The following is a 113,325-nucleotide window of genomic DNA, read 5'->3' as shown; positions in this document are numbered from 1 at the left end:
ATGACGGCGGCGGTTCCGGCGTCGGCGATCTCGTTGCGCTGGGCTCCGGCCCGCAGCTTCTCGACGACGGACTTCGGGTTGCGCCCGAAGACCTTGTACAGATTCTTGGCTTCCAGCGCGGGGGAGGTCATTTCCCCCGAAGAAGACGGACTGGTCACAGGTCACCTCGGCAGCCGGTGCAGGCTGCATCGGTTACGCCCGGGTGGCGGCCTCTCGGCGCGTCTTGCGACGGCGTCTCGGCTGCGGATGTCGGACCCACGAGCACAGGCCGCCGACCATACGCTCGCCGGTCTGGCACCCACAGGGACTGCCACCAACGACCGCGGACTGGTCGGGTAGGGGCCCGCTGTGGGCCGCATCCAACGTTTCACGTTCCCGGGGAGGTCGCAAATCGAACCGACGATTTGACCTCTGATCGGCACTTCCGGTAAACGCGCGCGCCCGCGCAGGCAAACCGGTGGTCTTTCTCAGGTAACTGTATGTGTAGTACACGTACAGTTTGTCCATGACTCGCACGCCTATCCCCCCGACGACCCGCACCGTCACACCCGTCGCTCGCGGAGAGATCGACGCGGCGGCTGATCTGCTGACCCGCGCGTTCGCCGAAGACGCCCCGACGCGGGCCCTCCTGCAGGAACGCGGCGACGACGAACGCGCGCGCCACCGCCTGTTCCGCGCCGTCCTCCTCGGTGGTCCGTTGCAGAACGGCACGGTCGACGGTGTGCGCGATCCCGACACCGGCAGGCTCCTCGGCGTCGCGGTGTGGTCCGCCCCCGGCGAGACCGGGATGCGCACGGCCGCCCTGCCGGAGTACGTGCGGGCGATCGGCCTCGGCGGTCTGGCCCGGGCTCTTCGCGTCTCGGACGCGATCGACGCGCACCGGCCGGCCGTGCCGCACTGGTACCTCAAGGCGGTCGGCGTCGCGCCGGACGCTACCGGCGGCGGCATCGGCAGAACACTGCTCGCGTCACGACTCGAGGTCGTCGACGCCGACGGCTCGCCCGCGTACCTGGAATCGTCGAACGCCCGCACGACCGCGCTCTATCGTCGGCACGGCTTCGTGCCCCTGACGAGGGTCCCCTGGCCCGACGGGGCCGGACCCCTGGCCATGTGGCGCGGCGGCCACGCGGAGTCGAGCGGAGCAGATGGTGCGTCCCAGTAATCGCGAGCTCATCGTCGACGCGGCCGTCGAGCTGTTCGCAGACTCGGGCGCGGATTCGGTCACCTTCGACGACCTCGCGGCACGGACCGGGCTGACCAAGAGCGGCATCGTCTACCACTTCGCCACGCGGCAGCTGATCCTCGAGGCCGTCGCGGGGCGACTGATCGACGGCTGGGCGGAGTCAGCGGCATCCCATCTCGCCGGAGCGCCCGACGATCCTCCGCACCGGCTCGCTGCTTTCGTCGCAGGCATGCTCGAAGGAGATGCGACACCCGCCGAACTGCGGCTGGCGGTCGAGACCCTCGGCGGGCGACGGATGCACGACGGATGGCAGGGCATCCGGGCGCACTGGCTGCAGCCGGAAGGCGCGACGCCCGCACAGCTGACCGCCGTGGCGGCGGCGCTCGGACTGTGGGTGAGCCGCGCGACGGGGTTCCTCGATCTCGACGCCGGTCAGCGCGCCGGCATCGAACGATCGATCCGGCAGCTCGCGGCAGCGGGTGACTGAGGCTCAGTCCGCGATGTCCTCCGCCGCGATGCGGTGGTGGCGGATGACCTCGGCGACGACGAATCCGAACCACTTCTCCGCGAACTCGGGGTCGAGGTCGGCCTCCTCGGCGAGGCGCCGCAGGCGGGCGACCTGCCGTTCTTCGCGACCGGGATCGGATGCCGGCATGCCGTGAGTCGCCTTGAGCTCGCCGACCTGCTTCGTGCAGCGGAACCGCTCCGCCAGCATGAACACGAGCGCGGCGTCGATGTTGTCGATGCTCGCGCGCAGGCGATGGAGTTCGGTCGTGGCGTCGGTCATGGTGGCTCCTCCCCCGCCGACCCTATCTGCTCGACGGGCGAGCGCGATCCCACCGCGGCGCTGTAAGCCGCGCCCCTAGAGTGTGACCATGACGAAGCCTCGCCCGAGCACCCCGGCCCCCGCGGCCCCCACCGCCCCGGTGTCCGCAGCGGCCACGCGTGATCAGCCCCTCTGGGGAGCGCTGTCCCGCCCGTTCGCGGCCGGCTTCTTCCTCGCTCTGGGCGCCCTCGCGGCGATCGTTCTGGGGCTGGCGATCTCGAGCCTGTCGACGGTCCTCATCTACGTCGCGATCGCGTTGTTCGTCGCGCTGGCGCTCGACCCGGTGGTGCGGTTCCTCGTGCGCCGCGGCATCCCGCGCGCCTGGGGCATCGTCATCACGTTCGCCGCGCTCGCGCTCATCATCGCCGGCATCCTGTGGGTCGTCCTGCCACCGGTGGTGCGCCAGGTCGAACAGTTCGCCAAGGATGTGCCGTCGATCGTCAACGACATGCTGCGCAGCGATACGGTGCGCTGGCTCGAGAACACGTTCGGCGACAGCCTGAGCGACGTGCTGAACGAGGTGCAGAGCTTCGTCACCAACCCGTCGAACATCGCCGCGATCGGCGGCGGGCTGCTGCAGGTCGGCGTGAACGTCGTGACCGCCATCTCGGGGTCGATCATCGTGCTCGTGCTCAGCCTGTACTTCCTGGCGTCGCTCCCCCGCATGAAGAACGCGCTGGTGCGCATCTCGCCCGCACGCTCCCGCTCGACCGTCGCCGACATGACCCGGCAGATCACCGAGTCGATCGGCGGCTACCTGTCGGGCATGGTCGTTCTCGCCCTCATGAACGCAACCTTCGGCTTCATCCTGCTGACCATCCTCGGGGTGCCGTTCGCGGCCCTGATGGCTGTGCTCGCGTTCGCGATCACGCTGATCCCGCTCGTGGGAACGGTGATCTTCTGGGTCGGGGCATCCGTCATCACACTGCTGACGAATCCCACCGCGCCGTTGCCGGCGATCATCTTCGCGGCCGCGTACCTGCTGTACATGCAGGTCGAGGCATACGTCCTCACGCCCCGCGTGATGAACCGCACCGTCTCGGTGCCCGGATCGCTCGTGGTCATCGGGGCTCTCGTCGGCGGCACCCTGTTGGGTCTGCTGGGCGCGCTCGTCGCGATTCCCGTCACCGCGTCGATCCTGCTGATCATCAACCAGATCGTCATTCCGCGTCAGGACGCGAAGAAACTGCCGCACTGACTCTGATAGCGGCCCCCGTTCGCGGGACCGGGAATCACGCCACCGGCAGGATGCAGGTCGGGCTGGGGGCTGCGACGCGGTGACGCACGCGCCCCGGCACCCCGGTTCGCGGGTCGCGCGTCATCGACACCACCTCGCCCGAGAGCTGCCCGGCGACGAGCAGGGTGTCTCGGACGACGACGTGGTGGCGCGGCCAATCGACGCCGGCATCGACGAGGGCGAGTTGCTCGAGCCGGTCACCGGTGCCGCGAACGCGCAGCACCCCGAGGGTGTTGCTGCCGCGGATGCCCGCGTAGACGGTCTCACCGTCGGGCGTCATGGCGATCTCAGCAGCTGTGTCGTCGTCGAGGGAACCGATGAGGCCTGTCGCCGACAGCATCCGCCATTCCCCGGCGCGATCGGCGCCGAGCACGAACACCTCGCGAGATAGTTCCGTGAGGACGTACAGGTGACCGCTCGGATGCCAGAGGGTGTGACGCGGTCCGCTGCCGAGCGGCAGCGTGACCTGCCCGACGAGCCGGAGCCCGCGCGGACTGTCACGCCAGAACCGCACGAGGTCGAGCCCCATGTCGGTCGTCACGATCAGACCGCCCGGCAGGTGACGCGCCTGGTGCGACCGAGACGGGCGTGCGGCCTCGGATTCCTGATCCGGACCGGGATGCGGCGCGGCGGGCGCGTCCGAGCCGGGCACCAGATGGGCGAACTCGGGACCGGCGGCCTCGCGCAGAGCCCGCGCGGCAGCGGCGAGATCGAGGTCGTCCGCGGCCGGCTCCGCCGAAGCAACGGGTCCGTAGGGGTCGACCGCGGCGGGCGCGATCACCGGAGCCGACGGGACGCCGGCGTCGTCGATGCTCATGCGGACGACGCGGCCGTCGCTCCAGCAGCTGGCGACGAGCGAGGCTCCGTCGGGGGCGACGGCGACGTGACACACGGCCTCACCGGCGGCGACCGGGCGCCCGAGCGGCATCCACGCGTCGGGACCCGTGCGCCGGTAGGCCTGCACCTCACCGCGGAACTCGAGCGCGGCGTAGACGACGTCCAGACGCGGATGGCGGGCGAGCCACGACGGCGACGACGCCGCCACGACCTCGGTGCGCAACGAGAGCTGGCCGTCGGCGGTCGGGCCGTCGGGGTCGCCGGCGTGCACCAGGCCGATGCCCGTGGCGTCGCCGCCCATGTCGGCGGTGTAGCCGCCGAGCAGCAGCCGCACGTCAGTCGACGAGGTCGTGGCGGACGATCACGGCGTCGCGGGCGGGCCCGACACCGATCACCGAGATGCGCGTGCCGCTCATCTTCTCGAGCGCCAGCACGTACTCCTGGGCGGCGATGGGGAGGTCGTCGAACGTGCGCGCCGTCGAGATGTCTTCCTTCCAACCGGGGAAGTACTCGAGCACCGGCTTGGCGTGGTGGAAGTCGGACTGGTTGACCGGCACCTCGTCGAACCGCTCGCCGTCGACGTCGTATGCGACGCACACCGGGATGCGGTCGAGCCCGGTGAGGATGTCGAGCTTGGTGAGCACGAGGTCGGTGATGCCGTTGATCCGCGTCGCGTACCGCGTGATCGGGGCGTCGTACCAGCCGACACGGCGGGGGCGGCCGGTCGTCGTGCCGAACTCGAATCCGCGCGACCGGAGGAAGTCGCCGTTCTCGTCGAACAGCTCGGTCGGGAACGGGCCCGACCCGACGCGCGTCGTGTACGCCTTGACGATGCCGACGATGCGGTCGAGACGGTTGGGTCCGACGCCCGCACCGGTGGCGGCGCCGCCGGCCGTCGCCGACGACGACGTGACGAAGGGGTAGGTGCCGTGGTCGACGTCGAGCATGGTCGCCTGCCCGCCCTCGAAGACGACGACGTCGCCGTTGTCGAGCGCGTTGCTCAGCAGCAGGCCCGTGTCGCACACCATGGGCCGCAGACGCTCGGCGTACGAGAGCAGGTCTTCGACGATCTCGTCGGCGGTGATCGCACGGCGGTTGAACACCTTGACCAGCAGGTGGTTCTTCTGGTCGAGGGCTCCCTCGACCTTCTGGCGCAGGATGTTCTCGTCGAAGAGGTCTTGCACGCGGATGCCGACGCGGTTGATCTTGTCGGCGTAGGCCGGTCCGATGCCGCGACCGGTGGTGCCGATCTGGCGCTTGCCGAGGAAGCGCTCGGTCACCTTGTCGAGCGTGCGGTGGTACTGCGTGATGAGGTGCGCGTTGGCGCTGACCTTGAGGCGCGAGATGTCGAGCCCGCGCGCCGACAGCGCCTCGAGCTCGGCGAAGAGCACCTCGAGGTCGACGACGACGCCGTTGCCGATGACGGCGTTGACGCCCGGCGAGAGGATGCCGCTCGGCAGCAGGTGCAGGGCGTACTTCTCGTCACCGATGACGACGGTGTGCCCGGCGTTGTTGCCGCCGTTGAACTTGACGACCCAGTCGGTGCGATCGCCCAACAGGTCGGTGGCCTTGCCCTTGCCCTCGTCGCCCCACTGGACGCCGACGATGACGATTCCCGGCATGCGGATCTCCCTTTCTGTCGAGGAGGGATTGCACCCCATCCTATCGACACGGGCGCAACCCCCTTACGGCGATCGCAACACGCGCGCCAGAGTGGGGATGCAGATCGCATACCCACACCAGACGCCTATGGAGGAGGGTCTCATGCACCACCGGCTCGCCACAGCGGTCGGCGCGGTCCTGTTGCTACTGACGTCGTCGTTCGCACTCGCGGGGTGCGGGCTGTCGATACCGACCGACCCGTCGGGCACGCTCACCTCGGTCGAGGGAGGGACGCTTCGGGCCGGGGTATCCCCCGACGGCGAATGGGTGCAGGTCGACGGCGAGGAACCGCAGGGCAGCGAGCCCGATGCGATCCGAGCCTTCGCCGACTCGCTCGACGCCGACGTGGAATGGACCGTCGGGTCGGAGGAGGCGCTCGTGCGCGAACTCGAGAACGGCGGGCTCGATCTCATCGCGGGCGGCATCACCGACCAGACCCCGTGGACAGACAAGGCGGGTGTCACACGCCCGTACGCGGAGGCGACCGCGAAGGACGGCAGCACGCTCAAGGTCGTCATGCTCGTGCCGCTCGGCGAGAACGCGTTCCTGTCGCGCCTCGAGACCTTCCTCTCGGAGCGGGCGAGAGCGGGAGAGCTGTGAACCGGTCGGAGGTGCGGTTCGGACAGACCGAGCTGCCGGAACGTCAGGTCGAGGTGCTTCGCCGCGCGGTGCGGCTCGAATGGATCACGATCGGGTTCCTGGCGGTCACCGTGACCCTCGTCTTCCTCGTGCTCGGCAACTCGCAGGCGATGAAGGCGGCGTGGATCGAGGACCTGCTGTCGTTCATCCCGCCGCTGGCGTTCCTCATCGCGATCCGCGTCAACCGGCGACGACCGACGCTGCGGCATCCGTACGGCTATCACCGCTCGGTCGGAGTCGGTCACCTCGTCGCCGCTGTCGCCCTGACCACGATGGGCACCTACCTGATCGTCGAGTCGGGCATCGGGCTGCTGAGCGGCGAGCACCCGACGATCGGCACGGTCGAGCTGTTCGGCGCGTCGATCTGGCTCGGGTGGCTGATGATCGGGGTCATGGCGCTGACAGCCGTGCCGCCTGTCCTGCTCGGGCGCGCGAAGATCACGCTGGCGCGCGAGCTGCACAACAAGGTGCTCTACGCGGATGCCGACATGAACAAGGCCGACTGGATGACCGCGGTCGGGTCCATCGTGGGCGTCACGGGCATCGGCCTCGGGCTGTGGTGGCTCGACGCGGCGGCGGCGCTCTTCATCGCGGCGGGCATCCTGCGCGACGGGCTGAAGAACCTGCGGGCCGCGATCATCGACCTCATGGACGCGCGAGCGACGACGTTCGACGATGCTGAGCCTCATCCGCTCGCGGGCGAGATCGACGCCTACCTCGCGAGCCTCCCGTGGGTGTCGGCGGCGGGCAGCCGGGTGCGTGACGAGGGACACGTGTTCCACGTCGAGTCGTTCGTCGTGCCGCGCGACGGTCGGATGCCGACCCTCGACGAGCTGGAAGCGGCGCGCGAAGGCTGCGTCGAGCTCGACTGGAAGGTGCAGGACATCGTGCTGGTGCCGGTGCGCGAGCTGCCGATCGTCGTTCCGGTCAGCGAGTGACGAGCTCGCGCAGCGCCGTGACGACATCCGGTCGGCCGACGATCACGAGGGCGCCGTCGGCGGAGGTCCAGGATGCCGCTCCCCCCTCGGTCGCGATGAGCGCGCCGCCGACGAGGTCCCAGATCTCGTTGCGGTAGGCCACGAGGGCGCCGAGTCCGCCCGTCACGAGCAGCGCCCAGTCCGACGACGGAGCCCAGCTGCGCAGGACCCGCTTCGTGCCGCGCTCGAGGCGATCGAACAGCTCGTTGCGACGCGGGTCGTCATGGCCGACGTCGTAACCCTGTGTGAAGGCGACGGTCTCGTGAGCGAGCGCACCCGCCCCCTCGATGACGACGCGCGGTGCGGTGGATCCGGATTCGTCGGAGTCGCCGGCGGTGAATGCCCCGCTCCCCTCGATGGCCCAGAACGTGCGGCGCCGCGGTGAGTCGTGGACGACCGCCATCACCGGACGGTCGCGCTGGCAGAGCGTGATGCAGACGCCGTAGACATCGAGCCCCAGCACGTAGTTGTGCGTGCCGTCGAGCGGGTCGATGAGCCAGCGGTACTCGCCCTCGTCGCTGCCCTGCTCGCCGCCCTCCTCGCCGAGGATCGCGTGCTCCGGATACGCGCGCCGCAGGGCCTCGACGATCCGCCGCTCTGTCTCGCGATCGACGTGCGTCACGAGGTCGGCGCCGTCGCCCTTCGCGTCGATGCGGGCGGTCGTCCGCTCCGCGACGGCGACGTCGCCGGCTTCACGGGCGAGGGCGATGGCCAGGTCTGCGGCGCGCTGGAGATCCACCCGCCCGACGCTATCGGCAGCCAGAGACGACGAGAACCTGCCGGAACCGGCAGAGCAAGCCTCAACGGCGCTGGGCAGGCCAATCGGGTTGCTGACAGTATCGAGTTGTGAGGCGCGACTACCTGGGGCGTGCCGCGCTGGCGGCATCCGCGATGTTCCTGCCGGGGATCGGCAGCGTCGTCATCCTGCTCGTCATGGCGATCGCCTATTCCGACGAGGTCCAGGCGGCGATCGGCCTCGGGGGCTCCACCGCCGCGATCGTGACGGTCGTGGCATCCGGTTTCGTGGTCACCACCATCCGCGCGCGCACGGCGGGGCACTCCCTCGAAGGAGAGTTGACGGGGGCGGTGGGGGCGGCGATGCTTCTGCTGCTGGCCGCTATCGCGATCGCGCTCCTCAGTCCGGTCGTCTCGCGCTCGGACGCGGGCGGGTACTTCGCCGTCTACTGGATCGCCACCATCCCGGCGACGGTGCTCACGCCGATCGGCTTCGTCTTCAACGGCGCGTTCCAGGCGCAGCACCGCGACGGCACCAACCTGATCACCGCGGTCACCGGAACGCTCGTGAAAGCCGCCGTCGCGGCCGTCGTCGTCGCGCTCGGCGTCCCACCGCTCGCGGCTGTGGCTGCCGTCGGCGCCACGACGTCGGTCGCGTCGATCCTGGGAGTGCTGGTGCGCGGATCACAGCTCGCGCGAGCGGACATGATCTCGTGGCGCATGGTGGCGTCGGCGGCGCGTGAGGCTCTCGCGCATCCCGTCGCCGTCATCCGGTCACTCGGCGAGCGCGCGGCCGCGTCGGTCGACGGACTGGTCTTCCTGGTGACCTTCACGGCAGCGATCATGGTGGCCACTGCGCACTCCCCCGCCGACGGTGCGGTGGTCGCGCTGTCGGTGGCGGTGATGCGCTCCGTCATCGTCCCGCTGAAGCAGTTCGGCGTGGTCGGGGCAAGATTCGTCATCGCCGAGCGCGGGGGAGGCGGCGGGCGCGGGCTCGGGCGCGGGCGGGCCATGCGCCTGTCGACGGTGCAGGCGAACTGTCTCGTCCTGCTCGCGGCGATCGCGGTGGCGCTGACGATCTCGCGCCTGGCTCTGCCGGTCTTCGACCAGCTCGGCTGGCTGATCGTCGCGATGATGTCCGTGCAACTGCTCATCGAACCGTGGGCAGGTGTCCTGTACTCCTACCGCAAGATCGCGCTGTCGACAGCGGCTGGGCTGCCCGCCCTCGTGATCGCGTACGGGGCGGTCGGTGGGTCGGGGCTGACGCTGCTCGCCGTCACACGTTCCGGCTCGGCCGAGGCCATCTGGGGGGTCCTGCTCGCGACACGTGTCGTCTTCGCCGTCCTCCTGGCCTGGACCCCTCGCATATCGATGCCCGCGGGTCCAGACTGGCGTCGCGGCGTCATCCGCCGCAGACGGGATGCGGCATGAGACCTCTGCGGTACTCGATCAATGTGACGCTCGACGGGTGCTGCCACCATGAGGCGGGGCTGCCGCCCGACCAAGAATCGATGGGCTACTGGACGGCGCAGATGGCCGGGGTCGACGCGTTGCTGCTCGGCCGCGTGACGTACGAGATGATGGCCGCCGCCTGGCGACGGCCCGCCTCGGGCGAGTGGCCCGAGTGGATGGATGACGCCGAGATCAGATTCGCCGAGGCCATCGACGGCGCCCGGAAGTTCGTCGTGTCGTCGACCCTTGGCGATCCCGACTGGAACGCCGAGCTCATCTCGGGCGACCTGGAGACCGCCGTCCGAGCGCTGAAGGCCGAGCCGGGCGCCGGGCTCTGGGTCGGCGGCGTCATGCTGCCCACCGCCCTGGCGGACCTCGGCCTCATCGACGAGTTCGAGTTCGTCGTGCAGCCCGTCGTCGCGGGACGGGGGCCGACGCTGCTCGCGGGCCTGCACGGGCAGATCGAGCTCGAAGCGGTCGACCGCACAGCATTCCGCTCGGGGGCTGTGGCGACGCGGTACCGGCTGCGCAGCGCCTGACCTGATGTGATCTGAGCGCGCGACGCGAACCCCGGTTACGACAGGTGTCGCCGGATGACGGGCGGCCTTGGCAGCGCTCGGGGCGAGGTCGACAGTGGGCTCATGTCTCACCGCATCCATCTCGCCGTCGCTCTCGAGCGGGCCGGCTGGCACCCCGCCGCGTGGCGCGCGTCCGGGCTCTCGCCGCGCGCGTTCACCACATCCCGTCAGTGGGCCGACCAGGTGCGACTCCTCGACGGGGCGGGCGTGACTCTCGCGACCATCGAGGACGCGCTCTCGCTGACCGACCGCTTGGAAGACGCGAACGACCCCGACCCCGGGCGGCTGCACGGGCGTATCGACGCGGTGCTGCTGGCCTCCGCGCTCGCGCCGCTCACGCACCGGATCGGCCTGATCCCGACGGTCACGACGACGCACACCGAGCCGTTCCACGTCGCCACCGGCATCCAGACGCTCGACTTCGCGAGCCGCGGCCGCGCGGGCGTGAGGCTCGTCGTCGGCGGGTCGGCCGCGGAGCGCGCGAACTTCGGGCGGCGCGACGAGATCGATCTCGAGACCGGGTTCCGCGAGGCGGGCGAGGTCGCCGACGCGCTCGGGCGCCTGTGGGACTCGTGGCAGGACGATGCGATCATCCGGGATGCCGCGAGCGGCCGCTTCGTCGACGCCGACCGCATCCACAACATCGACGTCGCGGGCGAGTTCTTCTCGATCACCGGGGCCTCGATCGTGCCCCGCTCGCCCCAGGGCCGCCCCATCATCTCGGTGCTCGCGCACCAGACCGTGCCGTTCCGCCTCGCCGCCGAGCACGCCGACGTCGTGTTCGTCACGCCCCACGATGCGGCCGCCGCGACCGGCATCCTCGCCGAGCTCGACGGAGCCGCCGCCGAGCTGCGCCGCTCTGGCGAGCGCCTGCGCGTGTTCGCCGACGTGATCGTGCTCGTCGAGGAGACGAGTGCGGCTGCACGCGACGCGCTCGCGCGGCTCGACGACCTCGTCGGAGGCGAGTTCCGCTCGGACGCGCGGGTCGTCGCCGGCACGCCGACCGAGGTCGCCGAGCACATCCGGGCCCTCGCAGAGACCGGCGTCGACGGTGTGCGGCTGCGGCCGGCACGCCAGCCCGACGACGTCGTCGCGATCGCCGAGCGTCTCGCCCCGCTGCTGCGCGCGACCCGTGTGCTGCGCGACGACGACGCCGCCACCTTGCGCGGCCGGCTCGGCCTGCCGCGTCCCGCGAGCAGGTACGCCGGCCCAGCCCACGACTCTGCCCACGACGCCGCCCCGACACGAGAGAAGGTCGCCCTGTGAGCCGCTCGCCCCGCCAGATCCACCTGGCCGCACACTTCCCCGGTGTCAACAGCACCACGGTGTGGACCGACCCCGCCTCGGGCAGCCAGATCGACTTCGCCGCATTCGAGTACTTCGCGCGCTCGGCCGAGCGCGGCTTCTTCGACTACGTGTTCCTCGCCGAGGGCCTGCGGTTGCGCGAGCACAAGGGCCGCGTGCACGAGCTCGACGTGCTGGGCCGCCCGAACACCCTCGCGATCCTGGCGGCGCTGACCGCCGTCACCGATCACGTCGGTCTCGTCGGCACCCTGAGCACGACGTTCAACGAGCCGTACGAGCTCGCCCGTCAGCTTGCGACACTCGACCACCTGTCGGACGGCCGCGCCGGATGGAACGCCGTGACGAGCTCCGACGCGTTCCACGGCGCGAACTTCCGCCGCGGCGGGTTCCTCGACCACGCCGACCGCTACGAGCGCGCGAGAGAGTTCGCCGCCCTGTCGAAGAAGCTCTGGGACTCGTGGGACGAGGGCGAAGCGCTGCCCCGCCGCATCCGCCACTCGGGTCCGCAGTTCGACGTCGACGCCCTCTTCGACGTGCCCCGCTCGCCGCAGGGGCGCCCCGTGATCGTGCAGGCCGGTGACTCCGCCGACGGACGCGACTTCGGAGCCGAGCACGCCGAAGTCATCTTCTCGCTGCACCAGGACTTCGATGCGGCCCGCGTGTTCTACGACGACGTCAAGGGGCGCCTGGCCGCGTGGGGGCGCGACGAGGGCTCGCTGAAGATCCTGCCCGCGGCGACGTTCGTCATCGGCGACACGGATGCCGAGGCGCGCGAACGATCGCGTGAGATCGCCCTGCAGCAGGTGCGGCCCGAGCAGGCGTTGACCTACCTCGAGCAGGTCTGGGGCCGCGACCTCAGCGGCTACGACCCCGACGGCCCGCTGCCCGACGTCGAGCCCGACACCGGCTCGGAGACCGCACGCGGCTGGGCCAATCGCCACAAGGCCGTGCAGGCGCGGATCGCGTCGCTGCGGGAGCTGTCGGAAGCCGAGGGGCTGAGCGTGCGCGAGCTCGTCATCCGGCTGACGGCCAAGCACACATTCGTGGGCACCCCCGAGCACATCGCGGGCGAGATCGACCGCTACGTGCAGGAGCGGGCGACCGACGGATTCACCGTCGTCGGGCACCTCACCCCGCACGGCCTCGACGAGTTCGCCACGCGCGTCGTCCCCCTCCTGCAGGAGCGCGGGTCGTACCGCGACTCGTACGACGAGGGAGCGACGCTGCGCGACCTGCTCGGGCTGCCGGCCGTGGTTCCGGCACCCGCATCCGTACCGGCGTGAGCGTCCACCGGCTGGTCTTCGTCGGCGCCGGCCCGCGCGCGATCATGCTCCTCGAGCGGATCGTCGCGCGGTTCGGCGTCGCGGCGGGCGCAGGGGATGCGGCGGATGCGCGCGCGGTCGGCGCGCCGCGCCTGCATGTCGAGCTGGTCGACCCGCATCCTCCGGGGGCCGGTCGCATCTGGCGGCGGGCGCAGTCGCCGCTGCTGAAGCTCAACTCGATGGCGCGCGACGTGACGGTCTTCACCGACGAGAGCTGCGTCATCGACGGTCCGATCCGGCCGGGACCCTCGCTCATCGAATGGGCCGAGCTCTGGCGCAGCGGCGAGCTGGCCGCGACCGGCCGGGGCATCGAGATCGACGACGAGGTGGCGGCTGCCGAGGCGCGCGGGCTGCACGGCGAGAGCTTTCCCACGCGGCGACTGCACAGCTACTACCTGGAGTGGTTCTACCGGCGCACGGTCGCCGAGGCCCCTGCCGGCGTCACGGTGCGCTGGCGCCGCGACACGGTGGCGAGCGTGAGCCCGGAGAACCGCGTGACCCTGGCGAGCGGGCTCGAGATCGACGCCGACGGTGTCGTCTTCGCGCTCGGTCACACCGGTCGTGAACCGGATGCCGTCACCGCCGGCCTCATCGCCGGGGCGCGCCGCGCGCGGCTGCACTATGTGCCGCCCGCCTTCACCGCCGACGCCGACCTCTCGCAGCTCGGGGCCGGCGACGACGTCATCGTGCGCGGCATGGGACTCGCCGCGGTCGACCTCGTGGTGCTGCTCACCCAAGGCCGCGGCGGCCGCTTCGTCGAGAAGGGCGACGGGTTGCGGTACGTGCCGTCGGGACGCGAGCCGCGTCTGCACCTCGGATCGCGGCGGGGCGTTCCCTACCGTTCGAAGGTGTCGTCGGCGCTGCGCGGCGAGGCATCCCAACGCGAGGTGCTGACGCCCGCGGCGATCGCCGAGCTTGTGGCCCGCCCCGGTGTCATCGACTTCGAGGCCGATGTCTGGCCGCTCATCGCGGGCGAGCTGCTCCACGGGCACTACCGCGAGCTGTTCACGGGACACCCCGACCGCGTCGTCGGCGATTGGACGACGTTCCGTGCGGTGCTGCGGTCGCACGCGTGGGACGACCCCGCCCTGCTCGACGCGATCGCGGCGGCGGTGCCCGATCCGCTCGACCGGTTCGACGTCGCGTCGCTCGACCGGCCGTTCGCCGCGGCGGCCTTTGCCGGCGGCGACGACGCGCACGAGCGGGTGCGCGCACACATCGTCACCGACCTGCATCTGCGTACGGCCCCGGAACGCAGCGCCGCGCAGGGCGTCTTCCTCGCAGCGCTGCTGTCGTTCCTCGCGCTTGCCGAGATCCCCGCCGATCGGTGGAACGAGCACTCGCGCACACGATCGCTGCCGGTCCGGTGGCACACCTTCTTCAGCTACGTCGCAAGCGGCCCGCCCCCGCACCGGCTCGAGGAGCTCGTGGCCCTCGCCGATGCCGGGATCGTTCGCTTGCTCGGGCCCGAGATCGAGGTCCGCATCGATCCGGAGCGCGGCTTCGTCGCCTCCAGCCGTCGCGTCCCGGGCGAGACCGTCGCGGGCAGCCTCGTCGACGCGTGGCTGCCCGGGCCGGGAGCCGCCGTGAGCGAGAACCGCGTGCTGCGAGCGCTGGCCCGCCAGCAGGGGGCGGAGGTACGCGTGCTCACCGATGCCGACGGCCGGGTACTGCGGCGGGACGGCTCACCGACGGCATCCGCCTTCGCGCTCGGCCCGTTCACGTCGCTGCCCGAGAGCGGTGCTTTCACCCGCCCGGGATCGAACGCGCTCTCGATCCGCCAGACCGACCGCACGGCAGGAGCGATCGTCGACGCGGTCCTCGGCGCCACTACGCCGCTCGCTCGCCTCGCGTAGCCCCCTGCTCCCCCTTCCCCTTCGTCGACTCGCCACGAATGGCGAGTGCGCGGGGGGCAGCATCCGCACTTCCTGGCGAGTCGACGGCAGGTGGGAGCCGAGGGTCAGGCGGAGACCGTCACCAGGACGCGCTGCCAGCCGCTCGAGCCGTCGGGGGCGATCGGGGCGCGCTCCTCGATCTGCGTGTCGCCGTCCTTGTTGACGGCGCGCACCTCGACGTAATGGGTTCCCGCGTCGGCCTGCCACTCCAGCATCCACTGGACCCAGGTATCGGCGTTGATCGGGTTGGAGAGCGTCGCAGCCTGCCAGTCGCCGTCGTCGATCCGCACTTCGACGCGGTCGATCCCGACTGTCTGAGCCCAGGCCATGCCGGCGATGGCGACGGTGCCCGCGGCGACCGGTGTGCCCGTGCGCGGGGTGTCGATGCGGGACGAGAACTTGATCGGCGCTTCGGCTGCGTACCCGCGCGGGGTCCAGTAGGCCTCGTCGGCCTCGAACGTGGTGACCTTGAGCTCGGTGACCCACTTCGTCGCGGAGACGTAGCCGTACAGCCCCGGGACCACCATGCGCACCGGGAAGCCGTGCTCGAGGGGCAACGGCTCGCCGTTCATCTTGACGGCGAAGATCGCGTCGCGCGAGTCGTCGGTCAGGGCCTCGAGGGGGGTGGATGCCGTGTACCCGTCCACGCTCTTCGACAGCACCATGTCGGCGCCCGACTGCGGGCCCGCCATGCGCAGGATGTCGCGGATCGGGACGCCTTGCCAGATGGCGTTGCCCACCAGACCGCCGCCGACCTCGTTCGAGACGCACGTGAGCGTGACGGCGTACTCGTCGAGACCCATGCCGACGAGATCGTCGAAGCTCAGCTCGACGCGCTGATCGACCATGCCGTCGATGACGAGACGCCACGTGGTCGGGTCGACCGACGGCACCGTGAGGGCCGTGTCGACGCGGTAGAAGTCGGCGTTCGGGGTGATGAGGGGCGAGATCCCCTCGACATCCAGCTCGGCGCCGTCGGGGATCGTGACGGTCGACCGCGGCTCGGGGATGCGCAGCTCACGGCGGAGCGCGTCGACCGAAGCCGACGTCGCATTGAGCAGGCGGGCGCCGACCCCGACGATGACGGCGGCGAGGCCCACGCCTCCCGTGGCGACCAGGAACGATCGCCGACCGAGGCCGCGCTGCTCAGCGGCCGGGTACGCCGGGGTGGTCGGGTTGACGGCATCCGCGGCAGCCGCGACATCCGCGGCGCCCGCTGCGCCCGCCCAGCGCCGGAGGCGCGTGATGAGGAAGACGAGGATGATCACTCCGGCCAGCGTCCCGATCACGGGCGGCACGAAGGCGAGCGGGCTGGCTCCGGTGCGAGTGACGATGGCGGCCGTCGAGATCACCCCGGCGAGGGCGATGACGATGACCCCGAACGGCCGGGCGAAGAACTGCAGGATGCCGGCGATCGCGGCGGCGACCACGACGGCGAGCGCGAGGCTGCCGAGCAGGACGATCTTGTCGGCCGAGCCGAACGTCGCGATCGCGAACTCCTTGAGCGGCTGCGGCACGATATCGATGACGAAGGCGCCCACGGCGAGGATCGGGCTGCTCTCACGCGCGACGAGGAGCGCGACCAGCTCGGCTACGGCGAGGAAGGCGGCAGCGCTGACGATGCCGGCGAGCGCGCTCGACAAGGCCCAGACCCCGCGCCGGGTCTTCGCCTCGTTCGCGGATGCGGTCGATTTCGCCATCGCTGTCGCCTCTCGATCGGCAGATCACTCCTACCGTGCATAGTGTCTTCGTCGCCGAGCCCGCAACGGATGGAATTCCGGCCCGGATGATGCAGAGTCGACCCGGCTGATGCCGGCGAGAACGCATCGTTGCGCCGAGAACGCACCGCTTAGCGTGCGTGTTCGGGGAGACGGTGCGTGCTCGGCGGGAATCTACAGGGGCTTGGTGAAGCAGCGGGAGAACGTGTACTCGGTGTAGGGGGCGTAGATCGGGATCGGCGTGTACCCGAGGCGCTCGTACAGCACGACGGCGTCATGCTGGCGGTCGCCGGTCTGCAGGATGACGCGCGCGGCGCCGCGGTCGCGCGCGATGCGTTCGAGCTCGGCGATGAGAGCACGGCTCGCGCCGAGCCCGCGAGCCCGCGGGTGCACGTACACGCGCTTGATCTCGAGGTCGCGGATGCCGTCGTGCTCGAGGTCGCGCAGCGCACCGTGACCGAGCGCCTCGCCCGCGGCATCCGTCACGAGCACCGTCGCCACGATCGTCTCGGGGTCGAGGGCGAAAGCGCGGGCGGATCGGGCGGCGGCTTCGGGGTCGGCCTCGTCGAAGCGGTCGGCGTATCGCGGGCCGACCTCGCGGTCCATCTCGGCGCGGAGGGCGACCGCACGGGAGTCGTCGTAGTCGATGTGCTCGAGGAGCCACGTCGGCGCCGAGCCGCCCGCGGGGGTGCCGGTCGAGGCGGTGCCGGTCGGGGCCGAGGGCTCCGGCTCGAGGTCGTAACCGAAGGCGAGCAGATCGACGAAACGGCCCGGCTCGACCTCGATTCGTCCCTCGCGTTCGGGCAGGCGCGAGAAACCGAGCTTGGCGTAGAGCGCGTGCGCGGCGGTCATCTCGGGCCCGCTGTTCATGACGACGCGGTGCGATCCGCGCTGGCGGGCCAGCTCGATGACGTGCCGGGCGAGCGCCTCGCCGACGCCGCGGCCGCGCGCCTCGGGCGCAACGGCGAGCTGTCGGAAATCGGTCTCGCCGGGCTGCGCGACACCGGCCAGCGGCCGGTTCGGCCGAGCGACCCACACGGTTCCGAGGATGTCGGCCTCGGCAGCGGTATCTGCGGCGGCATCCGCGCGCCCGCCGCCATCCACCGCCACCCACACGTCGCCGCTCTGCACGCGTGTGGCGACGTCGCGCAGCGAGGCGAGGTAGTGCTCCGAGAGCTCGCCGTAGCTGTGCCGGTAGGCACGGGCGGTCAGGTCGCCCGCCCGAGCGAACTCCTCGGTGCGGACGAGCCGGATGGTGAGGGCTGTCGCGGTCGATGTCACGATGTGACGCTACCTCTCACCGAGACCCGTTCACGACGCATACCCATTCACGACGCCGGAAGGCCAGGAGGGTTGATCTCGCTCTTCTCGACGCGTTCCGACTCGAGCCCCCAGGTTTCGAGGACCTCGTCGTACTGGCCGCCCTCGATGATGGCGTTGATCGCGATCGACACCGGCTCGACGAGGCCGTTGGCCTTCGCGGTCGCCGCGGCGATGTTGGCGGTCTGCGGCCAGCCTCCCGGCACGAGGCCGACGAGCTTGGTGTCACCGGTCTCGCGCGCCGACCAGGCCGAGGTGGCGTTGGGTCCGAAGGTGGCGTCGACGCGTCCGGACTGCAGCGCGAGGACGGCTGCGGCGTTGTCGTCGTAGTACTGCAGCTCGGCCGGGGCCTCGCCGGCCGCCTCGAGCTCGTCGTTCCAGGCGAGCAGCACCTGCTCCTGGTTCGTGCCCGAGCCGACGACGATTCTCAGACCCGAGATGTCGGCGGCCTCCTCGATCTTCTCGATGTCGCTGTCGGCACGGACGTAGAAGCCGAGCAGGTCTTCGCGGTAGCTCGCGAAGTCGTAGAGCTCCTTGCGCTCTTCGGTGACGGTGACGTTCGAGGTGATGAGGTCGTACTTGCCCGACTGGATGCCGAGGGGCCAGTCGGCCCACGCCACGACCACCGGGTTGTACTCGAGGCCGAGCGCCTCGGCGATCAGCGAGCCGATGTTCGGCTCGGTGCCCGCGGCGCTGGTCTCACCCTCGGGGATGTAGCCGAGCGGCGGCAGGTAAGCGGAGTGGGCGACGGTGAGCTTCCCCTCTTCGACAGGCTCGAAGCCGCTCGCCTCGAGGGCCGCGACGGCATCGGCGACGGGCTCGTCGAGGTGCACCCAGTGGATGTCGTCGGTCGCGACGTTCGCCGTGGTGGCCGCGGGCGCCGCAGCCTCGGCCTCGGCGGGTCGGTTGAGGTTCACGGCGGTGACGATGCCGCCGACGATCGCCGCGACCGCGACGACGCCGAGTCCGGCGGCGATGCTCTGCTTCTTGCTGATGGCCATGCTGTGGGTCTTTCTCGAAGGGTGTGGTGGGGCGGAACGGGACGGGGAAGGTCAGGCGAGGACCTTGGCGAGGAACTCCTGCACGCGCGGGTGCTTCGGCGCGACGAGCACCTCGGTCGGCGGACCCTGCTCGATGATCCGGCCACCGTCGAGGAAGACGACGCGGTCGGCGACCTCGCGGGCGAAGCCGATCTCGTGGGTGACGATGATGAGGGTCGTGCCCAGCTGCGCGAGGTCGCGGATGACGTCGAGCACCTCACCGACGAGTTCGGGGTCGAGTGCGCTCGTCGGCTCGTCGAACAGGATCACCTTGGGCTTGAGGGCCAGGGCGCGGGCGATCGCGACGCGTTGCTGCTGACCGCCCGAGAGCTGACGCGGGTAATGGCCGGCCTTGTCGCCGAGACCCACGCGGTCGAGCAGGCCGATCGCGAGCTCGCGGGCGTCGTCCTTCGACAGCCGGCCGAGGGCGATGGGCGCCTCGGTGACGTTCTCGAGCGCCGTGAGGTGAGGGAAGAGGTTGAAGTTCTGGAAGACGATCCCGATCTGCGTGCGCCGCTCGAGCACCGCCTTCTCGCGCAGCTCGTAGAGCTTGCCGTTGCGCTGCTCGTAGCCGATGAACTCGCCGTCGACCGTGACCGATCCACGGTCGACCGTCTCGAGGTGGTTGATGGTGCGCAGCAGCGTCGACTTGCCCGAGCCGCTGGCGCCGAGGATCGCGACGATCTCGCCCGGCTGCACCGTGAGGTCGATGCCGCCGAGCACCTCGATGCCCCCGTAGCTCTTGTGGACGTTGTGGATCTCGACGAGACCGATGGTCATGACTCTCCTCCGTGGGCGAGGGGACGGGGTGCCGGCGCATCGTCGCCGAGGCGGGCCCACTGCACGGCGACCCAGTGGCGCGCTCGCTGCACGGGGGTGGGCGGCAGTACCCGCACCGATCCCCGCGCGTAGTGACGCTCGATGTAGTACTGCAGGATGCTGAGCACTGTGGTGATGATCGTGTACCAGACGACCGCGACGAGCAGCAGCGGGATGACGCGACTGTTGCGGTTGTAGATCACCTGCACCGCGTAGAACAGCTCGGGAATCGCGATGACGAACAGCACCGAGGTGCCCTTCACGAGACCGATCACCTCGTTGGTGGCGTTCGGGATGATCGACCGCATGGCCTGCGGCAGCACGATGCGGCTGAGCCGGCGACGCGGCGGGATGCCGAGAGCCGCCGCCGCCTCGAGCTGGCCCTGGTCGACAGAGAGCAGGCCCCCGCGGATGATCTCGGCGGAGTAGGCCGCCTGGTGCAGGCTCAGGCCGAGCACTCCCGCCGCGAACGCGCTGATGAGCTGGACGGTGGGAAACTCCACGATCCAGAAGTCCGTCGTGAACGGGGTGCCCAGTCCGAGCGTCGGATACAGGTACCCGAGGTTGTACCAGACGACCAGCTGCACGACGAGGGGAACCGAGCGGAAGAACCAGATGAAGCTCCATGCCGCGGCGTTCAGCAGCGGCGACTTCGCCAGCCGCGCGAGGGCGAGCACCGTGCCGAGGAGGAACCCGATGGTCGCCGACACCCCCGTGTATACGAGGGTGAGGCCGAGGCCCTGCAGTACCGGGTCGGAGAAGAAGTACTGCGCGAAGTAGTCCCACTCGTAGTTCTCGTTCGTCACGAGCGACCACAGGAACTGCGCGACGACGAACACGATGATCGCCGCGATCGCCCAGCGGAACCAATGCCGCGTGCGGACGACGGGGATGTCGCCGAGGTCGACGCGCCGCGTGGCGGGCGCGGGATCGCCGACGGCGGGGTCGACGCGCGAGACGGTGTCGGTCATTCGGGTCTCCTCGGAACGGCGCGGATGCAGCGACTGCTGCGGATCGCACGACAGTAGGCCGCCGAAGACACCGGTGTCGTGGCGTCTGCTCACACGGCGACACGCACGGAGATACGGCGTAACACAGAGAACCGGCTCCCAGCGAGAGAGCTGGGGGCCGGTTCTGAGAGCGTTTACGGGTTACTGCGCCGCCGTCACGATCTCGAGGAGGCTCGGGACGTTGGCGTACGCCTCGGCGGCGTTCTCCTTCGTGACGATCACGGGCTCGAGCAGGTACGCGGGAACGACCTTCACGCCGTTGTCGTACTGCTCGGTGTCGTTGACATCGGCATCCTCGCCCTGCTGCAGCTGGCCGATCATCTTGACCGTCTGCTCGACGAGCAGGGCGGTGTCCTTGTTGATGGTCGAGTACTGCTCGCCGGCCATGATCGACTTCACCGACTCGACCTCGGAGTCCTGACCGGTGACCGTGAAGGTCGCGACATCCTTCCCGGCCTGCTTCACCGAGGTGAGGATGGCTCGGGCCAGGGTGTCGTTCGGTGAGAGCACACCGTCGAGCGTGTCGCTGCTGTAGGTCGAGGTGAGGATCGAGTCCATGCGGCTCTGAGCGTTCTCGGCCTTCCAGCCCTGAGTCGCGGTCTGCGCGATCTCGGTCTGGCCCGACTTCACGACGAGCGTGCCGTCATCGATCTTCGGCTGCAGCACGTCCATCGCACCGTTGAAGAACACAGCAGAGTTCGCGTCGTCGGGCGACCCCGAGAACAACTCGATGTTCCACGGCGCGCCATGGCCCGACCGGGCCTCGAGCCCGTCGAGCAGCGCCTGCCCCTGCAGCTGCCCGACCTTGAAGTTGTCGAACGCGACGTAGTAGTCGACGTTCTCGCTGTTCTCGAGCAGCCGGTCGTAGGCGATGATCATCACGCCGGCGTCGGCGGCCTGCTGCAGCTGGGTCCCGAGCTGCTTGCCGTCCTTCGCGCCGATGACGATGACCTTCGCACCGTTGGTGATCATCGCGGAGATCTGGTTCTGCTGTTCGGCGACCGTGTTGGATGCCGGCGCGTACTGCACGTCGGCCTTGAAGCCGGCGGCCTCGAGGTCCTTCGTGAACAGGTCGCCCGCGAGCACCCAGTTCTCGCTGGTCTTGTCGGGCAGAGCGACGCCGATCGTCGCGTCGGCCGCGAAGCCCGCCGCAGCGGAGGCGTCGCCGCCGGCGCCCGCGTCGGTGCGCGCATTGGAGCACGCCGACAGGGCCAGCGCCGTGACCGCGAGTGCGGTGACGGCGAGAGCGATCTTCTTCATTGCATTCATCTCTTTTCTTCGGTGCGGAGAGCCATCAGCGAGCGGTGTCGTCATCGACGACCGGCATCGACGGGCTGACTGGTCTCATTGGTTCCGGCGGTCGGCAAGACAGTCGGAGGTGTGGGGACGTCGGCTCGGGCACGGCGTCGCGCCGACCAGAGGCCGATGATCGACGGGCGCCCGGTCGCCTTGCTCAGCACGTCGATGCCGACGGCGAACAGCAGCACGAGGCCCTTGATGACCGACACGAGGTCGGCGCCGGTGCCGACGAGCTGCAGGCCGTTGTTGAGGAAGGCCATCACGAGTCCACCGATGATGGCGCCGATGACCGTTCCGATGCCGCCCGAGACCGCGGCGCCGCCGATGAACACGGCCGCGATCGCGTCGAGCTCCCACCCGTTGCCGTCCTGCGGCCCGGAGGCACCCGAGCGGGCGACGAAGATCATGCCCGCGAGCGAGGCCAGCACCGACATGTTCATCATCACGAAGAAGTCGACGCGGCGGTCCTTCACCCCTGAGAGCGTCGCTGCGAGACGGTTGCCGCCGACCGCGTAGATGCGTCGGCCGAAGGTCGTGTTGTTGGTGATGAACGAGTACAGGATGACGAGCGCGACGAGGATGACGCCCGAGATCGGGAAACCGGTGCCCGGCCGCCCCGTGGCGAACAAGTACGCGGCGATGAGGATGACGCCACCCACGACGACGACCTTGAGGATCGAGACCCACAGCGGGGCGGATTCGGCGCCGGTCTTGGCCTGGCGCCGGCGCAGGCGGATCTCGTTGACGACGATCCACAGCGCTCCGAGGACGCCGAGTGCGAGCGTCAGCACGTTGAACGGCAGCGGGATGAAGGGGAGCTCGGGCAGGTACCCCGCGCCGATCATCTGGAAGTCGGCGGGCACGGCGAGCGTGGTCGACTGCCCGACGATCTGGTTCAGACCCCGGAAGATCAGCATCCCCGCGAGGGTGACGATGAACGCCGGCACGCCGATGTAGGCGACCCAGAATCCCTGCCACGCGCCGATGAGCACGCCGACGACGAGGCCGAGCACGATCGCGAGCGACGATGGGAGGTTCCAGTCAGCCATTGATTTCGCCACCACGATGCCGGTGAAGGCGGCGACCGACCCGACCGACAGGTCGATGTGCCCCATGATGATGACCATCACCATGCCGATCGCGAGGATCAGGATGTAGGAGTTCTGGTTGATCGCGTTGATGAGGTTGCCCGACGACAGGGTCAGACCGTTCGTCCAGATCTGGAACACGAGGATGATCAGCACGAGCGATCCGAGGATGCCGAACTGCCGCAGAGTGGATTGTCCGCTGCCGAACGCTTTGCGGATGTCGGCCAGCCCGCCGGTGCGGACGGGGGCGGTGTCGGGCTGAGTCATGCGGTCACTTTCTTTCCACGGTCTGCGGTCATGCTCCGCATCAGTTCTTCGGGTGTGGCTCCGCGCGCGTCGATCTCGTCGGTGATGCGACCCTCGAAGACCGTGTAGATGCGGTCGGCCATGCCCAGAAGCTCCGGCAGCTCGCTCGAGATGAGCAGCACGCCCTTTCCCTGCGCGGCGAGGTCGTTGATGATCGAATAGATCTCGTACTTCGCCCCGACGTCGATGCCGCGGGTGGGCTCGTCGAGGATGAGCAAGTCGGGGTCGGTGAACATCCATTTGGCGAGCACGACCTTCTGCTGGTTGCCACCCGAGAGTTTCGAGACGCCGTTGTCGACGTTCGACGTCTTGATGCGCAGCCTCCCCCGGTAGTCGTCGGCGACCGCTCTCTCCTCGTCTTTGCGCAGCACACCGTGTGGCGCGATCTTCCGCAGCTTCGCCGAGACCACTGACCGTCGGATCGGATCGAGCAGATTGAGCCCGAGCACCTTGCGGTCCTCGCTGACGTAGGCGAGACCGTGCGAGATCGCCGCGGGCACGTCCTTGAGCGTGACGGGCTTGCCGTCGATCAGGATCTGGCCGCCTTCGTAGAAGCCGTATGAGCGGCCGAACAGGCTCATCGCGAGTTCGGTGCGGCCGGCGCCCATGAGTCCGGCGAGCCCGACGACCTCGCCGCGGCGGACGGTGAGGTGCGACGATTTCGCGACCAGGCGGTCGGCGTTGAGCGGATGCCGCACCGTCCAGTCGCGAACCTCGAAGAAGACCTCGCCGATTCTCACGTCGCGCGGCGGGAACCGGTTCTCGAGCGAGCGTCCCACCATGCCGCGGATGATGCGGTCCTCGTCGACGTCGCCCGCGTGGACGTCGAGCGTCTCGATCGTCCGGCCGTCGCGGATGATCGTGATCGAGTCGGCGATCTGGGCGATCTCGTTGAGCTTGTGACTGATGATGATCGAGGTGACGCCGCGGTCGCGCAGATCGGTGATGAGGCCGAGCAGGTGCTGCGAATCGTTCTCGTTCAACGCGGCGGTCGGCTCGTCGAGGATGAGCAGCTTGACGTTCTTCGAGAGGGCCTTCGCGATCTCGACGAGCTGCTGCTTGCCGACACCGAGCTGTTTGATGGGCGTAGCCGGGTCGTCCCGGAGGCCGACCCGTTCGAGCAGTTCGCGCGCCCGGGCTCGCGAGGCGTCCCAGTTGATGCGCCCGAATCGGGCGATCTCGTTGCCGACGAAGATGTTCTCCGCGATCGAGAGTTCGGGGATGAGCGCGAGCTCCTGATGGATGATCGCGATGCCGGCATCCTCGCTCGCCCGGATGTCGCGGAACTGGGCGGTCTGCCCGTCGAAGACGATGTCGCCTTCGTAGGTCCCGTACGGGTAGACACCCGAGAGCACTTTCATGAGGGTCGATTTACCGGCGCCGTTCTCGCCGCAGATCGCGTGGATCTCACCGGCCTGCACCGTGAGCGACACGTCGGCGAGGGCGATGACGCCGGGGAACCGTTTCGTGATGGAGCGCATCTCGAGCAGGGCCCGCCCGGGCTCGCCGGATTCTGATTCGATCACCAAAGCTCCTCTGCCCCAGCTCATCGGATGTCAACGTTGTCATCGAGCGACGTCACTCTACGCCCCGCCCCGCGATGTGTGAAGCATCGCCCCGCAGATAGAATGTCTATCGTTGTCATCGGAGGGAGCGAGGATGCCGAATCCGACGCGGGCAACGATCCAGGACGTCGCCCGGCTCGCCGGGGTGAGCGCGAAGACCGTCTCGCGCGTGTTCCATGGGTCGGACCAGGTGCGGGCAGACACACGCGCGCGGGTGATGGATGCCGCCGAACGTCTGCGATTCCGCCCGAACCGCGTCGCGCGGGATCTGCGCCGCGGCGGGGTGACCAACACCGTGGGGTTCGTGATCGGCGATATTCAGAACCCTTTCTACTTCACCGTGGCCGGCGGTATCGAGTACGAGCTGGCGCAGCACGGGTACACGATGCTGCTGGCGACGACGGATGATTCGCCTGAGACGGAGCGCCGCGTGGTGGATGCTGTGCTGTCGCAGGGCGTGCGCGCGCTGCTGCTGATCCCCGTCGCCGACGATCAGTCGTATCTCGAAGCGGAGCGGCACTTCGGCACACCGATCGTCGGCGTCGACCGACCGCTCGAGAACCTGCTCTCCGACACGGTCCTGCTCACCAACCGCGCCGGGATGGCCGAGGCCGTGCGGTCGCTGACCGCTCGCGGGCATCGCCGGATCGCGTTCGTCGCGAATCCCGCCTCGGTGCACACGGTTCGCGAGCGGTTGGCCGGATACCGCGACGCGCTCGCGGAGGTCGGGGTGAGCGAGACCGACCGCTGGTTGGTCCTCGGCGACGACCCGACGGCGAGCACGCGTGACGCCGTCGTCGAGCTGATGCGCTCGAGCGATCCGCCGACCGCGATCGTGACGGGGAACAACCGGGCGACGACAGCGACGTTGCAGGCGCTGCGCGACCTCGAGTCGCCGTGCGCACTGATCGGCTTCGATGATTTCGAGCTCGCCGAGATGCTGGGGATCTCCGTCGTCGCGCACGATGCGCACGCGCTCGGGCGCGCAGCCGCGCTGCTGGCCATCGATCGGATCGATCGCCCGACGGCACCGCCGCGACGCGTCGAGATCGCGACGTCGCTGGTGCAGCGCGGGTCGGGCGAGCGTCCGCCGCATGACTGAAACATCGACGGAGTAGCGTTCGCTCGTGATCCCGTTCGAGAACCTGCTGGCTTTTCTGCTCACCGCGGTCGTCATCATCGTGATCCCTGGACCGAGCGTGCTGTTCGTCATCGGGCGGTCGATCGCGTTGGGGCGTCGCGCTGGGGTGCTCAGCGTCGTCGGCAATGCTCTCGGCACCGTGCCCGCCGTGATCGCGGTGGCGTTCGGCGTCGGCGCGATCGTCGCGTCGTCGGTCGCCGCGTTCACCGTGATCAAGATCGCGGGAGCCGCCTACCTGGTGTGGTTGGGCGTGCAGGCGATCCGCCATCGCCGCGCGAGCATCCACGGGTCGGGGAACGAACGGACCTCGCCGACGCGTCTGCTCACTCAGGGGTTCGTCGTCGGTATGACCAACCCGAAGACGATCGCGTTCTTCGTGGCGGTGCTGCCGCAGTTCGTCGCCCCCGGCGCCGGACCGATCTGGATGCAGCTCCTCGCGCTCGGCCTCCTCTTCCAGGTGCTCGCCGTCGTGTGCGACAGCATGTGGGCTCTGGCGGCGGGTACCGCTCGTGCGTGGTTCGCCACCTCGCCGCGGCGCATGTCGACGCTCGCCGGGACGGGCGGCGTCATGATGATCGGCCTCGGGGGCACACTGGCATTCGCTGGCGCGAAGAGCTGACGACGCACCGCACGCGGACGGGTCCCGCTACGTCAGGACGTCGAGCAGGAAGAGCGCTGCAGTCGACGAGGCTCGCGGGAACGAGGGAAACAACGCCCGCGAATGCCGCGACAGCGAGCCACCGCCTGGATCGGGGAACCAGGGTCTCCCGATCCCGGGCACGCAGCCCGTCAGCAATCCGGTCATTCATCTCGACGCGACCCTTTCCTCCCCTCGACCCTCGCATAGCGTCCGCGCGCATGTCAGAGGGATGCGAGCATCGCCGCACCGCACACGCCCAGCAGCCCTCAGAAGGGTGGCGGTTCGTGTGGCGGTGCTCCGGCAGTTCGACCGCCCGGTGGTGGATCGTCGGTGTCGGCGGTTTCGGTGGTGAAGCAGACCGCGGGCACAGGTGCGTCTTCGCGGTAGACCCGCCCCAGGGGTGAGGTCCATTCGAGGACCCCGCCGCCGACCTGTCGTACTTCCCACCGGGTGAATTGCTTCATCGAGTGGTGTCGCTGGCATAGGTGGGCGAGGTTGTAGATATGGGTGTGGCCGCCGAGGGCGTAGTCGATGGTGTGGTCGAGTTCACAACGGATCGCGGCCCGGCGGCATCCGGGGAACCGGCAGTGCTGGTCACGGGCGGTGAGGAGCTTCTTCATCGCCGTGGTGGGCCGGTACGTGTCGATCTCGACCGGGGTGCGGGTGACGGGATCGATGAAGAGTCGGTCCCACTCGGAGACCTGTCCGGCGAGCTGCCGGGCGGTGTCGGAATCGATCAACCCGGCACTCACCGTCTCAGCCGGGTGCTCGTCCGAACCCATCAGAGTCTCGGCCGTGACGGCGACCTGCACGCGTGCGCGGATCGCTCCGAGCCCGCCGGCCCGGTCGGTCCCGCGGGTGGGGTCGACCACGGGTGCTCCGCTGAGGACGAGGTCGCCGAGGATGTCGGCGCGCAGCTGATCCATCGTTCGCGTGTCAGACGGTTCATCCGTGCCCGCGGCATCGGCTCCGCCCGCGGCGGCACCTTCTGCCCGGGCGTCTTTCACGGATTGGCCCATCTGGGTGAGTCGGTCGAGTATCCCCACCGCGATGACGGTCGGGACGGTCGCGATGACGTCGGACATTCCATCCACCCCGTGCAGGACCCGCACGCACCGCCCCGCGGCGGCTTCTCGGTGCCGATCGGTGAAGGTGCGTTCGTGGAGCCGTTCTGCCAGGGCGCGCAGGGCGGGTGTGACCCGGGTGGCGATGTCGCGCTCGCATATCGCGATCGCGGCGGTCTCGAACTCTCCCCGCACCTCGCCCGGCAGCCCGGTCGCCGCTTTCACGACCACGTCGACGTGGTCACGGGTGATCCGCCGCTGCTCCCACGCCGCGAACACGGCCGGGTAGTCATCGACGATCGTCAACGCGTGGTCGATGTCGGCCTGCAGCCGCCGGTCGCTGCGCCGCGCCAGCCCGGCCGCTTCGGCCGCGACCGACCGCAGTTCCATGTCCGACGCCATCCCACGCACCCCGTCGCGGCGCGCCTCACGAAGCGCTGACCGCCCCAACTCGGCCAGGGCCCGCACCGATGCGATATCCGCGTGATGCACCAGCGCGAGCGCCTCACGGTATGCCGCGATCGCAGGGCCGTGCGGCGAGCCGACGAGCCCACCCGCACCACCACCCATGTTCGCTGACATGTTCCCATTGTGGCAGTCAGGTCAGACATTACCGTCGAACAAAGATGCGAACTGCAAAACTCGATCAAGCCACTCCCTGGGGAGGAATCACCGGGTTACGAGACGCGCTGAGCCCGAGACCCGCCCAGTCACGAGACCCGCCGGGTCAGGGAACCTGCACGCCCGTGAAGTTCGTCCGTTGCCGCAGCTCGAATCCGAGCTTCTCGTAGCCGGCGATCGCATTGACGTTCGACGCCGCGGCATGCATCATCGCACGGCCACCTCGCTGCTGGATATGGAAGGCCACATCCAGCACCAGCCGCGACGCCAGCCCCTGCCTGCGGTACGCCTCGTCCGTCGCGACCGCGCTGATCTCGGTCCACTCGCCCGGCTGCAACCGTTCGCCAGCCATAGCGATCAACCGGCCGTCGCGCCGAATGCCGATGTACCGGCCGAGAAGGTAGGTGCGCGGGCGGAAGGGACCGGGCCGGTTGCGCTCGACGAGTGCGAGCATGTCGGCGACATCCGCCTCTCCGAGCTCGATCGCCTCGTCATCCGGCCGCGGGCGCAGACGGTCCGTCTCGACGAGCTGCACTCCTGCTCCACCGAACGTGCGGACCCAGCCCTCGGGCAGTTCCGGCTCGGCGCTGCCGGCGCCGGCGCCGGTCGCATCCGCGCGCAGGGGCGTGCTGATGCTGAACTCGTTGCCCGAGCCCACCACGCTCGCGAGCGAATCCCACACCGCGGGGTCGTCCCACGTGCGCACGCCCACGAAGCCGGCGACGTCGTCGGGATACCGGCGGACGAGGTCGTCGCCGATGGCGAGGTGCGCGTGCGCCCCGGTCAGCGAATGCCACGCGGCGTTGTCGCGAACGTCGGAGTCTCCCAGAACAGGAGGGGTGGTGATGGTCATCAGGTTCGTCCTCTCACGCGCACCGCGGGTCGCATCCGTCGCGGTCGCCGTGGGACCCAACGCGCAGAAGCGCCGATCCATGCCCGCGGATGCCGCATGGCGACGCTAGCCGCGACCCGACGCGGCATCCCGCACCGCCGCCACATGCGTTCACGTGAGCTCCGCGAGCGATAGTGTGCCCTCGTGCAGAGCTCGAGGCAGGCGACGGCGTGGTCGCTTCTGCGTTTGGGGATGGCGATCGTCATCCTTGCCGCGGTCATCACCCAACTCACCGTGTCGCTGATTCGCACAGCCGAGACCGGCGGCGATGTCGCGACGGTGTTCGCGAACTTCTTCAGCTTCTTCACGATCCTCTCGAACGTCGTCGCAGCGGTGGTCCTCGCGACGGCGGGAATCCGCTCGCTCACTCGCCCCGCCGAGGCGCGATCGTCGCTGGGGCTCTCCGCCGCGCTCGCCTGTGCGACGACGTACATGGTCATCACCGGGGTCGTCTACAACGCACTCCTGCGCGGGATCACGCTTCCGCAGGGATCCGAGCCGGTGCCGTGGTCCAACGAGGTGCTGCACCTGATCGGCCCGATCTTCCTCGTGCTCGATCTTCTGATCGGCACCCGCCGCCGCGCGGTCCGCTGGCAGGTCGTGTGGGTCGTGATCGCCTTCCCGCTGCTGTGGGTCGCCTATACGCTGATCCGCGGCCCGCTCGTGACGAATCCCACGACGGGCGAGCCCCACTGGTACCCGTATCCGTTTCTGAACCCCGACAACCCGGGAGGCTGGGGCATGGTCGCGGCGTATGTGGTGGTCATCGCGATCGCCTTCGTCGTCGTCGGCTTCGGCACCGTATGGGTCACCCGACGTCGTGCCCGCACCCTGCCGGCTCAGGTCATCGCGGCAGAGTGAGGATCTCCGCCGCCCCGTCGGTGATGGCGATCGTGTGCTCAGTGTGCGCGGTGAGGCATCCGGTCGAACTGCGCAGCGTCCAGCCGTCCGCATCGGTCATGAGCACGTTCGTGTCTTCCATGACCCACGGCTCGATCGCGATGAGCAGCCCCGGTCGCAGGATGTAGCCCCGCCCGGGCCTCCCGGTGTTGGGGATGTGGAGGTCGCCGTGCATCACCGACCCGATGCTGTGTCCGCCGAACTCCGTGTTGATGGAGTACCCGGCACCGGAGAGCACGTTGCCGATCGCGCGCGAGATGTCGCCCACCCGGTTGCCCGCGCGTGCGACCTCGATCCCGGCCGCGAGGGCACGCTCGGTCGCGTCGATCAGGGCCTCCGCCCCGTCCGGGCGCCGGTCGCCGACGACGAAGCTGATGGCCGCGTCGGCGGCGAGGGCGTTCTTGATGACGGCGAGGTCGAGAGTGAGGAGGTCGCCGTCCGCGAGGCGGTAGTCGTGCGGCATCCCGTGGAGCACCGCATCGTTGACGGCCGTGCAGATGTAATGACCGAAGGGCCCCCGTCCGAAAGACGGGGCGTAGTCGACGTAACAGGACTCCGCGCCACTCTCGGCGATGAGCTCGCGCGTCCACTCGTCGATCTCGAGCAGGTTCGTGCCCACCTGCACCCGGGAACGGATGTCGCGGAGGATGCCGCCGACGATGGCTCCCGTCTCGCGGGCGCGGTCCACCTCGCGCGGCGTGAAGATCTCGATCATTCGTGGCTCCTCCGGTATAAAAATACCGGTCAAACTATACCGGTACGATGAGCGCATGATGGTCCGTCGCGCGCTCACGCCCGAAGCCGTCGAGCGCGGCCGCCGCCTCGGCGCACACCTCCGGCGAGCGCGGGGCGACAGGTCGATCACGGACGTCGCCGCTGCCGCCGGCGTCTCGCCCGAGACGCTGCGGAAGATCGAGACCGGCCGCCTCGCGACCCCGTCGTTCGCGACCGTCGCCGCTGTCGCCACGAGCCTCGGGCTCTCGCTCGACACGCTGGCGGCCGACGCGATGCTTGCGGACATCGCGACGACGGCCTGAACCGCGCGAGCGGCGTGGCCCGTCGCGCGGTTCAGGCCCCGTCGCGCAGGTCGCGGAAGAACGCGTCGACGTTGGTCTGCAGCATGGCGATGCGGCGATCGCGCGCTGCGGCGGCGTCGAACCCGAGGTAGGGCGGCGGGTCGAGGCGACGGACGTTGCGCGAGCACTCGAACCCCGAGCACAGCAGCGTCCCGACGGTATTGCCCGCGCGACCGGCCTTGCCCGCCCGCTTCGCGGCGAAGAAGACAACCTCGTTGGGGAGGGTGACGTCGCAGCACCACGAGCACTGCGGACGGGTGCGCGTGGCCTGGTCGGCCTGTCGCAGCTGCAGGCCGACGGCCTGCCCGTCGACCTCGGCGACGACGAAGCCGAGCAGCGGGGTCTTGGGGTCGCGCCACCCGTAGCAGTCACGGGTCGACCAGTCGACGTCGCCGAGGTCGGCGGGGACGACGAGCGAGTTGCGCTCGCGGAGCGAGACGTTGACGAAGGAGGAGCGAATGGACTTCGCGGTGAGAGCGAACATGAAGGGTCCTGTCTGAGTACGCGTTCGCGCACCACCGTCGCATCACGCCAGGAAGAGACGGCGAGCGGACGGTCGTGAGCGGATCATCCCGGAACGACGGAGTCGTCGCCCGGGACCGGGAGAGCGCATCGCGGACACGGGTCGACGCGACGCGCGCCGGATCAACCGGCGAGGAGGACGAAGGATGCCGCGCCTGTGCCGCCGGCGCTGAGCGCGCCGGAGACCCCCTCACGCCCAGAGGGCATCGGCAGACGGACGGTACTCACACGCCCAGGCTACTCCTTACCCGCCCGGGCGCAGCGGTAGCGGACGACCGCCTCGGGTCGTGAAGGCCGTCGGACCGCCACCGGGCGACGCGACCAACGTGGCTCGCACCCTCCGCTCTGACTTTCCGCTGTCGTGCAACGTTTGGACGAGTGCCGGCCATGTACGTGGTGAGCATCTAGGAGGACGCCATGGACACATCGATCGATAGCCTGCTGCGGGCAAGTGCCCCGCACCGCGCATCAACGGACGGAATGGTCGCAGCTGAAATCGACCGCCTTGGGGTCGCGGCGCGTGTTCGCGCGGCGCGGCGACGCCGTGTCCGCCGCCTGTCGTGGGTCGCGGTGCCCGTGCTCGCCCTCCCGGGGATCGCACTCGCGTCCACAGCCGGCACCGACCCGCGAATGATCCCCGATCTCGAGATCCCCATCTCGTACGTCACCGACACCGGCCGCGAGATCTCGTGCTCGATCGAGCTCTTCAACGGCGAAACGAACTACTCCGAGACAAACACGAAAGCCGTCGAGTTCATCGCGGCGCAGAACTGGGACGGCGTAGGACAGCGGATCTACGACGAGGCCGTCAAACGCGACGTGGCCGGTGAATTCGCGCCATTCTTCGGGGCGGCGCAGGATGTGATCTTCGCTGGCGCCGACGAGTACATCCTCCCCGGCGACGGTGGTGTCGGCAGTGACACCGACTGCACGGGAGAGTTGCATTGACGGGGGCGCCTGAACCCGCTGTGACGAACGACGAGCGGGTCGCTCAGTTGGTGAAGGACCACGCCGGTTCGCTCCTGGACTACTTCGTGCGGCGAGTTCCCGATCGCGAGGACGCTGCTGACCTTCTGGGTGAGACGCTCGTCGTCGTGTGGCGGAAGGTGCGGCTTGTCCCTACCGACCCCGTTGAGGCGCGGATGTGGATGTTCGGTATCGCTCGCCGCTTGCTCTCTCAAAGCTGGCGGTCACGTGCGCGTCGGCATGCGCTCACAGACAAGCTCGCCCACCACCTCGCACATATGGCGCCGGCCGAGGAACACGACCACGCCGCCGACGTGCGCGCCGCGATCGCCGAACTCCAGACCATTGATCAAGAGATCATCCGCCTCGTCTACTGGGACGGCTTCACCCTGGCGGACGTCGCGCTACACCTCGGGATGAACCCCGCGACCGTGCGCAGTCGACACGCACGAGCACGGTCACTGCTGCAGACACTCCTCCAGCCCGAACGCGTCTGACAGGCCGTCGTCCTTCCCCAGTTCCTCGTCCCCTCAGCATGAACCCTGCCCGCCGGGGCGTCGCCGGCGATAGCATCCACCCGTGACGACGAATGATCGGGGGCGGCGCCTCGTCGAGCGAGCCGGGGCCCGGCTGGAGGAGCATCATCCCTCGTTCGTGACCTCGCACCCGACAGCGCTCGGCCTGGTGTGGATGATGGCCGTGGTGGTCCTGCTCATCGTGTGCGACCTCCTCGGCGGACCGCACTGGCTGCGCGCGACCCTCACCCTCACCGCGGCGCTTCCGCCGCTGGTAGCGACGCTCATCGTGCTGTCGCAGACCCCGAGATCGCACCTGGAGTACGAACCGTCGATCCTGACCCACTTCTTCGCACGCTTCCTCGCTCTCTTCAGCGCTTTCGTGTTCTGGTTGGGCTCGGTCGTGATCGGCGGCGCGATCGCCGTTCAGCTCGCCGACGAGAGCGGCACGAACATCGAGACGGCCTGGCTCACCGCAGCCGACCTCTTCGCGCGCATCGTTCCGCCGGTGACCGTCCTGCTGTACTGCGTGCTGATCATCCGCTATGCGGGCTACCTCGTGCGATTGCGGGGCTGGTCAGCGGTGCCCACGCGCCACCGCATCCCCGAGCACTTCCTCGCCGATGCGCCGCGTACGCGCCAGATCGTGATCGGGCTCGCGCATCCGGGTCTGCTGCTGGCCTCCGGACTGCTGTCGACGCTCGTCGCGATCGCGCTCACCCTGCGAGCGGAGGCGCTGCTCTCCTGAGCGAGGAATACACCTCGGGGAGGATGCGAGACCGCCTGAAAGCGGATGCCGCGCGACGCGGCGTTTCCTAGCGTGGCTGAGGTGAGCACCGCCGTACCCCGTTCCTCGATACTGCCTGTGTCCGCTGTCGCCCTGGTCGCGGCAGCCGCGCTGATCATTCCCTGGTGGGGCGCGAGCCTCAGCGTCCTGGTGACGCGCGAGGCGATGACCGTCGGACTCGCGCTGCCGGCGACCGCCTACCTCTCGGACGGCTTCCTGGCGCTCCTCGCCGTCGGCACGGTCGTATCACTGGCGGTCGCACTGCGGGGCGGCTCGCGACGCCGCATCATCTCGATCGCCGCGGCCGGCGGAGTGGTGATCGCCTACGCCACCAGCGAGATGGTCAAGGTGGCGCTCATGCAGGCCCGCCCGTGCACCCGCTGGACCGCGCTGACCGTCTGCGACCCCACGGACTACGCCTTCCCCTCGAACCACGCCGTGCTCGCGATGGGGGCGGTCTGGGTCATCGCTGTCGCCGCGCGCCGGGCGTGGGCGACGTGGATGGCCGTTGCCGCGGCGCTCATCGTCTTTTCGGGGCGGCTGTTCGAAGGCGCCCACTATCTGCATGACGTAGCCGCGGGATCGTTGCTCGGCCTCGCCGTGCCCGCTCTGCTGACGGTCATCGCGATCGCGGCGACGCGAGAACCGCGGGCGATCCCGCTCTCGCCGACCCCGGGGCTCAGTCGATCGGAGCTCAGTCGATCGCAGCGCGAACCAGATCCCGCACGCGACGCTCGACCTCGGGAGTGACCTCGACGATCGCGAACGACGTCGGCCACATCGCCCCGTCATCGAGCGAGGCCGTCTCGTCGAAGTTCAGCGTCGGATAGCGGGTGTCGAACTTCGACTTGGGCTGCACGAAGATGACGACCTTGCCGGCGCGCGCATAGGCGGGGAATCCGTAGAACGTCTTCGGGTCGAGGTCGGATGCCTCCTCCGAGACGATCCGGTGGACCATGCGGGCGACCTCGCCGTCGATCCCCGCGAGCGCGTCGATCGCCTCCATGCACGCCTCGAGCTCCTTCGCGAGCTTCGCGGCGCCCTTCAGCCCCTTCGTCGAACGCAGCTCCTCGGCCCGCTGCTTCATCGCGGCCTTCTCCTCGTCGGAGAACCCGGCACCGCCCGCCGTGTTGTCACCCATCGCCACCCCTTCCGCGGCCCGCGACGCGAGCATCACGGTCCGATCGTGCCACTCGCAGCGCGTGCTGGCCAGCTCCGGCATCCGGGCCTCGCTCCCGCTACCGAATCGCGTCGATTCCGGTGCCCGGCAGGCGGCATCCGAGACCGTAGGCTCTGATCATGCGCGCTCGCCTCGGTTCCGCCCTCCTCGTCCTGTCGGCTCTCGCTCTCGCCGGATGCGCATCGTCGCCCACGCCAGCCGAGCCCGACACGATGCCGACCGCCGAGACCGTCCCGGAGGGCGCCTGCGCCTACGTCGAGGCTGCTGGCGGCGTGCGCGACGTGCAGCTCCCGCCCGCCGAGTCGGAGGTGACGGGTCAGGTGTCGGCCGTCCTGCAGACGTCGGCCGGCGACATCCCCATGACCCTGGATGCCGAGCGCACGCCCTGCACGGTGGGCAGCTTCGTGTCGCTCGCCGAGCAGGGGTACTACAACGACTCGCCCTGCCACCGCCTCACCACCTCGGGTATCTTCGTGCTGCAGTGCGGCGACCCGTCGGGAACCGGCCGCGGTGGCCCCGGATACAACTACGCCGACGAGCTCGACGGCAGCGAGACCTACCCGGCCGGAACGGTCGCGATGGCCAACGCCGGGCCGAACACGAACGGCTCGCAGTTCTTCCTCGTGTACGAGGACACCCCGCTGCCCGCCAAGTACACCGTCTTCGGCACGCTCGACGAGGCGGGCCTCGCCGTCGTGCGCGAGGTGGCCGCGGCCGGTGCCGAGGGCGGCGCTGCCGACGGCGCGCCCGCGACTCCGGTCACGATCACCGGCGTCACGCTCGGCTGAGCCCGAGGCGGGCGGCGGCGGCGGCGGGGCGAGGACGCACCCTCTCGGCGAGAGCGCACCGCGCCGGGTGCGTGCTCGCGGCGGCGGTGCGTTCTCGCGCGCGAGCGCGCGGGGGCGCCCGGGGACGCGCGGCGGAATGGGGCCGCGGGGGATGGCGTTGTCGGAAGCGTGATCGCGCTCGAGCAGGCCCTGGCATCCCTCGAGATCCGTCCGGGCACGGCCCGCCGAACGCACCTCGCCCCCGACGGGTCGCTGCACCTCGGCACCGGCGAAGCCACGCTGGTCTATGTGCGATCGGGCGAGATCACCGGGGATCCCGCATCCGGCACGAGCTGCACGGTCGCCGGGCTCTCGGGCGATGCCGCCGCCGCTTCCGGGGCGCGCACGCTCCTCGCCGGCGACGCCTTCGTGAGCCTCGGATGTCGTCCGATCTCACTGACCTCGCAGTCGGGCGCGCAACTCACCGTCGTCCCGGCCGACGTCTCGCTCGCTGCCGTGACGCCGCTGCCTCCGTTCGTCTTCGTCGACGGTTTCGTCGCACTCGAGCCTGCGGCGGCCGCACTCGTCAGCCACCTCGGCGCGGGTACCACCTCGGCGCGATCCGGCGACGCGGTGATCTGCCGGATGATGGTCAAGACCGTGCTGCTCTCGGCCATCCGGGCGTGGGCGGCGCACACCGCCGGCGCCTCGGTCTGGCCCGCACCGACAGTCGACCCGTTCCTCAGCCGCGCCGCCGAGGCCGTCGCCGCCGACCCCGGTCACGACTGGACCATCGACCAGCTCGCGAGCCTCAGCGCCATGTCGCGGACAGTGTTCGCCGCACGGTTCCGGCGCGCTTACGGACGCTCTCCCGCGGGCTACGTCGCCGAGATCCGGATGCAGCACGCCAAGGACATGCTCGAGTCGGGTGCGTCCGTCTCGGATACCTCACGCGCCCTGGGCTACGGCTCGGACGAAGGCTTCAGCCGCGCTTTCCGCCGCCACACCGGGATGGCGCCCTCGCTGTGGCGCGCCCGGGCGTCGGCGGCGGCGTTGCGCTGACGACCACGCCGCCCCCGGCGCGGCACCTCGCCGAGGGAGCCTCGTCAGGCGTGCCGCATCCGGTCGGCCTCGTGGGTCCGGACGACCCAGCCGAACAGCACCGCGCCGACCGTGAGCAGCGACAGGGCCACGATATCGACGGCGACGACACCGGCGAGATCGACCAGCAGCCCGCCGAGGCCGGCCGCGAGCATGATCGCGAGCTGGAAGCCGGTCACGGTGAGGCTGCCGCCGGCCTCGAGCCGGTCGGGCATCCGGTGACCCGCCCACGTGTTCACGATGATGAGCCACGACGCGAAGAAGAACCCCCACGCGAACACGGCGGCGATGACGACCGGAATCGACCCGGGCAGCAGCACCAGGAGAGCGATCGCGGCGGCGATGACGACGGGCGCCGTCACGGCGAGCACGCGGAACGCTCGGTCGACGAGCAACCCGATCGCGAGGTTCCCGATGAGCCCGCCCGCGCCGAACACCGCCAGCAGCAGCACGATCGTCTCGGCGCCGACATCCGGAACCCGCTCCAGCGCCAGCCGGATGTAGGTGTACGCCAGGAAGTGTCCCAGCACCACCAGGACATGGCCGATCATGCCCGCTGCGACACCGGTGCGCCGGAGCGAGTCGACGAGCAGCCGCAGACTGGACGTCGCCGCGGCCGGCACGGCAGGCAGGGTGAGGCGCACGGCCAACGCGACGGCAGCCGTCGCCACCCCCACGACGGCGAACGCGATGCGCCAGTCGAGGGCCTCGCTCAGGAGCACGCCGAGCGGCACACCGGCCACGGTCGCGAGCGACACTCCAGCGGAGGTGAACATCATCGCCCGACCGATGCGGTCTGGGCCCGCGAGGCGGGCGGCGACCGTGATCGACATCGACCAGAAGGCGCTGATCGAGGCGCCGAGGAAGAAGCGTGCGACGAGGATCGTAATGAGGTGCGGTGAGAGCGCGACGACGATGCTCGACACGGATGCCGCCGCCGCGGCCCACACGAGCAGAGTCCGTCGATCCATGCGCGGGAAGACGAGGCCGACCGTCGGGGCCACGATGAGCCCGGCGAGCGCGGTGACCGTCACCGTCTGACCCGCCTGCCCGGGCGTCACCCCGAGGCCCGCGGCCATCTCGGTGAGCACGCCGTTGGGGAGGAACTCCGCGGTGACCACGAGGAAGCCCATGAGCATGACGACGATGAGGCCGCCATATCTCATGGGCGCGGCGTTCTCGTGGGTCAGCGGGATGGGTGTGGTCGAGGTCATGCTTCCGATGCTCCTCGCTCCTCCGGCTCGGCGCCCGACCGAACGTCCGCGGCATCCGACCGTCCGGCCGGTGCCCGCGTGTGGCGGCGCGGCCCCGAGAACGCACCCTTCCCGCGAAAACGTACCGTTCAGGGTGCGCGCTCGCGGCGACGGTACGTTCTCGGGCGGCAGCCCACGTCCGCGCGACCGCAACCGTCGACGACATCTGGGGTAACGAGAATTCGTCGAGCTGCGCGCGAACGCGAAACTCGGGGGTGACGCCGGCGACCCGACGGCGCTGACCTCCGAAAGGCCCGACCGTGATCGCGCTCGAGCACGTATCGAAGAGCTACGGCGGCTTGACCGCCGTCGACGACGTCTCACTGCAGATCCCCTCCGGGGAGATCTACGGCATCGTCGGCCAGTCCGGCGCGGGAAAGAGCACGCTCGCCCGCATGGTCAACCTCATCGAGCGCCCGGATACAGGCCGGGTGGTCGTCGATGGGGTCGATCTGACCGCCCTCGACCCGAACAGCCTGCGCACGGCACGCCGCCGGATCGGCATGGTGTTCCAGCGCTTCAACCTCCTCGGCAGCCGGTCGGTGCGCGGCAACGTCGAGCTCGCCCTCGAGCTCGACGGCAGCCCCCGGGCCCGGCGGCGCGACCGCGCGCAGGAGATGCTCGATCTCGTCGGCCTGGGCCACCGCGGCGATGCCGCCGTGCACGAGCTGTCGGGCGGGCAGCAGCAGCGCGTCGGCATCGCCCGCGCCCTCGCGAGCGGCCCGAGCGTGCTGCTCTCCGACGAGGCGACGAGCGCCCTCGACCCCGAGACGACGACGTCGATCCTCGACCTCTACCGCCGTATCAACGCGGAGCTCGGACTGACCGTGCTCCTCATCACCCACGAGATGGATGTCGTGAAGTCGACGTGCGATTCGGCAGCCCTCCTCGAGCACGGGCGCATCGTCGAGAGCGGTCGCCTGACCGACGTCATCCGCACGCCCGGCTCACGGCTCACCTCGCAGCTCTTCCCGCTCGGTCCGATCCCCGCCGGAGCCGACCCGAGCGCGACGGTCATCGACATCACCTTCGCCGGCGGCACCGCGGATCGTCCCGTGATCGCGAGGATCGCCCGCGATCACGACGTCGACGTGTCCCTCCTCGGCGCGCTCGTCGAGCAGATCGCCGGCACGCAGGCCGGCCGCACCCGGCTCGAGGTGCCCGCGGCCGCGGCATCCGCCGTCATCGCCGACCTGCACGGCCAGGGTCTCATCGTCGACGTCCTGCAGGGAGGGGATGCCGCGTGAACGAGCAACTGCTCAATCTGCTGCTGGTCGCCACCGGCCAGACGCTCTACATGGTGGGCGTCGCCCTGCTCGCGACGATCGTCATCGGCCTGCCGCTCGGCGTCGTGCTCGTCGGCACCGAGCAGGGACGCTTCCTCGCGACCCCGTTCGGCTCACGACGGGTCGGCATCGTCGTCAACCGCGTGCTCGACTTCATCGTCAACCTCGGCCGATCGGTGCCGTTCATCATCCTGATGGTCGCGCTGATCCCCTTCACCCGCCTCCTCGTCGGCACCTTCATCGGACCGACCGCTGCGATCGTGCCCTTGTCGGTCGTGGCCATCCCGTTCTTCGCCCGCATGGTCGAGATCGCGATCAAGGAAGTGGATGACGGCCTCCTCGAGGTAGCCGCATCGCTGGGGGCGAGCCGCTGGCAGCTCGTGACGAAGGTGCTGCTGCCCGAGGCCGCGCCCGCGATGCTGCTCGGCCTGTCGACGACCGTCACGTCGATCATCAATTTCTCGGCGATGGTGGGCACCGTCGCCGGCGGCGGTCTCGGCGATGTCGCCATCCGCTACGGCTACCAGCAGTACAGCTGGATCCACATCGTCAGCGTCATCGTCGTGATCTTCGCGATCGTCATGGTGCTGCAGGGCCTCGCGAGCTGGGGCGCCCGCCGTCTCGCGCGCCGCTCACCCCGCTCCCGCACCGCCGCCCCGAGCGCGCGGATGCAGCGGGCCGACGCCCGCAGCACCGCCTGACGCGCCCACCCGCTTCGCCCCGCACCGCCAGCTCCGCCCGCACCGCCAGCTCCGCAGTCATCCCGAGAGGAACCCTCCATGTCCCGCACGGCCCGCACCGCCCGCACCCCCCTCCTCATCGCCGCCGTCGCCTCAGCCGCCCTGCTGCTGGCCGGCTGCGCCGGCTCGCCGGCATCCGAGTCGGGCGGCGCCGACGGCGACAGCCTCGGCACGCTCAAGGTCGGCGCGCTGCAGACGCCCGCCGGCGACATCCTCAACCACATCGCCGAGAACGGCGCCGCGGAGCTGGGGCTGACGATCGAGTTCGTCCCGTTCACCGACTACAACACGCCCAACACCGCGCTCGTCGACGGTTCGATCGACGCGAACCTGTTCCAGAACTCGACGTTCCTCGAGAACTTCAACACCAACACCGGCTCCGACCTCATCAGCGTCGGCGAGGCCTACCTGCCTTCGGCCGCGTTCTACTCCAGCAAGGTCGACAGCCTCGACGACCTGGAGGACGGGGCGACCATCGCGATCCCCAACGACCCGACGAACGAGGGCCGTGCGCTCAAGCTGCTCGCGCAGGAGGGTCTGATCGAGGTCTCCGACGACGTCGTCGACCTGACCGGCATCACCGACAACCCGCGCGACTTCCAGTTCCAGGAGATCGAGAACGCGACGCTGCCGCAGGCCGTGCCGGACGTCGATGCGGCGTTCGTCACGATCAGCTTCGCGCTTCCCGCGGGCCTCACCGCCGACCAGGCGATCCTCACCGAGGGCGAGGGCAGCCCGTACTACAACGTGCTGGCCACGCGTCCCGACCTGAAGGACGACCCCCGGATCGTCGCGCTGTACGAGCTGCTGACCTCATCCGAGACCGCAGACTTCGAGAACGAGACCTGGGGCGGCCTCGTCGTCCCCGTCACGAAGGACTGACGCCTGCAGCAACTCCTCAGATCCGGCCGCCCGGCCCAACCGCGGCCGATCCCGCCGGATCTGAGGAGTTCGCGCACGTCCGTCCTCCCCCCGCCCCGCCCGGGGCACAACGGGCACGCCCCCGCTCAGTAGGATTGTCCCCATGTCGAAGGTCCTCCAGTCCCTGCCCGTCGGCGAGCGCGTCGGCATCGCCTTCTCGGGGGGTCTCGACACCTCCGTCGCGGTCGCGTGGATGCGTGACAAGGGCGCCGTCCCCTTCACCTACACCGGCGACCTCGGTCAGTACGACGAGGACGACATCGCGTCGATCCCCGGCCGCGCGCTGCAGTACGGCGCCGAGGGCTCGCGTCTGATCGACTGCAAGCCGATGATGGTCGAGGAGGGCCTCGTCGCCCTCGCCTGCGGCGCGTTCCACATCCGTTCGGGCGGTCGCACCTACTTCAACACGACGCCGATCGGCCGTGCCGTAACCGGCACGATGCTCGTGCGCGCCATGAAGGAGGACGGCGTCGACATCTGGGGCGACGGCTCCACGTACAAGGGCAACGACATCGAGCGGTTCTACCGCTACGGCTTGCTCGCCAACCCGGCGCTGCGCATCTACAAGCCGTGGCTCGACGCCGACTTCGTCACCGAGCTGGGCGGCCGCACCGAGATGAGCGAATGGCTCGTCGCGCACGGCTTCCCGTACCGCGATTCGGTCGAGAAGGCCTATTCGACCGACGCCAACATCTGGGGCGCCACTCACGAGGCCAAGACCCTCGAGCACCTCGACGTCTCGCTCGAGATCGTCGAGCCGATCATGGGTGTGCGCTTCTGGGACCCGGCCGTCGAGATCGAGACCGAGGACGTCTCGGTCACCTTCGAAGCCGGACGTCCCGTCGCCGTCAACGGCGTCGAGTACTCCGACATCGTCGAGCTCGTGATGGAAGCGAACGCGATCGGCGGCCGCCACGGCCTCGGCATGAGCGACCAGATCGAGAACCGCATCATCGAGGCGAAGAGCCGCGGCATCTACGAGGCGCCGGGCATGGCCCTGCTGTTCATCGCGTACGAGCGGCTGGTCAACGGCATCCTGAACGAAGACACCCTCGCCACTTACCACGAGCAGGGTCGCCGCCTCGGGCGCCTCATGTACGAGGGCCGCTGGCTCGAGCCGCAGTCGTTCATGCTGCGCGAGTCGATCCAGCGCTGGGTCGGCTCCGCGATCAGCGGCACCGTCACGCTGCGCCTGCGCCGTGGCGAGGACTACACGATTCTCAACACCGAGAGCCGCCACCTGTCGTACTCGCCCGAGAAGCTCTCGATGGAGCGCGTCGGCGACTCGGCCTTCGGCCCGACCGACCGCATCGGCCAGCTCACGATGCGCAACCTCGACATCGCCGACTCGCGCTCGCGGCTCGAGCACTACGCCGGCATCGGCCTCATCGGCGGCCCGACGGCCGAGCTCGTGGGCGACCTCGAGCGCGGCGGCGCGGCCGAGATCACCGGCAACGTCGAGCAGACCGATCAGGATCTGGCCGACCGGGTGGATGCCGCAGGCGAGTCCGCCTCGTTCGACTTCGGCGCCGACTGACCTGACCGCGCCAACGCAGCGTTACTTGCACATGTGTGTGCAAGTTCGTATCATCGACGGGTGACCGACACCGTCTCCCCTCGTCGTCCGCGGAAGGATGCCGCCGCGAATCGCGCCGGGCTCCTTTCCGCCGCCGCGCGCACGCTGGCGCTCGACCCGAGCGCTTCCGTCGACGCGATCGCCCGGGCCGCCGGCCTCAGCCGTCGCGCGCTCTACGGCCATTTCGACGATCGCGACGCGCTCGTGCGCGAGCTCGTCGCGTCGGGGGCGCAGCGCTTCAACGCGATCGCGACCGACCCGGGGCTGCGACTCGACACCGAGTCCGTGCCTGTCGCGCTCGCCCGCTTGACGGGTCGGCTCTGGGGCGAGGCGTCGCACGTGCAGGTCGCCGCGGCCGTCGCCCTCGACGAGCGGCACGTGGAAGACTCCGCTGCCGCGCTCGCCCCGCTCCGCCGCGCGCTGATGAATCTGGTGCGTCGTGGGCAGGACGAGGGCACCCTCCGCACGGATGTCGCCGCCCCGACCCTCGCCCGCCTCATCGAGGAGACCGCCCGAACGGTCATCGTCCGCCTCGACGCATCGTCGCCCGAGGCGCATTCGCTCGTCGTCAGGGCGGTGCTCTCGATCGCCGGGCTCTCGTGGCGCGACGCCGCCGCCCTCATCGACGCCCACTCGGACGTCGTGGGAGCGGCATCCTGATGCGCGTCGAACTGCGCGAGGTGGCCAAGGGCCGGAAAGACCTGGCCCTGCCGCCCACGAGCCTGACGTTCCGCACCGGACGCGCGACGCTCGCGATCGCCGAGACCGAGCAGCGTCCGACCGTTCTGGGCCTGATCGCGAGCGGGCGGATGCGCCCCGACGGCGGCACCGTGCTTCTCGACGGCGCCCGTGCGTCGCGCACCCTGCGACACAAGACCGCGCTGATCGACGCGCCCGACGTCAGCGACCCGCCCCCGAACATCTCCACGGTCGGCGTCGTCAGCGAGGAGCTGATGTTCGCCGGCCGCCTCGCCGACCCGATCTCGGCGCGGCGGTGGCTCGACGAGCACGACCTCCGCTCGTACTCGCGTGTCCCCATCGGCGATGTGCCGGCGACCGACCGCATCCGGATGCTGCTCGAGCTCGCGGTCCTGCGCCCGGGAGTCGAGGGCATCGTGCTCGTCTCACCCGACCGCCACGGCGGCGATCCCCACGCCTGGTGGACGCTCGCCCGCGAGTTCGCGGGCCGCGGGCAGGCCGTGCTCGTGATCGCCGGGCAGGCCGCTGCGACCCTCCTCACGGAAACCGATCCCCTCGCGCCGCATCGGCGTCTGGTGCCCAGCGGCATCCGACTGCGCGGCACCCGTCCGAAGGCCTCCCGATGAAGATCCCCGCCCTGATCAGCGCGGAGCTGCGACGCCTGACGGCCACCCGGATGTCGGTGGTCGCCCTGATCGCGCTCATGCTCGTCCCCGTCCTGTACGGCGGCCTGTACCTCTGGGCCAATCAAGACCCGTACGGGAAGTTCGCCGACATCCCGGTCGCCCTCGTCGATCTCGACTCCGGTGCTCCGGCGAGCGACGGCGACGGCACGGTCAACTACGGGTCGGAGGTCGCCGACAAGCTCGTCGAGGGCAAAGACTTCGGCTGGAAGCAGATGGATGCCGCCGAGGCGCAGGAGGCACTGCGCACCGGCGAGGTCGACTTCTCCGTGACGCTTCCCGAGGACTTCTCGCTCGCCCTCACGAGCGCGGCGGGCGACGAGCCCCGACAGGCGACGCTGGTGCTCGCCACCAACGACGCGAACAACTACCTCGCGTCGTCTATCGGCTCGCAGGCGGTCGAACGCATCCGCTCGTCGGTCGCCGAACTCGTCGGCCGTGAGGCCGCATCGCGCCTGCTCACCGGCATCGCCGACATCCGCGTGCAGCTGCAGAACGCCACCGATGGCGCGAACCAGCTCGTCGACGGCGCAGGTCAGGCCCTCGACGGGGCCAACCAGCTCGCCGACGGCACGGGCCAGCTCTCGGCCGGCGCGGTGCAGCTGCGCGACGGAGCCAACCAGCTCGCCGGAGGCGCGTCGCAACTCGCCGACGGCACGCGCACGCTGGCACAGGGCTCATCCGACCTGGCTTCCGGCGCGGCTCAAGTTTCGGACGGCACCGCCGAGCTCGCCGGCTACGCCGACCGCGTGCGGTCGGTCGTCGACGACGCAGCGGGTCAGCTTCCGCAGGTACGCACCGATATCGCCGCGCTGCTCGCAGACCGCGGGCTCGACCAGGCGCAGATCGCGGAGGTCCTCGCCCGCCTCGATCCGATCGGCGAGCGCCTGCAGTCGGGCGTGACGCGCGTCGACGAGGCCACCGGTCAGATCGACCGGCTGGCCGCAGGCGCCGCGCAGGTGAGCTCGGGCGCGGCGCAGCTCGCGAGTGGAGCAGCGCAGGCGGCCGACGGCGCGGCATCCGTCTCGTCGGGCGCCGGTCAGCTCGCCGCCGCGACCGACGAGGCCGCGACCGGTGCGGCTCAGCTCGACGATGGCGCACGTCAACTCGCGACGGGACTCGGCACCCTCGACGGCGGGCTCGTGACACTGCGCGACGGGTTGAGCTCGGGTGTCGCCCAGCTGCCCGATTCGTCGCCCGAGCTGCGCGACCAGCAGGCGCAGACGATCGCCGACCCGGTCGCGGTCGATTCCGGGAACATCGCGAAGGCCGGTGACTACGGCGCGGGCTTGGCCCCCTTCTTCGCGGCCCTCGCCGGGTGGATCGGCATCTACGCGCTGTTCCTCATCGTCAAGCCGGTGTCGCGCCGAGCCGTGACCGCGCTGCGGTCGCCGCTGCGCGTGACCCTCGCGGGGTGGCTGACTCCCGCGATGCTCGGCGGCATCGGCATGATCGTCCTCTTCGGCGTGCTGTCGATCGCGCTCGGGTTCAACTTCTCGAGCCCCGTGGGGACCCTGGGGATGCTCATCACCGCGTCGTTCACCTACGCCGCGATCATCCTCGCGCTCAACGTGTGGTTGGGGTCGGTGGGACAGTTCATCGGTCTCGTGCTGATGGTGCTCCAGCTCGTCACGGCGGGCGGCACGTTCCCCTGGCAGACCCTGCCGGCACCTCTCGCGGCCCTGCACCACGTTCTGCCGATGGGTTACGTCGTCGACGGCATGCGGCAGTGGATGTACGGCGGCGACCTCAGTCGGGTGAGCCTCGACCTCGCGGTGCTGTTCACGTGGATGGTGGGCGCACTGGTGCTCGCCGCGATCGGCGTGGCCCGGATGACGCACGGACGCACCCTGCGCGACCTGCAGCCGAGCCTCATCGGGTGAGCTCCGGCCGCCTCGGTAGAATGTCGACAATCGACATTTCTTCGAAGGAGTGGTGGCATGGCCAAGGCCCGCACTGAAACCGCGCGTGGGCGCCTGACCTCAGATGGGACGGGCATCGACGACGTGGCCGCGTCCGTGCTCGATCGCGTCTGTCGGCAGAAGGTCGATGCGGTGCTTTTCGACTGCGACGGCACCCTCGTCGACTCCGAGCCGATCTGCGACCGCGTGTGGCGCGCCCTCGCAGACGAGCTCGCCCTGAGCCCGGCTCCGGGTGCGGCTACGGACGGGCTGAGCTTCGAGCAGCGCCTCGCCACGCTCCGGCCGACGAATCCCTCGCTGCCTCCGACGGAGGTCGTGTATCGCGAGTACTGGCGCCGCCTGCGATCGGCGTTCGATGAGAGCCTGCAGCCCATCGATCCGATCTACGCCCTCGCCCGCGACCTCATCGACGCGAGGGTCCCGATCGCCGTCGTCAGCAACAGCGCGCAGGAGCGGCTGCAGTACACCGTCTCCTGCGCGCTCCCCCTGCTGACGGGGGTGCCGCTGGTGGGATGGACGCCGCGCGACCGCCCGAAGCCGTATCCCGACCTCTACCGCCGCGCGGCATCCCTCGTCGCGGTGCCGCCTGCGCGCTGTCTCGCGATCGAGGACAGCGCCGTCGGCGCGCGTGGAGCGACGAGCGCCGGGATGCGCGCGATCATCCTCGACGCCCCGACAACCTGACGCACCGGCAACGTGACCCGCGGCTCACCGGCCCGCGCTCGGCCGCAGCAGATCGGGTCGCGTGCCCCACCGATCGAGGGATTCCTGCGAGAGCCGGATGCCGAGGCCGGGGGCGTCGGGCACCGTGAGCATGCCATCGGCGTCGAGCTGGGGAGGCGCCTCCAGCAGCCCGTCGATGTAGGCGGAGCCCGTGCGATACTCCACGAGGTCGGTGCCGGCGACGGCGGACGCGAGATGCAGATCCGCGCTCAGCCCGACCGCTGTGTTCCACCCGTGCGGGATGAGCTGCACGCCGAACTCCTCCGCCAGCCAAGCGACGCGGCGCGATTCGCTGAGCCCGCCGCTCTTCGTCGTGTCGGGCTGCACGATGTCGAACGCTCCGGCCCGCAGGCATCGCGCGAAGTCCTGCCGCCGCGTGAGAACCTCCCCGCCGGCGATCGGCACGCCGGATCGCGCGCGGAGAGCGCTGTACCCTTCGATATCGTCGGGCGCGAGTGCTTCCTCGAACCACGCGACATCGTGGTCGGCGAGCATCGCCGAGGTGCGGATCGCCCATGCCGAGCGTCCCGCCCAGAATCCGTCCGAGCCACCCGCGTCAACGGCGAGCAGGGCATCCGCCCCGATCGCGTCGCGCGCCGCGGCGACGACATCCTCGTCGTATCGGCTGTCACGACGCCCGAACCCGCCCCAGCCGATCTTGAACGCGGTGAACCCGCCGGCGGCGATCTCGTGCAGCTTGTCGCGCAGCGGAGCCGGGTCGTCTACCAGCAACGACGCGTAAGGACGCACCCGCGATCGGTAGACGCCGCCCAGCAGCTTCCCGACCGGCAGCCCTGCCACCTGACCCAGGATGTCCCACAGGGCGATGTCGATGCCGCTGATCGCGTGCGCGACCGCGCCGCCTCTCCCCATCCAGAATGTGTGCGCGTTCAGGGTCTGACTCACCCGCTCCGGCTCGCGGGGGTCCGCGCCGACCAGGAGCGGCGAGAGGAGTTCGAGAGCCGCCCGCACGAGAGACTCGCTCGAGTAGCAGCTGCCGACACCGATCACGCCCTCGTCGGTGTGAATGGCGATCAGGGTGTGGATGACGTCGTCGGGACCGTGCTCATGCGTCCATCCGCCCTCCGGGGTCGCTCCGCGGAGTCCACACGTCTTGATCTCCGTGATCTTCATGGGTTCGCCTCTCTCACCACTGACGTGATGGTTGTCGATTGTCGACAACCATCGTAATTGCTACCGTTGCCTGGTGCCCACCCCATCCCTTCCGCCGATCCCCACCGCTTCGCGTCGCGAGCAGGTGGCCGAGGTGCTGCGGGAAGCCATCACGTCGGGAGATCTCGAACCCGGTCATCGGCTCACCGAGCTCGAGCTCGCGAGTCAGCTCGGCACCAGCCGCGCACCCATCCGCGAGGCGCTGCGGCAGCTCGAACAGGAGGGGCTCGTCGTCTCCTACCCCTATCGCGGCACCGAGGTGCTCGGGGTGTCACAGGATGAGATCGAGAACGTCCTCGTGCCCGTTCGCCTGGCCCTCGAGCGCTTCGCCTTCGCGAAGGCGATGGAGGTGTGCACGGACGAGGATGCCGCAGCGCTGGCCGCCATCGTCGCGAGCATGGACGACGCGGCGGGCGCCGGCGACCTGGGAAGGCTCGCCGACGAGGACGCCCGATTCCACGAGGCCATCGTCGTCCTCTCGGGGCAACAGCACTGCCTGCAGATCTGGCGGACGATCCAGCCTCGCGTCCGCGCCTACTTCCGCCGCGATGCCTCGTACTACGCCGATCCTCACGCCGTGGGTGCGCAGCACCGCGTACTGCTCGACGCCCTGATCGCAGGCGACCAGGACGCGGGCCGACGCGCCATCAGCGAGCACATCCGCACGCACTTCGGAGACCCCTCGGCCTCACGTCATCCGTGACCCGTGGACCGGGCGGGCGTGATCGGGCGAGAGGCTGACCGGCGGGAGCGAGGACCCGGCGCACCGTAAGGCCGACATCATCCGAGCGGAGGTCGCGCAAGGCCGCTGACGAACGCACCTCATCCCGGTACTCTCGGGGCACCGTCGAAAGGAGGGTCGATCATGCGCAGCGTTCCACGGATCCCATCGGCACTCGCCGCGGTGTTCGCTCTCGCGGTCGCCGACGGAGTCGCGCATGCGGCGCCCGCGAGCGCTCACACCGAGGCTCATCGGGCCGCGGAACCAGCGGTCACGCCTGCCGCCGGCCCGAACCCGCTCGCGCGCGGGGCGGCGCTGCCCACCGATTCGGCCGCGGCCCGGGCCGCGGCGGACGCGCGGGCTCAAGGGCGCACGGCGGTGGCCGACGCCTTCGACGTGATCGCGAGCAGACCCACCGCGACCTGGCTCGGTGAGTGGTACAGCGATGCCGAGCTTGTGCAGGTGCTCCGGGCGGAGACCGCCGCGGCGGCCGCGCAGAACAAGGTGGCGACGTTCGTCATGTACGCGATCCCGGCTCGGGACTGTGCCGCCTACTCCCAAGGCGGCCTCACGGTCGAGCGCTATGCGGGCTGGGCGCAGCTCATCGCGCAGACGCTGCGCGGGACGGCCGCTGCCGTGATCGTCGAACCCGACGCGCTGCCGATGCTCGGTGACTGCGCAGGCCAGGGTCCCCGGACGACGCTGATCCGCGACGCGGTCCGCGCCCTCACTGCCGCCGGCGTCGCGGCCTACATCGACGCGGGGAACGCGAACTGGGTGCCGCCCGAGACGATGGCCCAGCGGTTGCGCGACGCCGGGGTGCTCGATGGCCGAGGGTTCTCCACCAACGTGTCGAACTTCTCGCCGACCGCCGACGAGCAACGGTACGCGGAGCGTCTGCGTGCGCTTCTGGGCGGGGCCCCGCGGTACGTCATCGACACGTCGCGCAACGGCCGCGGATGGCAGGGCACGTGGTGCAACCCCACCGGAGTCGGTCTCGGGACGCCGCCGAGCGTCGGCACGGACGGCTCCGGGCTCGACGCCCTGCTCTGGATCAAGCGACCCGGAGAGAGTGACGGAACCTGCAACGGCGGGCCCGCGGCGGGCAGCTGGTACGAGGAGGCCGCGCTCGAGCTGGTGCGCAACCGCGCGTTCTGAGCATCGGTGGCGGCCTCAGGCCGCACCCCAGGTGACCGCGATCACCGTGACGTCATCCTCCTGCTCGCTCTGTGAGGCACGGGCGGCGAGCTCGCTGACCACGACGTCGATGTCGTCCCGACCGGTGACGAAGTCGCGGTAGCGGTCGATCGAGTCCAAAGACCCGCCGAAGAGGTCGAGGACGCCATCGCTGACGCTGATGACGCTGTCGCCGGGCCGCAGCGCGACCTCATCGCTACTCCATCCGGTGCCGACACCGATAGGGAGCTGACCTGAACGGAGGAAGACGCTCGTGCCGCCGGCGCTGCGGACGATCGTGAGGCCATGCCCGGCATCGACCCAGCGCAGCATCCCATCCGGGCTGATCCGCGCATGGAAGCACGTCGTGAACTGGGTGCCGATCGTGTCGGTGGGTCCCGTGTTCAGGCCGACGGCGGCGCGGCGCAGAGCTGCGGCGGGGTCGGGATCGTCGACGTTGCTGCGGATGACCGTGCGGACCGCGGCGGCGATCATCCCGGGGCCGACGCCCTTGCCCATGACGTCGCCGAGAGTGAAGGCCGTGCCGCCGTCGGGCGTGGCGTACCAGTCGTAGAAATCACCGCCGACCGTCCGGGCCGGCACGCAGACCCCGGCGACGCGGAAGCGCGGCGGGAGGTCCGAGCCGTCGACCGGCTGCAACGACCGTTGCACGACCGCGGCCTGCGACACCTCGGCCTCGGCCAGACGCCGGTGCCACTGCGACGCGGTGAGCTTCTGCAGCGAGCGGCGCGACAGCTCGTTGACGACGGCGCCCGCTGCCGCGTAGACGAGCACGGCGATGATCAGCCGGACGAGCTCGCTCGCGGTGAGCGCCTGGCCCGGCGCGAGCACGAGCGGCAGCAGCAGCGTGACGCACACGCCGACGAGGGGGACGAGGATGCGCCAGCGCCCGGGCCCGGCGGCGATCCAGATCACCGGGAGCACGACGATCGCGAGGAACACGGATTGCGTGTCGCCCGTGCCGAAACGCAGCAGGCCGATCGCGACGAAGTCGCCGATAGGGATGAGCAGCTCCGCGCGCCGCAGCACCGGCCACCGCGCCATCAGAGCGCCCAGGACCAGCAGCACGACCGCGAGAGCGGCTCCCTGCCGCATCCTCGTCGGGTCCGTCACCGGGAGCCAGGGCACGGCCGCGCTCGCGATGGCCGCTCCGACGACGAACGCGGCGACGATGGCTTGCCGTGCGGGGTTCTCCCATGACCGGTGCACGGTCGCCACGACCACCGGCGCCGTCTCCGCAAGGGAGACCCGGGTGTCAGGCGGGGCGTGCGTCATGCCTCCAGTCAATACGACTCAGGCCCGCTCCGGGTCACCGAGTCACGCGATTTTTGCTAGCACGCGCGTGTTAACATAGCGACATCCCCCCCTCGAGAGGACTCGACCATGATCCTGGCCGCCATCATCGCCTGCGAGGTGGGATTCTGGGTCGCGATCGTCGCGGGCCTCGTCGCCCGCTACGCCTACAATCGACCGAAGCTCGGCGCCGCACTGCTGCTGGCCGCACCTCTGATCGACCTGATCCTGCTGCTCCTCGTCGCCGTCGACCTGCTGGGGGGCGGAACGGCGTCGTGGCACCACGGCCTCGCCGCGCTCTACATCGGCATCTCGGTGGCATACGGCCACCGCATGATCGCGTGGGCGGACGCGAAGGTCGCCACGCGCTTCCGAGGCGCCGAACCGCGTCCGGTTCTCTACGGCGCCGCGTATGCCGTCGCCTGCTGGAAGGACGTCCCGCGCACGCTGCTCGCATCCGCGATCGCGGCGGCGATCCTCGGCGGGCTCATCCTGCTGGTCGGCGACGCCGAGCGCACCGCGGAGCTGCTCGGCTTCTTCCCGATCCTCGGCCTGATCGTGGGCATCGACCTGCTGTGGGCCATCAGCTACTCCGTGTGGCCCAAACGCGCTCCCGCCGCTGCGGGATGATGAGGTCATGCCGCGCCTCATCGACCACAACGACCGTAACGACGAGATCGCCGCAGCCGCCTTCCGTGTCCTCGCGCGCGATGGCGTGGCGGCGCTGTCGGTTCGGCGGGTGGCCGACGAGGCCGGAATCGCGACGGCATCCCTGCGACGAGCGTTCCCGACGCAGGACGAACTGCGCCGGTTCTGCTTCGAGCGCCTGCAGCAGGACGTCGCGACCCGCCTGCTCGCCGTCACAGGCCACGGCCGCGAGCGCGCGATGCAAGCGATGCGCGAGCTGCTGCCGCTCGACGATGTGCGACGCACCGAGCTTCTGGTCCAGCTTCAGCTGAGCCGGCTCGCCCTCACCGATAACGACCTACAGGGCCACGCCCGCGAACTGCACGACGGCGTTCGTCGAGTCTGTGACGCCGTGATCCAGGACCTCGCCGAAGCGGGAGAGCTCGGAGGCGACCTCGACGCGCACCTCGAAGCGCATCGCCTGCACGCTCTCCTCGACGGGCTGGCGCTGCACCTCGTCTGGACCTCGTCGAGGGACGCCGCTGTCGAAGCCGAGCAGGTGCTGTCGCGCCACCTCGACTCGCTCGCGGGCTAGCGCCCGGTCGGAGGCGTCAGTCGCGGGTGTCGCTCGGCGCCGGGGCGTCGGCGAACTCATCGACGAAGAGCGAATCGCGGTCGAGCTTCTTGTTCCGGTACGCCTGTCGCCCGACCATGTGCGCCGACAGCGGCGCGGTGGCGAGCTGGATCAGCGCCACCGGAATGAGGAAGGCGACGACCGGCCACGACTGCAGCGAGACTCCGACGGCGATGCAGATCAGGATGAAGCCGAGAACCTGCGGCTTCGTGGCGGCGTGCAGACGGGTCGGCACGTCGCGGAAACGCAGCAGGCCGATCGCGGCGGTGAGGCAGAGGAGCGCCCCGATGAGGACGAGCACGAGAGCGATGATGTCGGTGATGCTCATGATGCGTCCGTGTTGTCCTTCCGCGCGACGAACCGCGCGATCGAGATCGAACCGAACACGCCGACCGCGGCGACGATCAGCAGCACGGGCAGGGTACGGGTGTGATGGTTGATCGCCATCTCGGCGCCGAGTGCGCAGATCACGAGGGTCAGCAGGACATCCGATGCGACCGCGCGGTCGAGGATCGACGGGCCCACGATGATGCGCCACAGCGTCAGCAGGGCCGACACGGCGAACACGGCCGAGATGAGGACGATGAGCCAGGTCACGAGCGCTCCCTCCGCAGGTCCGACAGCTGGTGAGCCTGCTCCTTCGATCCGACGGCGCGGACGATGCGCTCTTCCCAGTGCTGGATCTCGCGTCGCTGGTTCTCGAGCTGCTCCTGCGAGCGGATGCCGATGGCGTGCACGTAGAGGATGCGACGGTCGCGGTCGATGTCGATGATGAGCGAGCCGGGGATGAGGGATGCCGTCACCGCCACGTGCGTCATGATCAGGTCGTCGTCGGTGCGGAGCGGCACGGCGATGATCGCAGCGCCCGGCTGCCGCCGCGGGTCGACGACCTGCCACGCGACCAGCAGCGATCCCTTGACGAGAGACAGGAGGAACTCGAGGAAGAAGACGACACCCCACCACAGGTTCACCCGCCCCGACAGCTCGACCGGGGGCAGCCGGAACACACGTGTGACGAACAGTGCCACCACGATGCCGGTCAGGGCCGCGAGCACGGTGAACTGACCCCACAGCAGCATCCACAGGGCGACCAGCCAGACGAAGAAGGGCAGCTGTCGCCACAGTGCCGTCGCGGCGCTGCGCTTGGCCTCGCCCATCATCACTGCACCTCCTGCTCGAGCTGACTGATCGTGACCGGCTGCAGGAGAGATTCTCCGATGGCGGCGCACAGGTCGTACAGCGGCCCGGCGAACACCGTCAGCGCAACCGTGACAGCGACCATTCCGGCCGTCGCCGTGGTCATGATGCGCGGGATGACACGCTTCTCGGTCTGCACATCGGCACCCTCCGCATCCCCGAGGTACGCGATGCGCGAGTCGGTCTCACTCTCGCCCTCGCCGGCCTCGTCCTTCTCGCGCCAGAACGAGAGGTTCCACGCGCGCATCAGCGCGTAGAGGGTGAGGAGCGAGGTGATGATGCCCGCGACGATCAGCACGTACATGAGCGGGCTGCCTTCGTCGGCGGCCGCGTCGAAGAGGGCGTACTTGCCGATGAAGCCCGAGAACGGCGGCAGGCCCCCGAGGTTGATCGCCGGGATGAAGTAGAGCACCGCCAGCAAAGGGGCGGCCCGCATGAGGCCCTTCACCTTCAGGATCGAGGTCGACCCCGCTCGGCGCTCGACGAGTCCCACCGCGAGGAAGAGGGTCGTCTGCACGACGATGTGGTGGACGATGTAGTAGATCGTCGCACCGACGGCCGCCGGCGTCGCGATGGCGAGGCCGAAGATCATGTAGCCGATATGGCTCACGAGGGTGAACGACAGGATGCGTTTGAGCTCGGCCTGCGCGACCGCACCCAGCACCCCGACGATCATCGTCGCGAGGGCGACGATCAGCAGCAGCGTGTTGACGTCGTTGTCCTGGAAGATCTCGGTCTCGGTGCGGATGATCGCGTAGACGCCGACCTTCGTCAGCAGTCCCGCGAACACCGCGGTGACCGGAGCGGGGGCGGTCGGGTACGAGTCGGGCAGCCAGAACGACAGCGGGAAGACGGCGGCCTTGATGCTGAACGCGAGCAGCAGCATCAGATGCAGGACGAGCTGCGTCTCCTGCGGCAGCTCGGTCATCCGCTGCGACAGCTGCACCATGTTCACCGTGCCCAGCGCGCCGTAGATCGCAGCAATCGCCGACAGGAACAGGATCGACGACACCAGCGAGACCACGATGTAGACGACGCCCGTGCGGATGCGCGACTCGGTCGAACCGAGGGTGATGAGCACGTACGAGGCGACGAGCAGGATCTCGAACCCGACGTACAGGTTGAACAGGTCGCCGGCGATGAACGCGTTGAAGATTCCCGCCGAGAGGATGAGGTACGACGGGTGGAAGATCGAGACCGGCGTCTCGTCGTCGCCGTCGGCGGCACCCTGCCCGACCGAGAAGAGCAGCACCGCGAGCAGAACGACGCTCGAGACGACCACCAGCAGCGCGGCCAGCCGGTCGACGTAGAGCACGATGCCGAACGGAATCGGCCACCCGCCGACCGACACCGCGATGGGCACCCCGGTGGCGTTGATGACGTTCAGGAGCACTGCGGCGATCACGAGCGTCGCGGTGAGGGTGACGATCGAGACACCGACCTGGATGCGGCGGCGGCGGCCGAAGATCAGGGCGACGGCGGCCCCCAGCAGGGGCAGCGTCACGAGGAGGGGAACCAGGGCGCTCATCGGTCTCCTCCGGGGCGATCGGTGGGCGCGTCGTCGCGCAGCGCGTCGAAGTCGCGCGAGTGCAGCACGGTGATGGGCGAGGTCTGGTCGCCGACGAAGTCGGTCGTGGCGTCGTCGTCCTCGTCGGTGATCTCCTGCTCCATCGCCTCGTCGTCCTCTGCGACGCGATCGCGCACGGCGAGATCGGCCTCGTCGTCCTCGACCGTGTCTGCCTGGCCGAGCTGCCACGACCGGTAGATCAGGGCGAGCAGGAACGCCGACACGGCGAAGGTGATGACGATCGCGGTGAGCGTGAGCGCCTGCGGCAGCGGGTCGCTGAACTCGGCGGGGTCGTCGGCGGACCCGTAGAACGGGGCGATGCCGGGCGCCCCCATGACGATGAGGAGGAACAGGTTCGCCGCATTGCCGAGCAGCAGGAAGCCGATCAGCACGCGGGTGAGGCTGCGCTCGAGCATCGCGTACACGCCGGCGGCGAAGAGCACGCCCATGATGATGATCAGGACCAGCGAGACGTTCATCGGGCGAGCTCCTCTCGTTCCTTGCGCTGACGGTCGACTTCAGCGCCCAGCGAGCGGAGCACGTCGAGGACGAGCCCGATGACGACGAGGTACACACCGACGTCGAAGATCGTCGAGGTGACGAACTCGACATGGCCGAGGACCGGCAGCTCGGCTTCCCAGAATGTGCTCGTGAGAGCCGGTGCGCCGAAGAAGAGCGGCACGACCGCGGTGCCGACCGCGAGGGCCATCCCGACGCCCAGCAGCCGCCCGGCATCCGTCGGTGCCGCAGCGCCGAGCTCGTACGGTCCGCCCGCGACGTATCGCATGACGAGCGCCATGCCCGCGACCAGTCCACCGGCGAACCCGCCGCCGGGCAGGTTGTGGCCGGCGAACAGCAGGTACAGCGAGACGACGATGATCGTGTGGAACAGGATGCGGACGATCACCTCGAGCATGATCGAGCGCGTCTCGGGTCGAAGCTTCTGCCCGCCCACGAGCCAGGCCTGGCGCGACGATCCCGACCCTGCGCGGGGACGCGGCCCCTCCGACGTCTCGACGAGCGGACGGCGGGTGCGCAGAGCCCCGGTGGGCAGCGACGAGATCGCGCGCGAGAGCGTGTCGGAGCGGTGCGTCACGAAGACGAGCGAGGCCACGCCGGTCGCCGCCAGGATCAGCACCGACAGCTCGCCCATCGTGTCCCACCCGCGCAGATCGACCAGGGTGACGTTGACGACGTTCTTTCCGTGACCGATCTCGTAGGCGAGCTCGGGGAAGGCGGTGGAGATCGGCTCGGCGACCCGCGCGCTGGTCGCGACGATCGCCACGAGCGCCATCGTCGCGCCGACGCCGATGCCGAGCAGCGCGCGCCCGATCGGCCAGACCGAGGCGTTGTGGTCGCCCATCCGCGACGGGATGCGGCGCAGCACCAGGGCGAAGGCGATGAGCGTCACCGTCTCGACCAGGATCTGCGTCAGCGCGAGGTCGGGTGCGCCCGCCGACGCGAAGAGCGCGACCATGCCGAGTCCCGTCACCGACACGAGCACGACGCCGGTGTAGCGCTTGCGGGCGCGCACGGCGATGATGCCCGCGATGATCATGACGGGTGCGACGAAGACCTGCATCGGCGAGTGCCAGGCGGCGAGGTCGGCCTGCCAGCCGCCGTGCGCGATCAGCGCCGTTCCCTCGGCCGCGACGAACACGACGAAGATCGTCCCCACGTAGACCGGGAGCGACCCGCGCTGGGTGAGCGACGTCGTCCAGACCGAGGTCCGCACGATCGCGCGAACCGTTCCGTTGTAGGCGTCGACGGCGGTGAAGGGGAGCCAGCGACGCTGCGTGCCGTCGCGCCGCCCGACGAACCAGAACAGCACGAGACCGGCGAGGATGCTGCCGACCGACAGGAACAGGGCGGGCTCGAGACCGTGCCACAGAGCCAGGTGGTAGTCGTAGCCGTCGGCGCCCGCCACCTCGGGCATCGTGTCGGCGTAGCCTGAGAACGCGGCGTCGAGCAAGGGAGCCGCGACACCGCCGACGATCGTCAGGCCGCTCAGCAGCACCGGCGCCGCGAGGAAGCCGATCGGGGGGTCGGGCCATTCGGTGCGGGGAAGGGTCTCGCCGGCGGCATCCTTCTTCGTGAAGAACGCGCCCCACACGAAGCGGACGCCGTAGGCCGTGGTGAGAAGGGAGCCGAGCACGATGCCGATCAGCGGCGCGAGCGCGACGGGGTCGGTGCCGCCCTCGAGCAGCGACGTGAGCGCCGCCTCTTTCGCGACGAAGCCCACTGTCGGCGCGACGCCGACCATCGAGCCGATCGCGATGATCGAGAAGACCGCGAGGGTGGGCGCCTGTCGGCCCACTCCCGAGAGCTCACGGATGTCGCGGGTCGACAGCTGCCGGTCGATGACGCCGACGACCAGGAACAACGACGACTTGAAGAGGGCATGACCGACGAGCAGGGCCAGTCCCGCGAGGGCGGAGTTGCGCTCTCCATAGCCGAGCACGACCGTCAGCATGCCGAGCTGGCTCACCGTCCCGAACGCGAGGATGCGCTTGAGGTCGGACTCGCGCAGAGCCTGCAGACCGCCGAGCAGCATCGTGAACACGCCGAGGCCGATCACCATGGGGCGCCACGGGTCTTCGTGCGCGAACGCAGGCGCGAGGCGGGCGATGAGGTAGATGCCGGCCTTCACCATCGCAGCCGCGTGCAGGTAGGCGCTGACGGGCGTGGGGGCTGCCATCGCGCCGGGCAGCCAGAAGTGGAAGGGGAAGATGGCCGACTTGCTCAGCGCGCCGACGAGGGTCAGCGCGATCGCGATGTTGAGGAGGACCCCCTCGGGCGCCGGTGAGGCGACGATCGTGCTGAGGCTCGTCGTGCCGTAGAGGACGACCAGCATCACGACGCCGATCAACATCACGAGACCACCGAGGGTCGTGACGAGCAGGGCCTGCAGCGCCGCGCGACGGCTCGCGCCACGAGCGTTGTAGAAGCCGATCAGCAGATACGACAGAACACTGGTGATCTCCCAGAACATCACCAGCACGACGATGTCGTCGGTGAGGACGAGACCGTACATGGCACCGGCGAAGGCCAGCAGCACGGCGGCGAACTGCCCGACGCCCACCTTCTTGCCGTCGAAGTACCAGCGGCAGTAGATCATCACGAGCGCGCCGACACCGGTCACGATGAGGGTCATGATCCATGCCAGTGTGTCCATCCGCATCGACAGGGCGATGTCGAGCTGAGGGATCCAGGCGTATGACTCGAACGGAATGCCGCCGCTCAGAACCTCAGGGCCACGCCGGGCGGCATCGATGAATGCGGCAACGGGCAGCAGGGCCGCGACGAAGAATGCGCGGGCGCCGATCCGCTTGATCAACCACGGCAGAACCAACGGAAGAACCGCGAACGCACCGAGGAAGATCAGCAAAAGGCCTCCTCTGGGCGTGGGGGGTCGTGTCATCCATCTTACCGACAGGATGACGGTCCGCTCCCCGCGAACTAATACTTGACAGCCACGGGCCCGGTCGTGTTCCCGAGACGGAACGTACTGGTGAACCACTGCGAGTCGGGCGTGTCGCCTCCCAGCAGCGCGGCCACGGCTTCGCCTGCGGCCCGTCCCTTCTGCCACGCGGGCTGCACGAGGGTGGTGAGCTCGTAGGGCGCGAGTCCATCGACGACGATGCCGTCGAATCCCGTGATGCTGACATCGTCGGGTACGCGCAGTCCGGCTTCCTCTGCCGCGCGGAGCACGCCCACGGCGAGCAGGTCGCTCTGCGCGACGATGGCCGTCGGGTGGGGTCCGCCGCCCGCGAAGAGGGCGCGACCGACCGCGGCACCGGCGTCGATCGAGCTGTCGACGGCTGCGTAGGCGGCAGCATCCGGGAACACATCGCGGAATCCGGCGAGCCGGTCGGCCACCACATCGACCGACGCGGTGCGCTCGTCGTCGTGCGAGAGCCAGCCCGACTCCGACCCCCAGCGCACCGGCATCGTCACCGCGACGACGTTCGTATGACCGAGGCCCTGCACGTGCTCCGCGGCCAGGCGCTGGGCCTCGCGGTTGTCGAGCGCGATGCGGGGCACCCCCTCTCCCCCATCGCCCTCGATGACGACGACCGGGATGCCGCGGGCGCGAACGCTCGCGAGGTGATCGCGCAGCAGCGCGCTGCATCCGATCAGCACGGCCGCGTCGATGGGCGCCGTCATGAGCGTCGGCTCGCCCGCGACGACACTGCCCTCGCGCAGCAGCAGCAATCCGGCACCGATCGGGGCGACCGCGTCGGCGAGCGCGTCCATCGTGGTGCGCATGACGGGATCGCCGAAGACGCTCCCGAGCCGCCCGCCGCTGACGACGCCGATGATGCCGCTGCGGCCACGCCGGAGCGACGCCGCGCGCGGATCAGGGCCGAGGTATCCGAGCTCGGCGGCGGCTGCGAGGACCTTCGCCCGGGTCGCGTCGCTGACGGGAGTCTTGCCGCTGAAGACGACGGATGCCGTCGACGGCGAGACCCCGGCCGCGTGCGCGACATCCGAGATGGTGGGCCGACGAGCGTTCACGCCCTGATCGTACCTGGCCGTGGTGCGACATCGAATCGATTCGGTACGCTGACCCCGTGACCGACGTGCTCTCCCGTTCCGTTTACCTGCGCTGGCGCAACGCCGTCTTCGCGATCTTCGCCGCGAGCGGCCTGAGCATCGCCACCTGGGCGGCGCGCGTGCCGACGATCAAAGCGGACCTCGGCATCGAGAACCGCGAGATCGGCCTCGCCCTGCTCGCGATGGGGATCGCCTCGATCCTCGGGCTCTCGGCCAGCTCGGTCATCATCGCGCGGCTCGGTACGCGCACCGGCATGTTCGGCGTGCTGATCGTCCTGTCGATCGGGCTGGCGATCCTCGGGCTCGGCAGCGGCTTCTTCCACTCGTACGCGATGCTCATCGTCGGCCTCGCGCTCTTCGGGTTCGGCAACGGATGCCTCGACGTCATGATGAACGTCGACGGCGCCGCCATCGAGACGCAGTCGGGCAAGACGATCCTGCCGCTGTTTCACGCGTTCTTCAGCTTCGGAACCGTGATCGGCGCCGGGCTCGGCGCCATCGCCGCGAGCCTGCGCATCGGTGTCGCCGTCCACGCCGTCACCATCGCCGCATTCATCGTCGTGCTCGCGATCGTCGCGATCGCGAGCGTGCCGCGTCGCGCGGTCACCGATGCCGTCGCCGCCGACACCGCATCGCCGGAGGCGGCATGCGTCGACGGCCCCGCGCCCGGCTGGCGTCAGCGCCTCGCGGTCTCGCTGTCGGCCTGGCGCGAGCCGCGGACCTACACCCTCGGCATCATCATGCTCGGCATGGCCTTCGCCGAGGGCGGCGCCAACGACTGGCTCGCGCTCGGCGTGGTCGAGCACGAGGGCGGAACAGCCGCCATCGGCGCCGCGGCCCTCACCGTCTTCAGCGTGTCGATGACCGTCGTCCGCGTCTTCGGTGGACCCCTCGTCGACCGCTTCGGCCGCGTCGCGACGCTGCGCGTGCTCGCGGTGGCCGCGACAGCCGGCATCCTGCTGTTCATCCTGGCCCCGAACCTGCCGCTCGTCTTCGTGGGCGCCGCCCTGTGGGGCATCGGGGCATCGCTCGGCTTCCCGCTCGGCATGTCGGCCGCCGCCGACGACCCGGCCCGCGCGGCCGCGCGAGTGAGCGCCGCAGCGACCATCGGTTACGTCGCGTTCCTGTGCGGGCCACCCGTCCTCGGGTTCATCAGCGACCACATCGGCCTGCTGCCGACGCTGTTCATCCTGGTCGTGCTCGTCGCAGCCTCGGGCCTCGCCTCGTCCGCGGCGAAGCCCCTTCCCGGAGCGAAGGTCGGCGCCGGCCGCCACTGACCCGTCCCGCGCCGCGAGGTCCCACTTGGGCCGGGTATCCCGCCGCCTTTCCCGGCCGAACTGGGACCTCGGTTGACCGTGCGGCCGGGTGGGCTGGCAGCTTCACCGCCGATCCGGTTGAGTGGACGGATGACGTCGCGCTCGGTGTTCGAGATGGTGCCCGTGGCGGACCGGGTCGCCGAGGCCGATCTCGTCTTCGCGATACGCGACGCCAACCCGGTGTCGCCCGGGCACACGCTCGTCATTCCGAAGCGGCCGATCGCGAGCTGGTTCGACGCGACCGCGGACGAGCTCCGCGACGCGATGCGCCTCATCAGCCTGATCAAGCTGCAGCTCGACGAGAGTCACCACCCCGATGGCTACAACGTCGGGTTCAACGACGGTGTCGCCGCGGGGCAGACGGTTTTCCACGCTCACATCCACGTCATTCCCCGGTTCGCCGACGACGTCGCCGATCCGCGCGGCGGGGTGCGGCACGCCGTGATCGGCAGGGGCCACTACTGACGGGTCCCGTCGACAGGCTCGGCCCGTTCTCAGGGTCGGTTTACGATGCCGCGACAGCCGCGCAGCCTGTCGAGAGGACGGAGGATCCGGGCGCGACGACGCGCGGGGGTCGCGTGAGCGGAGCGACCCTGTCCCGTCGACAGGCTCAGCCGTGCTCGCTGACGGCCTGCGGCGCCCTCGCGTCCGCTGAGCCTGGTGACGGCACCGCTGATGCCCGAGCTCCGAGGCTCATGCCGACGCGGCAGACCAGGCAGACGGCCGAGCCCCCTGCAATGTGATGCTGCGGGCCGCTTTCGGAGCTGCGCCGTCCCGCCGACAGGCTCAACCGTGCTCGCCGACGGCCTGCGGTGGCTTCAACGGCAGTTGAACCTGACGACGGGACAACCGGCGGACGACGGCACAACCCACGCAGGACGGGACAACCCGCGGATTGGGGGCGCGGCCAGCTCAAGACCTCGGCCACAGCACCCCCATGCCATCGAGCAGGGCGCGGACCGCGTCGACGAGAGATCCGGGCGGGACGGGCGCGGCGAGCGCGTCGGCTGCTGCACCATCGAGCAGCCAGCGGATCGCGCGGGCCTGGCCGGCGCACGTCGCGGGGTCCTCGTCGAGCGCGCGGACGAGGTTCCGCGCAAGGAAGTCGTCGATCGCCGCGGTCTCGGCCGCGAGAGCTGCGCGCACGGGTTCGAGCCGCTCGACGTCGCCGATTGCGCGGACCAGACCGGGGTACAACTCGTCGGCGAGCTCCGCCTCGACGTGCGCGGCATAGGCCAGCACGGCGTCCGTGCCCGCGGCTCCCTCCGCGATGTCCGCGAGCGCCCGAGCCGTCTCTGCACGCCCCGACTCCAGCACCCCGAGCAGAAGGTCGAGCTTCGTCGGGAAGTAGTGGAACAGCGTGCCCGACGACACTCCGGCGCGACGGTAGATCGATGCGGTGGTGGCGGCCGCGTATCCGGATGCCGCGAACTCGGCCGCCGCGGCATCCAGGATCACCGAGCGTCGCTCTTCGAAGCGTTCTGGATCGCGGCGGCGTGGCACGGGAGCCACGATAGCCCTCGAATCATTACTAGAGCGATCACTCTAGAGTAGCTACTCTGATGTCGTGGAATCAGAATCGAACCCCGCCGTAGCACCAGCGGAGGCAGCGCCGGCAGAGCCCCAGCGCCCGCGCCCCCGTGCTCTCTCGTGGGCGATCGCGCTCGTCGGCATCGGGCTCGCGTGGTCGCCCATGTGGCTGCCGGCGATCCTCCACGCGGCGGGAACCGACCCCCGCCCCGCGCTCGCAGCCATCGGTCTTACCGGCCCGGCAGCCGCGATCTTCTGGAACGTGCTCGCGACAGCGCTCGTCATCGCCTGGGTTTTCGGTGTCGAACGGCGTCGGCTCTCGTCACTGCGCATCGTGCGACCGACGGGCAAAGACCTCGAGTGGGCACTCATCCTTTTCGGCGGCGCGATGGCATGGAGTTGGCTCGCGCAGCTGATCCGTCCGCAGACATCGCCCGACTCCGGCTCCGCCACCATCGCCGCGCTCCCGATCCTGGTGGTCGTCGCGATGATCCTCAGCGCCGCGATCTGCGAAGAGATACTGTTCCGCGGCTACCCGCTCGAACGGGTGACCGAGCTCACCGGGCGACGCTGGGTCGCCGTCGCCACGACCCTTCCGTTCTTCGTCGTGCCGCATCTGTTCACCTTCGGACCCGAATGGCTGCTCTATCACGCGAGTGGAACCGTGGCGATCTACGTGCTGTACCTCTGGCGCCGCAATCTCGTCGCCTGCATGGTGCTCCACGCAGCCGTCAACGCGCCCATCCTCATCCCGACCGTCGCCGCGCATCTCGGCTGAACACACGGGCGCGCGCCCGCGGCGTTGCTCTGCCAGGATCATCCGCAATGACGATCTCCACACAGCCCTGGCATCACCCGGACCCCGGCACCGCCGTCCACCTCGACATGGTCCCCGACCAGGTGCTCCATGCCCTCGGTTCGGGCGACTCAGCGGGCCTCGAGCCGATCTACGCCAACCCGTTCCTCACAGGCCCGGAATGCGACTGGCTCTGGCGGTACCGCAGCGCGCAGGTCAGGAACGCGCCCGGTGACGCTCCGTGGATCACCCGGCTCATCATCGATCCCCACCTCGGCGCGGCCGTCGGCGTCGCCGGCTTCCACGGCCCGCCTGATGAGAGCGGAATGGTCGAGGTCGGCTATCGGGTCGACCCCGCGCTGCGTCGCCGCGGATATGCGAGGCAGGCGCTCGAGATCCTTCTGGACGTTACTCGCACCCACCCCGACGTGCGAACCGTACGCGCGACGATCAGTCCCGACAACGGCGCGTCCCGAGCCCTGATCGACGGTTACGGGTTCGTCGAGCGAGGCGAGCAGTGGGATGACGAGGATGGTCTGGAGATCATCTACGAGCTCTCCGTCCACGGCCCGCCGACCACGACACCGCTCGAACGAGGGCCGAGGCCGACGACGCCCGGCGATAGCGCTTAGGCTCGACGGGTGCGTCTCGTCATCGCCCGCTGCTCCGTTCAGTACACGGGGCGCCTCAATGCTCACCTTCCGCTGGCTACCCGGCTGCTGGTGCACAAAGGCGACGGCAGCCTGCTGGTGCACTCCGACGGCGGCTCGTACAAGCCGCTGAACTGGATGAGCCCGCCCTGCACGCTCACGGTCGAGACGCCCGAGGATGACCCGGATGTCGAGGAGCAGGTCGTCGAGCAGTGGCGGGTGACGCACGCGAAGTCGGGCGACACCCTCGTCGTGCGCCTCTACGAGGTGATCCACGACTCGTCTCACGAGCTGGGGGTCGACCCCGGTCTCATCAAGGACGGCGTCGAGGCCGACTTGCAGCGCCTGCTCGCGGAACAGGTCGAGGTCATCGGCGAAGATCTGACGCTCGTCCGCCGCGAGTTCCCGACGGCGATCGGTCCGGTCGATCTGCTGCTGCGCGATCCCGCCGGTGGCACGATCGCCGTCGAAGTGAAACGCCGCGGTGACATCGACGGTGTCGAGCAGCTGACGCGCTACCTCGAGCTGCTCGGCCGCGACCCGCATCTTGCGCCCGTCACGGGGGTCTTCGCGGCGCAGGAGATCAAGCCGCAGGCGAAGGTGCTCGCCACCGATCGCGGCATCCGCTGCGTCACGCTCGACTATGACGCCATGAAGGGCATCGAGTCGGGCGCGCCGCGCTTGTTCTGACGCGGCGCGCCCGAGCCTCTCAGCCCGAGCCCGTCAGGCTCCGAGCTTCGAGAGCTCGTCGAACTCGTCGTCGGTGAGCTCGATCTCGGCGCCGCGGAGGTTGTCCTCGAGGTGGGCGACGCTGGAGGTGCCGGGGATCGGCAGCATCACCGGCGAGCGCTTCAGCAGCCAGGCGAGCGCGATCTGGGCCGGGGATGCCTGCTTGCGCTCGGCGAGCTCGCTGAGAGGCGAGTCTGCGCCGGTGAGACCGCCGGTGGCGAGCGGGAACCACGGAATGAAGCCGATGCCCTGCTCCGTCGACCAATCGAGCAGCTCTTCGGCATCCCGCTTCTGCAGGTTATAGAGGTTCTGCACCGAGACGATCGTCGCGATCTGCTGCGCGGCCTTCACCTGATCGACAGTGACCTCGGAGAGCCCGATGTGGCGGATCTTGCCTTCGTCCTGGAGCTTCTTCAGTTCGCCGACCTGGTCCTCGAGCGGAACCTGCGGGTCGATGCGGTGCAGCTGGAAGAGGTCGATGCGCTCCAGACCGAGGCGGCGGAGGCTCATCTCGGCTTCCTGACGGAGGTACTCGGGGCGTCCGAGCGGCGGCCATTCGTTGGGTCCGGTGCGCGTGAGCCCCGCCTTCGTGGCGATCACGACGTCGTCGCCGTAGGGGTGGAGGGCCTCCTTGAGGAGCTCCTCTGCCACGTAGGGGCCGTACGAGTCGGCGGTGTCGAAGAAGTTCACGCCGAGGTCGACGGCGCGCTTGAGAACGCGGATCGCCTCGTCGTGGTCCTTCGGTGGGCCCCAGACGCCGGGGCCGGTGAGCTGCATCGTGCCGTAGCCGAGGCGGTTGACCTCGAGGTCGCCGCCGATGCGAAAAGTTCCGGAAGCGTGGGCTGAGGACGTGCTGGATGTCGTCATGGAGATGTCAGCGCGCGAAGCGGGCGAGACATTCCCGCCACACGGCGACCGGGCCGGGCGGGTCTTATCGACGAGAACCATAATGGGGCCGTGCCGAAGATCACCGCCCCGACCGTCGCGGAACACCGCGTCGCGCAACATGAGGCGCTCCTCGCCTCGGCGAAGGCGATCATCGCAGAGGCCGGCGTCGCCGCGATCACGCCCCGATCCGTCTGCGAGAGGGCCGGGCTCTCCCGCTCGAGCTTCTACGAGTACTTCCCGTCGAAGGACGACCTCCTCGCCGCGATCGCGATGCGGGCGTTCGACGAGTGGGGTGCCGAGCTCCAGACCGCGATGGATGTCGCCGGACCGGGCCGCGATCGCCTCCACGCCTACGTCACCGCGACGATCCGGATGACGGCCGACGGAAAGCACACGCTCGCCACAGGACTGCAACAGACCGACATCTCGCCGAAGAACGTCGAGGCGATCATGGCGATGCACGACGCGCTCACCGCGCCGCTTCGCCACCTTCTCGAAGAGCTCCGGATTCCGGATGCCGCGACCCAGGCGGCTCTCGTGCAGGGAGTGATCAACGCCGGCATGCAGCTCGTCGAGCACGGGGCCGATGCCGACGATGTGATCGCGGGCGTGATCGCGGTTCTCGATGGAGGCGTGCACGGCGACACCCGCTCGGATACCTCGCCAGCATGAGCGAAGGGGGCGAGCAGATCCGGTACATCCCTCTGCGCCCGGCCGGCGAGTACTGCGCAGCAGCCCAGCGGCGAGCCTTCGTGCTGTCGGAGCTTTCTGTCACAGGGCTGGTCATCATCTGCGAGCTGGATGAACCGCTTGTCGGTGGCAAACGCCCCACCATGAGCATGAAGATCACGCAGTATCTGCGGATGTCGGATGATTCGATGGTGCGCCTCGACATGGACCGCGGCGTGAGTTCGTTCACACATGGGCGGGTGAGGCCCGTGAGCTGGAAGCGCGCCGCGCAGGACGTGATCGACGAAGTTCTTGACCTCGTTCGGGCCGACGGAGCGGACGGCGAGTCGTTCCCCTGGGAGGACTATGCGCAAGCGGCTCGAGTGCGCGGTATCGAGGTGGATCCAGAGGAGCTGAAGGGCCTTCCGCGCACAGTTCTCATATCGGACGAGTTAGCGACGATCTTCGAGTTCTAGCTTCCGAGAGGCGCGACATTTGACCTCGTCCGAAGTTAGTGACACACTGTCAGGAAGATGCCGACAGTGTGTCGGTTCGGTGGCGCCCGCCACCTTCCTCCCCTTAGGACGTGATGATGTTCCTCGCTGTGCGCGAACTGCGGTTCGCCCGAGGCCGGTTCACACTGATGGGTGTCGTGATCGCTCTGATCGCCGTGCTCGTCGTGCTGCTCTCGGGTCTCTCTTCCGGTCTCGTGAACGACGGAGTCTCCGGACTCAAGTCGATGCGCGCCACCGCCTTCGCCTTCGACGAAGGCACGATCACCGATAACGCCTTCAGCCGCTCGCTCGTCGACGGCGAGCAGCTCGCCGCCTGGCGCGGCGCCGACGGTGTCGACGAGGCGGAGCCCATGGGCGTCAGCATCGTCAACGGCACGACCGGCGACGACGAGCAGATCGACCTCACCCTCTTCGGCATCGAGCCGGGGGGCTTCCTCGACCCGTCCGTGTCGAGCGGCGCCTCGGTGGGCGATGAGCTCGGCGGCATCGTCGTCTCCGAGTCTCTGGAGGGCGAGGGCGTCGAGCTCGGCGCCGTCGTCACGCTCGACCGCATCGGACTCGAGCTCACCGTCGTCGGCTTCACCGAGGGTCAAGCGACCTTCGGGCACGTCGACGTCGCCTACCTCCCGATCGACACCTGGCGTCTGATCGCGTCCAACACCGCGCAGCCCGGAGCCCCGACGGCCGACCAGATCGCGACTCTCGACTACGAATACTCCAGCGTGGTCGCGCTCGAAGCGCCCGCAGCGACCGACCTCACGGCCATCGACGCGGCCGCCGGCACGATGTCGATGTCGCGCACCGAAGCGTTCAACGCCTCCCCCGGATACGAGGCCGAGACCCTCACCCTGATGATGATCCAGGTGTTCCTCTACGCCATCTGCGCGCTCGTCGTCGGCGCGTTCTTCACGGTGTGGACGATCCAGCGCACCGGCGAGATCGCGATCCTCCGCGCCGTCGGCGCCTCCCGGGCATACCTCCTGCGCGACAGCATGGCCCAGGCCGCGATCCTTCTCGTCGGGTTCACGGCGATCGGCATCGGCGCCGGTGTCGGACTCGGCGCCCTCATGCCCGACGCGATGCCCTTCGACCTCGAAGCGGGACCGATCGCGATCGCCAGCGTACTGACCATCGTGCTCGGCCTCATCGGCGCCGCCGCGGCGGTGCTCCGCATCTCCCGCGTCGACCCCCTCACCGCCCTCGGAGGACAGCGATGACCACCACCACCCGCACACGTACCGCCGCTCTCGACATCCGCGATGTCACCCTCGAACGAGGAGACGGCGACACCCGCATCCGCGCCCTCGACGGCGTCTCGCTCACCGTGCCCTCCGGCGAGCTCGTGGCCATCGTCGGACCGTCCGGCTCGGGCAAGTCGTCGCTGCTCGCGGTGGCCGGCGCCCTGACGACCGCCGACTCGGGCACCGTTCGGGTGAAGGGCACCGACCTCGCGACGTTGGGCAACAACGCGGCCGCGCGTTTCCGCCGCAACACGATCGGCTTCGTGTTCCAGTCGGGCAACCTCATCCCCGCCCTCTCCGCGGCCGATCAGCTCCGCCTCGCGGGACGGATCGCCGGCAACTCCTCGGTCGACCCCGCAGCGCTCCTCGAGGCGGTCGGCATGAGCCATCGGGCGAACCACCGCCCCGGTCAGCTCTCCGGCGGTGAGCGGCAGCGGGTCGGCATCGCCCGCGCGCTCGTCAACTCCCCGGCGCTTCTGCTCGTGGACGAACCGACCGCGGCGCTCGACCGCGCGCGCAGTCACGAGGTCGTTCAGCTTCTCGCCGATCAGGCGCATCGCTCCGATGTGGCCGTCGTCATGGTGACCCACGACCATGACGTCCTCGAGCACTGCGACCGCGTTCTGGAGATGGTCGACGGCACCCTCACGCCGTACTCCGTGTCATCGCGCACATAGGGTGGGACCTATGACCCGATCGCCGTTCTCCTGCGTCCTGTGGGACATCGACGGCACGGTCGTCGACGCTTCCGAGGGTATCCTCCGCCGCCTCACGATCACGCTCGCGCACTTCGGTCACCCGGCGCCGACGCACGACGAGCTCATCCATTGGATCGGCCCGCCGATGCACGAGTCGTTCCAGACGAACCTCGGGATGTCGCCCGAGAAGGCGACCGAGGCGGTGTCGTTCTACCGCGTGCTCGGCAAGGCCGACGGCTACACGACCGGAGCACGCCTCTACCCCGGCGTCGCCGACCTCATGATCGAGCTGGATGAGGCGGGCGTGCCGCAGTCGACGGCGAGCTCCAAGCCCGAGATCCAGGTGCGGGCGCTCATGGAGCACTTCGGTCTCGCGCGCCGGCTGCGTGAGATCGTCGGGGCGACGAGCGACGAGAAGACGCTGAGCTCGAAGTCGGACATCGTGGCGGAGGCTCTCCGGCGCCTGACCGCCGACGGCGTCGACGTCTCGCGGCCCGTCCTCATCGGAGACCGCCACCACGACGTCGAAGGCGGCGCCGCGAACGACGTGCCGGTCATCTTCGTGTCGTGGGGCTTCAGCACGCCAGACGAGGCCGACGGCGCGATCGCCGTGGCGGCCGACATCGACGACCTGCGGGCGCAGCTGCTGCCTGCAGAGTGAGCATCGGGGAACTCCCCCATTCGACGCCCGGGCTGCGTGCCAGAAATGCAGCGCCCGGGCGTCGACGGATCCCCCCGGATACGTCACGCGATGCGTGACGGGACAACTGTACTGATTCTCGCGCCGCACCGATACCCGTAAATGAGACGGATTTCATCCGCGTAGCGTGCCGGTGTGACTCACGTGGATCTCCGCCCCTTCGAAGACGACGACGCGGATGCCGTCTTCGAGATGATGCGCGACCCGGATGCCGTCTCGCAGGCCGCGTTCACCACCGACGACCCCTCCGACCGTGCTGCGTTCGATGCGTGGCTCGAGCGCCACCGCGCCGACGACCGGGTCTCGATGCTCGTCGTGACCGACGACGGCGGCTTCGCCGGAACCGCCGCGGCCTTCACCGTCGACGGCGACCGCGAGGTCACCTTCTGGATCACCCGCCACGCGCGAGGTCGCGGCGTCGCCTCCGCCGCGCTGCGGCTGCTCGTCGCCCGCGAGGCCGAGCGTCCGCTCTATGCACGAGTCGCCGCGGACAACGCGGCATCCATCGCCGTTCTCACCAAGAACGGCTTCAGCGAGATCCGCCGACAGCGCGCCTACGCACCCGCCCGTGGCGCAGAGATCGACGAGCTCGTGTTCGCTCTACCGCCCACGCTCGACGGGGTCTGACCTGACAGCTCGATGACGGGCCGGTCACTTCCTGAGTATGCGCGGTCCTGCGAGGGCTTTCACGAGCGCGGTGGCAGTGAGCGAGAGGACCCCAGCGCCGATCGACACCAGCCCGACGGGCCACAAGACCGCCGCACTCGACTCGTAGGACGCGGTCGACTCAGCCGCGGTGACGACGCTGCGCCAGAAACTGATGTCACCGACGCTCGTCAGCATGATCCCGACGATCAGAGATGAGTGCTTGGTTGCCCATGTCTGTGTTCTCTCTCCCTTTGTTTGTTTTGCCGTGAAGGCACGTAGTGCTGAAGGCTTCACGGCGAAAAAACGGGCCGCGTAGCGGTCCATGCTGTGCCGGCAACGCCGGCTCGACCACCGAGCTCGCAGAGCTCGGCCCTGCCCTCCGCCGGTTCGTCGACGAGCTCGGCCGTCCCCACTGTGTGCAGGCCAGCCCCGCGACAGCTGGGCTGTGCACATTGGGGGCGGGGGGGGAGCGGCCGCACCATGCCCCACCAACTGGGGGTATTTGGTGGCGCTTGGGGACTGCCGCGGCGCGGAGCGCCGTCGACTGAGGCACGGGTCGTCGACGCGGGCCCACCGGTGTTACCCCCGGGGAGCGCGGATGGAGGTAACACCGGCAGTAGTAGCAATAGTGGGGTTTACCAGTCGGTCGTAGCGGCGGTGACGATCTGCTTGACGTCGCTGAGGCTGTAGCCCATGCGGCGAGCGGGGTGAAGTACGCCGCGTCGAGGGCGGTGGGGTAGCGCCAGGTTTTCTTGCTGGTGCGACTCTCGATTCCGCCGATCTCGTGCGCCCGGGCATTGCCGTTGCGGGTGGCCTCGCCGACGGTGCGGCGGTGCGTGGTGAGGCCCTCGGCCACGAACAAGGAAGCCGCCGAGCGACCAGCCAAGACCTCCTACACATGGCGACTACCAGACTAGACCACGAATTTCTACTTACGGCTGAACGAGCATTTTGGCACAATGAGCATCATTGAGCCAAAGCCGTTCGATGCCTGGAGATGGAAAAGAAGGACGCATGAGAATCGCAACAAGATCTAGGACAATTCTCGCGGTCGCAGTCTCGGCAGCGATCGCCCTGAGCCTCCCCGCAGGAGCGGCGACGGCGGCATCGGGAATCGACGAAGACACCATCGAGCACGAGGTCCAGCAGATCCACGAACAGCGGGGAATGGACACGTCGCTCGAATCCCTCGAGACGACCGTAGTCACCCCCGCCGACGCCGACGGCAATTTCGAAGTCTCCATCACGCGGGCAGGTGCCACTGGCTTCAGCGTCACCTGCGCGGGAACGACGAGCACGAATGCCGTCCGCGATCCTCATTACTCGGCCGGAGCTGGTGGCGCCATCTTCAAGACGGAGATCTGGTGCAGTGGCACTGGCAACGCACCTGCGACTGTAGACATCAAGCATGCTGGCTCGCTCTACTTCGCCCCCTCGAACTCTGCCAACAACACCTCGAACTTGTCGTTCTCCAGCCGAGCATCCAGCTCACTAACGCAGAACGTGGTCGTCAATGGGACGGGTAAGACGTTCTACACACCCAAGCAGGGAGAAAATGGTGGCCGCGGAACCGGGTTCTGGAGGGCAACCGCGACCTGGTACTTCGAGGTCGGGGGGCAGCTGTCGACGGTCGGCTCCCAGACTAAGACCGTTTGGAAGACCATCTGAGTCGCATGAGCTCTTTGAAAGCACGAAGCGTGGACCCTCGCTACGCGTCGCAGGTCGTCGGCGGGCCGATCTATCGAGTTGACTTCTGGTCGCGGGACGGGGCCAGCGACGAATGGCTGCTCGAGCACGCCGGTAGCTTCCATGATGTGCTCAGGTGGGCCACAGCTCACGCTCAAGATCGGGAATTCGTGATCTACGCGCAGGCTGACTCTGAAAGCTCGGTCATCCTGAGACTTCACGGGCAAGAGCCAGGCGCGCAATAGCGCGGCGCCACGGTCCATGCTGTGCCGGCAACGCCGGCTCGACTGCCGATCAACGAGTTCGGCCCTCCCCACTGTGTGCAGGCCGATCTGACGTGCGCTGGTAGCGACGTACCGTACGGCCTTGTCCCATTGCCGGGCGAGGATCGCGGCCTGTACGCCTCGTCGACGCGGGGCGCGGCCGCGGGGGGGGTCGCGCGTGTGCGCACGTGCTCGAGGCCGGCTGCGTCGTCGACGAGCGCGGCGACGTCGGCGTGGTGCCACCTGGCGGCGGCCGCGCCGACGAGAACGCGGCACAGCTGCGCTGAGGCATCGGCGCCGGCCGGGAGCTCCCGGAGGGCCGCTGCGCTGACGGCGGGGAGCTCGCGGCGCTGGCCCGGCAGGTACAGGCGGCGGTGGCATCGACCGGGATAGGGCCGCTGGGGCGTTCCCGGTCGGAATCTGCGGGCTCGGCGTCGTCGACGAGGGCCGCCAGGCGGCTGTTAAGTTCACGAATCGCCGCGGCAGAGGTGTGGGGCCGTCAGGACGTCGAGGGAGCCGGTGAGCGGCACGGATGCCCCTCCGTCACAGTGGGGCGCTCCTGGAGGGCGCACGCAGCCGGCGCGGGGGTTGGAAAGCGGGCAGAGGTGCTTGACGAGACGGTTGAGCGTCGCCACGGTGTCGGCTTCGATCGATTCGGCCAAGCCGACGCAGATGTGTCGGCCGCCGGCAGGACCGGACTCGCAGACCAGAAATGGGATGCCAGCGTCCGTGAGGTATCCGGCGAGGACGTTCAGGTCACGCAGGGGCGCTGCGGCGTCTCCGTGCGCGTCGAGGTCGAAGGCGAGGAACCGGAAGCGCTGATCGGCGCCCGGGAGGTACATCGCCCGCGGCCGCGCGGGTGCCTGTTCGCCCACGGCTCGGTCGATGTAGGTGTTGAGGGTGTCGCCATAGGCGTCGGCCACGGCCACGCGCCCTCGCACGCGCACGCGCACGCGAGGGAGCGGAATAATCGCACGGGTCAGCACCCAACACGCGTCTGATCCATGCTGGTTTCGAGTCATAGGAAGGGTTGTGACGGCACCACCTTCAGGCCCGCCCTGGGGGGGTACGACAAAGGTCCTGCTCCAACCGGTTCTTTGAAGGTCAAGCCTCAATCTGTCTTCGTCGCCAAATTGAGGAGATCGACGAGCTCGTGTTCGCGCTCCCGCCCACGCTCGACGGGATCTGACCTGACAGTTCGATGTCGGCGCGCCGGATACTGTTGCATGGATGGGAAGTACTCGCGCTGAGGCCGCGTATCTGCGTGCGTTGTCGGCGTTCCGCACCCCCACGCTCGATCTCCTCCACGGCCGCTACGCGCCCTTCGTGGTCGCGACGCTCTCACTCGTCTTCTCCGTCGACCGGCCGTCCGTCGAGATCTCGGATGCGCATGCCGAGGTCGCCGAGATCCTCGACGAGCTGCGTGCAGCCGGATACGACGAGGACGATCGCGCGCTGCCGGCCGGTACAGCCCGCGAGATCTGTCGCTACTGGGTGCGGGTGGGATGGCTCGTCCCCCAGATCGACGGCGACGTCGAGGTCTACCGGCTGACGGCCCACGCGGTGGGCGCGCTGGAAATCACCGGACGCACCACCGGCGGACGCACCCGCGTCTCGAACTCCCGTGTCCGCACCCTCCTGGAGGCTGTCGAACGGCTCTCCGACCACGCCGAGACCGACCCGGAGGTGCGGTTGGCTCGCCTCATCCGCGAACGCGACGCGCTCGACGCCGAGATCGCGCGCCTTCAGCTCGGGGAATCCGAGCCGATCGACGATGAGCAGCTCCTCGAAGAGGCGGAGAACGTGCTGCATCTCGCGCGCGAGCTGCCCGCCGACTTCACGCGCGTCGCGGAGTCCATTAAGGCCATGCAGCGCGATGTCATCGCCGACCTCCGGCGCGACGTGCGACCCACCGGCGAAGTGCTGCGCGAGTACCTGCAGCGCGGACAGTACGTCATGCAGTCGACGCCGGAAGGCCGGGCGTTCGCCGGCGCGCTCCGGCTGATCGGTGATCCCGAGCGCATCGACAGCCTCACAGACCAGCTGCACACCCTGCTCACACAGCCCTTCGCGCGTCTCATGGACGCCGAGCAGCGCGCCGAGCTCGACGCGATCTCGAGGCGCGTCGAACTCGGCGTCGAAGAGGTGCTGACCGCGCAGCGCCGTGCGTCGCGGGTCATCACCGCGCAGGTGCGCACGCACGACCCCATCCGCGATCGCCACGTCGACGATCTGCTGCGCGATGTCATGGCCGGTCTGCAAGCCTGGACGCACAGCACGTCATCCGAGGCCACCGTCGACATGATCCGCAGCCTGCCCACAGCCGACATCCGCCACCTGCGGCAGTCGACGACCGACATCCGCCCGCCCCGTGCGCCGGCACCGCTGACGGAGTCCGACGCAGACGCGGAGATTCTGGATGCCGACACGCGCGCGTGGGGCGGTCCGCGCTATGCGGAGCTCGAAGCTCACGTCGCGGCCCTCGGCGAGGAGTTCGATCTGGGTGAGGCCTTCCTCGCCGCGGACGACGACGTCCGCCGTCCGGTCGACTTGGTCGGTCTCCTCGAGATCGCCCACCGCAACGGCATGCGCGAGAGTGACGACCTCTCGGTGGTCGAGGCGCGTCGCCCCGATGGGACGACACGGCGCTTCGCCTTCGGATCCGTGACCGCCCGCACCTCGAAGGAGCCCGACGATGACTGACACCGCCAGCCTCGGCACAGCCGAAGACGAGGCCCCGGGTGACGGCGCATTCGTCGAGCCCGCTGCGATGGAGGACGACCTCGGCGAGCTCTTCCCCGGCGATCGCGGGGTGCTCGATCCCGCGGTGCGCCGCGTGCTCGTCCACCTGCTGCAGCGACGGTTCGTGCTCGCGGACCGCAACCGCGAGGAGTGGACGGCCCTGCTCGACAACCAGCAGCTCATCGAATCGCGCCTCAACGACCTGTTCGTGCGGCTCGTGATCGACCACGACCGGGGCGTCGCCTACAAGCAGCAGGTGCGCTCGGACGAGCTCGATGTTCCGATCCTGCTTCGGGATGCCGCATACACGCGGTCCGAGACCCTCGTCCTCGTACACCTGCGCACGGTGTACCAGCGGGAGTCGGCGGCCGGTGAGCCGGCTGCCCGGGTCGACATCGAGGACGTCGAGCAGACCGTGATGAGCTACTTCGCGGATGCCGACGGCGACACCGCGAAGCGGCAGAGACTGATCCGCAAAGCGATGGACCGGCTCGCGCGCGACGGCATCGTCGACGAGGAGACGACGGGACGCTTCCGCATCAGTCCGCTCGTCGAGATCGTCCTCAGCGCTGAGAAGCTGCGCGAACTGCGCGATTGGCTGCGCGACCGGTCAGAGGCGGACGACACCGGTGGCGTCGCGGCCGACGAAGACGACGAAGACGACGAAGACGACGAGCCTCAGGAGGAGGAGCTGTGACGATGCTCGAGACGCTGTTCGGGCTCATCCCGGCGGCATCCCGCGGCCAGCAGTGGCTCGCCGAAGACCTGCAGCTCATCAACTGGGGCGGCTACGAGGGCGCCCATCGCGTGCGCTTCTCCCCCGGTGCCACTCTTCTGTGCGGCGGCTCGGGGTCGGGCAAGTCCACGCTCATGGACGCGTACATTGCGCTCATGATGCCCCACACCACGCCCTTCAACGGCGCCTCGAACGGTGGCGTCACGGGGCGTCCGCGCGGTTCCGAGCAGCGCAACATCCTGTCCTACGGCCGCGGCAAGATCGACGAGTCGCGCACCGAGGACGGCACGAAGATGACCGTCCTCCGTGGCGACGGCGAAGACACCTGGACCGCGGTGTCGATGACGTGGATCGATCACGACGGGTCGCAGTTCACGGCGGTGCGAGCCTGGTACATCCCGGCCAGTGCACGCGTGCTCGAAGACACCGTGCGTGTGCGGGCGACGACCGATCGGGCCTTCGATCTCCGCTCGCTCGAGCCGGCCGCCGCGCAGCGACTCTCCGATTCCGCCGTGCGCGCTGCGGGTCTGGAGCCCGTCGGAACGGACCGCGAGTTCTCGGCCCGCCTGCATGCCGTGCTGGGCATCGGGGCGGCAGGGGCCGGGGCCAAGGCGATGAGCCTGCTCGCGCGCATCCAGGCCGGCCAGCAGATCACGACCGTCGACGACCTCTATAAGCGTCTCGTGCTCGAAGAGCCCGAGACGATGGAGACCGCCGACGCCGTCGTCGCGCACTTCGACGGACTCGAGAGCACGCGCATGCGCATGCTGACGGCCCGGCAGCAGGTCACCGCGCTCACGCCCATCCCGCAGTTGCGGGCGAAGATGGCCGCCGCGACCGAGCGCGTGAACCTGATCGACGAGGTCGGCTCGTTCTCGGATGCCGGTTCGCTCGCCACGCTCTGGCGAGCGGACAGACGCCTCGGGATGCTGCGCGACGTCGAGACCGAGCTGCGCGAGCGCAAGAACGCGGCCGAGGTCACGCTGCGCGAGAAGCGTGCGCTCGCAGACGGCGCCGAGGCCGAACGCGACGGCCTGATCGACGTGCTCCGGCTCTCCGGCGGGGATCGCCTGGCCACGGCGCAGCGCGAATTGCGCGAGGTGGAACGGCGGCTCACCGACGTCCGGCGTCACCGCGAGGTGCTCGATGCCGCCCTCCGCGGTCTGGGCGTCGAACTCTCGAACCGCGACGAGTTCACCGCGTTCATCTCCCGCGCGCGGGCAGAGCTCGCCGACTCCGATGCGAAGGCGCGTGCCCGCTCCGCCTTCGCTGAAGCCGCGTCGACAGCGAAGGCCGCGCGGATCGAGGTCGCAGAGCTGGAGGCGGAGGCTCAGCGCGTGGCCTCTCGCCACGGCAACATCCCACCCGCCCTGCACGAGTCGCGCGAGCGGCTCGCGGAGGCCGCCGGGCTCACGACGGCCGACCTCCCGTTCGTCGGCGAGCTCATCGAGGTGCGCACCGAGTTCGAGCCGTGGCGCGAGGCGTTCAACCTTGCGCTCGGCGGCTTCGCGACAACGGTGCTGATCGACACCGCTCACCTGGGACGCTTCCGGGCGGCGATCGAATCGGTCCACACCCCCGTGCGATTGCGTTTCGAGGGCGTGCACGCCGGCATGGAGCCGGTCGCCAACCTCGATCCGCAGACGCTCCCGGGCCGCCTCGACTACCAGAGCTCGCCGTTCACCGGTTGGCTGCAGGAGCGGCTCGAGACCCGTCACGGATACGTCTGCGTCGATTCCAGCGCCGAGCTGCCAAAGCATCGCATGGCGCTCACGATCACGGGACAGGTCGCGCAGGGCAACCGCGGCGCGCACGGTGGCCACGGTCGCGAGAACGTCCTCGGATTCTCGAACGAGCGACGCCGGCACGACGTGGCACGTCTCATCGAGGACGCTCGTCGCCGTCTCGACGACGCCCTCCGAGAGCGGAAGGTCGCCGAGACCGAGCTCGACACGGTCGACTCGCGCCTTGCCGTCTACGCCAAGATCACCGACCTGACCTGGGAAGAAGTCGACGTCGAGGCGGTCACCGCGGAACGTGAGCGCTGGATCGGCGTGCAGAGCGACGTCACAGCCGCCAACCCGGAGATCGCCGATGTGCAGCGGAGGATCTCCGACATCAAGGACCGGATCTCCCACCTGCGCGACGAGATCGCCCGCGTGTCGATCGAACGTGATCAGATCGAGGCGCAGTGGGCCGAGGTGATCGACGACGTCGATTCGGATCAGTCCGTGCTCGACGATGCCGAGCGGGCAGGGCGTACTCTCACCGCCGCACAGTCCGCGTTCCTCGACGAGCGATTCCATCTCGATGGGCCGACCTCGGACGCCAGCCCGTCCCAGGCGCTGAACCGCTTCTCCGCGGCACTCGCGACGGCCGCGCAGCGCCTCGCAGAGGACCGACGGGCGGCCGTCGACGCCCTCGACGAGAGCCGCGATGGCCTGCGACGCATCATGGTGAGCTTCCTCGAGCGGTGGCCGAATCCGAACCTGCTACCCGACCCCGACACCTCGATCGACGACTTCGAACGCGCTCTCCAGGCCCTCGAGACCAGTGGACTGCACGAGCTGGAGGCCGAGTGGCGCGACAGCCTCCTCAAACTGTCGGGCAACGACCTCACGAACCTCGACTCGACGCTCAGCCGATCGATACGCGAGATCCGTGATCGCATCGACCCGATCAACCGCATCATGCAGGACCTCCCGTTCTACGACGACGACCATCGCCTGCAGATCACCACGCGCGAGAACCAGTCCGAACCTCGCCGTCGCTTCCGGCGCGAGTTGCGCGAGGTGCGCGGGCTCATCGAGAACGCCACGACGGATGACGAGCGCGAGCACGCGTACCGCCGGATGTCGCGCCTCATCGGGCACATGCGGCGGTCGGCGCCCGACTTCGGCGACCTCATCGACGTGCGCAACCACGTTCGCGTGAGCGCCGAGCGCGTGGATGCCGTGACGAAGAAGCATGTCGCGCTCTACGACCACATCGGCGAGAAGTCCGGCGGAGAGTCGCAGGAGCTCATCGCCTTCATCGTCGGGGCGGCCCTGCGCTACCAGCTCGGCGACGCCAGCGCCGAGCGCCCCCGCTACGCCCCCGTCTTCATGGACGAGGCCCTGATCAAGGCCGACGCGCACTTCACCAAGCGGGCGATCGGGGCGTGGCGCGGACTCGGCTTCCAGCTCGTGATCGGCGCACCGAACGACAAGTACAGCGCCATCGAGCCGCACGTCGACGTCGAGTACGACATCCTCAAAGACACGCGCGGCCGCTCATGGGCCAAGCCGAAGGTCGCCCTGGAGGCCCCGGCATCCTGACGGGCTCGACGCCGGGCATCCGCCGAGGGCACGATCTCACTCATTTGTATGAACGCTCGGCACGCTTTGCTGACGTTTCGGATGCCGTTTCTCATTCATTCGGCCCACTCGAGCGGCGTGAACGCGTCTCCACCGCCTGCGTGACGCGCCTTGCGGGGACGAACGTCTCTGCGGTGCATCGCGGTCCTGACCGGCATCATGGGTGACTCATACAGGCCCACACGAGACTGTGCAATCCGCTCGAGAAGAGCACGTCAACGGGCAACTTCTTAAGTTGCTGCGCAAAGGAGGACTCATGCCGTTCTACGACATCGCCTGGACATTCGGGGGGATCTTCATCCTCATCGTCATGGTCGTTGCGTTGCTCAGCTTGGGTGGCGCGCGTCAAGAACTAGGCGTGTTCTGGTCGGTGGTGTGGTGCCTGGCAATCGTGCTTCTCCCTCTCATCGGACCGGCGGCGTGGTTCATCTACCGCGGCCCCCGGTCATCCAGAAGAGCAAAAGAAGGATAGGTATCACATGTTCAAGCGTCACCAGAAGGTCGGGCTAGGTGCCGGTATCGCGACTTTGGCGGTATCCGCGCTGCTCGTCGCGTCGCCGGCGTCCGCAGTCAGCCTGGAGGTCCCGGACTCCGGGGAGACCGAGCTCCGGACCACGATGACCGCACTCGGGGTCGACGCCGCTGACCAGGACGCTTTGATCGACAAGTCCAACTCGGGCATCGCCTGACGCCGGAGTCGTGCTCGGCTTGATCCGTCGCCTCAGGGGTGGTCTCAAGGTCGTGGCCAAGGTGAATCTCTTCGGGCCCCATCTCGGTGTCGGTGCGGACGTCGTCTTGGATTTCGACCCATCAGCGACCGCTGATGGGGATGGTCCATTGACGGGAGGGGTAGCGGTGCCAGCTCCTCTCCATCCGGGTGCGGCACTCAGACGGACCAGGACGCCGCGTCGGGCTGGGTCTTCACTGGCCCACACGGGCGGGACTTTGTCACCGACGCGCCGCATGGTGAGCGCCTGCGCCGGGCACCGCTGCGTGAGTGTCGAGATGTCCGGTGCCGTGGTGACGTTCACAAGCTCTATGAGGGGCGCTGCGTCCTTCAGTTCGTGTTCCTGAGCACGTGGCGTTGTTGCCGTCAAGTGGGCGGGCGCGGCGAAGTGATGGGTTCGCCGCAACGGGGCGACTCAGCCTTCGATCTGCCCGGTGGTGATGGTCATGGCGCGGCCTACGATTTGGAAGGCCATGTTGAAGCCGAGGAGAGCGCGCGTGCTGCTCCTTTTCGTGCACGCGTGGCGACGGACTATCTCGCGGCCTCGCAGAGCTGCGGTCCGTAGGGGGTCGTGGCTGATTCCTCAAGAACATGCGGACTATATCCTCGCCCCCTGGGGCGGTGATCAGAGCGTGATCGCGCCGCTACTAGCGCTCTACTTGCTCACTCTTCTTGCCACCGAACAGGCCTCTAGTATTTACCACGCTAGTTCTGACAAGCTGAAGGCAGGAGCCTGCACCTCGGTTCCGTAGGTAATCCAATGGAGGACACCGTGACAGTTCAAAACTGCCGAAGACCGCTCGCGATCGTGAGCGTCGCTATCCTGGGGGGGCGCATTCCTCACGGGATTCGTCGGGTCTGCCGCGCAAGCGAACGATGACCAGGCCGAAGGAATTGTGGATGCGGTCGCTGCCGAGCGGGGCGTTTTTCGCACCATCAGCGGAGACCCTATCACCGTGGAGAGCGACGACCACGAGTTGGGCGAGCGGGTAGTCACCGGGGTGACGGGCGAAGAGACACCCGTCCAGATACTCATCCAGTCCAGCGCGATCGCTGAAGGGGACCGCGCAAAGGTTGAAGAAACCGTGTCGGCTGTACCTGAACCCGCAAACTTGACCTTCTCAGAGGAACCACCTGGTCCCGTTTCCGGCGAAATCGAAACAGACCCACTCAGTGACGACCCCAAGGATTGGGAGGTCGTGAGTGTTATCGCCTTCACCGATTCGACCGCATCGTTCGCATGGCCCGAGAAGGAAACCTTCTCCGTGTACGAAGGTGACTCGCTCCTTGGCGTCAGCGAGAACGGATTGTTCGTGACGCCTCGTCTTGAACCGGAGAAGTCGTACACCTTCAGCATGATCGCGGCCTCACCGACCGCCAGATCCTCGGGTGACCAGATGAGTACGGCCTCCCGGACTATCACGTTCCAGACCTTCACGGGGGTTGCAAGCGAGGATCAGGAGCGCCTCATCGAACCTCGCACATACCAGCCGTGGTACAACCAGTACGTGCACAAGACGTTCATCCCCGATCTGCGGGTGGGCGGGCTCCAGTGCAATCTGAACCATCCGTTCGACGAATGGCACTTCGGTGGTGATTTCCGGACCTACGAGTTCCCGGCGCCCGAGACTCCCTGGGGGGTTGCCAACTACCGAACAATGATGTTCGTCAACGTCAACTGGGACAACCCCGCGCCCCACAAAATGAGCTGGGTGAAGGATGTGGGATCTACGAGAATATACAAGAATGGCAATCTCGACCGAACTCTTTACGCGAACATGGACTCGATGACGTTCCACGACGCGCAGGCGAACTCCAGCTACGCCAAGATTCGCCTCCAGCACTATGGAAGCAATCTCGGGTGCGCGCTTCTCGATTTTGAGTACAGCGGGGCGATCACCTACGGCGAAACCGTAGAGTTCTACCGCAGCGGCACGATCTCTGTCGATGGAAGCAGGTTCCGCGCTCCGGCCCACGAGATGTACGGCGGGTTTACGCCTCCGAACGGCAGCCACACCATCTGGAAGACGATCGCGCGGTTGCCGAACGATGGGTTCGAGTGCCTGCTTGGGCCACTCGCTTGCTCCCCCGGCTTCTACGAGCAGAGCGCGTCCTACTAGTCTCAGATCATGGAACGTAAGGTCGCCACCGCGAGGGGCGTGAACATGCTTTGCATGGGCATGGTTCTCGCAGTGGCGACCTTGCTCTTAGTGATCGGAGACTGGATCGTTGCCGGCGTCAATATCAACTCGATACGAGTTGACGTTCTCCATCCGGTGGCGATGTTCGCGGTTGGAGTCGGTGTCAGATTTCTCGGGTCGATCATCACGCGCAACGCCACCAGGGTGCTGCATGTGATGGTCGGAGACGTCGCCGCAGTCTTCATTGGCTTGCTCGCGTTCTTTCTCGTCGCCGCAGCGCACGATCAGGCGAACATCGTCACGCTCGCAGCGATCATCCTCACGATCATCGCTCTCCCGACCGCTGCCATCACCTCGTTGATCGCAAGCAGCGTCGCCCGGTCCCGTTCAGCGGTGGCCGTCATGGGTAGCGTGAGCTTGTGCATACTTCTCTGCGCTGTAGCCGTACAAGGCATTGTCTACTGGGCATAGCGCGGAGCGCGGCGATTTCGCGAAGTACGCCGCGCCGACGGCGGCGGATACCGCAGCGCCTCGATTTCCTCACGCCCGAGGAGGCGGAGTGCTACGCGAGCCTCCCGACGTCGGGCGCTGTCACCGTCCGGCGAATCGAACAGGGACGCTTCCCCGTTGCGGATGCCCGGACCGCGTCGCTTCACGTCCTAGCGAAACAGCGCTGAGCCCATACGAACGCCGAAGGCCTCCGCCGGTTTCCGGGTCGGAAGCCTTCGTCTCACTGTGCGCGAGGGGGGACTTGAACCCCCACGCCCTTGCGGGCACTGGCACCTGAAGCCAGCGCGTCTACCTATTCCGCCACCAGCTCGGCGACGCCCGCGCCGAGCGCCCCGCTACGCCCCGGTGTTCATGGACGAGGCCCTGATCTAGGCCGATGCCCACTTCACCAAGCGTGCGATCGGTGCGTGGCGCGGATTGGGTTTCCAGCTCGTCATCGGCGCGCCGAACGACAAGTACAGCGCGATCGAGCCGCACGTCGACGTCGAACACGACATCCTCAAGGACACGCGCGGTCGCTCGTGGGCCAAGCCGAAGGTCGCTCTGGAGGCATCGGCGTCGTGACGGCGCGGGGCATCACCTTCTCGAACCGGAACATCAGCTCCGGCACGTCCTCGTCGCCGTCGATTGCAGAGTCTTCTCCCGTCGTCGTCTCACCGCGGTGTTCGAGCGGATGTCCCGGGTGGAAGAACTCGACGATGTGAAAGCCGCACACGTTGACGTAGAAGTGGATGTTGCGCACCTCGAAGTGGGGAGTGTGGGTCTCCCAGATCCGGGTGCCCGGGTAGCGTCCCTCGATCGCGTGCCAGGCAGCCCGCCCGAGCCCCCGGCCCTGCGCCCCGGCATCGATGAAGAAGAGTTCGAGCGACCGGCGAGCGTCGTCGCCCGCGATGACCGCTCCGCCGACCACCTCGTCCCCCGCCACGATGTCGAGCACCTCGGAGGCGTCGTCGTCGAACGAGGCGAACACTTCGCGGTCAGAGGGGGTCGGGACGTCCGAGCTCGGACCCTGATCGGTCAGTGCGAGCGCGAACGCCGCCTGGAGACGCCGGGCGAACGACATCCGGTCGTTCGGGTCGGTGGCACGGAGATCCATCTGGTGGGCGGTTGCGCTCATAGCGAGTCCTTCACTTTCGACAGCCGATGGTGGTCAGGATGCGGTGGACCCCATAAACGCCGTACGAGCAACGGGCCGCCGATCCCGTGCAGCACGACGCTGCCGAGGACGACCATGCAGGTGGCGGCGAGCACGAGGAAGCCGTCCTCGCCGGGGAGTGCGTTGGCCGCGATCAGACCGAACACGATGGATGCCGCACCGCGCGGGCCCATCGCGGCGATGAAGAACCGCTCTTTGGCGGTGGCGTTGCTGCCCCGAAGGGCCAGAGCCACCGGCACGAAGCGGCCGACGGTGAGCGCGACGAGCGCCAAGACGATCGCGGGCCACCAGTCGTAGGTCTCGCTGAGCAGGATGATCGCGGCGAAGCCGAACGCCAGCCAGAGAAGGAGGTTGGCGAGCCAGCTCAAGTCCTCGAGAAGCGCGAGCTCGGCGCGCGGGATGCCGCTGGCCCCTCGTGTGACACGAATCACGAACCCGGCAACGAACACCGCCACGAAGCCGTTGCCGTGGAGCATGACCGCCGCCGCGAACACGATGACGGGCGCGGCGACGAAGGCGATCCGCATGCTCTGCGCCTCGGTCCAGCCGTGCTCCTCGGCGAACCGCGTTGTCACACCGATAGCGAGGCCGAGCAGCCCGCCCACCACGATCGCGATGAGTCCGGCAGGGGCTGCGACGGCGAACGCTCGTCCGGCGTCGCCGGTGTCCCCCGCGCTGGCGAAAGCGAGGGCACCGAGCAGCAACGGCGACACGAGACCGTCGTTGTAACCGCTCTCGACACTGAGCCACCGACGCACCCGAGCGGGTACCCGACTGTCCCGGACGAGCGAGGTCTCGGGGGCGAAGTCGGCAGGAACCGCGATGCATGCGATCGCCAGGATCACGGCGATCGACAGCCCGAGCGGCAAGATCAGACCGACCGCGAGCACGAGCAGCAGCGAGAGCGGCAGCCCGATGCCGAGGAGCCGTGCCGGGACACCCGTGAACTGCGAGCGCAACGAGCCCCGGACATCGAGGGCGTCGACGAAGAGCAGATACGCGAGCACGACCTCGGCCAGCACCAGAGTGACCTTCGACTCCATGAAGAGAAGATTCTGGGTGGGCAGGAGTGCGCCCGCGACGAGGCCGATGGCCGTCATGACGATAGGCCCGTTGACGCTCGCCCGACGGAACAGACGACTCCACAGCGCCCAGATGAACAACGCGAGGCCGATCACGAGCAGAACAGTCGTGGGCATCGGCTCTCCCGGTTCGTCACCTACGGCGCCGCCGGTGGCGACCACGCGAACTTATCGGCGTGACATGAGCACCCAATAAGAGAAAAGATGACAGAACGCCGAAGGCCTCCGCCGGTTTCCCGGTCGGAGGCCTTCGTCTCACTGTGCGCGAGGGGGGACTTGAACCCCCACGCCCTTGCGGGCACTGGCACCTGAAGCCAGCGCGTCTACCTATTCCGCCACTCGCGCGAGACCGTGTTTCCACGAACTCAACTTCCCGAGGATATCACGCCACCGACGGCCCCCGAGCCGCTATCCGAGGCCCAATGCATGGTCCGTTCAGCCTCGCTGACTACGATGAAGCAACCATCCGCCTGCCTGAGGAGCCCCGTGGGACTACTTGACAGCTTCGAGAAGGGTCTCGAGCGTGCCGTCAACGGCGCGTTCGCCAAGACCTTCCGCAGCGGCGTCCAGCCGGTGGAGATCGCATCCGCCCTCCGCAGCGAACTCGACAAGAAGGCCGCCGTCGTCAGCCGCGACCGCATCCTCGTTCCGAACGCTTTCACGGTGCGCCTGTCCGACACCGACGCCGAGCGCATGAACGCCATCGGCCCCGCCCTCCTCGACGAGCTGCGCGGCCTGGTCGAGAAGCACGCGAAGGCCCAGGGCTACTCGTTCTCGGGTGCCGTGACCGTCGCCCTGCAGGACGACCCGCAGCTGTCGACGGGCACCGTCCGCGTCGATTCCAACTCGAACGCGGGCGCCCGCGTGTCGTGGCAGGCCGTGCTCGACATCGACGGCACGCGGCATCCGATCGTCGCCGCGCGCACCGTCATCGGGCGCGGCAGCGACGCCGACATCACCATCCCCGACGCCGGAACCAGTCGGAAGCACGTCGAGATCCTCTGGGACGGCGAGCGCGCCATGGTGCGCGACCTGGGTTCCACCAACGGCACGCAGCTCAACGGCGCGCGGGTCAGCGAGGCCGCCCTGCCGTCGGACGGCGTCGTGCACATCGGTCGCACCGACATCGTCTTCCGCGTCGTCCCGCAGACTCAGGCCCCCGCGCGTCCTCGGATGTCGGCTGCCGACGCGACCCGTATGTACGACACCCGAGGTGACGCCCGATGAGTCCGCTGACCCTCCTGCTGCTGCAGATCGGCTTCCTGGTGCTGCTGTGGTTCTTCGTCTTCGCCGTCGTCTATTCGCTCCGCGCCGACCTGTTCGGTGTGAAGGTGCGCAAGCTCCCCGAGCCGGCGGCCGCCAGTGCCGCCCCGGAGACGAGCCCGGCGGTCACCCGCCCGCCCACCTCGTCTCCGGATGCCGCCACGGCGGCGGTCGGCGCCGTCGGCACTCCCCCGCCGGCGGGAAAGGGCGGAAAGGCGACGACCGACGCCGTGTCGCGCATCGTCATCACCAGCGGCCCCAAGGCCGGCCTCGAACTTCCGCTCGGCTCCGAGCCGCTGACCATCGGCCGCTCGAGCGAATCGGGTCTCGTCATCCGTGACGACTACACCTCGAGCCACCACGCGCGTCTCGTGCTGTGGGGCAACCAGTGGATGATCCAGGACCTCGACTCGACCAACGGCACGTGGCACGACGGCGAGCGCGTCGCTTCTCCGGTTCCGGTCGTCGTGGGAGCGCCGATCAAGGTCGGCGCGACGACGTTCGAACTGCGGAAGTAGCCCTCACGCATGGTCTTCCAAGGCTCCAGCGCCGCCATCTCGCATACCGGGAAGGTGCGCTCGAACAACCAGGACTCGGGTTTCTGCGGCTCGAACCTGTTCGTCGTCGCCGACGGCATGGGCGGGCACGCCGGCGGTGACGTCGCGTCGAGCCTGGCGGTCCGGCGGCTCGAGAGCCTCGATCAGGCCTTCTCGTCGACCACCGAGGCCGAGGCCGCCCTGCGCGAGGCGCTGGCCGACACCGCCGCCGAGCTGATCAGCACCGTCAAGGTGCGCCCCGAGCTCGCCGGCATGGGCACCACCGTCAGCGCTCTCGTGATGGTCGACGAGTACGCCGTCATCGCCCACATCGGCGACTCGCGCCTGTACCTCTTCCGCGACGGAGCACTCACACAGATCACGACGGACCACACGTTCGTCCAGCGCCTGGTCGACTCGGGCCGGATCACCCCCGAGGAAGCCCGCTACCACCCGCGTCGCTCGGTTCTGATGCGTGTGCTCGGCGACATGGACCCCGATCCTGAGATCGACACGTTCGTCATGCCCACGCAGCCCGGCGATCGGTGGCTGTTGTGCTCCGACGGCCTCTCGGGCGTCGTCGACGACGCGCACACCGCGAAGGCCCTCGGGCAGGGCTGGGCCCCGGGCCGCACGGCCGACAGCCTCCTGAAGCAGGCGCTCGACGGCGGCGCGCCCGACAACGTCACGATCGTCATCGTCGACGTCGGTGGGCAACACCCGCTGTTCAGCGGACCGCCGACGGTCGTCGGTTCGGCTTCGCACCCGCTCGGCATCGAGGTGCCCGCGGCTCGCCCGCAGCGCAGCAGCTGGCTGCATCCTGCCCGCCAGGCCGCGAACGAGCCCACGCACTTCGAGCCCGCGGCTGAGTTCCTCGAAGAGCTCATCGAGGAGGACCGCCGCCGCGCGCGCCGGCGCCGACTCACCTGGTTCGCCGGCTTCATCGTCATCCTCGCGGCGATCGGGGTCGTGCTGTTCGGCGCCTACAGCTGGACGCAGACCCGCTACTTCGTGGGCGTCGACGAAGACACGGTCGTGATCTACCGCGGCATCCCGCCGAGCATCGGACCGATCTCGCTCTCCTCGCCCGAGGAGGACACCGGAATCCCCCTCGCGGACCTGCCTCCGTATCAGCTCGACCTGGTGAAGCAGGCGATCACGGCCGACTCGCTCGCCGAGGCGCAGGCCATCGTCGAGAACCTGCGTGTGGACGGAGGATCATCGTGACCGGCACCGCCGTCTCGGCCGACACCTCGGTCATCAAGGCACTGCGCAAACTGCGGATGCCGCAGACGCAGCGCAACCGCGAGCTCGGCTTGCTGCTCTTCGCGTTCGTGATCAACGCCGCCGCCCTCGCCCTCGTGCAGCTCGGGAAGAACGGGGCGATCGACTCGTCGTTCCTGGTCTACTGCGCCGTGCTCGACGCGCTCGCACTGGCGATCCACGTGGTGCTGCGCCTGCGAGCACGCGACGCCGATCCTTTCGTCGTTCCGATCGCCACCCTGCTGTCGGGCATCGGCATCGCCATGATCTACCGCATCGACCTCGAGGGCACGTCCGAAGGCTGGGACATGCTGGCCGTGCGTCAGATCGTCTGGTGCGCGATCGCCTTGGTGGCCGCGCTCATCGTGGTGATCGCCCTGCGCAACTACCGCGTGCTCTTCCGGTACACGTACGTCTTCGGCTTCGCGGGCATCGCGCTCTTGCTGCTGCCGTTCGTCCCGGGCCTGGGTGTCGAGGCCGGCGCCGACGTGTGGGTGTCGATCGGCGGCATCGTCTCGTTCCAGCCCGGCGAGCTGGCGAAGATCGCCCTGGCGATCTTCTTCGCGGGCTACCTGGTGCGCACGCGCGAGTCGCTCACGTCCGTGGGCACCCGGTTCCTCGGCGTGACGTGGCCCCGGGCACGCGAGCTCGGCCCGGTGCTGGTCATCTGGGCGATCTCGCTGGGCATCATCGTGCTCCAGCGCGACCTGGGCACCGGAACCCTGATCTTCGGCATGTTCATCGCGATGCTCTACGTCGCGACGGGAAAGACCAGCTGGGTCATGATCGGCCTCAGCCTGGTGCTGGCAGGGGTGATCCTCGCCTCGCAGGTGCTGCCGTACGTCAACGGTCGCTTCCAGAACTGGCTGAACCCCTTCGACCCGAACAACGTCGATGCCGCGGGCGGCAGCTTCCAGCTCATCAACGGCCTCTACGGACTCGCCAAGGGCGGGTTCATCGGCACCGGGCTCGGCCAGGGTCGCCCGTGGATGACACCGCTGTCGCAGAGCGACTACATCTTCCCGAGCCTCGGTGAAGAGCTCGGCCTCATCGGCGTCTTCGCTCTGCTGTGCCTCTACATGGTCTTCACGAGCCGCGGCGTGCGCATCGGCCTGGCGGGCCAGGACGACTTCGGCAAGCTGCTCGCGACCGGCCTGTCGTTCACGATCGCGCTGCAGGTGTTCATCATGGTCGGCGGCGTGACCCGGGTCATCCCCCTGACGGGCCTGACGACGCCATTCCTCGCAGCGGGCGGCTCGTCGCTCGTGGCCAACTGGATCATCGTGGCCCTCCTCCTCCGCATCTCGGATGCGGTTCGCTCTCGACCCCGGGTGGTGATCGGATGACCAAGGAACTGCGGCGCCTCAGCTTCGTGATGCTGGCGATGTTCCTCGCGCTGTTCGTCTCGACCAGCTGGATCCAGGTGATCCAGGCCCAGGCGCTGAACGAGAACCCGGGCAACCGGCGGACGCTGTACGACTCGTTCGAGGTTCAGCGCGGGTCGATCATCGCGGGCGGCTCGGTCGTTGCGGCATCCGTGCCGAGCGGCGACATCTACTCGTGGCAGCGCCAGTACACGGATGCCGCCCTGTGGGCGCCCATCACGGGCTGGATCAACCCGGTGCTGGGCTCGTCGACGGGCATCGAGCAGATCATGAACCAGTCGCTCTCGGGCACCGACGACACGCAGTTCCTCGCCCGCCTCGAGCAGATCATCTCGGGTGCACCCGCGCGCGGGTCGAACGTGCTGCTCACGGTCGACCCCAAGATCCAGCAGGCCGCCTTCGACGCCCTGCAGGGGTACGAGGGCGCCGTCGTCGCGAGCGACCCGTCGACCGGACGCATCCTGGCCATGGTGACGAGCCCGAGCTTCGACACCAACCTGCTCGCCTCGCATGATTCCGCCGAGGTCAACGCGGCATACGACCAGCTCGCGGCCGACCCCCTCAAGCCGCTGTTCAACCGCGCCATCGGCGGCGACCTCAACCCGCCCGGATCGACCTTCAAGCTCGTCGTGGCCTCGGCCGCACTGTCGTCAGGCAAGTACACGCCCGACTCGACGTTCCCCAACCCCGCGACCTGGACGATCCCCGGCACGAGCAACACGCTCCACAACTTCGACCTCGGCACCTGTGGCCCCGGCGACACGGTCACCCTGGCGACCGCGCTCCGACTCAGCTGCAACATCCCGATGGCCGAGCTCGCGGTCGAACTCGGCGACGACGCCATCCGCGAAGAGGCCGAGAAGTTCGGGTTCAACAGCGAGATGGAGATCCCGCTCCCGGCGGCCGCGTCCGAGTACCCCCGAGGACTGAACGACGCCCGCACGGCGCTCTCCGGCTTCGGTCAGGGGGACGTCGTCGCGACGCCGCTGCAGATCAACCAGGTCTCGGCCGGCATCGCGAACGGCGGCATGGTGATGAAGCCGCAGCTGCTCGACTCCGTCGTCGCACCAGACCTGACGGTGCAGGAGAAGTTCGAGCCGAGCGAGTTCGGACGTGCGCTCAGCACGGATGTCGCCGAGCAGATGCGAACCCTCATGGTCGCCAATGTCCGTGATGGTGCGGCGAGCGGTGCAAGAATAGACGGCGTCGATGTCGCCGGAAAAACGGGCACTGCGGAGCACGGTCCAGGCGATCCGTACACGTTGTGGTTCACCGGCTTCGCGCCGGCGGATGACCCCCAGGTGGCCGTCACAGTGATGGTCGAGAACGGGGGCGGCCAGGGGCAGGCCGGGACGAGCAGCGGGATCGCAGCCCCCATTGCGAAGAAGGTTATCGAGGCGGTGCTGAACAGATGAGACCCATGCAAGGCGTGAGCTTCGGCGGGCGTTACGAACTGGATTCGCGGATCGCGATCGGCGGTATGGGCGAGGTGTGGGAAGCCACTGACCACGTCATCGGCCGCACGGTGGCGATCAAGATCCTCAAAGACGAGTACATGGGTGATCCCGGGTTCCTCGAGCGCTTCCGCGCCGAGGCCCGTCACGCTGCACTCGTGAACCACGAGGGCATTGCGAGCGTCTTCGACTACGGCGAAGAGAACGGCAGCGCGTTCCTGGTCATGGAGCTCGTCCCCGGCGAGGCGCTGTCGACCATCCTCGAGCGCGAGGGCTCGCTGTCGTCGGACAAGACGCTCGACATCGTCGCCCAGACCGCATCGGCGCTGCAGGCTGCGCACGCGGCTGGCCTCGTACACCGCGACATCAAGCCGGGAAACCTTCTCATCACCCCCGACGGCCGCGTGAAGATCACCGACTTCGGCATCGCGCGCATCGCCGATCAGGTGCCGCTGACAGCGACCGGTCAGGTCATGGGCACGGTGCAGTACCTCTCCCCCGAGCAGGCCTCGGGGCACCCGGCATCCCCGGCGACCGACATCTACTCGCTCGGCATCGTCGCGTACGAGTCCGTCGCGGGCAAGCGTCCGTTCACGGGTGAGTCGCAGGTCGCGATCGCCATGGCGCAGATCAACGAGCAGCCTCCGCCGCTGCCTGCGACCGTTTCCGACCCGGTGCAGAGGCTCATCCTCGCGATGATCGCGAAGAAGCCCGATGACCGTCCGGCATCCGCGTCGGCCGTCGCACGGGCGGCATCCGCCCTCCGCCGCGGAGATCTGGCCGCGGCTCACGCTGCGGTCCCGGCGATCGCGGCCGGCGCCGGCACGAGCGACATGACGCAGCTGTTGCCCTCAGAGGGAGGCGACACCGCGACTCTGCTGCTGCCGGCAGGCGCTGCGGCGGCCGGTGCCGGGCTCGCCGCTGCGGGCGCTGCAGGCGCCGGGTCGGACGCCGCGGCTGCCGACGCCGATCTCAACGAGACGCCCAAGCGCAAGCGCAGCCGGTGGACCTGGCCTCTCGTCGCGCTCATCGCGCTGCTCGTGATCGTGCTCGGCGGCACGCTCTTCGCGCTGCTCTCCGGCGGCGGTGACCCCGAGCCCACTCCCTCGACCCCGAGCAACTCGGCACCGTCCGCCCCCGCCGATACGCCCTCGGCGCCGGCGACCCCGAGCACCCCGACGTCGATCAACGTCGACGGCCTCGGCCTCACCGGCCGTTCGTGCGAAGACGCTCTCGCCGTCGCCGAGCGCGCCGGCCTCGAGAACGTCACCTGCGCTCCCGGCAACCCCGCTCCGAGCGAGGATCAGGTCGGCCAGGTCTACGACGTCGTCCCGCTCGGCAACGTCAAGCCCACCGATTCGGTGACCCTGACGTCGTACGCCGAGCAGAGCCCGCTCGAGGCGCCGGCCGCACCGACCATCCAGTCGAACGGGCAGACCGTCACCAGCGTCACCGCGGGCTCGACCGTGCAGGTCATGTGGTCGAGCTACACGTGCCCCGCGGGTCTGACCCCGTCGGAGTACCGCTTCACGGTCTCGGGCGGCACGTTCGCCAACGGCCAGACCACGTCGAGCTTCAGCCTCAACCAGCGCCCGGCTCCGGTCACCGTCGGAGACTCCGGAGCCCTTTCGGTCACGTACACCGTGACGTGCGCGGGTGAGAGCGGCGACCGCACGTCGCCCGCCTCTTCCGAGGCGGCCGCCACGATTCAGACGGCGCCGTCGCCGACCCCCAGCCAGAACGGCAACGGCGGCAGCAACGGCGGCGGAAACGGCAACGGCGGAAGCAACAACTGACCGAGTTCGACCATGAGTCCAACATCCGAGTACGAGTCGAACGCAGGGAGTGACGTGTCGGCAGAGCAACGTGTGCTGTCAGGGCGCTACCGCATCGACGAGCCCATCGGGCGCGGCGGCATGGCGAGCGTGTATCGAGGGTACGACGTCACCCTCGGGCGAGACGTTGCCATCAAGGTGCTCAAGCGCGAGCTGGCCGACGACGCGGGCTTCCGCATGCGGTTCAGGCTCGAGGCACAGGCGGCGTCGCGCATGGCGCACCCGTCGATCGTGCGGGTGTTCGACGCGGGTGAGGACACCGAGACCGACCCGGACGGCAGCGAGCATTCGGTGCCGTACATCGTCATGGAGCTCGTGACCGGACGCCTGCTCAAAGACATGGTCGACGCCGGGCCCATCGCCGAGGCGGATGCGGTGCGCTACGTCGACGGCATCCTCGAGGCCCTCGAGTACTCGCACCGCGCCGGGGTCGTTCACCGCGACATCAAGCCCGGGAACGTCATGATCACCGACGCGGGGGCCGTGAAGGTGATGGATTTCGGCATCGCACGCGCAGTGTCCGACTCGTCGTCGACGGTCGCCGAGACGACCGCGATCATCGGCACGGCCGCCTACTTCTCTCCCGAGCAGGCCAAGGGCGAGCCGGTCGACGCGCGCGCCGACCTCTACTCGACCGGCGTCGTTCTCTACGAGCTGCTGACCGGGCGCGCGCCCTTCCGCGGCGAGACGCCCGTGGCCGTCGCCTACCAGCACGTCAGCGAGGCGCCGCTGCCGCCGTCGGAGATCTCCGACGAGGTGCCGCGCGCGCTGGATGCCGTCGTGCTGCGGGCCCTCGCGAAGAGCCCCTTCCAGCGGTTCCAAGACGCCACGGAGTTCCGGGCCGCCCTCGAGCAGGCCGTCGGCGGCAAACAGCCGACGAAGCGTCAGATGGGCGCGCTCGCTAGCGAGCTCTACGGACCCGACCCGCGACATGCAGCCGAGACGGCACGCTCGCTTCGTCAGCTCAGCACCGACAACACCATGCGGCGGACGCAGTCCGGTCCCCCGGTCAGCTGGATCTGGGCCGGCGTCGCGGTGCTCGCGGCGCTGCTCATCGCGGTGCTCATCTGGGTGCTGGCCTTCCGCGACGCGGGCACGACCGTCCCCAGCACGTCGCGCGTCGTGCCCGAAGTCGCCGGCAAGTCGTGGGACCTCGCGGAGAACCTCATCGCGGAAGCCGAGCTGAATCCCGTCCGCTCAGACCGCAGCGACGACACGGTACCGGCGGGCGACGTCATCGACACCGAGCCCGCCGCCGGCATCACCCTGTCTCCCGGACAGCGTGTGACGGTGTACGTGTCGACGGGTCAGGAGATGGCCACGGTCCCGCCCTTGCAGAACCTCTCTCGCACGGAGGCGACCGAAGCGCTGCAGCGTGCCGGTCTGCAACTGGGCACCGTACGCTCGCGCAACGACCCGACCCTGCCTGCCGGCACGGTCATCGAGGCCTCGGCGCCGGAGGGCTCTGCGCTCGCCATGGGGTCGTCGGTCAACCTCGTCGTCGCGAGCGGCACCGTGACTCTCGTCGATCTCACCGGATACACGGTCGAGGCCGCCGAGCGCGAGCTGCAGCAGGAGTCACGGCAACTGGTGCCCGAGGTGGTCGAAGACCCGGGCTGCGCCGCGGCCGCGGGAGGACGAACCGTCTCATCGCAGTCGCTCGCGCCGGGAGAAGTGCCGATCGGGTCGACCGTCACACTCCGGGTCTGCACCGGAAGCTGAGGACTCACCTCCGATGCGGATGCAACCGCGCGCCGCGTAGTGCCGCGCCCGCTAGCCCTGCCGACTCGAGCCAGTTGCCGAGCATCCGATAGCCGCCGTCGGTCAACACGGACTCGGGGTGGAACTGCACACCGACGATCGGCGCGTCACGATGTGCGATCGCCATGACCGTGCCGCCCGCAGTCCGAGCGGTCACCCGCAGCTCGTCGGGGACGGTCTCCGCATGCACCGCAAGCGAGTGATACCTGCCTGCCGTGAACGTCGTGGGCACCCCTTCGAAGAGGAATGACCCGTCATGCCGAACGTCAGAGGTCATGCCGTGCATGAGTTCCGGCGCTTCCGTCACGGTCGCACCGAACGCGACCGCGATGGCTTGATGCCCGAGACACACCCCGAGTAAGGGGATCGCGGATGCCGCCGCCGCGCGCACGACGTCGATCGAGGCGCCGGCGCCCTCGGGGGTCCCCGGGCCGGGTGAGACGAGGATGCCGTCGAAGCCCGCGATCGCGCGCGACAGATCGGCCACGGCATCCGATTCCACCATCTCGGTCTCGGCCCCGAGCTCGTGGAGATACCCGACGAGAGTGTGGATGAAGCTGTCGTGATTGTCGATCACGAGAACGGCGGTCACCCGACCGTCGACTCCTCGCCGGGGGCGAAGAACGGCGCGACGGCGGGGAACACCCAGAAGAACAGCGCGTAGACGACGGCGGCCGCGAGAATGAGGAGGAAGACGACCCGGAGCCACCAGGGACCGGGCAGAACTCGCCACAATGCTCCGTACATCAGGCGGGGGCTCCCTCTGTCAGCGATGCCGGCGGACCCGCCGACGTCGGGGTGAACTCTTCGAACACCGCGTACGAGATGATGCGTTCGAGCATGTTGAGCTTCGGCGCGCAGCTCGTCAGGGTGAGGTACTTGCCGTTGGCGCTGAGGTCGACCTGCTGCGGAACAGGGTTGAGCACTTCGATCGCGGTGTCCTGCACGTACTCGACGTTGCGGAAGCGGTAGGTGTACCAGCCGTCCTGGGTCTGGATGACGATCGCATCGCCGACCACGAGGCGGTCGACGGGGTCGAAGGGAGCACCGGAGGTCCATCGGTGTGCCGCGACGGCCATGTTGCCGTCCGCGCCCGGCATCGCCGATCCCTCGTAATGACCGATGTGTCCCTTGTCGAGGATCGCCTTCTTCCCCGTGCCGTTCGCGATCGTGAACTGCCAGTCGGGGCCGAAACGCGGGATGTACATGACGCCGAACTCGGCGCCCTGCTCGGGCTCGGCGAGAACCGGGATGGCGGCGGGGCCGGGAGTCTCGGGATCGCCTGCGGGAGTCTCGCTGGGCGTGGGCGACTCCTGTGCCTGTGCCTGTGCCTGCCACTGCTGCGAGAGCGCCTGCGCCTCGGCCTGTTTCTGCGAGCCGATGATCATGTCGCCGAACCACATCTGCCAGCTCACGAAGAGCAGCATCACGACGCCGGCCGTGAGAAGGAGCTCACCGAACACGCTGATGACGCTCACACGACGTCGCGGGCGCGACTGCGAGCGACGTGAGCGTCTGGTCGACGTACGGGTGCTCTCCACAATCGCCGAGTTTATCCTTCGGCCCTGGGGGTGGTCGCAGAGAAGACCTCCATTTCACCCGACCACCGACGGGCGGGTGAACCGGGTGAATCGTTGCCGACGCGTTTCGGATCGCTTCTGCGGTTCGGCGTGCTCGCTCGCCGTATCCCGGTTCGCGGTATCGGCATCGACGAGCCCGCGGACCGAACCCGGGGTCGGGAGATCTATCCAAAGCCGGATGCTACCGGTTCTGACGCCGGCGCCGTTCACCACGGCCGCGCCGCCGATGTGGTCGAGCAGAGGATGCATCTCGGCCGCGACCGGCTCGGGCAGATACCCGACGCCGCGACCGTTCGAGAAGACGGCGACGTTGCCGCGTCCGCGAGACGCGTCGACCTCGGTGCGCAGAACGTAGGTACGCGGGCGACGGGTCTGACGCTCCCGGTCGTTCACGAGATAGTGGGTGCGCTCCAGTCTCACCGCGCGAGACGGTAGCTGTCGCAGATCAGGAAGATCGTCGTGCCGCCTCACTCGACCGGTGAATGCGTGTACGACCTGTTCCCACCATGCGGGCATGTCGGCCCCTCTCGATTCGGCATGCCATCACCGGAGCGGAGCACGTTCCCACTCTCCCACGGCGGCCTGTGGGAGACCTGACCGGCGGAGCCGGGGAGACCCGGGGTCCGGCGGCTAGGATTCTCCCATGGCATCTTCGAGCGACCACGACGACCCGACCGTGGAGCGACGCCCCGCAGATGACGCACCTAACCCGGTCTGGTTCAAGCCGATCATGCTGGGGCTGATGCTCATCGGACTCGTGTGGGTGCTCGTCTTCTACCTCAGCAGCTCCACGCTGCCCGTGCCCGGCATCGGCGGGTGGAACCTGGTGATCGGTTTCGGCATCGCCTTCGTGGGATTCCTCATGACCACGCGGTGGCGCTGAGCGCCATCCACATGGGGTGAATCACACCGGTGTGATTCCATCCCCACCTGGGGATAGACCTGTGGATAACTTTCGTCAGTACAGCGCGAGCGGCACCGCGAGCAGGGCGATCAGCCCGACGGCTGTGGCGCCGAGCAGCCAGATCTGCAGGCGCTGACGGCGGATCGTGCGCGTGCGCGCATAGATGAGTCCGACCAGCGCGCCCACCGCGAGGCCGCCCACGTGCGCCTGCCATGAGATCTGGACACCGCCACCGCCACCGAGCCCGCTCGTGAGAAGCGGCAAGAAGGTGATGACGAGATTGATGCCGAGGACGACGGCGATACCGGTGATGTTCGCCCCGATATGGCGACCGATCACGAGCAAGGCGCCGAAGAGGCCGAAGATGGCACCCGAGGCTCCGACGACAGCCGACGTGAAGCCGAACAGCACGACGGCGACGGATCCCCCGAGGCCGCTGAGCAGATAGAGCCACACGAAGCGACCGCGTCCGAGCATCGGTTCAAGGCTGCGCCCCAGCATCCAGAGCGCGAGCATGTTGAGCCCGACGTGCCAGAATCCGCTGTGCACCAGCAGCACCGTGAACAGGCGCCACGGCTCGAATGATCCTGTGAACGACGGGTAGAGCAGAGGCGGGATGAGCGCGAGCGCCTGCTTCACCATCAGCCCCGCGCCCGGGATGAGCCCGACGACGAAGGCGAAGAACGTCACGCCGATGATCGCGTAGGTGGCCAGCGGGCGCGAGTCGTCGGAGCGCACCGCGCGGAGGATGCGCGGTGCGCGGCGGGGACGTGGCGCGCCCGAGCTCTTCTGCTGATCACGCAGACATTCGGGGCAGATCACACCGACGGGCATCTGCGTCTGGCATTCCGCGCAGATGGTGCGCAGGCACCGTTGGCAGAGCACGAAGCTCTGCCGGTCGGGATGCCGGTAACAGAAGTTGTCGGGATTGCTCCGCAGCTCGGACGCGCTCACGTAGCGCTCAGACCGCCGCGACGTCGATCGACGAGATGACGACGGCGTCGACCGGACGGTCCTGTGCGCCGGTCTTCACCGCGGCGATCGTGTCGACGACCTGACGCGACGCGTCATCCGCCACCTCACCGAAGATGGTGTGCTTGCCCTGGAGCCACGGGGTGGGGTCGGTCGTGATGAAGAACTGCGACCCGTTCGTGCCCTCGGCCTTGCCGGTGATCGCGTTGCGGCGCAGACCCGCGTTCGCCATGGCGAGGATGTAGGGCTTCTGGAAATCCAGCTCGGGGCTGATCTCGTCGTCGAAGTTGTAGCCGGGGCCGCCGATGCCCTGTCCGAGCGGGTCGCCGCCCTGGATCATGAAGTTCGGGATGATGCGGTGGAAGATGACGTTCGTGTAGAGGGGGCCCTCACCGGGCCGGCCCGTCGCGGGGTCGGTCCACTCCTGCGAACCGTCCGAGAGGCCGATGAAGTTCTTCACCGTGCGGGGGGCCTGGTCGCCGAAAAGGTTGACGACGATGTCGCCGTGGTTGGTGTGGATCGTCGCTACTGCAGTGTGCTGAGGCATGTGTGCCATTCTCGCACCTGTCAATGCCCTGCTGGCTGGAGCGCACTCTGGCAAGATGAGGGAAAACGTCCCACGATGCAGGGAGGGCCCACGTGAGCCTCAGCCGCAAGCGCAAGAAGCAACTCCGCAAGCTCCAGAAGCAGGCGAACACCCTGTGGGAGTCGCAGCAGGTCCTGATGGGAGAGGCCGCCAAAGTCGCACGCGACGCCGGCCACCAGCTGGGCCACTACAACCGCGAGCACGTCAAGCCCGCCGTCCAGAACACCTATGAGCAGTACGCCGCGCCGTACGTCGACAAGAGTGTTCGCGCGACCCGCAAGGTCTACAACGGTGCCCTCATTCCGGCCGCCGGTGCCGTCGTGGGCGGCGCCCTGTCGGTGTGGGATGCGGCGAACGACACCCGTGGTCGCCTCGCCCATGGCCGCGGCGTCGACCTCGATCTGTCGTCGGTGAAGAAGAAGGCCGCTAAGTACGGCAAGAAGGCGACCAAGAAGATCCAGTCGCGCGCCTCGCTCCCCGAGCCGAAGAAGAAGCGCGGCGCCGGTGGCGTCATCGCTCTGATCCTCGGTGTGGCCGCTGCAGCCGGCGTGCTGTACGCCGCATGGCAGACGCTGCGCGCCGACGACGAGCTGTGGGTTGCCGACGACCCGCTGCGCGCTCCCGACGCCTGAATCGGATGACCGAAGATCTCGAGCCCACGTCTCGTGTCCGCCTCGCAGCGGCCGAGCGTGGGCTCGATGTCGTCGTACGCCCGCGCCCCGACGCGCGCAGCCTCGACGAGGCTGCCGCGCTCCTCGGACTCGAGCCCGACGACATCGTGAAGACCCTCGTCGTCAAGCGCAGCGACGACACGTACCTGTTCGCGCTCGTCCCCGGCGATCGGGTGATCTCGTGGCCGAAGCTCCGCGCCCTCGTCGGCGTGAACAAGCTCCGGCTACCCGAGCCCGAGCTCGCCCTCGCGGCGACCGGCTACGAGCGCGGCACGATCGTGCCGATCGGCAGTACCCACGACTGGCCGGTCTTCGCCGATTCGTCGATCGTGGGTCGACGGATCGCGATGGGTGCCGGTGCGCACGGTTACAGCCTGTTCGTCGACGCCGATGCCCTGGTCGCCGCGTACGGCGCGACCGTCGCCGACATCACCGAGCAGCGATCGCGCTGACCCAGCCCCGTCACCGAGCGGCGGGCCGTAGCCGACCGGCGAGCACGATGGTGATGGCCGCGAGAGCGGCGGTCGCCGCGAACACGGTGGCGATCGCGGCCGGCAGGCGGTCGGCGGCTCCCGTCGCCGACGCGACGATCGCGCCGCCGATGCCCGCGACGAGGGCGGTGGCGAGGGTCTGCGCCAGCTGCAGCGCGCTGCTCACCTGTCCCTGCTGCCCTTCGGCCGCCTGCTCCATCGTGTCCGTCGTCGACGCATTGAAGGCGATACCCATCCCCAGTCCACCGACGGCCCAGCCGGCGATCGCGATCCAGGCGGGAACCGCGTCGACGAGGGCGGTGACGGCGATCGTCAGGGTGCCCAGCAGCAGGATGATCGCTCCCATCGCGACGGCCCTCGAGCGGCGGCGCCCCTGATGGCGACGGTCCCACCGGGCCTGGAGCAGAGAGCCCGCCACCCAGGTCAGCGCGCCCGCGGAGAGCGCCAGCCCCGCCGCCGCCGGCGTCTGCCCTCGCAGTTCCTGGAAAGCCAGCGGCAGGAACGCCTCGCTGCCGAAGTAGGCGCCGCTGAGCAGCAGGCGCACGATGACGCCCGCGCCGAGACCCGGGCGCGCCGACAGAGTTCCCTCGGGCGTGACTCGACGGAACGACGAAAGCGCGACCAGAAGGCCGACGATCACACCGGCCGCCGTCAGCGCGAGGTTCCCGAACAGGAGAGCCTGGAGCAGAAGCGCGGTTCCCAGCGTGAGCAGGAGCGAACTGGCCAGGGGCCCGCGCCACCACCGCACTCCCCCATCCGAAGCCGTTTCGGCGCGGCCCGGTCCGGCATCCGTCATCCGGCGCAGGCGCGGAAGCGTGAGCGCCATCGCGGCGACGATCAGCGGCACCATGGCAACGAACACCCAACGCCAGCCCACGAGGTCGGCGGCGAGCCCCGCCAGCAGTGGCCCGACGAGCGAGGGAATCGTCCACGCCGATGACAACAGCGCGAACATCTGGCCTCGCAGCACTTCCGGGTATGCGCGCCCGATGACGGTGTAGCTCGCGGCCATCACCGCACCGACGCCGATTCCCTGGACCACCCGACCCACCAGGAAGAGCGGCCATGATCCGACGGCACCCGCGATCACGCAGCCCGCGAGGAACACGAGCATGCCGATCATCAGGGGACGTGACACTCCTCGGCGATCCGCCATGTGGCCCGCGCCGACGGTGCCCATGATGTTCGCGAGCATGAGCGCCGAGAGCCCCCACCCGTAGGCAGCGAGTCCATCGAGATCGCGCGCGATCACCGGCAGCACGGTCGCGACGCCGAGCGACTCGAACGCGACCATGCCCACGGAGAGCAGGATGCCCGCTGTCAGCGCGCGGTGTCGGTCGTCGAGGACTCCGACTCGACTCCCCCGGTCTTCCGTCATGTCTCATCCCTTCGACGCCGTAATACATTCGATAGTAGAACATAATTTAAACCGGTACCGTTGCGTCATGGTCCCGACGACAGACGACGGCCACGGCAACCGCCCCGGTCGAGGCCGGCCCCGCGATCCGCGTATCGACGAGGCGATCCGCCGCGCGACGCTCGACGTCCTCTCCGAGCGCGGTTACAGCGGCTTGACGCTCGAAGACGTCGCCGCACGCGCGGGCACGAACACCCCGGCGCTGCGTCGGCGGTGGCGGTCGCGACAGCACCTCATCGTCAGCGCGCTCCTGGATCGACTGGGCGCGGCACCCACTCCCGACACCGGCTGCACCCGGTGCGATCTCATCGAGGGAATCGGCTCCCTCAGCCCGTCGTTCGGCGACGAGATCGGGCGGTCGGTTCTGCCGGCGCTCGTGGCGGACCTCGCTCTCGATCCCGAGCTCGAGAAGGAGTTCTTCGACAGGCTGTTCCACCCGCGCCGGGCCTCCAGCGAAGCTGCGCTGCGGCGAGGTATCGAGCGCGGCGACATCCGGGCCGACATCGACGTCCCGCTCATCCTCGATATGCTCGCAGCGCCGATCTACTACCGGATGCTGTTCGGACACCTGCCGGTGACGCCGACGCTGGCCGAGGATGTCGTGACTGTGGTGATGGATGGGATCACCACGGGGTCGGACACGGCACGCGCGACGAGAGCCGACCACACGCACGCCTGATTTTCTTCGATTGTTGCGAGGCTTGTTACATTCCGTCCAAGTTTCGCGACGGGGCCTTCGCAAATCGCCCTGGGGCTGCTTTGATGCCAGTGGGTACCCACCATTCATTCCCCCCGATGGAAGGACATCCCATGAGATCACCGACCCGTTCGGCCCTGGGCATCGCCGCCCTGAGCCTGGCATTCACGAGCATCATGACCGCTCCGGCATCTGCGCAGACGCCCAGCCCAGACGACGGGGCCGGGCAGGTTGATCCTGGCCTGCTCTCTGCGATGGCTGAAGAGCTCGGCACCGACACTGCCGGAGCCCTCGACGTCCTGGCGTTCCAGGACACCGCGAACGCCACGACCGCAACAGTCGCCGACGAGACCGGGGCAGCCTACGCGGGCTCCTGGCTCGACGAGTCGACGCGGACCGTCTACACCGCAGTGACGACCACCGACGCTCGGCACGCCGCCGAAAGCGCGGGGGCCGTTCCCGTCGAGGTCGCGTACTCGATCGATGACCTGGAAGCGATCTCCGCTCGTCTGGCCGAGATCGTCACCGATGCGGACGTCACCTCGTGGTGGATCGACGTGACCACGAATCAGGTCGTCGTCGAGGCCCTCGGCGACACGGCGGCATCCGAGGTCGCCGCGCAGATCGGCGCCCCGGCCGACGCAGTGCGCGTGGAGACCACCGCCGAGGCCCCCGAGACGTTCGCGACGATTCAGGGCGGGATCGCCTACACGATCAACGGAACGTCTCGCTGCTCCGTCGGGTTCGCGGTCGAGGGCGGGTTCGTGACCGCCGGTCACTGCGGGCGAGCGGGCGCGTCGACGAACTACGGCACGTTCCGTGGCTCGAGCTTCCCCGGCGATGACTACGCCTGGGTCGCGACGCCCTCGCACACCCCCGTCGGGACGGTCTCGGACTACGCCGGTGGCGCTGTCGCCGTCTCCGGCTCCACTCCTGCGGCGGTGGGTGCGACGGTCTGCCGCTCCGGTTCCACGACCGGCTGGCATTGCGGCCAAGTGCAGGCCTACAACAGCAGTGTGCGCTACTCGGAGGGCACGGTGTCGGGCCTCATCCGCACGTCCGTCTGCGCCGAGCGCGGCGACTCGGGCGGCTCGCTGCTCGCCGGAAACCAGGCGCAGGGCGTCACGTCCGGTGGCTCGGGCAACTGCAGCACCGGAGGAACGACCTATTTCCAGCCGGTCAACGAGATCCTGCAGGCGTACGGCTTGAGGCTGCTCACCCGCTGACACCAGCGCGAACACAGCGAAACCGGGTATCCGTTCTGAACGGATACCCGGCTTCTCGTCTGTGGAGCCTAGGAGATTCGAACTCCTGACATCCTGCTTGCAAAGCAGGCGCTCTACCAGCTGAGCTAAGGCCCCGAGGGATTCGGGGTGGGGCTACCAGGACTTGAACCTGGGACCTCTTCATTATCAGTGAAGCGCTCTAACCGCCTGAGCTATAGCCCCGTACCGACGCGCTTCACGCGCCGGCAGCCTCCAAGACTTTACCCGATGAATCGGGAATCTACTAATTGGAGGTGAAGCCGACGAGCAGCCCGCCGGTGACCTTGACCATCACGTTGTAGATGCCGGCGACGACCGCGCCGAGCACCGTGATGACGATGAGATTGAGGATGGCCACGACGGCCGCGAAGGCCATGACCTGCGGCAGGTTCAGGAACTGCTTGATCGAGAAGTCACCGTTCGAGAACGCCACGAACAGCTCGTCCACCCGGTCGATGAGACCGGTGGTGCTGAGCACCATGAAGACGAGGAAGGTGGCGACGACCGTGACGATCGCCAAGGCCACAGCTGCGAGGAACGACAGCTTCACGGCCGACCAGAAGTCGACGTAGACGAGGCGCAGGCGCACCTGCTTGGCGCTGGTCTTGCTCGTGGATTTCTTGGCGAGTTTGTCGGCGACCGTGCTCATGCGTCAGAACCACTCTCTTCGGTATCCGCGGACGGGGGTGCATCCGGGGCGGGGGCATCCTCGGATGCCGCGTCTTCGGTCAGTCCTCGCTCGCCGTTCCGGGCGATGGCGAGGATGCGGTCGTCGTCACCGAACCGAGCGAAAACGACGCCCATGGTGTCGCGACCCTTGGCCGGGACCTCGGCCACGGAGGAGCGTACCACCTTGCCGCTGGCAAGAACCACGAGGACCTCGTCGGTCTCCGACACGATGAGACCGCCCGCGAGGACCCCTCGATCGTCGTTCAGTTTGGCCACCTTGATGCCCAGACCCCCGCGGCTCTGAGTGCGGTACTGGTCGACCGAGGTGCGCTTGGCGTAGCCGCCGTCGGTGACGACGAACACGTAGCCCTCGTCCCGCACAACGGACGCCGAGAGCAGGCTGTCGTCCTCGCGGAACGACATGCCCTTCACGCCCTCGGTCGAACGACCCATCGGACGCAGTGCGTCGTCGGTGGCCGAGAAGCGGAGCGACATGCCCTTGCGTGTGATGAGCAGAAGGTCGTCGCCCTCATCGACGAGGAGAGCGCTGACCAGTTCGTCGCCGCCGGTCTCATCGTCCTGGCCACGGAGCCGGATCGCGATGACACCGCCCTGACGGTTCGTGTCGTACTCGGTGAGCGCCGTCTTCTTGACCTTGCCGTCGCGGGTCGCGAGCACGAGGTACTGGGCTGCGGAGTAGTCGCGGATGTCGAGGATCTGGGCGATCTCCTCGCCCGGCTGCAGAGCGAGGAGGTTCGCGACGTGCTGACCCTTCGCGTCGCGGCCGGCCTCGGGCAGCTCGTACGCCTTGGTGCGGTACACGCGGCCCTTCGTCGTGAAGAACAGCAGCCAGTGGTGCGTCGTCGTGACGAAGAAGTGCTCGACGACGTCATCCGCGCGCAGCTGCGCGCCCTTGACGCCCTTGCCGCCGCGGTGCTGCGAACGGTAGTTGTCGCTGCGCGTGCGCTTGATGTAGCCGTCACGGGTGACGGTGACCACCATCTCCTCTTCCGGAATGAGGTCTTCCATCGACATGTCGCCGTCGAACCCGTGGAGGATGTGGGTGCGCCGCTCGTCGCCGTACTTGTCGACGATCGCGGTGAGCTCCTCGGCGATGATCGACCGCTGGCGCGCCGGGGTCGCGAGGATGTCGTTGAGGTCGGCGATCTTCAGCTCGAGCTCGGTCGCCTCGTCGATGATCTTCTGACGCTCGAGCGCCGCCAGGCGGCGCAGCTGCATCGACAGGATCGCGTCGGCCTGCACCTCGTCGATGTCGAGCAGGCTCTTGAGGCCCTCGCGCGCTTCATCGACCGTGGGGGAGCGGCGGATGAGGGCGATGACCTCGTCGAGGGCGTCGAGCGCCTTGAGGTAGCCGCGCAGGATGTGCATGCGCTTCTCGGCCTCGTTCAGGCGGTAGCGCGTGCGGCGGACGATGACCTCGATCTGGTGGGTGATCCAGTGCGAGATGAAGCCATCGAGGGGGAGCGTGCGGGGCACACCGTCGACGATCGCCAGCATGTTGGCGCCGAAGTTCTCCTGCAGCTGCGTGTGCTTGTACAGATTGTTCAGCACGACCTTCGCGACGGCGTCGCGCTTGAGCACCACCACGAGGCGCTGGCCGGTGCGGTCGCTCGTCTCGTCGCGGATGTCGGCGATGCCGGTGATCTTGCCGTCACGCGCGAGGTCGCGGATCTTCAGCGCGACGTTGTCGGGGTTCACCTGATAGGGCAACTCGGTGATCACGAGGCAGTTGCGGCCCTGGATCTCCTCGACCTCGATGACGGCACGCATCGTGATCGAGCCACGCCCGGTGCGATAGGCCTCGCGGATGCCCTTCGTACCGAGGATCTGCGCGCCCGTGGGGAAGTCGGGGCCGTGGATGCGCGACATGAGCGCTTCGAGCAGCTCCTCGCGCGACGCCTCCGGGTTCTCGAGCGACCACAGCGCGCCTTCGGCGACCTCGCGCAGGTTGTGCGGGGGGATGTTCGTGGCCATGCCGACGGCGATGCCGACCGAACCGTTGACCAGCAGGTTCGGGAAGCGCGAGGGCAGGACGACCGGCTCCTGGGTCTTGCCGTCGTAGTTGTCCTCGAAATCGACGGTGTCCTCGTCGATGTCGCGGACCATCTCCATCGCGAGGGCCGCCATCTTGGTCTCGGTGTAGCGGGGGGCAGCAGCACCCTGGTTGCCGGGCGAGCCGAAGTTGCCCTGACCGTCGGCGAGCGGGTAGCGCAGCGACCACGGCTGCACGAGGCGCACGAGGGCGTCGTAGATCGCGCTGTCGCCGTGCGGGTGGTACTGACCCATGACCTCGCCCACGACGCGGGCGCACTTCGAGTAGCTCTTGTCGGGACGGTATCCACCGTCGTACATGCCGTAGATGACACGGCGGTGGACGGGCTTGAGGCCGTCCTCGACGCGAGGCAGCGCGCGCCCCACGATGACGCTCATCGCGTAGTCGAGGTAGCTCCGCTGCATCTCGACCTGGAGGTCGACCTGGTCGATGTTGCCGTGGTTGTGGGCAGGAGTGAGGTCGGGACGTTCTTCGTCAGACATGCGTTCTCAGTTTCTCGATGTCGCTCGGCTCGATCAGATGTCGAGGAAGCGGACGTCCTTGGCGTTGCGCTGGATGAAGGTGCGGCGAGACTCGACGTCTTCACCCATGAGCACCGAGAAGATCTCGTCGGCAGCGGCTGCGTCGTCGATCGTCACCTGGCGCAGGGTGCGGGTGCTGTGGTCCATCGTCGTCTCCCACAGCTCCTTCGGGTTCATCTCACCGAGACCCTTGTAGCGCTGGATACCCGACTCCTTCGGGATGCGCTTGCCGTTGGCGAGGCCGTCGGCGAGCAGCGCGTCGCGCTCCTTGTCGCTGAACACGTACTCGTGATCCGCGTTGGTCCACTTGAGGCGGTAAAGCGGCGGCATCGCGAGGTAGACGTAGCCGGCTTCGATGAGCCCGCGCATGTAGCGGAAGAGAAGCGTCAGCAGCAGCGTCGTGATGTGCTGACCGTCGACGTCGGCGTCGGCCATCAGGACGATCTTGTGGTACCGCGCCTTCTCGACGGCGAAGTCCTCGCCGATGCCGGTACCGAACGCCGAGATGATCGCCTGGATCTCGTTGTTGCCCAGAGCACGGTCGAGCCGCGCCTTCTCGACGTTGAGCACCTTGCCGCGCAGCGACAGGATCGCCTGCGTCTCGGGGTCGCGACCCCGCACGGCGGAACCACCGGCGGAGTCACCCTCGACGAGGAAGATCTCGGAGATCGACGGATCCTTGCTCGTGCAGTCCTTGAGCTTGTCGGGCATGGATGCCGATTCGAAGACGCTCTTCCGGCGGGCCGTCTCGCGCGCCTTGCGCGCGGCGAGACGCGCGGTAGCGGCATCCACGGCCTTCATGATGACGCGCTTGGCCTGAGCGGGGTTGCGGTCGAGCCAGTCGGTGAGCTGATCGCCGACGATCTTCTGGACGAACGCCTTCGCCTCGGTGTTGCCGAGCTTCGTCTTGGTCTGACCCTCGAACTGGGGCTCGGACAGCTTGACGGAGATGACCGCGGTGAGACCCTCGCGGATGTCGTCGCCCGTGAGGTTGTCGTCCTTCTCCTTGAGGAGGCCCTTGTCGCGCGCATATGCGTTGACACGCGTGGTCAGCGCGGCGCGGAAGCCCTCTTCGTGCGTGCCGCCCTCGTGGGTGTTGATCGTGTTCGCGAAGGTGAAGACGTTCTCGGTGTAGCTCGTCGTCCACTGCATCGCGAGCTCGAGCGAGATGTGGCGCACGGTGTCTTCGGACTCGATCTCGATGATCTCGTCGTTGACGACCTCGCTCTTGCGCAGCTTGTTCAGATACTCCACGTAGTCGACGAGCCCGCGCTCGTAGAGGAAGTCGTCGTGACGCTGCTGCGACTCGGATCCGCCCTCGTCGAGGTCGACGACCACGGACGCCTCGGGACGCTCGTCGGTGAGCGTGATGCGGAGGCCCTTGTTGAGGAACGCCGTCTGCTGGAACCGCGTGCGAAGCGTGTCGTAGTCGAACGAGGTCGTCTCGAAGATGTCACCGTCGGGCCAGAAGGTGACCGTCGTACCGGTGGCTTCGCTGTCCTCGCCCTTCGCCAGCGGGGCCTGGGGCTTGCCGCCATCGGCGAACGTCTGACGCCACACCGAGCCCTGTCGCTTGATCTCGACCTCGAAGCGCGTGGACAGAGCGTTGACGACCGACGATCCGACGCCGTGGAGTCCACCCGAAACCGCATAGCCGCCGCCGCCGAACTTTCCCCCGGCGTGCAGCACGGTGAGCACGACCTCGACGGTCGACTTCGTCGGGTCGGACGCGTGCGGATCGACCGGGATGCCGCGGCCGTTGTCGACGACGCGCAGGCCGCCATCTTCGAGGATCGTCACGTGGATCGTGTCGCAGTAGCCGGCCAGCGCCTCGTCGACCGCGTTGTCGACGATCTCGTAGACGAGGTGGTGCAGGCCGCGCTCACCGGTGGATCCGATGTACATTCCCGGACGCTTCCGAACCGCCTCGAGGCCTTCGAGCACCTGGATCGCGTCGGCGCCGTACTCGTTGGGGACCTTGGTGGAGGTCACTTCAGCCGTGTCGGGGGTTTCGGGGTCTTCGGGAACGCTGTCGGGATTCTGAGACGTCATAGGTTTCGAGCGCTCCACATCGGTTCGGTCAGTCCCGTCCAGTCTACCCTTTCGGGCGCTCTCACGCGGCGCTCAGCGCCCGTATGGCGAGCGAAAGTCGGATTCGACGACTGGGGACGTGGCTCAACCGTAGGTATCGCGAGGGCCACGGCCTGGAACGGCTCTGGGGCCCCATTTCCAGGAGGGGACGTCCGGGCCCACAAAACGCACCGACTGCACTCCCGACTGTGGGAACGCTTTCACGAGCTGCGTGGTGATGACCGTGCGCATGAGATGGAGGTTCTTCGCCCACGCCGTCGAGTCGCACTGCACGGTGAGCACGCCGTCGGACAGCGCCACCGGCGACGCATGACGCGCGGTCTCCTCGCCGGCGACCTCCGCCCACCGCAGCACGAGGTCTTCGCGCGAGAGCTGGGCGTCCCATCCGGCCTGGCGTGTGAGGTCGGCGATCACGTCGCCGAGTCCCTTCGGGTCACGCCCCGAGGTGAACGGCTGATTCTCATCGTCATCGGACCGCTGCCTGCGACGCTTCTTCCACCGACCCGACGGCTCGAGCCCGCGCAGGCGGAGGTACGTGGAGATCGTCTCGGGCGCCTCGTCAGGAGGAAGCATCGTCGTCCTCATGGAGTGTTCCCGCCTCGACTCGCACGGTACGGGCGCGCAGAGCGAGAGGGACGTCTTCGGCGACCGCGGCCGTCACGATCACCTGCTCGTAATCGGCGACGATCCCGGCCAGTCGGGCGCGACGGTCGGCGTCGAGCTCGGCGAACACGTCGTCGAGGATGACGATCGGGTCACCGAGGGCGGACTCGGCGCGCAGCAGCTCTGCCGACGCGAGCCGGAGCGACAACGCGACCGACCACGACTCTCCGTGCGAGGCGTAGCCCTTCACGGGCAGATCGCGGATGCGGAGGATCAGGTCGTCGCGGTGCGGCCCGACGAGAGTGATCCCGCGGTCGAGCTCTGCGCTGCGACGGTCGGCGAGGGCCGTGCGGAAGAGCTGCTCGATCGCGGCTGCGTCGGCTACGCCCGCGTCGGCGGGGGAGTCGTCCTCTTCGGGATCGGCGCCGCCGACGGAGAGCGCCCACTGGAGCTGGGGACGGTGATCGGCGCCGGCGATGGCGGCATAGGCGCGCGCGACCGGGCCTGCGAGCTCAGCGGCGAGTCGGAGACGCGCACGGATGACGTCGGTGCCCAGTGCGACGAGCTTGTCGTCCCAGACCTCGAGCGTCGAAAGACCCTCGCCTCGGATGCCGCGCGCCCGCGCCGATTTGAGCAGCGCGTTGCGCTGCTTGAGCACACGGTCGTAGTCGGCGAGGACACCGGCGAGACGCGGTGCGCGCTGGATGAGGAGCTGGTCGGCGAAGCGACGCCGGGCGGACGGGTCGCCGCGGACGATCTGCAGATCCTCGGGGGCGAAGAGCACCACCTGCGCATAACGGGGGAGCTCAGCGGTTCGCACCGGCGATCCGTTGACGCGCGCCTTGTTCGAGCCCGACCGATTGAGCTGGGCCTCGAGCTGAACTCGGCGCTGCCCGTGGGCCAGTCGGGCCCGGACGAAAGCGGCATCCGCACCGTCGCGCACCATCGGTGCATCCTGCGACACCCGGTGGGAGCCGAGAGTCGCGAAATATCCGATCGCCTCGGCGAGGTTGGTCTTGCCCTGGCCGTTGCGTCCGACGAATACGTTCGCTCCGGGAGCGAGGGAGAGCTCGGCGGCCGCATAGTTGCGGAAATCCACCAGGCTCAACTGCTCCACGATCATCAGATCACCCTAGTTCTCGTCTCCGACAGTCCCACCGCGGTGGTCGCGCTCGGGACGATCAGCGGAGGAGGAGGTTCGGCTGCAGGAGGTACTTGAACGATTCGACGCCACCCGAGGTCTGCGGGGTGATGAGGATCGGGCTGAGCTTGTTGGCGTTCTCACTCGACGTGAAGGTGACGCGCGTGAACTCGCTCTTGACCGCCGCGAGCGCTTCGAGCAGGTACTGCGGGTTCAGGCCGATGACGACCTCCTCACCCGTCAGCGTCGCATCGACCGATTCGGTCGCGCGTGCCTGCTCGGTGCCGGACGCGTCCATCGAGACACCGTCGGCGCCGAACGTGAAACGAAGCGGGGCCGAGCGGTCGAGCACGAGTGCGACACGGCGCACGGCCTCGATCAGCTCACCGGTGTTCACGACGGCGTGGTGATCGGTCGCCTCAGGGAAAAGCCGCCGGACCGGGGGGAAGTTGCCCTTGATCAGCAGCGACGTGACGGTCTTGTTGCCAGCGGTGAACGCGATGATCTCGCGGTCGCCCGAACCCGAGAACGACACCGTGATGTCACCGGAATGGGCGAACGTCTTGCCGACCTCGGTCAGCGTGCGTGCCGGTACCAGCGCGGTCGTCGTGTTCTCGTCGGCGACGATGCCGCTGTCGAACGGGATATCGCGGAGAGCGACGCGGTACCGGTCGGTGGCAACCAGGCTCAGCTGGGTGCCGCTCACCTCGAGCTGCACACCCGTCAGTACCGGGGTCACGTCATCGCGCGACGCCGCGAAGGCGACCTGCGAGATCGCGGTGGCGAAGTCTTCAGCCGGGACGACACCGGATTCGCCCGAGACCTCGGGGATCGCGGGATATTCCTGCACCGGCATCGATGCGAGCGTGAAGCGCGCAGACCCGCAGGTGAGCAGGATCCCTTCGTCATCGACGGCGATCTGGATCGGCGCGTTCGGCAGACGGCTGGCGATCTCCGACAGCAGACGTCCGTGTACGAGGATCGTGCCCGGCTCGTCGACGGTCGCCTCGATCGTCGTGCGAGCGGATGCCTCGTAGTCGAAGGCCGACAGCGAGAGACCCGCATCGGTGGCTTCGATCAGCACACCCGCGAGGATCGGCTGCGGGTTGCGCTGGGGGAGGAGCTTCACGACGAACGACACAGCCTCGCTGAAGACGTCGCGATTGACCTGGAACTTCACTGGCGCTCCCTTGTCGTGGATGAAAGCTCTCCCATGCTAGTGCCCAAGTCGAGCGGTTCCCGAAGCACCCCGTCGACGGACCCCGACGGGGTCGAGGTGATCGAATCGCAAATTCTCTAGATGTAACTGTCTTCTTCATCTCCGCTGTGGAAACTGTGGACAACTCCAGCGATGCCAGTCGGCAGAGGGGAACCACACGTTTGTAACTTGTGAGCCGGCTGCGGATGACCGTGGGAGGACGGCGAGGCGCGTCGATGCGACTCCGAGGCGCGATCCACAGGGGATGTGTGATTCGTTCACAACTGTTCGACGAGGAATCGAAGTTATCCACAGGTTTTCCACACTGTGCAGAACGGCATGATGGGCCGTCATCGGGGCGCTGTCAAGCTGAGCCCGTAGGACGGGCTCAGCGAGGGGCGCTCAGCGACGGCCGAGCTGCGATGTGATCTCGGAGACCTGGTTGTAGATCGAGCGGCGCTCCTTCATGAGCTCGCTGATCTTCTTGTACGCGTACATCACCGTCGTGTGGTCGCGGTTGCCGAAGAGCTGACCGATCTTGGGCAACGACAGGCTCGTGCGCTCGCGGCAGAGGTACATCGCGATCTGCCGTGCGGTGGCCACCGCCTGCGAACGGCTCGATCCGTACAGGTCGTCGACGGACAGGCGGAAGTACTGTGCGGTCGCGGTGATGATGTCGGTGGGGGAGATGACGTTGGCGTCATCCTGATCGACGATGTCGCGCAGCACGGTCTGCGCGAGTGAGATGTCGAGGTTCGAACGGTTGAGGCTCGCGAAGGCCGAGACGCGGATGAGGGCGCCCTCGAGCTCGCGGATGTTCGACGACACCTTGGTGGCGATGTACTCCAGGACGTCGTCGGGTACGAGGAGGCGCTCGGACTGGGCCTTCTTCCGCAGGATCGCGATGCGGGTCTCGAGGTCCGGCGCCTGGACGTCGGTGATCAGACCCCACTCGAAGCGGCTGCGCATGCGGTCCTCGAAACCGGTGAGGTGGCGAGGGGGGACGTCGCTTGTGATCACGACCTGCTTGTCGTGGTCGTGGAGGGTGTTGAAGGTGTGGAAGAACGCTTCCTGTGTCTCGGCGCGGCCCTGCAGGAACTGGATGTCGTCGATCAGGAGGATGTCGACCTCGCGGTAGCGCGCCTGGAACGCGGATCCGCGGTTGTTCGCGATCGAGTTGATGAAGTCGTTCGTGAACTCTTCACTCGAGACGTAGCGGACGCGGATGCCGGTGTAGAGGTTGAGGGCGTAGTCGCCGATCGCATGGAGCAGGTGCGTCTTGCCGAGTCCGGAGTCGCCGTAGATGAACAGCGGGTTGTAGGCCTTGGCCGGAGCCTCTGCCACGGCGACGGCCGCTGCGTGGGCGAAACGGTTCGACTGTCCGATGACGAAGTTGTCGAAGGTGTACTTCGGGTTCAGTCGCGTGTCGTGGCGGGACGTCGAGACGGGAGCCTCGACGTACTCCTCGCCGGCGGGACGCAGCGGAGCCGGCGCAGCCGCCGACTGCACCGGGATCGGCGCGGTCAGGTGAGCGTCGGCGAGCTCGGGGTTCACGACGATGCGGTAGCTCGAGGCCCCGGGCTCGACATGGACGTGAGCGAGGGCCTCCATGATGGGCTGACGCAGTCGCTTGTTGAGCTGAGCCGCGGTCAGGTCGTTCGGAACGTCGAGGTAGAGCGTTCCTCCCATGACCCCCTGGGCGACGGCGAGACTCAGGAAGCCCTGCATCTGCGGGGTGACCCGGTCATCGTCGGCGAGCAGGTCGAGGACCGCGTTCCACACCGGTACGTCCGGGAGATCGTGCTGAGCCAAGAGTTCCCCCGCGGATGATCGATGCTTGTCCACACAGCTACGCGCCAAACTGGGGATAGCTGTGGATAACTGCCCGTGACACGCTAGTCATGCGGTGTCGGGAGCGCCAAATCCACTGTAGTTCCGGCCCGCGTGTCGCCGCCAGGGCCTGTGTACAGCGGTGGATAATTGCGGGTTCCCATCGCTTCGGTTTGAGTTACAGGAAATCGCGACGTACCCTTAGTCGGTTGACTTATGCCCGCGAGGGCAGTCCTGTACCCCTGTGTCCCCGGTCTGAAGCGTTCCGGTGACCGCCGATCCGGAGTGATCCCTATGAGCAAGCGCACGTTCCAGCCCAACAACCGCCGCCGCGCCAAGAAGCACGGCTTCCGCGCCCGCATGCGTACCCGCGCGGGTCGCGCCATCCTGTCGGCTCGCCGCGGCAAGGGCCGCACCGAGCTGTCGGCCTGACACAGCCTCTTCTGTGCTGGCGCGCGGAAACCGGATCACGCGCGGGGCGGATTACAAGGCCGTCGTCCGCGGGGGTGCTCGCTGTGCCGGTGCGCACACCGTGACCTACGTGGTGTCCACCGGTGAGAGCCGTGCTCCCCGGTTCGGTTTCAT

112 protein-coding genes, 4 tRNA genes and 1 pseudogene (1 of these 117 only partly in view) are annotated in these 113,325 nt (G+C 68.7%); 65 read left to right on the top strand and 52 right to left on the bottom strand.

All coding sequences use genetic code 11. The features are described from left to right. Window positions 1-131, bottom strand: partial view of a quaternary amine ABC transporter ATP-binding protein gene (locus QUC20_RS00580; RefSeq protein WP_120263835.1) — the start only. 1,168 nt of this gene lie to the left of the window's left edge; only the first 131 of its 1,299 coding nucleotides appear in the window; the start codon lies at window positions 129-131; its stop codon lies off the left edge, out of view. A 374-nt stretch (window positions 132-505) separates the two neighbouring features. On the opposite strand from QUC20_RS00580, the gene QUC20_RS00575 reads away from it, so the two are divergent. Then, the gene (locus QUC20_RS00575; RefSeq protein WP_220700906.1) at window positions 506-1,162 is read left to right on the top strand and encodes a GNAT family N-acetyltransferase; all 657 of its coding nucleotides are present in this window, start codon (window positions 506-508) and stop codon (window positions 1,160-1,162) included. After that, the gene (locus tag QUC20_RS00570; RefSeq protein WP_120263836.1) at window positions 1,146-1,670 is read left to right on the top strand and encodes a TetR/AcrR family transcriptional regulator; all 525 of its coding nucleotides are present in this window, start codon (window positions 1,146-1,148) and stop codon (window positions 1,668-1,670) included. The genes QUC20_RS00575 and QUC20_RS00570 overlap by 17 nt, the downstream gene beginning before the upstream one ends. A 3-nt stretch (window positions 1,671-1,673) precedes the next feature. On the opposite strand, the gene QUC20_RS00565 is transcribed toward QUC20_RS00570, so the two are convergent. Continuing rightward, window positions 1,674-1,970, bottom strand: a complete 297-nt coding sequence (locus QUC20_RS00565; RefSeq protein ID WP_120263837.1) for a chorismate mutase — start codon at window positions 1,968-1,970, stop codon at window positions 1,674-1,676. 88 nt (window positions 1,971-2,058) lie between these two features. Between QUC20_RS00565 and QUC20_RS00560 the strand changes: the two genes are divergently transcribed. Then, window positions 2,059-3,207 carry an AI-2E family transporter gene (locus tag QUC20_RS00560; RefSeq protein ID WP_120264463.1) on the top strand — a complete coding sequence of 383 codons (1,149 nt, stop codon included), beginning with the start codon at window positions 2,059-2,061 and terminating at the stop codon, window positions 3,205-3,207. Window positions 3,208-3,241: 34 nt separating this feature from the next. Here the strand turns inward: QUC20_RS00560 and QUC20_RS00555 are convergent, their stop codons facing one another. Together QUC20_RS00555 and QUC20_RS00550 are read right to left on the bottom strand one after the other, a co-directional pair. Further along, entirely contained in the window at window positions 3,242-4,417 is a 1,176-nt protein-coding gene (locus tag QUC20_RS00555; RefSeq protein WP_289330598.1) for a lactonase family protein, read from the bottom strand. Window position 4,418: 1 nt separating this feature from the next. Next, window positions 4,419-5,705: an adenylosuccinate synthase gene (locus QUC20_RS00550; RefSeq protein WP_120263838.1), complete on the bottom strand. Its 1,287-nt coding sequence runs from the start codon at window positions 5,703-5,705 to the stop codon at window positions 4,419-4,421. Between the two features lie 142 nt (window positions 5,706-5,847). Here QUC20_RS00550 and QUC20_RS00545 point away from each other — a divergent pair, with 142 nt between their 5' ends. Together QUC20_RS00545 and QUC20_RS00540 are read left to right on the top strand one after the other, a co-directional pair. After that, window positions 5,848-6,345 (top strand): transporter substrate-binding domain-containing protein, encoded by a 498-nt coding sequence (locus QUC20_RS00545; RefSeq protein ID WP_289330597.1) that lies wholly within the window; start codon window positions 5,848-5,850, stop codon window positions 6,343-6,345. Next, the gene (locus tag QUC20_RS00540) at window positions 6,342-7,322 is read left to right on the top strand and encodes a cation efflux transmembrane domain-containing protein (RefSeq protein ID WP_120263839.1); all 981 of its coding nucleotides are present in this window, start codon (window positions 6,342-6,344) and stop codon (window positions 7,320-7,322) included. Before QUC20_RS00545 ends, QUC20_RS00540 begins: the two co-directional genes overlap by 4 nt. On the opposite strand, the gene QUC20_RS00535 is transcribed toward QUC20_RS00540, so the two are convergent. Then, on the bottom strand, window positions 7,312-8,100 hold the full coding sequence (locus QUC20_RS00535; protein ID WP_289330596.1) for an inositol monophosphatase family protein: 789 nt from the start codon (window positions 8,098-8,100) through the stop codon (window positions 7,312-7,314). The genes QUC20_RS00540 and QUC20_RS00535 overlap by 11 nt on opposite strands. A 107-nt stretch (window positions 8,101-8,207) precedes the next feature. Between QUC20_RS00535 and QUC20_RS00530 the strand changes: the two genes are divergently transcribed. The 5 genes from QUC20_RS00530 (at window position 8,208) to QUC20_RS00510 (ending at window position 14,609) form a co-directional block, all read left to right on the top strand. After that, the gene (locus QUC20_RS00530) at window positions 8,208-9,527 is read left to right on the top strand and encodes a hypothetical protein (RefSeq protein WP_289330595.1); all 1,320 of its coding nucleotides are present in this window, start codon (window positions 8,208-8,210) and stop codon (window positions 9,525-9,527) included. Then, entirely contained in the window at window positions 9,524-10,087 is a 564-nt protein-coding gene (locus QUC20_RS00525) for a dihydrofolate reductase family protein (protein ID WP_289330594.1), read from the top strand. The genes QUC20_RS00530 and QUC20_RS00525 overlap by 4 nt, the downstream gene beginning before the upstream one ends. A 102-nt stretch (window positions 10,088-10,189) precedes the next feature. Then, window positions 10,190-11,392 carry an LLM class flavin-dependent oxidoreductase gene (locus QUC20_RS00520; RefSeq protein WP_289330593.1) on the top strand — a complete coding sequence of 401 codons (1,203 nt, stop codon included), beginning with the start codon at window positions 10,190-10,192 and terminating at the stop codon, window positions 11,390-11,392. After that, the gene (locus QUC20_RS00515) at window positions 11,389-12,714 is read left to right on the top strand and encodes an NtaA/DmoA family FMN-dependent monooxygenase (protein WP_289330592.1); all 1,326 of its coding nucleotides are present in this window, start codon (window positions 11,389-11,391) and stop codon (window positions 12,712-12,714) included. Before QUC20_RS00520 ends, QUC20_RS00515 begins: the two co-directional genes overlap by 4 nt. Beyond that, window positions 12,711-14,609 (top strand): FAD/NAD(P)-binding protein, encoded by a 1,899-nt coding sequence (locus tag QUC20_RS00510; protein WP_289330591.1) that lies wholly within the window; start codon window positions 12,711-12,713, stop codon window positions 14,607-14,609. The genes QUC20_RS00515 and QUC20_RS00510 overlap by 4 nt, the downstream gene beginning before the upstream one ends. A gap of 104 nt (window positions 14,610-14,713) precedes the next feature. Here the strand turns inward: QUC20_RS00510 and QUC20_RS00505 are convergent, their stop codons facing one another. From QUC20_RS00505 to mmsA, 8 genes are all read right to left on the bottom strand, one after another. Further along, window positions 14,714-16,348 (bottom strand): molybdopterin-dependent oxidoreductase, encoded by a 1,635-nt coding sequence (locus QUC20_RS00505; RefSeq protein WP_289330590.1) that lies wholly within the window; start codon window positions 16,346-16,348, stop codon window positions 14,714-14,716. 192 nt (window positions 16,349-16,540) lie between these two features. Next, on the bottom strand, window positions 16,541-17,647 hold the full coding sequence (locus tag QUC20_RS00500) for a GNAT family N-acetyltransferase (protein WP_289330589.1): 1,107 nt from the start codon (window positions 17,645-17,647) through the stop codon (window positions 16,541-16,543). A 47-nt stretch (window positions 17,648-17,694) separates the two neighbouring features. After that, window positions 17,695-18,687, bottom strand: a complete 993-nt coding sequence (locus tag QUC20_RS00495; RefSeq protein ID WP_289330588.1) for an ABC transporter substrate-binding protein — start codon at window positions 18,685-18,687, stop codon at window positions 17,695-17,697. Window positions 18,688-18,738: 51 nt separating this feature from the next. Continuing rightward, on the bottom strand, window positions 18,739-19,506 hold the full coding sequence (locus tag QUC20_RS00490) for an amino acid ABC transporter ATP-binding protein (protein WP_120263847.1): 768 nt from the start codon (window positions 19,504-19,506) through the stop codon (window positions 18,739-18,741). Continuing rightward, window positions 19,503-20,516: an amino acid ABC transporter permease gene (locus QUC20_RS00485; protein WP_289330587.1), complete on the bottom strand. Its 1,014-nt coding sequence runs from the start codon at window positions 20,514-20,516 to the stop codon at window positions 19,503-19,505. The genes QUC20_RS00490 and QUC20_RS00485 overlap by 4 nt, the downstream gene beginning before the upstream one ends. Window positions 20,517-20,696: 180 nt before the next feature. Beyond that, the gene (locus QUC20_RS00480; RefSeq protein WP_289330586.1) at window positions 20,697-21,815 is read right to left on the bottom strand and encodes a substrate-binding domain-containing protein; all 1,119 of its coding nucleotides are present in this window, start codon (window positions 21,813-21,815) and stop codon (window positions 20,697-20,699) included. A gap of 50 nt (window positions 21,816-21,865) precedes the next feature. Continuing rightward, entirely contained in the window at window positions 21,866-23,209 is a 1,344-nt protein-coding gene (gene mmsB / locus QUC20_RS00475; protein ID WP_289330585.1) for a multiple monosaccharide ABC transporter permease, read from the bottom strand. Next, on the bottom strand, window positions 23,206-24,729 hold the full coding sequence (gene mmsA / locus QUC20_RS00470) for a multiple monosaccharide ABC transporter ATP-binding protein (RefSeq protein ID WP_259455352.1): 1,524 nt from the start codon (window positions 24,727-24,729) through the stop codon (window positions 23,206-23,208). The genes mmsB and mmsA overlap by 4 nt, the downstream gene beginning before the upstream one ends. 178 nt (window positions 24,730-24,907) lie before the next feature. On the opposite strand from mmsA, the gene QUC20_RS00465 reads away from it, so the two are divergent. Both QUC20_RS00465 and QUC20_RS00460 read left to right on the top strand, forming a co-directional pair. Further along, window positions 24,908-25,915 (top strand): LacI family DNA-binding transcriptional regulator, encoded by a 1,008-nt coding sequence (locus tag QUC20_RS00465; RefSeq protein WP_289330584.1) that lies wholly within the window; start codon window positions 24,908-24,910, stop codon window positions 25,913-25,915. 25 nt (window positions 25,916-25,940) lie between these two features. Next, window positions 25,941-26,573: a LysE family translocator gene (locus tag QUC20_RS00460; RefSeq protein ID WP_289330583.1), complete on the top strand. Its 633-nt coding sequence runs from the start codon at window positions 25,941-25,943 to the stop codon at window positions 26,571-26,573. Between the two features lie 287 nt (window positions 26,574-26,860). Here the strand turns inward: QUC20_RS00460 and QUC20_RS00455 are convergent, their stop codons facing one another. Continuing rightward, window positions 26,861-28,240 (bottom strand): HNH endonuclease signature motif containing protein, encoded by a 1,380-nt coding sequence (locus QUC20_RS00455; protein ID WP_289330582.1) that lies wholly within the window; start codon window positions 28,238-28,240, stop codon window positions 26,861-26,863. A gap of 145 nt (window positions 28,241-28,385) precedes the next feature. After that, window positions 28,386-29,132 carry a GNAT family N-acetyltransferase gene (locus QUC20_RS00450; RefSeq protein WP_289330581.1) on the bottom strand — a complete coding sequence of 249 codons (747 nt, stop codon included), beginning with the start codon at window positions 29,130-29,132 and terminating at the stop codon, window positions 28,386-28,388. 183 nt (window positions 29,133-29,315) lie between these two features. Here QUC20_RS00450 and QUC20_RS00445 point away from each other — a divergent pair, with 183 nt between their 5' ends. After that, complete coding sequence (locus QUC20_RS00445; RefSeq protein ID WP_289330580.1) at window positions 29,316-30,032, top strand: Pr6Pr family membrane protein; 717 nt, start codon at window positions 29,316-29,318, stop codon at window positions 30,030-30,032. Here the strand turns inward: QUC20_RS00445 and map are convergent. Next, the gene (gene map, locus QUC20_RS00440) at window positions 30,016-30,786 is read right to left on the bottom strand and encodes a type I methionyl aminopeptidase (RefSeq protein ID WP_289330579.1); all 771 of its coding nucleotides are present in this window, start codon (window positions 30,784-30,786) and stop codon (window positions 30,016-30,018) included. The two genes, QUC20_RS00445 and map, sit on opposite strands and share 17 nt — an antisense overlap. Before the next feature lie 58 nt (window positions 30,787-30,844). On the opposite strand from map, the gene QUC20_RS00435 reads away from it, so the two are divergent. Further along, on the top strand, window positions 30,845-31,108 hold the full coding sequence (locus tag QUC20_RS00435) for a helix-turn-helix domain-containing protein (RefSeq protein ID WP_120264468.1): 264 nt from the start codon (window positions 30,845-30,847) through the stop codon (window positions 31,106-31,108). Between the two features lie 31 nt (window positions 31,109-31,139). On the opposite strand, the gene QUC20_RS00430 is transcribed toward QUC20_RS00435, so the two are convergent. After that, entirely contained in the window at window positions 31,140-31,631 is a 492-nt protein-coding gene (locus QUC20_RS00430; RefSeq protein ID WP_289330578.1) for an FBP domain-containing protein, read from the bottom strand. Window positions 31,632-32,149: 518 nt separating this feature from the next. On the opposite strand from QUC20_RS00430, the gene QUC20_RS00425 reads away from it, so the two are divergent. The 4 genes from QUC20_RS00425 (at window position 32,150) to QUC20_RS00410 (ending at window position 34,687) form a co-directional block, all read left to right on the top strand. Beyond that, window positions 32,150-32,617: a hypothetical protein gene (locus QUC20_RS00425; RefSeq protein WP_289330577.1), complete on the top strand. Its 468-nt coding sequence runs from the start codon at window positions 32,150-32,152 to the stop codon at window positions 32,615-32,617. Window positions 32,618-32,637: 20 nt separating this feature from the next. Continuing rightward, window positions 32,638-33,132: an RNA polymerase sigma factor gene (locus QUC20_RS00420; protein ID WP_289330576.1), complete on the top strand. Its 495-nt coding sequence runs from the start codon at window positions 32,638-32,640 to the stop codon at window positions 33,130-33,132. A gap of 82 nt (window positions 33,133-33,214) precedes the next feature. Continuing rightward, window positions 33,215-33,898 carry a hypothetical protein gene (locus QUC20_RS00415; protein WP_289330575.1) on the top strand — a complete coding sequence of 228 codons (684 nt, stop codon included), beginning with the start codon at window positions 33,215-33,217 and terminating at the stop codon, window positions 33,896-33,898. Window positions 33,899-33,979: 81 nt separating this feature from the next. Next, complete coding sequence (locus QUC20_RS00410) at window positions 33,980-34,687, top strand: phosphatase PAP2 family protein (protein WP_289330574.1); 708 nt, start codon at window positions 33,980-33,982, stop codon at window positions 34,685-34,687. Here QUC20_RS00410 and QUC20_RS00405 read toward each other — a convergent pair. Next, window positions 34,632-35,078, bottom strand: coding sequence for a hypothetical protein (locus QUC20_RS00405; RefSeq protein ID WP_120264470.1), 447 nt, complete (start codon window positions 35,076-35,078; stop codon window positions 34,632-34,634). The two genes, QUC20_RS00410 and QUC20_RS00405, sit on opposite strands and share 56 nt — an antisense overlap. Before the next feature lie 158 nt (window positions 35,079-35,236). Here QUC20_RS00405 and QUC20_RS00400 point away from each other — a divergent pair, with 158 nt between their 5' ends. Continuing rightward, entirely contained in the window at window positions 35,237-35,905 is a 669-nt protein-coding gene (locus QUC20_RS00400; protein WP_120263864.1) for a peptidylprolyl isomerase, read from the top strand. 168 nt (window positions 35,906-36,073) lie between these two features. Beyond that, a complete protein-coding gene (locus tag QUC20_RS00395; protein ID WP_289330573.1) occupies window positions 36,074-36,946 on the top strand; it encodes a helix-turn-helix transcriptional regulator in 873 nt (290 codons plus the stop codon). A gap of 44 nt (window positions 36,947-36,990) precedes the next feature. On the opposite strand, the gene QUC20_RS00390 is transcribed toward QUC20_RS00395, so the two are convergent. Next, window positions 36,991-38,199: an MFS transporter gene (locus tag QUC20_RS00390; protein ID WP_289330572.1), complete on the bottom strand. Its 1,209-nt coding sequence runs from the start codon at window positions 38,197-38,199 to the stop codon at window positions 36,991-36,993. A 299-nt stretch (window positions 38,200-38,498) separates the two neighbouring features. On the opposite strand from QUC20_RS00390, the gene QUC20_RS00385 reads away from it, so the two are divergent. The 8 genes from QUC20_RS00385 to QUC20_RS00350 all read left to right on the top strand — a co-directional run bounded on the left by QUC20_RS00385 (window position 38,499) and on the right by QUC20_RS00350 (window position 46,749). After that, a complete protein-coding gene (locus tag QUC20_RS00385; RefSeq protein ID WP_289330571.1) occupies window positions 38,499-39,485 on the top strand; it encodes a methionine ABC transporter ATP-binding protein in 987 nt (328 codons plus the stop codon). Next, window positions 39,482-40,225, top strand: a complete 744-nt coding sequence (locus tag QUC20_RS00380; RefSeq protein ID WP_289330570.1) for a methionine ABC transporter permease — start codon at window positions 39,482-39,484, stop codon at window positions 40,223-40,225. Before QUC20_RS00385 ends, QUC20_RS00380 begins: the two co-directional genes overlap by 4 nt. A 78-nt stretch (window positions 40,226-40,303) precedes the next feature. Beyond that, entirely contained in the window at window positions 40,304-41,146 is an 843-nt protein-coding gene (locus tag QUC20_RS00375) for a MetQ/NlpA family ABC transporter substrate-binding protein (RefSeq protein WP_289330569.1), read from the top strand. Between the two features lie 142 nt (window positions 41,147-41,288). Beyond that, window positions 41,289-42,722, top strand: a complete 1,434-nt coding sequence (gene argG / locus QUC20_RS00370) for an argininosuccinate synthase (RefSeq protein ID WP_289330568.1) — start codon at window positions 41,289-41,291, stop codon at window positions 42,720-42,722. Between the two features lie 60 nt (window positions 42,723-42,782). Then, a complete protein-coding gene (locus QUC20_RS00365) occupies window positions 42,783-43,421 on the top strand; it encodes a TetR/AcrR family transcriptional regulator (protein WP_120263870.1) in 639 nt (212 codons plus the stop codon). Beyond that, entirely contained in the window at window positions 43,421-44,086 is a 666-nt protein-coding gene (locus QUC20_RS00360) for a hypothetical protein (RefSeq protein WP_289330567.1), read from the top strand. The genes QUC20_RS00365 and QUC20_RS00360 overlap by 1 nt, the downstream gene beginning before the upstream one ends. Further along, window positions 44,083-46,026 (top strand): YhgE/Pip domain-containing protein, encoded by a 1,944-nt coding sequence (locus QUC20_RS00355; RefSeq protein WP_289330566.1) that lies wholly within the window; start codon window positions 44,083-44,085, stop codon window positions 46,024-46,026. Before QUC20_RS00360 ends, QUC20_RS00355 begins: the two co-directional genes overlap by 4 nt. A 57-nt stretch (window positions 46,027-46,083) precedes the next feature. Next, entirely contained in the window at window positions 46,084-46,749 is a 666-nt protein-coding gene (locus QUC20_RS00350; RefSeq protein WP_289330565.1) for an HAD family hydrolase, read from the top strand. A gap of 24 nt (window positions 46,750-46,773) precedes the next feature. Here the strand turns inward: QUC20_RS00350 and QUC20_RS00345 are convergent, their stop codons facing one another. Beyond that, a complete protein-coding gene (locus QUC20_RS00345; RefSeq protein ID WP_289330564.1) occupies window positions 46,774-47,922 on the bottom strand; it encodes a mandelate racemase/muconate lactonizing enzyme family protein in 1,149 nt (382 codons plus the stop codon). Window positions 47,923-47,995: 73 nt separating this feature from the next. Between QUC20_RS00345 and QUC20_RS00340 the strand changes: the two genes are divergently transcribed. Next, window positions 47,996-48,664 (top strand): GntR family transcriptional regulator, encoded by a 669-nt coding sequence (locus QUC20_RS00340; RefSeq protein ID WP_289330563.1) that lies wholly within the window; start codon window positions 47,996-47,998, stop codon window positions 48,662-48,664. A 162-nt stretch (window positions 48,665-48,826) separates the two neighbouring features. After that, complete coding sequence (locus QUC20_RS00335; RefSeq protein WP_289330562.1) at window positions 48,827-49,840, top strand: glycoside hydrolase family 6 protein; 1,014 nt, start codon at window positions 48,827-48,829, stop codon at window positions 49,838-49,840. A gap of 15 nt (window positions 49,841-49,855) precedes the next feature. On the opposite strand, the gene QUC20_RS00330 is transcribed toward QUC20_RS00335, so the two are convergent. After that, window positions 49,856-51,154 (bottom strand): PP2C family protein-serine/threonine phosphatase, encoded by a 1,299-nt coding sequence (locus QUC20_RS00330; RefSeq protein WP_289330561.1) that lies wholly within the window; start codon window positions 51,152-51,154, stop codon window positions 49,856-49,858. Between the two features lie 108 nt (window positions 51,155-51,262). On the opposite strand from QUC20_RS00330, the gene QUC20_RS00325 reads away from it, so the two are divergent. Next, a complete protein-coding gene (locus tag QUC20_RS00325) occupies window positions 51,263-51,802 on the top strand; it encodes a hypothetical protein (RefSeq protein WP_289330560.1) in 540 nt (179 codons plus the stop codon). Between the two features lie 7 nt (window positions 51,803-51,809). Further along, window positions 51,810-52,394, top strand: a complete 585-nt coding sequence (locus QUC20_RS00320; protein WP_289330559.1) for a TetR/AcrR family transcriptional regulator — start codon at window positions 51,810-51,812, stop codon at window positions 52,392-52,394. A gap of 16 nt (window positions 52,395-52,410) precedes the next feature. Here QUC20_RS00320 and mnhG read toward each other — a convergent pair whose 3' ends face one another. From mnhG to QUC20_RS00285, 7 genes are all read right to left on the bottom strand, one after another. Beyond that, entirely contained in the window at window positions 52,411-52,761 is a 351-nt protein-coding gene (mnhG, locus tag QUC20_RS00315) for a monovalent cation/H(+) antiporter subunit G (protein ID WP_120263881.1), read from the bottom strand. Then, the gene (locus QUC20_RS00310) at window positions 52,758-53,030 is read right to left on the bottom strand and encodes an MrpF/PhaF family protein (RefSeq protein WP_112615609.1); all 273 of its coding nucleotides are present in this window, start codon (window positions 53,028-53,030) and stop codon (window positions 52,758-52,760) included. Before QUC20_RS00310 ends, mnhG begins: the two co-directional genes overlap by 4 nt. Then, the gene (locus QUC20_RS00305) at window positions 53,027-53,590 is read right to left on the bottom strand and encodes a Na+/H+ antiporter subunit E (RefSeq protein ID WP_434543673.1); all 564 of its coding nucleotides are present in this window, start codon (window positions 53,588-53,590) and stop codon (window positions 53,027-53,029) included. The genes QUC20_RS00310 and QUC20_RS00305 overlap by 4 nt, the downstream gene beginning before the upstream one ends. Before the next feature lie 2 nt (window positions 53,591-53,592). Then, window positions 53,593-55,158, bottom strand: a complete 1,566-nt coding sequence (locus QUC20_RS00300) for a Na+/H+ antiporter subunit D (RefSeq protein WP_120263883.1) — start codon at window positions 55,156-55,158, stop codon at window positions 53,593-53,595. Then, window positions 55,155-55,676, bottom strand: a complete 522-nt coding sequence (locus QUC20_RS00295; RefSeq protein ID WP_120263884.1) for a Na(+)/H(+) antiporter subunit C — start codon at window positions 55,674-55,676, stop codon at window positions 55,155-55,157. Before QUC20_RS00295 ends, QUC20_RS00300 begins: the two co-directional genes overlap by 4 nt. Further along, window positions 55,673-58,585, bottom strand: coding sequence for a Na+/H+ antiporter subunit A (locus QUC20_RS00290; protein ID WP_289330558.1), 2,913 nt, complete (start codon window positions 58,583-58,585; stop codon window positions 55,673-55,675). Before QUC20_RS00290 ends, QUC20_RS00295 begins: the two co-directional genes overlap by 4 nt. 71 nt (window positions 58,586-58,656) lie before the next feature. Beyond that, window positions 58,657-59,715: a LacI family DNA-binding transcriptional regulator gene (locus QUC20_RS00285; protein ID WP_289330557.1), complete on the bottom strand. Its 1,059-nt coding sequence runs from the start codon at window positions 59,713-59,715 to the stop codon at window positions 58,657-58,659. A gap of 56 nt (window positions 59,716-59,771) precedes the next feature. On the opposite strand from QUC20_RS00285, the gene QUC20_RS00280 reads away from it, so the two are divergent. Further along, window positions 59,772-61,031, top strand: coding sequence for an MFS transporter (locus QUC20_RS00280; protein ID WP_289330556.1), 1,260 nt, complete (start codon window positions 59,772-59,774; stop codon window positions 61,029-61,031). A 129-nt stretch (window positions 61,032-61,160) separates the two neighbouring features. Then, entirely contained in the window at window positions 61,161-61,535 is a 375-nt protein-coding gene (locus tag QUC20_RS00275; RefSeq protein ID WP_289330555.1) for an HIT family protein, read from the top strand. A 447-nt stretch (window positions 61,536-61,982) separates the two neighbouring features. Here QUC20_RS00275 and QUC20_RS00270 read toward each other — a convergent pair whose 3' ends face one another. Next, window positions 61,983-62,573, bottom strand: a complete 591-nt coding sequence (locus QUC20_RS00270) for a TetR/AcrR family transcriptional regulator (RefSeq protein WP_289330554.1) — start codon at window positions 62,571-62,573, stop codon at window positions 61,983-61,985. Window positions 62,574-62,637: 64 nt separating this feature from the next. Here QUC20_RS00270 and QUC20_RS00265 point away from each other — a divergent pair, with 64 nt between their 5' ends. Genes QUC20_RS00265 through nucS form a run of 3 tightly spaced genes read left to right on the top strand, consistent with a single transcriptional unit; the run spans window position 62,638 to window position 64,736 of the window. Then, a complete protein-coding gene (locus QUC20_RS00265) occupies window positions 62,638-63,378 on the top strand; it encodes a CPBP family intramembrane glutamic endopeptidase (RefSeq protein ID WP_289330553.1) in 741 nt (246 codons plus the stop codon). Window positions 63,379-63,425: 47 nt separating this feature from the next. Next, window positions 63,426-64,028, top strand: a complete 603-nt coding sequence (locus tag QUC20_RS00260; protein WP_289330552.1) for a GNAT family N-acetyltransferase — start codon at window positions 63,426-63,428, stop codon at window positions 64,026-64,028. Between the two features lie 9 nt (window positions 64,029-64,037). Further along, window positions 64,038-64,736, top strand: coding sequence for an endonuclease NucS (nucS, locus tag QUC20_RS00255; protein ID WP_289330551.1), 699 nt, complete (start codon window positions 64,038-64,040; stop codon window positions 64,734-64,736). A 33-nt stretch (window positions 64,737-64,769) separates the two neighbouring features. On the opposite strand, the gene QUC20_RS00250 is transcribed toward nucS, so the two are convergent. Next, window positions 64,770-65,642: an aldo/keto reductase gene (locus QUC20_RS00250; protein ID WP_289330550.1), complete on the bottom strand. Its 873-nt coding sequence runs from the start codon at window positions 65,640-65,642 to the stop codon at window positions 64,770-64,772. Between the two features lie 90 nt (window positions 65,643-65,732). On the opposite strand from QUC20_RS00250, the gene QUC20_RS00245 reads away from it, so the two are divergent. From QUC20_RS00245 to QUC20_RS00220, 6 genes are all read left to right on the top strand, one after another. Then, entirely contained in the window at window positions 65,733-66,335 is a 603-nt protein-coding gene (locus tag QUC20_RS00245) for a TetR/AcrR family transcriptional regulator (RefSeq protein WP_289330549.1), read from the top strand. Beyond that, window positions 66,332-66,808 carry a hypothetical protein gene (locus tag QUC20_RS00240; protein ID WP_289330548.1) on the top strand — a complete coding sequence of 159 codons (477 nt, stop codon included), beginning with the start codon at window positions 66,332-66,334 and terminating at the stop codon, window positions 66,806-66,808. The genes QUC20_RS00245 and QUC20_RS00240 overlap by 4 nt, the downstream gene beginning before the upstream one ends. Before the next feature lie 113 nt (window positions 66,809-66,921). Then, complete coding sequence (locus QUC20_RS00235; RefSeq protein WP_289331543.1) at window positions 66,922-68,064, top strand: ABC transporter permease; 1,143 nt, start codon at window positions 66,922-66,924, stop codon at window positions 68,062-68,064. Then, entirely contained in the window at window positions 68,061-68,765 is a 705-nt protein-coding gene (locus QUC20_RS00230; protein ID WP_289330547.1) for an ABC transporter ATP-binding protein, read from the top strand. The genes QUC20_RS00235 and QUC20_RS00230 overlap by 4 nt, the downstream gene beginning before the upstream one ends. A gap of 10 nt (window positions 68,766-68,775) precedes the next feature. Further along, a complete protein-coding gene (locus tag QUC20_RS00225; protein WP_289330546.1) occupies window positions 68,776-69,447 on the top strand; it encodes an HAD hydrolase-like protein in 672 nt (223 codons plus the stop codon). Window positions 69,448-69,621: 174 nt separating this feature from the next. Continuing rightward, a complete protein-coding gene (locus QUC20_RS00220; RefSeq protein WP_289330545.1) occupies window positions 69,622-70,113 on the top strand; it encodes a GNAT family N-acetyltransferase in 492 nt (163 codons plus the stop codon). A 24-nt stretch (window positions 70,114-70,137) separates the two neighbouring features. Here QUC20_RS00220 and QUC20_RS00215 read toward each other — a convergent pair whose 3' ends face one another. Next, complete coding sequence (locus QUC20_RS00215; protein WP_289330544.1) at window positions 70,138-70,458, bottom strand: hypothetical protein; 321 nt, start codon at window positions 70,456-70,458, stop codon at window positions 70,138-70,140. Between the two features lie 690 nt (window positions 70,459-71,148). Between QUC20_RS00215 and QUC20_RS00210 the strand changes: the two genes are divergently transcribed. Next, the gene (locus QUC20_RS00210; protein WP_147374375.1) at window positions 71,149-71,802 is read left to right on the top strand and encodes a hypothetical protein; all 654 of its coding nucleotides are present in this window, start codon (window positions 71,149-71,151) and stop codon (window positions 71,800-71,802) included. A gap of 748 nt (window positions 71,803-72,550) precedes the next feature. Here the strand turns inward: QUC20_RS00210 and QUC20_RS00205 are convergent. Then, the gene (locus QUC20_RS00205) at window positions 72,551-73,012 is read right to left on the bottom strand and encodes a hypothetical protein (RefSeq protein ID WP_289330543.1); all 462 of its coding nucleotides are present in this window, start codon (window positions 73,010-73,012) and stop codon (window positions 72,551-72,553) included. A gap of 301 nt (window positions 73,013-73,313) precedes the next feature. On the opposite strand from QUC20_RS00205, the gene QUC20_RS00200 reads away from it, so the two are divergent. From QUC20_RS00200 to QUC20_RS00170, 7 genes are all read left to right on the top strand, one after another. Beyond that, window positions 73,314-74,786 carry a DUF3375 domain-containing protein gene (locus tag QUC20_RS00200; RefSeq protein WP_289330542.1) on the top strand — a complete coding sequence of 491 codons (1,473 nt, stop codon included), beginning with the start codon at window positions 73,314-73,316 and terminating at the stop codon, window positions 74,784-74,786. Beyond that, a complete protein-coding gene (locus tag QUC20_RS00195; RefSeq protein WP_289330541.1) occupies window positions 74,779-75,522 on the top strand; it encodes a DUF4194 domain-containing protein in 744 nt (247 codons plus the stop codon). The genes QUC20_RS00200 and QUC20_RS00195 overlap by 8 nt, the downstream gene beginning before the upstream one ends. Next, window positions 75,519-78,878, top strand: a complete 3,360-nt coding sequence (locus tag QUC20_RS00190; protein ID WP_289330540.1) for an ATP-binding protein — start codon at window positions 75,519-75,521, stop codon at window positions 78,876-78,878. The genes QUC20_RS00195 and QUC20_RS00190 overlap by 4 nt, the downstream gene beginning before the upstream one ends. 295 nt (window positions 78,879-79,173) lie before the next feature. Next, window positions 79,174-79,389, top strand: coding sequence for a PLDc N-terminal domain-containing protein (locus QUC20_RS00185; RefSeq protein ID WP_289330539.1), 216 nt, complete (start codon window positions 79,174-79,176; stop codon window positions 79,387-79,389). 7 nt (window positions 79,390-79,396) lie between these two features. Next, window positions 79,397-79,606, top strand: a complete 210-nt coding sequence (locus QUC20_RS00180) for a hypothetical protein (RefSeq protein WP_289330538.1) — start codon at window positions 79,397-79,399, stop codon at window positions 79,604-79,606. Window positions 79,607-80,600: 994 nt separating this feature from the next. After that, window positions 80,601-81,764 (top strand): hypothetical protein, encoded by a 1,164-nt coding sequence (locus QUC20_RS00175; protein ID WP_289330537.1) that lies wholly within the window; start codon window positions 80,601-80,603, stop codon window positions 81,762-81,764. A 9-nt stretch (window positions 81,765-81,773) separates the two neighbouring features. Further along, complete coding sequence (locus QUC20_RS00170; RefSeq protein ID WP_289330536.1) at window positions 81,774-82,256, top strand: hypothetical protein; 483 nt, start codon at window positions 81,774-81,776, stop codon at window positions 82,254-82,256. A 265-nt stretch (window positions 82,257-82,521) separates the two neighbouring features. Here QUC20_RS00170 and QUC20_RS00165 read toward each other — a convergent pair. Next, window positions 82,522-82,619: transfer RNA gene (locus tag QUC20_RS00165), tRNA-Leu, on the bottom strand. Between QUC20_RS00165 and QUC20_RS15960 the strand changes: the two are divergent. Next, window positions 82,594-82,859: pseudogene (locus QUC20_RS15960) on the top strand (hypothetical protein); the annotation flags it as partial. The gene QUC20_RS00165 and the pseudogene QUC20_RS15960 sit on opposite strands and share 26 nt — an antisense overlap. Here the strand turns inward: QUC20_RS15960 and QUC20_RS00160 are convergent. The 3 genes from QUC20_RS00160 to QUC20_RS00150 all read right to left on the bottom strand — a co-directional run bounded on the left by QUC20_RS00160 (window position 82,795) and on the right by QUC20_RS00150 (window position 84,878). Next, window positions 82,795-83,412 carry a GNAT family N-acetyltransferase gene (locus tag QUC20_RS00160; RefSeq protein WP_289330535.1) on the bottom strand — a complete coding sequence of 206 codons (618 nt, stop codon included), beginning with the start codon at window positions 83,410-83,412 and terminating at the stop codon, window positions 82,795-82,797. The pseudogene QUC20_RS15960 and the gene QUC20_RS00160 sit on opposite strands and share 65 nt — an antisense overlap. Continuing rightward, on the bottom strand, window positions 83,409-84,650 hold the full coding sequence (locus tag QUC20_RS00155; RefSeq protein ID WP_289330534.1) for a cation:proton antiporter domain-containing protein: 1,242 nt from the start codon (window positions 84,648-84,650) through the stop codon (window positions 83,409-83,411). Before QUC20_RS00155 ends, QUC20_RS00160 begins: the two co-directional genes overlap by 4 nt. Before the next feature lie 144 nt (window positions 84,651-84,794). Continuing rightward, window positions 84,795-84,878 (bottom strand) — tRNA-Leu (locus tag QUC20_RS00150). A gap of 141 nt (window positions 84,879-85,019) precedes the next feature. Here QUC20_RS00150 and QUC20_RS00145 point away from each other — a divergent pair. Genes QUC20_RS00145 through pknB form a run of 7 tightly spaced genes read left to right on the top strand, consistent with a single transcriptional unit; the run spans window position 85,020 to window position 93,991 of the window. Then, window positions 85,020-85,760, top strand: a complete 741-nt coding sequence (locus QUC20_RS00145) for an FHA domain-containing protein (RefSeq protein ID WP_289330533.1) — start codon at window positions 85,020-85,022, stop codon at window positions 85,758-85,760. Next, window positions 85,757-86,314 (top strand): FHA domain-containing protein FhaB/FipA, encoded by a 558-nt coding sequence (locus QUC20_RS00140; protein ID WP_289330532.1) that lies wholly within the window; start codon window positions 85,757-85,759, stop codon window positions 86,312-86,314. The genes QUC20_RS00145 and QUC20_RS00140 overlap by 4 nt, the downstream gene beginning before the upstream one ends. Window positions 86,315-86,323: 9 nt before the next feature. Then, on the top strand, window positions 86,324-87,559 hold the full coding sequence (locus tag QUC20_RS00135; protein ID WP_289330531.1) for a PP2C family protein-serine/threonine phosphatase: 1,236 nt from the start codon (window positions 86,324-86,326) through the stop codon (window positions 87,557-87,559). Between the two features lie 56 nt (window positions 87,560-87,615). Then, complete coding sequence (locus QUC20_RS00130; protein WP_289331542.1) at window positions 87,616-88,941, top strand: FtsW/RodA/SpoVE family cell cycle protein; 1,326 nt, start codon at window positions 87,616-87,618, stop codon at window positions 88,939-88,941. Then, entirely contained in the window at window positions 88,938-90,395 is a 1,458-nt protein-coding gene (locus tag QUC20_RS00125; protein ID WP_289330530.1) for a peptidoglycan D,D-transpeptidase FtsI family protein, read from the top strand. Before QUC20_RS00130 ends, QUC20_RS00125 begins: the two co-directional genes overlap by 4 nt. Further along, window positions 90,392-92,230 carry a serine/threonine-protein kinase gene (locus QUC20_RS00120; protein ID WP_289330529.1) on the top strand — a complete coding sequence of 613 codons (1,839 nt, stop codon included), beginning with the start codon at window positions 90,392-90,394 and terminating at the stop codon, window positions 92,228-92,230. The genes QUC20_RS00125 and QUC20_RS00120 overlap by 4 nt, the downstream gene beginning before the upstream one ends. Window positions 92,231-92,242: 12 nt before the next feature. After that, the gene (gene pknB / locus QUC20_RS00115; RefSeq protein ID WP_289330528.1) at window positions 92,243-93,991 is read left to right on the top strand and encodes a Stk1 family PASTA domain-containing Ser/Thr kinase; all 1,749 of its coding nucleotides are present in this window, start codon (window positions 92,243-92,245) and stop codon (window positions 93,989-93,991) included. Window positions 93,992-93,995: 4 nt separating this feature from the next. Here the strand turns inward: pknB and QUC20_RS00110 are convergent, their stop codons facing one another. The 4 genes from QUC20_RS00110 to QUC20_RS00095 form a co-directional block, all read right to left on the bottom strand. Further along, the gene (locus QUC20_RS00110; RefSeq protein WP_289330527.1) at window positions 93,996-94,622 is read right to left on the bottom strand and encodes an anthranilate synthase component II; all 627 of its coding nucleotides are present in this window, start codon (window positions 94,620-94,622) and stop codon (window positions 93,996-93,998) included. Further along, the gene (locus QUC20_RS00105; protein WP_183045331.1) at window positions 94,619-94,777 is read right to left on the bottom strand and encodes a hypothetical protein; all 159 of its coding nucleotides are present in this window, start codon (window positions 94,775-94,777) and stop codon (window positions 94,619-94,621) included. The genes QUC20_RS00110 and QUC20_RS00105 overlap by 4 nt, the downstream gene beginning before the upstream one ends. Beyond that, window positions 94,777-95,508 carry a class E sortase gene (locus QUC20_RS00100; RefSeq protein WP_259455295.1) on the bottom strand — a complete coding sequence of 244 codons (732 nt, stop codon included), beginning with the start codon at window positions 95,506-95,508 and terminating at the stop codon, window positions 94,777-94,779. The genes QUC20_RS00105 and QUC20_RS00100 overlap by 1 nt, the downstream gene beginning before the upstream one ends. A gap of 117 nt (window positions 95,509-95,625) precedes the next feature. After that, window positions 95,626-96,030 (bottom strand): hypothetical protein, encoded by a 405-nt coding sequence (locus QUC20_RS00095; RefSeq protein ID WP_289330526.1) that lies wholly within the window; start codon window positions 96,028-96,030, stop codon window positions 95,626-95,628. 223 nt (window positions 96,031-96,253) lie between these two features. Here QUC20_RS00095 and QUC20_RS00090 point away from each other — a divergent pair, with 223 nt between their 5' ends. Then, the gene (locus QUC20_RS00090) at window positions 96,254-96,493 is read left to right on the top strand and encodes a cell division protein CrgA (protein WP_120263910.1); all 240 of its coding nucleotides are present in this window, start codon (window positions 96,254-96,256) and stop codon (window positions 96,491-96,493) included. Window positions 96,494-96,568: 75 nt separating this feature from the next. Here the strand turns inward: QUC20_RS00090 and QUC20_RS00085 are convergent, their stop codons facing one another. Further along, window positions 96,569-97,468: a rhomboid family intramembrane serine protease gene (locus tag QUC20_RS00085; protein WP_289330525.1), complete on the bottom strand. Its 900-nt coding sequence runs from the start codon at window positions 97,466-97,468 to the stop codon at window positions 96,569-96,571. A gap of 7 nt (window positions 97,469-97,475) precedes the next feature. Beyond that, entirely contained in the window at window positions 97,476-98,033 is a 558-nt protein-coding gene (locus tag QUC20_RS00080; protein ID WP_434543648.1) for a peptidylprolyl isomerase, read from the bottom strand. A 92-nt stretch (window positions 98,034-98,125) separates the two neighbouring features. Between QUC20_RS00080 and QUC20_RS00075 the strand changes: the two genes are divergently transcribed. Then, the gene (locus tag QUC20_RS00075) at window positions 98,126-98,704 is read left to right on the top strand and encodes a DNA helicase (protein WP_120263913.1); all 579 of its coding nucleotides are present in this window, start codon (window positions 98,126-98,128) and stop codon (window positions 98,702-98,704) included. A 5-nt stretch (window positions 98,705-98,709) separates the two neighbouring features. Further along, complete coding sequence (locus QUC20_RS00070; protein WP_289330523.1) at window positions 98,710-99,195, top strand: aminoacyl-tRNA deacylase; 486 nt, start codon at window positions 98,710-98,712, stop codon at window positions 99,193-99,195. Window positions 99,196-99,205: 10 nt separating this feature from the next. Here QUC20_RS00070 and QUC20_RS00065 read toward each other — a convergent pair whose 3' ends face one another. Next, on the bottom strand, window positions 99,206-100,612 hold the full coding sequence (locus QUC20_RS00065; RefSeq protein ID WP_289330522.1) for an MFS transporter: 1,407 nt from the start codon (window positions 100,610-100,612) through the stop codon (window positions 99,206-99,208). A 67-nt stretch (window positions 100,613-100,679) separates the two neighbouring features. Between QUC20_RS00065 and QUC20_RS00060 the strand changes: the two genes are divergently transcribed. Then, the gene (locus QUC20_RS00060) at window positions 100,680-101,330 is read left to right on the top strand and encodes a TetR/AcrR family transcriptional regulator (protein WP_289330521.1); all 651 of its coding nucleotides are present in this window, start codon (window positions 100,680-100,682) and stop codon (window positions 101,328-101,330) included. A gap of 131 nt (window positions 101,331-101,461) precedes the next feature. Continuing rightward, the gene (locus QUC20_RS00055) at window positions 101,462-102,574 is read left to right on the top strand and encodes a S1 family peptidase (RefSeq protein WP_289330520.1); all 1,113 of its coding nucleotides are present in this window, start codon (window positions 101,462-101,464) and stop codon (window positions 102,572-102,574) included. Between the two features lie 62 nt (window positions 102,575-102,636). Here the strand turns inward: QUC20_RS00055 and QUC20_RS00050 are convergent. From QUC20_RS00050 to dnaA, 9 genes are all read right to left on the bottom strand, one after another. Further along, window positions 102,637-102,709, bottom strand: a tRNA-Ala gene (locus QUC20_RS00050). 13 nt (window positions 102,710-102,722) lie between these two features. Continuing rightward, a tRNA-Ile gene (locus QUC20_RS00045) sits at window positions 102,723-102,796 on the bottom strand. 61 nt (window positions 102,797-102,857) lie between these two features. Next, entirely contained in the window at window positions 102,858-103,262 is a 405-nt protein-coding gene (locus QUC20_RS00040) for a DUF3566 domain-containing protein (RefSeq protein WP_023953427.1), read from the bottom strand. Further along, a complete protein-coding gene (gene gyrA, locus QUC20_RS00035; protein WP_120263918.1) occupies window positions 103,259-105,838 on the bottom strand; it encodes a DNA gyrase subunit A in 2,580 nt (859 codons plus the stop codon). The genes QUC20_RS00040 and gyrA overlap by 4 nt, the downstream gene beginning before the upstream one ends. A gap of 33 nt (window positions 105,839-105,871) precedes the next feature. After that, window positions 105,872-107,929 carry a DNA topoisomerase (ATP-hydrolyzing) subunit B gene (gene gyrB / locus QUC20_RS00030; RefSeq protein ID WP_120263919.1) on the bottom strand — a complete coding sequence of 686 codons (2,058 nt, stop codon included), beginning with the start codon at window positions 107,927-107,929 and terminating at the stop codon, window positions 105,872-105,874. 123 nt (window positions 107,930-108,052) lie between these two features. Next, window positions 108,053-108,541: a DciA family protein gene (locus QUC20_RS00025; RefSeq protein WP_120263920.1), complete on the bottom strand. Its 489-nt coding sequence runs from the start codon at window positions 108,539-108,541 to the stop codon at window positions 108,053-108,055. Further along, on the bottom strand, window positions 108,528-109,694 hold the full coding sequence (gene recF, locus QUC20_RS00020; protein ID WP_120263921.1) for a DNA replication/repair protein RecF: 1,167 nt from the start codon (window positions 109,692-109,694) through the stop codon (window positions 108,528-108,530). The genes QUC20_RS00025 and recF overlap by 14 nt, the downstream gene beginning before the upstream one ends. 58 nt (window positions 109,695-109,752) lie before the next feature. Continuing rightward, window positions 109,753-110,892, bottom strand: a complete 1,140-nt coding sequence (gene dnaN, locus QUC20_RS00015) for a DNA polymerase III subunit beta (RefSeq protein ID WP_120263922.1) — start codon at window positions 110,890-110,892, stop codon at window positions 109,753-109,755. Between the two features lie 420 nt (window positions 110,893-111,312). Next, a complete protein-coding gene (gene dnaA / locus QUC20_RS00010; RefSeq protein WP_396652164.1) occupies window positions 111,313-112,638 on the bottom strand; it encodes a chromosomal replication initiator protein DnaA in 1,326 nt (441 codons plus the stop codon). Window positions 112,639-113,034: 396 nt separating this feature from the next. Between dnaA and rpmH the strand changes: the two genes are divergently transcribed. Beyond that, complete coding sequence (rpmH, locus tag QUC20_RS00005; RefSeq protein WP_036304730.1) at window positions 113,035-113,172, top strand: 50S ribosomal protein L34; 138 nt, start codon at window positions 113,035-113,037, stop codon at window positions 113,170-113,172. Window positions 113,173-113,325: the final 153 nt, after the last annotated feature.

The organism is Microbacterium arborescens, assembly GCF_030369635.1.
GTDB lineage: Bacteria > Actinomycetota > Actinomycetes > Actinomycetales > Microbacteriaceae > Microbacterium.
This window is presented reverse-complemented; position numbering and strand designations above follow the sequence as displayed.

Bases quoted from the DNA above. Each gene is read 5' to 3' on its own strand.
- QUC20_RS00160 (WP_289330535.1), bottom strand. From the start codon at position 83,412: ATGAGCGCAACCGCCCACCAGATGGATCTCCGTGCCACCGACCCGAAC.
- QUC20_RS00545 (WP_289330597.1), top strand. From the start codon at position 5,848: ATGCACCACCGGCTCGCCACAGCGGTCGGCGCGGTCCTGTTGCTACTG.
- QUC20_RS00505 (WP_289330590.1), bottom strand. From the start codon at position 16,348: ATGGCGAAATCGACCGCATCCGCGAACGAGGCGAAGACCCGGCGCGGG.
- QUC20_RS00235 (WP_289331543.1), top strand. From the start codon at position 66,922: ATGATGTTCCTCGCTGTGCGCGAACTGCGGTTCGCCCGAGGCCGGTTC.
- QUC20_RS00335 (WP_289330562.1), top strand. From the start codon at position 48,827: ATGCGCAGCGTTCCACGGATCCCATCGGCACTCGCCGCGGTGTTCGCT.
- QUC20_RS00135 (WP_289330531.1), top strand. From the start codon at position 86,324: ATGGTCTTCCAAGGCTCCAGCGCCGCCATCTCGCATACCGGGAAGGTG.
- QUC20_RS00080 (WP_434543648.1), bottom strand. From the start codon at position 98,033: ATGCCTCAGCACACTGCAGTAGCGACGATCCACACCAACCACGGCGAC.
- QUC20_RS00400 (WP_120263864.1), top strand. From the start codon at position 35,237: ATGCGCGCTCGCCTCGGTTCCGCCCTCCTCGTCCTGTCGGCTCTCGCT.
- QUC20_RS00305 (WP_434543673.1), bottom strand. From the start codon at position 53,590: ATGGGCGAGGCCAAGCGCAGCGCCGCGACGGCACTGTGGCGACAGCTG.
- QUC20_RS00215 (WP_289330544.1), bottom strand. From the start codon at position 70,458: ATGGACCGCTACGCGGCCCGTTTTTTCGCCGTGAAGCCTTCAGCACTA.
- QUC20_RS00570 (WP_120263836.1), top strand. From the start codon at position 1,146: ATGGTGCGTCCCAGTAATCGCGAGCTCATCGTCGACGCGGCCGTCGAG.
- dnaA (WP_396652164.1), bottom strand. From the start codon at position 112,638: ATGCAGGGCTTCCTGAGTCTCGCCGTCGCCCAGGGGGTCATGGGAGGA.
- QUC20_RS00550 (WP_120263838.1), bottom strand. From the start codon at position 5,705: ATGCCGGGAATCGTCATCGTCGGCGTCCAGTGGGGCGACGAGGGCAAG.
- QUC20_RS00525 (WP_289330594.1), top strand. From the start codon at position 9,524: ATGAGACCTCTGCGGTACTCGATCAATGTGACGCTCGACGGGTGCTGC.
- gyrB (WP_120263919.1), bottom strand. From the start codon at position 107,929: ATGACGTCTCAGAATCCCGACAGCGTTCCCGAAGACCCCGAAACCCCC.
- QUC20_RS00170 (WP_289330536.1), top strand. From the start codon at position 81,774: ATGGAACGTAAGGTCGCCACCGCGAGGGGCGTGAACATGCTTTGCATG.
- QUC20_RS00185 (WP_289330539.1), top strand. From the start codon at position 79,174: ATGCCGTTCTACGACATCGCCTGGACATTCGGGGGGATCTTCATCCTC.
- QUC20_RS00435 (WP_120264468.1), top strand. From the start codon at position 30,845: ATGGTCCGTCGCGCGCTCACGCCCGAAGCCGTCGAGCGCGGCCGCCGC.
- QUC20_RS00260 (WP_289330552.1), top strand. From the start codon at position 63,426: ATGACGATCTCCACACAGCCCTGGCATCACCCGGACCCCGGCACCGCC.
- QUC20_RS00495 (WP_289330588.1), bottom strand. From the start codon at position 18,687: ATGGCCATCAGCAAGAAGCAGAGCATCGCCGCCGGACTCGGCGTCGTC.
- QUC20_RS00300 (WP_120263883.1), bottom strand. From the start codon at position 55,158: ATGAGCGCCCTGGTTCCCCTCCTCGTGACGCTGCCCCTGCTGGGGGCC.
- mnhG (WP_120263881.1), bottom strand. From the start codon at position 52,761: ATGAGCATCACCGACATCATCGCTCTCGTGCTCGTCCTCATCGGGGCG.
- QUC20_RS00350 (WP_289330565.1), top strand. From the start codon at position 46,084: ATGGCCAAGGCCCGCACTGAAACCGCGCGTGGGCGCCTGACCTCAGAT.
- QUC20_RS00040 (WP_023953427.1), bottom strand. From the start codon at position 103,262: ATGAGCACGGTCGCCGACAAACTCGCCAAGAAATCCACGAGCAAGACC.
- QUC20_RS00210 (WP_147374375.1), top strand. From the start codon at position 71,149: ATGAGAATCGCAACAAGATCTAGGACAATTCTCGCGGTCGCAGTCTCG.
- QUC20_RS00325 (WP_289330560.1), top strand. From the start codon at position 51,263: ATGATCCTGGCCGCCATCATCGCCTGCGAGGTGGGATTCTGGGTCGCG.
- QUC20_RS00480 (WP_289330586.1), bottom strand. From the start codon at position 21,815: ATGAAGAAGATCGCTCTCGCCGTCACCGCACTCGCGGTCACGGCGCTG.
- QUC20_RS00225 (WP_289330546.1), top strand. From the start codon at position 68,776: ATGACCCGATCGCCGTTCTCCTGCGTCCTGTGGGACATCGACGGCACG.
- mmsA (WP_259455352.1), bottom strand. From the start codon at position 24,729: ATGCGCTCCATCACGAAACGGTTCCCCGGCGTCATCGCCCTCGCCGAC.
- QUC20_RS00330 (WP_289330561.1), bottom strand. From the start codon at position 51,154: ATGACGCACGCCCCGCCTGACACCCGGGTCTCCCTTGCGGAGACGGCG.
- QUC20_RS00125 (WP_289330530.1), top strand. From the start codon at position 88,938: ATGACCAAGGAACTGCGGCGCCTCAGCTTCGTGATGCTGGCGATGTTC.
- mmsB (WP_289330585.1), bottom strand. From the start codon at position 23,209: ATGACTCAGCCCGACACCGCCCCCGTCCGCACCGGCGGGCTGGCCGAC.
- QUC20_RS00130 (WP_289331542.1), top strand. From the start codon at position 87,616: ATGCCGCAGACGCAGCGCAACCGCGAGCTCGGCTTGCTGCTCTTCGCG.
- QUC20_RS00140 (WP_289330532.1), top strand. From the start codon at position 85,757: ATGAGTCCGCTGACCCTCCTGCTGCTGCAGATCGGCTTCCTGGTGCTG.
- QUC20_RS00025 (WP_120263920.1), bottom strand. From the start codon at position 108,541: ATGCTTCCTCCTGACGAGGCGCCCGAGACGATCTCCACGTACCTCCGC.
- recF (WP_120263921.1), bottom strand. From the start codon at position 109,694: ATGATCGTGGAGCAGTTGAGCCTGGTGGATTTCCGCAACTATGCGGCC.
- QUC20_RS00320 (WP_289330559.1), top strand. From the start codon at position 51,810: ATGCCGCGCCTCATCGACCACAACGACCGTAACGACGAGATCGCCGCA.
- QUC20_RS00430 (WP_289330578.1), bottom strand. From the start codon at position 31,631: ATGTTCGCTCTCACCGCGAAGTCCATTCGCTCCTCCTTCGTCAACGTC.
- QUC20_RS00060 (WP_289330521.1), top strand. From the start codon at position 100,680: ATGGTCCCGACGACAGACGACGGCCACGGCAACCGCCCCGGTCGAGGC.
- QUC20_RS00560 (WP_120264463.1), top strand. From the start codon at position 2,059: ATGACGAAGCCTCGCCCGAGCACCCCGGCCCCCGCGGCCCCCACCGCC.
- QUC20_RS00465 (WP_289330584.1), top strand. From the start codon at position 24,908: ATGCCGAATCCGACGCGGGCAACGATCCAGGACGTCGCCCGGCTCGCC.
- QUC20_RS00195 (WP_289330541.1), top strand. From the start codon at position 74,779: ATGACTGACACCGCCAGCCTCGGCACAGCCGAAGACGAGGCCCCGGGT.
- QUC20_RS00390 (WP_289330572.1), bottom strand. From the start codon at position 38,199: ATGACCTCGACCACACCCATCCCGCTGACCCACGAGAACGCCGCGCCC.
- QUC20_RS00455 (WP_289330582.1), bottom strand. From the start codon at position 28,240: ATGTCAGCGAACATGGGTGGTGGTGCGGGTGGGCTCGTCGGCTCGCCG.
- QUC20_RS00520 (WP_289330593.1), top strand. From the start codon at position 10,190: ATGTCTCACCGCATCCATCTCGCCGTCGCTCTCGAGCGGGCCGGCTGG.
- QUC20_RS00375 (WP_289330569.1), top strand. From the start codon at position 40,304: ATGTCCCGCACGGCCCGCACCGCCCGCACCCCCCTCCTCATCGCCGCC.
- QUC20_RS00490 (WP_120263847.1), bottom strand. From the start codon at position 19,506: ATGACCATCGGTCTCGTCGAGATCCACAACGTCCACAAGAGCTACGGG.
- QUC20_RS00250 (WP_289330550.1), bottom strand. From the start codon at position 65,642: ATGACGACATCCAGCACGTCCTCAGCCCACGCTTCCGGAACTTTTCGC.
- QUC20_RS00405 (WP_120264470.1), bottom strand. From the start codon at position 35,078: ATGGGTGACAACACGGCGGGCGGTGCCGGGTTCTCCGACGAGGAGAAG.
- QUC20_RS00065 (WP_289330522.1), bottom strand. From the start codon at position 100,612: ATGACGGAAGACCGGGGGAGTCGAGTCGGAGTCCTCGACGACCGACAC.
- QUC20_RS00230 (WP_289330547.1), top strand. From the start codon at position 68,061: ATGACCACCACCACCCGCACACGTACCGCCGCTCTCGACATCCGCGAT.
- pknB (WP_289330528.1), top strand. From the start codon at position 92,243: ATGAGTCCAACATCCGAGTACGAGTCGAACGCAGGGAGTGACGTGTCG.
- QUC20_RS00345 (WP_289330564.1), bottom strand. From the start codon at position 47,922: ATGAAGATCACGGAGATCAAGACGTGTGGACTCCGCGGAGCGACCCCG.
- QUC20_RS00105 (WP_183045331.1), bottom strand. From the start codon at position 94,777: ATGTACGGAGCATTGTGGCGAGTTCTGCCCGGTCCCTGGTGGCTCCGG.
- QUC20_RS00055 (WP_289330520.1), top strand. From the start codon at position 101,462: ATGAGATCACCGACCCGTTCGGCCCTGGGCATCGCCGCCCTGAGCCTG.
- QUC20_RS00240 (WP_289330548.1), top strand. From the start codon at position 66,332: ATGAGCGAAGGGGGCGAGCAGATCCGGTACATCCCTCTGCGCCCGGCC.
- QUC20_RS00450 (WP_289330581.1), bottom strand. From the start codon at position 29,132: ATGACCATCACCACCCCTCCTGTTCTGGGAGACTCCGACGTTCGCGAC.
- QUC20_RS00575 (WP_220700906.1), top strand. From the start codon at position 506: ATGACTCGCACGCCTATCCCCCCGACGACCCGCACCGTCACACCCGTC.
- QUC20_RS00155 (WP_289330534.1), bottom strand. From the start codon at position 84,650: ATGCCCACGACTGTTCTGCTCGTGATCGGCCTCGCGTTGTTCATCTGG.
- QUC20_RS00485 (WP_289330587.1), bottom strand. From the start codon at position 20,516: ATGACCGACACCGTCTCGCGCGTCGACCCCGCCGTCGGCGATCCCGCG.
- rpmH (WP_036304730.1), top strand. From the start codon at position 113,035: ATGAGCAAGCGCACGTTCCAGCCCAACAACCGCCGCCGCGCCAAGAAG.
- QUC20_RS00295 (WP_120263884.1), bottom strand. From the start codon at position 55,676: ATGAACGTCTCGCTGGTCCTGATCATCATCATGGGCGTGCTCTTCGCC.
- map (WP_289330579.1), bottom strand. From the start codon at position 30,786: ATGATCGAGATCTTCACGCCGCGCGAGGTGGACCGCGCCCGCGAGACG.
- QUC20_RS00070 (WP_289330523.1), top strand. From the start codon at position 98,710: ATGACCGAAGATCTCGAGCCCACGTCTCGTGTCCGCCTCGCAGCGGCC.
- argG (WP_289330568.1), top strand. From the start codon at position 41,289: ATGTCGAAGGTCCTCCAGTCCCTGCCCGTCGGCGAGCGCGTCGGCATC.
- QUC20_RS00120 (WP_289330529.1), top strand. From the start codon at position 90,392: ATGAGACCCATGCAAGGCGTGAGCTTCGGCGGGCGTTACGAACTGGAT.
- gyrA (WP_120263918.1), bottom strand. From the start codon at position 105,838: ATGTCTGACGAAGAACGTCCCGACCTCACTCCTGCCCACAACCACGGC.
- QUC20_RS00565 (WP_120263837.1), bottom strand. From the start codon at position 1,970: ATGACCGACGCCACGACCGAACTCCATCGCCTGCGCGCGAGCATCGAC.
- QUC20_RS00275 (WP_289330555.1), top strand. From the start codon at position 61,161: ATGACGTCGCGCTCGGTGTTCGAGATGGTGCCCGTGGCGGACCGGGTC.
- QUC20_RS00425 (WP_289330577.1), top strand. From the start codon at position 32,150: ATGGTCGCAGCTGAAATCGACCGCCTTGGGGTCGCGGCGCGTGTTCGC.
- QUC20_RS00090 (WP_120263910.1), top strand. From the start codon at position 96,254: ATGGCATCTTCGAGCGACCACGACGACCCGACCGTGGAGCGACGCCCC.
- QUC20_RS00360 (WP_289330567.1), top strand. From the start codon at position 43,421: ATGCGCGTCGAACTGCGCGAGGTGGCCAAGGGCCGGAAAGACCTGGCC.
- QUC20_RS00200 (WP_289330542.1), top strand. From the start codon at position 73,314: ATGGGAAGTACTCGCGCTGAGGCCGCGTATCTGCGTGCGTTGTCGGCG.
- QUC20_RS00180 (WP_289330538.1), top strand. From the start codon at position 79,397: ATGTTCAAGCGTCACCAGAAGGTCGGGCTAGGTGCCGGTATCGCGACT.
- QUC20_RS00355 (WP_289330566.1), top strand. From the start codon at position 44,083: ATGAAGATCCCCGCCCTGATCAGCGCGGAGCTGCGACGCCTGACGGCC.